Source organism: Pseudoalteromonas sp. NZS71, assembly GCF_015864715.1.
In the GTDB taxonomy this organism is placed as follows: domain Bacteria; phylum Pseudomonadota; class Gammaproteobacteria; order Enterobacterales; family Alteromonadaceae; genus Pseudoalteromonas; species Pseudoalteromonas arctica.
The window spans coordinates 1-115,343 of the sequence record NZ_JADYWS010000009.1 but is presented as its reverse complement, the minus strand read 5'-3'; the positions used below and the strand labels follow the sequence as shown (position 1 = coordinate 115,343).

The following is a 115,343-nucleotide window of genomic DNA, read 5'->3' as shown; positions in this document are numbered from 1 at the left end:
AAGACGGTGTAAAGCGAATTACATTCATGCCAGCTACAAGGTTCATTAAACCATTATTAGCACTTGCTACTAAAAAGTCGCGTGCACGTCCTTCAAATTTGTCATTTAGTACTGCGCCAATTAATAAGCCTTTACCACGTACTTCGCTAAATACGTTGTATTTTTCGTTAATTGCGTTTAATCCGTCACGGAATAATTGCTCGCGCTCTTTAACACCGTTTAGTACGTCTGGTGTATTTACTGTATCAAATGCCGCTTCGGCTACAGCACAAGCAAGTGCGTTTCCGCCATAAGTAGAACCGTGAGTACCAATTTTTAAATGCTCAGCAATTGGTGTACGAGTGATCATAGCGCCAATTGGAAAACCACCGCCTAATGCTTTTGCCGTTGTTAAAATGTCAGGAACAACACCTAAACCTTCATAAGCGTATAAATCGCCTGTGCGACCAACACCCGTTTGTACTTCATCAAAAATAAGTAACGCGTTATGTTTAGTACAAAGTTCACGTACTTTTTTAGCAAATTCATCTGTTGGTGAAATAATACCGCCTTCACCTTGTAATGGTTCCATCATAACAGCACATGTTTTATCGCTGATCAGTGCTTCAAATGCTGCTATATCGTTAAAGTCACAATGTACTATGTCAGCAGGTTTTGGACCAAAGCCGTCAGAATATGCAGCTTGCCCGCCCACAGTTACTGTAAAGAATGTGCGACCATGAAAACCTTTATTAAATGCAATAATTTGCGTTTTTTCAGCGCCATATACGTCCAGTGCATAACGACGCGCTAGCTTAAGGGCTGCTTCGTTTGCTTCTGCGCCTGAGTTTGCAAAGTAAACTTTATCAGCGAATGTTGCTTCAACCATTTTTTGAGCTAAACGAAGTGCTGGCTCATTGGTCATAACATTCGATAAATGCCAAATTTTTTCGCCTTGCTCTTTTAATGCTTTAACTAATGCAGGATGACAGTGACCCAAACAGTTAACGGCAATACCACCAGCAAAATCGATAAACTCGTTATCATTTTGATCCCAAACGCGTGAACCTTCACCACGAACTGGAATGATTGCCGATGGATTATAGTTTGGTACCATTACGTCGTTAAATAAGTCTCTTGTTACTTGCATTTTTACACCTAAATTTAATGGGCTTAGATAAAAGATTAGTTGCTAACTCAAAGAAGAATATAGCCTTTATTCTTCAGCAAACACGTTATTATTTCTTGTAGAGGTCATTATCGAAGGTTAGCTATTAAAATTGCAGTGCTATTTTGTGAAAAATGATTAAAATAAAAGACAAAATAACGAAGAAAATAACCATTATGATAACTCCACAAGATGAAAAGCTACTTTCTGTACTAAAAACAAACGCTAGAGCGAGTATTTCTGATCTTGCTCGAATGCTTGACTTATCTCGTTCAACGGTACAAAGCCGTATGCTCAAACTAGAAGAAACGGGTGTAATTAAAGGCTATAGCGTTGATTATGGAGATGACTACCTCAGTAAAATGGTATCAGCTCATGTGTCTATAAAAGTAAGACAAAAACTAACAACTAAAACAAATATTGAGCTTAAGCAAATTGATGCAATTTCGCAGCTCTATGCCATAAGTGGTGAGTTTGATTTAATTGCTGTAGTACAGGCTCAAAATTTAGAGCAGCTTAGCCATTTACTTGACGATATAGGAAATCTGGATGGAGTAGAGCGCACAACATCTTCTGTTATTTTAGAAACTAAATTTAAGCGCTAGAGTCAGTGAGTTTTTGTTTTAGTCGTTAAGTGAACACTCGGTATACTTTAGGTAAGTAATAGAAAGGCTAGGGTTTGTTGATCTTTCAAGGTTGAATTTTCAGTAGCCTGTTTAGTATTCAGGCAAGGCAGAGCCTATGCAGTGTGGTTACTCCCCATAAATGGGCGATAACGTAGCATTAATGCCAAACAGGCGCTGCTCAAAGGGTTCTTCCTAGGCGCTATTTACTCTTTGTTGCCTGCATGGATGTAGGTAAGGGGCGTGAGCAAGACGCGGAAGCTTTGCTCGGTTTTTACTTATTCTTACATGGGTGTAAGCCATTAGAACAACGCAGGAGCAGTTATTGAGCCCACTAGGTTACAAATCTCGCGCCGCGATTAAATAGCACCTAATTTGAACAAATTTTAATCCTCAAAGATCAACAGACCCTAGATATAAATGCATTAATTTAAATATTTAAGTGTACTTTTTATAAGCTAATAGCAGTAGAACATAGATTTAAATATTGAAGCCATTGATAAGATACAAAATTTTGTAAGGAGAATTTATGCTTTTTTAATATGCATGACTATACTCATTTTAATTTGTACAATATTTAGTAATGGATTATGCCTGCATATTTTTTTACCCTCTTATTGGGTTTAACTGAGCCTCTTCAGTTTGGAACAAACTTACCCACCAGTGCACCTGATAATGCAGTCAACCAAGTTGAGTGTATTTTATTTGAAATGGGAGCCCCTTTTCAGCTACAAACCTTGCCATGGTTACGTGCACGTCGAGAAGTAAAGTTAGACCGCTTAGATGGTTATTTCACAACTCATTTAATGCCTGAAATGAAGGCCTATGGGCGCATATCATCCCCCATATTTTTAGAAAGCTGGTACTGGTTTACTCATCCAGAGAGCATTAATAAACCAAAAAATAAAATGCGTTATGGTGCAGTAAGAGGGAGTTACCAGGCTAATTGGTTTAAAACTCAGAATATTATTGCTGAGGTAGAAGTAAATTCATTAGAAGAAATAGTAAATGTTATGCACCATAAGCGGATTGATAGAATTCTACTTGATTTAGACGATTTTGAATTAGCAGCCTCAAAGCTAGGCATTAATGAAGATGAGTATCAAAGAGAATTTTTTAGGTATGTACCTTTGGGATTATTTGCTTCGCATTCACTTATTAAACGCTTCCCTAAATTTATGCAGCAGTTTGATGAAAATATAAATACTTGCGCGCAGGCTCCATTTTCACTATCAAAAAGTGAAGAAAAGCAAATACTTGATAGATTGTCCAGTAGCGCTAAAATCTTACTAAACTTACCTAGTTTAGTAGAACAAGTTCAAATAAGTAATGAGTCTCCCTTAAGTGAATCTGAAATTAAAAGACTAGACCAGCTATGGATAAAAGAAAGTAAACAAGTAAAGCACCCTGATGGATTAGCTATGCTTAATTTACCGTTATCTAAAGTATTTAAAAAATGGCAATCTCAATTCAAAGGTGTTGTTACTGAGCTAATATTGACTGATAACCAAGGAAAAAACATCGCTATTAGTAAGCTAACCAGTGACTACTGGCAAGGAGATGAAAATAAGTTTATTAAAACATTTAAACAGTCAAAAGGTTTTAACTTTGATAGCGTCACATATGATGCATCAACACATCATTTTCAAGTTCAGCTAAGTTTTCCTGTTTTAGATGATAATAATAGTCATATTGGAGTGTTGATTTTAGGTGTTGATGTAGAAAAAGCACTTCATTCGTCAAACGAAAAGAGTAATTAACTCATTACCTTTTACATAAGTTAGCTAAGCTTTAATGCTTCAGCTTAGCTAACTAGATGCTATGGAAGTGTTTTTTCTGAAATAGGTTTTTTTCTTATAACTTCTTTTTTGGCTTTATCAAGCTTTATAAAATAAGCATTACCGCCTATGCCTTTAAACTCTTCATCTGTAAATACAATCGTATTGTCATCAAAAAAGGTGACAGCTTCTTTTTGAGTAACAATCCCTAAGTCTATTTTTGATACATCACCAGAGAAAAACTTATCACCTTCAAAGTTTTCAAATAACCAAAGACTTGTTGAATCAAGTAAGACTAATTTTTTACGATCGGGGCTGAGCGCCGCAGAGGTTATCCAGCATAGTTTTTCAAGCGTGGTACACGTTTTAAAAGAGTCAATTAGCTCAGCATCAAAATTTGCTGCATGATCGCCCACTTTATACACTTTAGTAATACCATCGAAAGGTTCTGTGCGGTTTTTAGTAAATAAATATAAATGACGACCTAGTGCTACAAATGCTTCTAAATCAAAATTGCGGTCATTGGGTTTTATTGGACTGCCATCCATTTCAGGGTAGGTAAACTTAATTATTTCGGCTTGGGTTGTGTTTGTTTTTATATCTATAGGGTTTTCTATTTTATAAATAGTGAGCCATCTACGATCATTTTTGTTATTACCAAAATCCCCTAAAAAAAAGTGCCCAAATTTGTTTTGGGTCATGTCTTCCCAATCAATGTTTTTAGCGTTTTCAACCAAAATTTCTTTGGCAATAGAACCATCTTTGTTAAGGCGGTAAAGCTTGGGTTCGTTGCCTCCGTCGTTAATAGCCCATAGACGTTTTTGTTTATCAAATTCAATACCTGAGATTTCTTTTAATTTAGGATCAACTGAGATTTCTTTTTTACTATAAAGGGTATAGATTGAAGTACCAACAAGTGTGGCTATTATTAAAAAGATAATGGCTATAGTTATTAAAATGCTTTTTTTCAACATGAAAATTATGATATTTCAGAGTATTAAGATGCTGTGTATTATCGCTGATGAAAGTACAGAACAAAAGAATTTTATAAATTTAGGCAATACTTTTGGACTATTTAACTTTAAATTCGATTAAATAAATAATATGTAATGTACGCTCAGTTGGTTCAAATATTGCTCTGTACTACTGAGCTTTTTAAAAAAGATTGTTTATATACTAACCGCACTTTTTAAGTGCAGAAAAAATGAATTGTTGCACTGTAATAATGCGTAAATAAAGTTTTGGTTAACTTACAACGTGTTTAATGATTTTGAATGGAATCCACATCGCCTTTCTGTTTAGTTGTATGGCCTGTGGCAAAGATTAAGTACCCTTTTTGGTTTAGTTGGAGCCTGCTATGTTGAATAAACGTTTTTTTAAAACAAAAGATGAAGCTGAAGTAACCTTTGAATTTTCTCACCCAGAGGCAGAAGAAGTTTGCTTACTAGGCGAATTTAATGATTGGCAACCTGTGCCAATGAAGCTTAATAAAAAACAAGGTGTGTTTAAATTTAAGCAACGCTTACCTATCGATCAACAATTTCACTTTCGTTATTTAATAAATGGAGACATTTGGGATAACGACCACCAAGCTGATGGTTATATTGGCAATACATTTGGCACAGAAAACAGCATAGTAAATACTCAACGCATTAATTAAGGCGATTCAATGGATGCTCTTTCGCAGTTGTTTTACCTGCATGGTATTGGCTTTGAATTCACTAAGTATACAGGTGAACAGGTGTTTTTTAGCGAAGACACGCGTAAACGTGCTTTGCAATGTTGCGGTGTTGATACAAATAACGAAGCCGAAATAACTCAACTAACTTATGATTTAGATGCATCGCTTTGGCTGGATTTAGTACCCAGTGTGAGTTTGGTTGACCAAAAAAAGTGCGCTTTAAAGCTTCGTATAGACGAACGCCAGCAATATTTAGCCGCTACCATTGATGTCCCTTCACTTGGAATGCACATAGCATTTGACAACCTTTATAACTTGGCTGTCACTGGTGAATATTACTTACACGGCGTTCGCTATATTGAGCTGGCACTACCCATAGAAACTATGCCAATTGGCTATCATGACGCTAATGTTCAAGTAGGTGAACAGCATGCAATTACGCAACTTTGGTGTGTGCCTGAGCAAGTCTATCAAGTTGAAGACACAAAGCGCACAGGGTTATCTATTCAGCTTTACACATTAAAAAATAAAGCGCATTTAGGTATTGGCGACTTTGACGATTTATTAGCGCTTACAAAATTATGCAGCTCGCAAAATATGGATTACATATTACTTAATCCACTGCATTTGTTATTCGCTGATATGCCAGAGCGTGCAAGCCCTTATAGCCCTAGTAGTCGGGCTTTATTAAACCCGCTTTATATTTCTATAGTATTAAGCGAAGACGCAATAAATAACGAAAACCTTGACGCCATTATACAGCAAGATGATGTCGCTGCACTTATTAAAAGTAATGATCAGTTTATAGATTATGAAAATGTAAGCCGTATAAAGTATACGTTATTTGAAGCGCTTTATAACCAGTTTGAATTAACGGCAAGTGATGAGCGTCGCCAAGCGTTTACTGATTTTTGTAATGCTCACTCTACTACGTTAAATACCCTCGAATCAGATAACCTAACATTTGCTTATTACCTGCAATGGCAAGCGCATATGCAACTTGCACTGTGTCAAAAAAGTTGCGCAGAGAGAGGCATGGCTATTGGCTTAATAAACGACTTAGCTGTTGGTTGTGCTGGCGATGGGGCTGAATTTAAAAACCAGCAATCGCTGTTTAGCCAAGGTGCAAGTGTAGGCGCTCCACCCGATCCATGGGCTGAAGCAGGTCAAAATTGGGGCCTCCCAGCCCTCAATCCCCAAAGCCTTAGTAATAATCACTACCAATTTTACCGCTCGCTCATTCGCGCAAACATGCAAAACGTAGGTGGGCTTCGAATTGACCACGTAATGGCTATTAGGCGCCTATGGTGGTGCTTTGAAAGCAATGGCGAACAAGACGGCTGTTATGTTTACTATCCGTTTGAGCATTTACTTGCCATTTTAAAAATTGAATCGCATATTAATCAGAGTATTGTTATTGGTGAAGATTTAGGCATCGTACCGCCAGAGGTTAGGGAAGCTTTGGCATCTAGCGGTATTTTTTCCAACAGCTTATTTTATTTTGAGAAACAACACAGTGGAGAGTTTTTATCGGTAGATGAGCTAGCAACACATTGTTTGTTAATGATAGCCAATCACGATGTTCCTCCATTTACAGGCTGGTGGCAACATGATGATTTAGATATTAAGCAACAATATAAACTTATAACTTGCAATGAATACGAGCAATTAAAGCAACAACGAATAGAAGAGCAACAAAGGTTACTACGTTTTATTAATCACCATGGCAATACAACTGAGCTTTTATTACATAGTGAAGCAGTGACTGTTTATAGCGCACTTGCATTGTGTTTAGCAGGCTCTCAATCGCGTTTATTTGCAATACAAATAGATGACTTAGATGAGCAAAAGTATCCGGTTAATATCCCCGGGACAGATAAAGAATATCCTAATTGGCGACGTGTATTAACGCATACCAGTGAAGAAATTTTTACCAAAAATGCCTCACTTTTAGCTGCTATCGATTCAATAAGGAAAGGTTAAATGAGCAGTACAACTAATGAAAATAGTTACGATGCACAAGTACACGCATTAAATACAGGGCGATTTAAAGACCCATTTAGCTTCTTAGGGGCACATAAAACGGATGCTGAGGTTGAAATTCGTTTTTATCTACCTTGTGCAATAAGCGTAAGTGTTACATTAAATAATAAAAGTATTAAGGCGAAACGCTACCAGCAAAGTGACTTATTTATAGCCAAAGTTGATGCTTTGCCCACTGCGCCATATGAATGCATTTCTCAGTATACAGATAGCAGCGTTACCTTTTATGATGAATACAGCTTTGAAAGCACACTTGATGCAGAGGCAATGTATTTATTTAACGAAGGCAGCCTTGAACATGCTTACTCGCATTTTGGTGCACATTTTAGTACTCAACAAAACGTAGACGGTGTGCGTTTTTGTGTATGGGCGCCTAATGCGGCAAGTGTCTCTATTATTGGTGAGTTTAACTTTTGGCAAGCGAATCGCCACTTTATGCGCTTTCATCCTGCAAGTGGTGTATGGGAGTTATTTGTACCAGGCCTTAAAGCTGACATGTGCTACAAATTTGCAATTACCGCGCAAAGTGGAGAGGTGCTCGAAAAAGCCGACCCCTATGCATTTAAAATGCAACAAGCACCTGGCACTGCAAGTGTACTGCAGTACAAACCAGAATCTATAAAGCTTGGCGAAAAGGCACTTCAAAACAGACAAAAGCGTAACCATATTGATGCACCAATTAGTATTTACGAAGTGCATTTAGGCTCATGGCAACGCGCTGAAAACAACCGCTATTTAAGTTACACAGAGCTTGCCGACAAACTCGTTAGCTATGCCCTTGAAATGAATTTTACCCACCTGCAACTTATGCCAATAAGTGAATACCCGTTTGATGGTTCGTGGGGGTATCAGCCTGTTGGATTATTTGCACCTACCAGCCGCTTTGGCGACTACAACAGCTTTAAATACTTTGTAGAGCAGTGTCACAAAGCTAATTTAGGTATTTTACTTGATTGGGTACCAGGGCATTTTCCAAGCGATCCGCATGGCTTACATCGATTTGATGGCACCCATTTATATGAGCATGCTGATAAACGCCAAGGGTTTCATCCTGATTGGAATACCTACATTTATAACTACGACCGTCCTGAAGTTAAAAGCTTTTTAATATCAAATGCTATGTATTGGCTACATCAATTTGGTTTAGATGGCCTGCGTGTAGATGCCGTAGCTTCTATGTTGTATTTAGATTACAGTCGAAAAGAAGGCGAGTGGGTTGCTAATTGTTACGGCGGGCGTGAAAACTTAGGTGCAATTGAGTGCCTAAAGCAAGTCAATATGCGCAGCTATAAAAACAACCCAGGCATTATGATGGTGGCTGAGGAGTCAACAGCATGGCCGGGTGTCACCCAAAGTGTTGAGCACAACGGTTTAGGCTTTGGTTATAAGTGGAATATGGGCTGGATGAACGATAGTTTGCATTACATGCAGCACGACCCTTTATATCGTCAGCATCATCATCATGAAATGACTTTTTCGATGGTATACGCGTTTAGCGAAAACTATATATTGCCATTAAGCCACGATGAGGTAGTACATGGTAAAGGATCGTTAATTGAAAAAATGCCAGGCGATGATTGGCAGAAATTTGCAAATTTACGCGCTTACTACGCATTTATGTGGGCACACCCGGGTAAAAAACTCTTATTTATGGGCGGTGAAATTGCACAGCGAAAAGAGTGGGGACACGATCATTCTATCGATTGGCATTTACTTGAGCACCAAAGCCATAATGGTATAAAGCAAACGGTAAAAACACTAAATACGGTTTATAAAAACCAACCTGCGTTGTATGAGCTAGATTCGAGCGCGGCTGGTTTTACCTGGATAGATAACAATAATAATCAGCAGAGCATTTTAAGCTTTGTTCGCTATGCTAAAAACGCAAAAAACTTTGTGGTTGTTATTGCTAATTTTACCCCCGCATCCTATGAAAACTACGTTATTGGCGTACCGAGTAAAGGGCGTTACAAGGTCATTTTAAATACAGATGATACTCAGTTTTTTGGCTCTGGCGTTGAGGTAACTAAAGATTCATCGCAGGTAGTTCAAGCAATAAACGAATCAAATCATGGTTTTAAACACAGTATTTCAATTGCCATTGGTGGCTTAACTACTATTTATTTACAAAAGGTTGATGATGAGTAACCGATTTGATGTAGCACCCGGTAATGTAGAACCACTTGGCTCTAGTGTTATTGATAATGGGGTCAACTTCGCGCTTTATGCGCCTGGGGCGAGCCAAGCTTATGTATGCCTGTTTGATAAAAGTGGCCATTCAGAAATACTAAAAATGGCGATGAACATCAACGAAGGGGGTATTTGGAGTATTCATATTTCGCCATTAAACGCCGGTGCGCTTTATGGTTTTAGAGTTGAGGGTGAATATAACCCTAAAAATGGTCAACTATTTAACGAAAATAAGCTGCTGATAGACCCATATGCAAAAGACTTGTTTGGTGAGTTTACTTGGAGTGAACGCCATTACGGGCAAATGCCCATCGGTACTAAAAGCACTGTAAATAATGCGATTGATATACCTAAATCAAAAGTAGCGGCTCCTACGTTGTACGCGCATAAAAAGCCTAACCACCGTTGGTCAAACACGGTTATTTATGAGTGTCATGTGAAAGGTACAACGTGTCGTCATCCTAAAATTCCCAAATCTCTACAAGGAAAGTTTTTAGGGTTAAGCCATCCAAGCTTTATTGAACACTTACAAAGCTTTGGTGTTACAGCCGTTGAGCTTTTGCCTGTTCATTCTTTTATTAGTGAGCAATTTTTAACAGGGAAAGGTTTGCAAAACTACTGGGGTTACAACACGCTTAACTTTTTTACGCCCCATAAAGACTATTTGGTAAACGACGATATAAACGAGTTTAAGCAAATGGTGCAAGAGCTCCATGCTGCAGACATAGAAGTCATATTAGATGTTGTTTACAACCATACAGCTGAAGCAGGGGCGGATGGCCCTATACTATCGCTTAGAGGCTTTGATAACTTAGCCTATTACCGCACAGTAGAGGGGCAGCCTGACGTATATATAAACGATACCGGCTGTGGGAATACCATAAATATTGACCACCCTAAAACACTGCAACTTGTACTTGATAGCCTTCGTTATTGGGTTGAAGTAATGGGAGTTGATGGTTTTAGGTTTGATTTAGCGACCATTTTAGGTCGCTCAAAAGCAGGCTTTAGCTCCGCACATACTTTTTTACAAGTAGTTGCCCAAGACCCTGTGCTTAACAAAGTTAAGTTAGTAAGTGAGCCTTGGGATATAGGCCCAGGTGGTTATCAGCTTGGTGCATTCCCGCCGCCATGGCGAGAATGGAACGATCAATACCGCGATGTAATTAGACGTTTTTGGCAAAGTGAAACAGGCATTATTGCAAGCGTTGCAAAACGTTTGCATGGATCGTTTGATATTTTTGAGCACAGCCAACGTGGGCCGCTCAATAGTATTAATTTCATAACGAGTCATGATGGTTTTACCCTTGCCGATTTAGTGAGTTATGAGCATAAACATAACGAAGCTAATGGCGAGCAAAATCGAGATGGGCACAGTGCAAATCACTCGTTCAACTGTGGGGTAGAAGGTTTTACCAGCGACTCTAAAATAAACGCACTGCGCTTACAGCAACAAAAGAACTTTTTACTTACTTTAATTCTCTCAAAAGGTGTTCCAATGATTGCCGCTGGCAGCGAAATGGCGCACTCGCAAGGGGGGAATAACAATGCTTATTGCCAAAATAATCGCACTAGTTGGCTTGCCTGGAAAGATTCTCAACTTAATCATTCGTTAACACGATTCATTGATGATGCATTAAAAATTAGACGTGCGCACAGTGCGTTTAAACACAGTGTATTTTTAGATGATATAGACGAGCGTTTTACCGTTAAGTGGTTTACCGAACAAGGTAAAACCATGACTGATGCTCACTGGCATGAAGATACCAGGCAGTTTTTAATGTATAGCTTACTTGATAAGCAAAACAATCATGCATTGCTGATTGTATTTAATGCCAGTAAAAAAACAGTTTTTTGCCAAATGCCGCCTTCGCCAATTAATGCGCCGTGGCAAATGATTCTATCAAGTGTACATAATGCATCTGTGAGCAGTAATGAAGATGCGATGGTTGAAATTTCAGCACAAAGTAGTTGGGTTTTTAGTGCTAATTTAGAGGATGTAAGTCATGGCTAAACAAAGTGAACAAGTGTGTGTAGTAAAGGGCTGGCAAGAAGGTCCTGTTATAGATGAAAGTACGCTTAAAGATGACTTAACACGGCATTTTTATTATACCCTAGGTCGCGATAAGGTCGGCGAATCAAGACTGTATTTATACCATGCTTTAGCGCTGACTATTCGCGACAGACTTGTTGCCCGCTGCAGAGAAACGAATCAACAAATTAAGCAAGAGAAACGCCGTAAAACGGCTTACCTTTCTCTTGAGTTTTTAATGGGACGTGCGCTGGGTAATGCAATACTAAACCTAGATTTAGACGACCAAGTTGCTGCTGCATTACAAGAATACTGCACAACACTAGAAACGCTTGAAGATGCTGAGCACGACGCAGGTTTAGGTAACGGTGGTTTAGGCCGCCTAGCTGCTTGTTTTTTAGATAGCTGTGCTAGTTTAGCGTTACCTGTCATTGGTTATGGCCTTCGTTACGAATACGGCATGTTTAACCAATCAATTAAAGATGGTAACCAAATTGAGCAACCAGATAACTGGCTGCGCGAAGGGCACCCATGGGAACTAAGCGCGCCAGAGCATGCAAAACGTGTGAAATTTGGCGGCTACGTGCAAAGTTACACGGATAAATTTGGCCGAGAGCATCGTCAATGGATGAGTTCACAAGATGTATTAGCTGTCCCTTACGATGTCCCTGTCCCAGGTTATAAAAACAATATTGTAAATACGTTACGCTTATGGAAATCAGAAGCGACAGATGAATTTAATTTGACCGAATTTAATGCAGGCAGTTACTCAGAAGCCGTCGCTCAAAAAAACCTAGCTGAACAAATTACCATGGTGCTATATCCAAACGACAGCAGCGAAAATGGTAAAGAGCTTAGATTGCGCCAACAATACTTTTTATCATCTGCGAGTATTCAAGACGTAGTTGATCAGTGGGTTTCCCAACATGGCGAGAGCTTTAGGGACTTTGCTGATTTTCATGTTTTTCAGTTAAACGATACGCACCCAAGTATTGCTGTTGCAGAGCTGATGCGTATTTTAATTGATGATTACGAACTTGATTGGAACGATGCTTGGCAAATCACTACTAAAACAATGGCCTACACAAACCATACGCTACTTCCTGAAGCGCTTGAAAAGTGGTCTGTTTCGTTGTTTTCAAAATTATTACCACGCATTTTAGAAATAGTTTACGAGATAAACGCACGCTTTTTAGCACAAGTTGCACAGCAATGGCCGGGTGATGTTAATAAACAGCGTGCATTGTCGTTGATTGAAGAGGGCGATGAGCCGCAAATTCGTATGGCTTACTTAGCCATTGTAGGTAGTTACTCTGTAAATGGCGTAGCAGCACTGCATACCGAACTGTTAAAAGCGGGTTTATTTAAAGAGTTTTACGCGCTTTGGCCAGATAAGTTTAATAACAAAACAAATGGTGTTACACCAAGACGTTGGCTTGCACATTGTAATCCCGTTTTAAGTAAATTAATCAGCGAAAAAATTGGTCATGACTGGGTTAAAAACTTTTCAACAATTAGCGATCTACGTCGTTTTTACGACGACAAAGCATTTCATGGGCAATGGCAAAATGCTAAACGCGAAAACAAACAGCGTTTAGTTGATTTAGTTAAGGCGCGCTGCGATGTTGATTTTGACGTATCGATGATGTTTGACGTACAAGTAAAACGTATTCACGAATACAAACGTCAGCTATTAAACATACTTCATGTGATTCATTTATATGACCGTATTCGTCGTGGTGATACCCAAGGGCTTGTTCCTCGCTGTGTTTTATTAGGTGGTAAAGCAGCACCGGGTTATTACATGGCTAAAAAAATTATTAAGCTTATTAATAACGTGGCAGAAGTTATAAATAAAGACCCTCAAGCTTCGCCATATTTACGCGTCGCCTTTTTACCTAATTACAACGTAACCGCTATGGAAGTTATTTGTCCTGCAACCGATTTGTCAGAGCAAGTATCTACCGCAGGCAAAGAAGCGTCGGGTACTGGCAACATGAAGTTTATGATGAATGGTGCATTGACGATAGGCACGCTGGATGGTGCAAACATTGAAATTAGAGATGCTGTCGGCGCTGATAACTTCTTTTTGTTTGGGGCACAAGCTCATCAAATTGATGATATTAAATCACGTTATGATCCAGAGCATTTAATATCGCAAAATAGCGATTTAAATAATGTAATGCAACTACTCGAAAGCGGCCATTTTAACTTGTTTGAACCATGCTTATTTGACGATATTACAAATGCAATTAAGAGCCCGCACGATCCATGGCTTGTTGCGCACGATTTTGAAAGTTATGTAGCAGCTCAAAAAGAAGTTGATAAAGCTTACGCAGATCAAACCTACTGGACACAAATGAGTATTTTAAATACGGCAGCCAGTGGCATGTTTTCAAGTGATAGAACCATAAGCCAATACAGTGAAGACATTTGGCATTTAGAACCCCTCAATATTAGTGAAACAGACTTAACGACAACTAAAAGCCATGCCACTAACAGCCTAGACTAAATGGAGAGAGTATTATGCCCAATTATGCAAATCGCTACATAAGTAGCCTAACCAGAGAAACTTACGCGTTAATACTGGCAGGCGGACGCGGTTCTCGCCTGCATGAGCTAACCGATTGGCGAGCAAAGCCAGCAGTTTACTTTGGTGGTAAACATCGAATTATCGATTTTCCACTATCAAACTGCATTAACTCGGGTGTGAGACGCGTTGGTATTGCCACACAATATAAATCGCATTCACTAATTCGTCACGTAAATCGCGCGTGGGGCCACTTTAAAAAAGAGCTGGGTGAGTCGGTTGAAATACTACCTGCATCTCAGCGCCAAGGTGATGATTGGTACTGTGGCACCGCAGATGCTGTTTTTCAAAACATAGATATTATTCGCCACGAACTGCCTAAATATGTGATGATTTTGTCTGGAGATCACGTGTACCGTATGGACTATGGTGCTTTATTGGCTGAACATGTGCAAAAGGGCGCAGATATGACAGTGTGTTGTATTGAAGTGCCCGTAGAGGAAGCCGCAGATACGTTTGGTGTAATGACCGTTGATGAAGAAAACAGAGTGTGTCGTTTTGATGAAAAACCAGCAATGCCGAGCTCTGTACCCGGCAAGCCAGGTACATGTTTAGCATCAATGGGAAACTACATTTTTAATACTGAATTTTTGTTTGAGCAACTTAAAAAAGATTCTGAGAATGAAGGTTCTGGCCGAGATTTTGGTCACGATATTATTCCAGCAATTATAGAAGAGCATAATGTATTTGCCTTCCCATTTAGAGATCCAAACCAAGAAGGGCAACCTTATTGGCGCGATGTAGGTACCCTAGATTCGTTCTGGGAGGCTAATATGGAATTGGTAATGCCTGAGCCACAACTCGATTTATATGACCCAACGTGGCCAATATGGACATATCAAGAGCAACTACCACCTGCTAAGTTTATTTTTGATGACGAAGATAGGCGCGGTATGGCCTTGGACTCAACTGTGTCGGGTGGGTGTATTATTTCGGGCTCTGCGGTTAGAAAGTCACTCTTGTTTTCTAATGTCCACGTTCGCTCATTTTGTACCATTGAGCAGTCGGTAATTTTACCCGGTGCGGTTATAAATCGAGGTTGTAAAATTAAGCGTGCGATTATAGATAGAAGCTGCGAAATACCTGCAGGTCTCGAAATCGGTTTTGACAAAAAAACAGATGAAGAAAACGGCTTTAGGGTATCTAAGAAAGGCATCGTTCTTGTTACTCGTGATATGCTCACTGAGCTTGCAAAAAAGTTAGAGCGCCAAGCGCGTGAGAATAAAAAGCTAGCGTAAAACACGTTAAATATTAAGCACGACAACAAAGCTTGCTCATTCATGAGCAAGCCCACACAGGTTTAAAGGAAGTAGTAAATTAATGCATGTATTAATGGTTGCAGCAGAAAATGACGCGTTACCAGGCGCAAAAGTAGGCGGTGTGGCAGATGTAGTACGCGATGCCCCAAGGGCGCTCGCAAAGCAAGGTATAACGGTTGACGTTGTTATTCCTGACTACGGGTTTGAGCCGCTTGAGCGTATTTATATAGGTGAAGTAACCGTTGCATTTAATGCTCAACCCCATGTATTAAAAGTTTTTAAGGTACAACAAGCCCAAAATAATGTAAGCCAAATTGTTATTAGCCACCCGCTATTTAGTGAATCAGGTAGTGTATATTGTAACGATGCACCGGGGAGGCCTTTTGCAACTGATGCGACAAAATTTGCTTTATTTAATGCAGCTGTCTGCGAAGCATTATTACAAGGTGTATTAAAGCGCCCTACAGCGCTACATTTACATGATTGGCACAGCGCCTGCGTTGCAGTTTTACTTAAGTTTGAGCCACGTTATAGCTCACTTAATACCTTACCCATTGCCTACACGGTACATAATATTGCACTGCAAGGTATAAGACCTTTTAAACACGACGACTCAAGCTTAGAGGCATGGTTTCCGTCACTTAGTTATAATGGCCAGCAACTATGCGACCCGCGTTACCCTCATTGCTTTAATCCTATGCGCAGTGCAATAAATCTTTGCGATAAAATACATGTTGTATCACCAACCTACAGCCAAGAGGTTCTTGAACCTAGTAATTACGAGCATGGTTTTTTTGGTGGCGAAGGGCTTGAGCAAGATCTGCAAAATGCAGCAAGCCAAGGTAAGCTTGTCGGTATTTTAAATGGCTGCGAATATCCAAGCAATGCACTTGAAGGAGCAACTCTCGCCGATTTTTATAGCCAAGCCGAGAACACTTTATTTACTTGGATGGCAAATAGCGAGCAGTTACAAAGCGGTTACTATATTGCCCACCAACGACTACAGCAATTTAAAGCAACGATTAATAATGGCCCATTAGTCACAAGCGTTGGCCGACTTACAGAGCAAAAAGTGTTGTTATTGTGCCAGCAGGTTAATGGAGTATTAGCTATTGATAAAGTGTGCCAAGTTATTAATGAATATAACGGCAGACTCATTGTTTTAGGTTCGGGCGACAAAGAACTCGAAAGCATATTTACCAAAGCAATGGCGCGTAATTCTAATCTTTTATTTTTGAAGGGCTATGGTCAAGGTGTTGGCGATTTAATGTATCAACTAGGTGACTTATTTTTAATGCCAAGTTCGTTTGAACCTTGTGGTATTAGCCAAATGCTAGCAATGCGTGCCGGGCAACCCTGTTTAGTTCACAGTGTTGGCGGATTAAAAGATACAGTTAAACACCACGAAAATGGTTTTAGCTTTAATGGCGACACGTTAGCAACACAAACGAGTAATTTAATTAGCTGTTTAGACGAAACTCTCTTAATTAAAAAGCAAAATCCTAAAAAGTGGCATAAAATTAAGCACAGCGCAGAGCAAATGCGTTTTTCGTGGCCACAAGTGGCAACTGATTATATAACAACCTTATACCGGTAAATCGTTGCTGTACTTTAAAGTTTAGTGACAAATGTACCTGCTTAGGGTTTAATTACTTAGTATTATATAAAAACTAAGAAGTAGGTAATGTGTCTGTATTTGTTGCAAGGCAAGCAATATTCAATCGAAGTAAAAAAGTAGTAGCCTATGAGCTACTTTTTCGTGATAGTCCAAAAAATTATTTTCCAGATATTGCAGAAGGCCAAGCAACAGCAAGGCTTATTATGGAAAATCAATTAAATTTAGGTACACGCCATATTACATCAGGCAAAAAAGCACTTATTAATATAGGACCTGAATCATTAAAACTCGATTTATGTGCTTTTTTACCATGCCAAGACGTTGTGATTGAGTTACTCGAAACCATTGAACCCACCGACGATAACTATGAACTGTGCCGAGGTTTATTTCATAGTAACTACAAACTCGCACTCGATGACTTTGTGTATAAACCACAGTGGGATCGTTTTTTAAAGCTTGTGAAGCTCATTAAATTTGATATTGCAATTACACCCCTTAGTGAAATACAACCAATAATTAAAAAGTTACAAACACATAAACAAATAAAAATACTAGCCGAAAAAATAGAAACACAAGAAGACTATAAGCTCGCCTTTGATATGGGGTTTGATTATTTTCAAGGCTATTTTTTTGCAAAACCTACCATGATCAAACAAAATGACATTGATTATAATTATGGTTTAGTCGTCGCTATTTACGCCGAAATAATGAAAAACAGTCCAGATATAAAAACTATATCTGGACTATTTGAGCTTGATGCTGCACTTGCATATAAATTGTTGCGTTTAATTAACAGTGGTGTTTTTCCTATACAAAGCCAAATATCGTCATTAAAGCAAGCGCTTGTGTATTTAGGCCATGAACGCCTTAAAAAGTTTGTAAGCCTTATTGTTACTGCTCATACAGCGGGTAAAAAACCTGCGGAGCTAATGCAAGTGTGTGTTGTACGTGCTCGTTTTTGTGAGCTTTTGGCAAAGAAGGTTAATAAAAGTCAGTCAGGCGAAGCATTTTTAACAGGGTTATTTTCACTGCTGGATGCAATCCTTGATCAACCCATGAGCTTGCTTGTTGAAAAGCTACCTTTTCCTGATGAAATAAAAACGGCATTATTAGGGGATAAAAACACACTTTATTATATTTTAAACGTTGTTAAAGCATATGAAACAGGAAGCTGGTGGGCACTTGAACAAGCTGTACTTTTGTTGAATATAGACAGTGCTATACTACCTCCACTTTACCAGCAGTCGGTCGATTGGGCTGACAGTTATAAGAACAATATTTAACGGATAATAGCTTTAATGCGCAATTATAATATGGACTTTATTCGCGGCGTTGCCGTGCTTGGCCTAGTTTACATGAATGCTTACGCCTTCGGCCTTTTTGAATACGGGTATACCTCTTTAACTAATCCTCCTGTTAGCGACTCAATTATTCACACCTTTAGCAGCTTGTTTGTAGACGGGCGTTTTAGAACACTGTTTAGTTTGCTTTTTGGTGCCGGGCTTTACATTCAGTGGCAACGTTATAAGTCTGAATTGCAGTTAAAAAGTAGGCTTTATTGGTTAATCCTCTTTGGGTTAGCACATGGTTTTTTACTTTGGGCAGGTGATATTTTATTTGTTTACGGTATATCTGGCTGGTTTGTTATTAAATATTTAGAGAGTAATAACAGCGTACTTTTAAAAAGAGGACTTGAGTTTATTTTGTTATCGGGTGTAGCTACTGTGCTTATTGTATCTAGCGTACCCGATGAAGTGATTTACCGCGATTCAGCACAGTTTATAGATTTATATAACCCACACTATATTGATTACTTTATTAGTAACCTCGCCATGAACACATTGATGCTTGTTATGGTGCCAATAATGACAATGTGGATGTGCGTGGGCCTTATGCTCATTGGCATTTATTTATATAAACAAGACGTTTTTAGTAAAGGCTTAACTACTCAGCAATTAATAGTTTGCGGTGCAATGACCCTTGTTTTTTGTGGAATCAGGCTTTATGCATCACAGCTTAATGGCAGCTTAGGATATGGGGTGCAAGAATTTGTAAATATGTTTGCGGCCCTAGGTATGGCTATGCTATATATTCATTTAATTGTTAAATTTTGCAATAACAGAGCACACGTCGGCATGCTTATTCAACAAGCAGGGCGCTTAGCATTTACTTTATATATTAGCCAAACACTCATACAACTGTTGTTATATAAAGTGCTATTTACCCACTGGGTGCTCAGTTTTGATCGTATTGACTATTGGTTAGTTGCAACGGCATTAGTTGCGCTGCAGCTCATATTTACCTTTTTATACAGCCGCTATTTTAATCAAGGTCCGCTTGAATGTGTATGGCGTAAATTAACTAAAGTAAAAATTAGTGCTTAAACGCCTATAAATAGTAAATTAGGGGCGAAAAAATAGTGTGGGTGGTTTACACTACTCGCCTTAAAAATTACTACGCTGTAAGTGCCATGACCGAATTAAAACGTTTAAATAAATTTATTAGTGAAACAGGATTTTGTTCACGCCGCGAAGCCGATAAATATATTGAGCAAGGTCGTGTCAGCGTTAATGGCTACTCACCAGAAATGGGCGTAAAAGTAGCCGCTACCGATGTTGTATTAATTGATGGTAAGCCTCTTAAAGCCACGCCGAAGCGCGTTTACATTGCCTACAATAAACCCGTTGGCATAACGTGTACTACCGAAAGTAAAATTCAAAGTAATATTATTCGCGCAGTAAATTATCCTACGCGTATATTCCCAATAGGGCGCTTAGATAGACCGTCTGAAGGGCTTATATTTTTAACTAACGAAGGCGACATCGTTAATAAAATTTTGCGTGCAGGCAATAATCACGAAAAAGAATACGTTGTTACGGTAGATAAACCGCTTAATCTTCAGTTTGTTACAAAAATGGCGAATGGTGTGCCTATTTTAGATACCGTTACTAAAGAATGTAAAGTAACGCAAAGTGGCCCCAAAGAATTTAAAATAGTACTTACTCAAGGTTTAAACCGTCAAATACGCCGCATGTGTGAATACTTAGGCTACGAAGTGGTAACCTTAAAACGTACGCGCATAATGAACGTAACACTTAAAGGTTTAAAAGTAGGACAATGGCGTCACTTGTCAGATATTGAAATGGCGCAAATAAACGATTCAATTTCTGATTCTGGTAAAACTCAAGAGCACTCGCTTGATACTAATAAGCAATCAGAAAATAATGCACCTTTAGCACCTAAAAAACGCGATTTTCAGGGCGAAAACCCACGACGCTTTAATAATGGTGATCGAAATAGTGAGCGTAGTACTGAGCGAAATACAAATCGTAACTCTGAGCGCAGCAACGCTAACACAGAGCGCAAAAATGAGCGCAGTAATACTCCTTACCAAAAGCGTTCTACAACGTATGTGGGTAAGCCAAAAAGCATTAAAGAGAACAAGTCGTCTAATGCTAAATCAGACTCAAAACCAAGCTCGGACCGTATTCTCAGTCTAAAAAAATAATGTGCAGCTAAGTGGTATTCTACTACCACTGTATTTCTTGTACTATATTACCAAGTGGGCTTTTAACGCCCACTAAGTTTACGTTGTTATTTTGCAAACCCACCAATCTACCTTTATCTAAATACCATCTAAAAGTGTGCTTTTTATAGCTTTTTAAATCCAGTACAGTCAGTTTTGCGCAACTGTATTCATAATCAGTTGGGCAAGTACCTACTTCGAGTAACTGATATTCTTGCTGCCATATATTATCGCCGTATTTATTAGCCAGTAACTTTACTGAAATACATACTGACGTCCACAACCATAAGTAAATTAAAATAGGTAAACCGATTGGTATAAATACTGAGCGGAATTTCCCGTGCTCAACAATATAATCTTTAACCGTATGTTTAAATTCAAAGTTATTATTGTATTTTTTATATAGGTGCTTAAATAAAGCAACCGATAACACGATCGTCATTATTGGAAATAACGTAAATGTTAAGGTGTTATATATACCGTTGGGGATAAAAGCGGGATCGGCTTGTTCATCCCATGCAAGTAAAACCAGCGGAGGTGCTGTTACTAAAAGTAATAAGGCGCTGTTGAATAGTTGTTTAAAGGTCACAGGGGATTCACTTATAAAATGCTGCTTGTATAAAGCCCAAATTAGCGCTTAATGTTTAGCTATTGAATGCTAAAGCCAATATAAAATAAGAGTATACCTAAATAAACTGCAATCGCCGATAACGAGTTTTTAGAACGCAAGCGCTTAACAAGGTCGCGTGTGCCATCAACCATACCGGAAATAACCAGTAGTATGCCCCCTGTAAAACGGTAGTTGTTTAAGTTCACGTTACCACTATCGTCAGTTATAAAGCGTAAATAACCAAAAAGTATAAAAAGACTGCCTGCTATTAGTACTGCAATTTTAAAGGTTTCCAATGCTTTTCCATAATATTGAGTTAGATACTAAAACGGCACTAAGTTGAGTCATGATAATTTTACTATATTTCGAATTCAAATTTTGCCTAAATCCATTAAATGGTCTCATTATGTCGCTATATTAGGCGTATATACGCTAAAGCTTGATTTATATTGTGCATTAGCAAGTACACTTAGTTATATGTTGGGTAAGCTGTTAAGATGCGCCGTCTTAATAATGTAGAAAGGTTATAGAAGTAACATGTCAAAATTTTTCTTTATGGGTAAGCCCGACATAATGGGTAAAAATAACAGTAATGGATTTGCGCCAAATCGTACCGCAAAGGTCGGCACAGAGTTACACCCGTTAACGCTAATTGTAAACTCAGCTGAACGACAATCAGAAATAGAAGCAATACTAGAAGAGCATTCGCTGTTTGCTTCAATTGAAGTTAAAGCAGACGTACCAGAAGATATTCGCGAACTAGACTTTGCGCTTAGCAAGTCAACACCACAAGTATTTGATAAAGTACCAGAGCGTAACGCACCTTGTGTATGTGGTAGTGGCAAAAAATATAAAAAGTGTTGCGGTTAGTTTCTTAACAACTAAATATGTAGCCTTTCTTTTTTCATCGGTATTAAATAAAAATGCCACTGACCTTGAGCCTGTGGCATTTTTTAATGTTAACCAATTATATGTTTAACTACTTACGTGGCTCGTAATCAATTCTAAATATAACCGTGTAAAGTACTGGCACTACAATTAGAGTCAAAATTGTAGCAAAGCCTAGACCAAACATAATCGTTACCGCCATTGACTGAAAAAACACGTCAAATAACAGCGGGATCATACCCAAAATAGTGGTTATAGCTGCCATTGCAACCGGTCGTACACGGCTCACACCAGAGTCAAACACGGCCTCATAGGGCGATTTACCTTCCCTTAATTCAAGATTTATTTGATCAACTAATACAATACCGTTTTTAATTAGCATACCGCTTAAGCTTAACAAACCAAGTAGCCCCATAAAGCTAAACGGAGCATTCATCGCTAACAAGCCGGCGCTTACACCAATAATAGCCAACGGCACAGTTGCCCAAATAACAAGTGGCTGTTTAAGTGAGTTAAAAAGTAATACCGTGACTGCAAACATCGCTAAATAACCCAGAGGTAATGAGCCAAATATTGCTTTTTGCGCCTTGCTTGATGACTCAAACTCGCCGCCCCATTCTAGTTGGTAACCACGCGGTAGTTCCATGTTCTCTATCGGACCGCGAATACGGGCAAATAGTTTTGCAGGTGTTTCATCCCCTAATACATTATTATCGGCCATTACTGTAATAGTACGTTTGCGATCGCGGCGCATTATTAGGCTGTCTTCCCACTGCACATCAAATTCGTCTACAACCTGAGTCACTGGTACAAATACACCCAATACTGGGCTGTATATTTGAAGGTCGTGTACGCTTTCTACGTTTAAGCGCTCGTTAGCGGGAGAACGGGCAATAATGGGTAGCAACTGCGTGCCATCGCGATATACGCCCACTTGTTTACCCGATAAGCTCGTTAGTAATACATTGTCTAAATCTGATTTACTAATACCTAATCGACGTGCTTTTTGCTCGTTAAATTGCGGGCGAATCATTTTGGTACGTGCGCGCCAGTCATCTCGAATATTGAATGCACCGTCGTCTTTGCCTAATATCTCTTTGGCTTTAGCGGATAACTGCCTTAATACCACGGGGTCAGGACCCGAAAAACGAGCTTCTATTTTTGCATCAGTAGAGGGGCCAATTTCCATAGGTTTAATTTTAAGCTGTGCAGAGAGTGCATAATTGTGTGAGTAATCACGCACTGTTTGCATTACAGTTGCTACGGCTTCTCTGTTGGAAACACGAATAATTAATTGCCCGTACGCTGGGTATGATTTTTCTGGCGCGTAGGTAAGCATAAAGCGCGGAGCACCTTGGCCTGTTGTACTTGTTACTTCTTCAACAAGCTGTTCTTTTAATAAAAACTGTTCAAGTTTTTTAACGCCCTCAAGGGTTGAGCGAATATCAGAACCTTGCTCTTGCCAGTAATCTACATAAAACATAGGCGTATTAGAGGCAGGAAAAAACGACTGTTTTACAGAGCCAAAACCAACAACCGCTGTACACAGTAAAACAACCATTAATATAAGCGTGGTTTTTCTAAAGTGCAGCGCTAAATCTAAAATCGCTTTGTAACCATTAAAAATAAAGCCTTTATATGGGTCTTCATCTTCTTGGCCTTCTTCGTTTTTAAATTCGTTTTCTTTAAACATTAAATTAGCAAAAAAAGGCGTTAGCGTAATTGCTGTTATCCAGCTTAATAAAAGCGAAATAAACAACACCCAAAACAAGCTACCGGCAAATTCACCACTGGCATCAGAGCTTAAACCAATTGGCGCAAAGGCAGTGACTGCAATTACTGTTGCACCTAGTAAAGGCCATTTTGTTTGCTCAACAATATTAACAGCCGCTTTGAGTTTTGTTTGGCCACGTTTAAGGTTTATAAGTATGCCTTCGGTGACGACTATTGCGTTATCAACCAGCATACCAAGCGCAATAATAAGTGCCCCAAGCGATATTCGTTGCAAGTCGATAGCAAACAACTTCATAAATATAAACGTACCCAGTACGGTAAGCAGTAAAATACCACCAATTAAAATACCGCTTTTTAAACCCATAAATAACAGCAGGACTACAATAACAATCGCAATGGCTTCAAGTAAGCTGATAATAAAACCATCAACCGACTTTTGAACCTCTTGTGGTTGGTTGTATACAGAATTTATGTGAATACCATGTGGGCGTTGATATTCAAGTGATGCTAAATGCTCGTCTATGTTTTTACCCACATCAACCACGTTAACACCCGACATAAACGACACGCCAATAAGTAAAGCTTGCTGAGAGTTATAACGAATAATGTTATTTGGTACTTCTGCATACTCTCTGTAAACCTTTGCAACATCGCCTAAATAAATAAGTTCACTTTCACCCGATTTTGAAATAAGCAACGTTTCGAGTTCTTTTACGTCTTTAAATTCACCGGTAGGGTGCAGGCGAATTGATTCATCGCCCACGCGAATTTTACCCGCGTTAGATACCGTGTTTTGCGATTGCAATAACTGGAATATATGGCTTGGCGCAATACCTAATTGAGCAAGTTTACGCGTAGAAACTTCAACCATTACTTGCGCTTGTTGTTCACCCGCTATTGTTACTTTACTTACGCCTTTAACCAATACCAGTTCACGTTTTAAAAAATCGACGTAATCTTTAAGCTCGTCATACGAATAACCATCACCGGTTACCGAATACATAACACCGTAAACGTCGGCAAAGTCGTCCAAAATAGTGCTTGGGTAAACACCACTGGGTAATGACGGAGAAAGGTCGTTAATTTTTCGACGCATTTCATCCCAAATTTGGCGAAGCTGTTCTTTACGATAAGTGCTTTTCATTTCAACAGTAATTTGTGATTTCCCGTTAGATGAAATAGACGTAACGTAATCAACATAAGGTAATTGCTGAATCGCGTTTTCAATCGGAAAAGTAACTTCTTCTTCAACTTGCTGCGGCGAAGCGCCAGGGTACATGGTTATAACCATGGCTTTTTTAAGCGTAAACTCAGGGTCTTCTAATTGCCCTAAATCAAAGTACGACACACTACCGCCAATTAATAGCAGCAGCGTAAACATCCAACTGATTACTTTTTTCTCTATGGAGAGTTGTGCAAAGCTCATAATTATAAGCCTCGCTCTTTATTCCATGCTCTTACTTTCATGCCTTCTTTTAGTGAATGCACACCGGCAGAAACCACAATTTGGCCTTCTTCAATACCGCTTAATACTTCAATACCATCGCGGTGCAACTGGCCAACCTTTACAGCTTGTTTGTGCACTTGGCTAGTTTTTGAATCAAAAAGCCATACGTAGGCGTTATCTTCAATTGATTCTTGCGGCTCAGAAAACACCGACTCGATAGGTAATATTGTATAAGCAACTTGCGAGCGTGTTACTTTACTTAAATCTATAAGCACGCTACCCGTCATACCCGCTAGTAAATTAAAGTCCTCAGGTACTGGTAGCGAAAACACAACTTTATAGGTAAGCGTTGCAGGGTCAGCTTGGGTGTCCCACTCTTTGATATCAAGTGTGTATTCTTTATCGTCAAAGCCATCAAACTTTACAGTAGGGTGGTAATCGGTGCCTTTTTTAAGGCGAGCGATTATTTTTTCAGGAACCTGAATTTCTACGTCCATTAAATCGCGTGTTTCTAAGCGTAATATATTTTGCTTTGCTTGAATATTTTCAAAGTTTTTAACAAATACTTTTGCGACCGTGCCTGAAAATGGTGCGCGTAGTTCACTGTATTCAAGGTTCGTTTGTGCAATTCTAAATGCAGATTCAGCAATTTGCATATTAGCAGTGGCTTGATCTAATTCTGATTGGCTGGTGATTTTTTTCTCAAACAATTGCTCAATACGGCCAAGTTGTGACTTTGCCAATTCAAAGCGCGCTTTACGTTCGTCAAACTGTAATTGAAAATCTTCTGGGTCCAGTTTTGCTAATAAATCACCTTTTTCAACGTGTTCACCAGCAAGAACCGGAAACTTAATAAGTTCACCGTTTACCCTAAAAGCAAGGTAAGAGCCTTGGTTTGCAACAACTTCAGCAGGAAAACTACGAATGTTAATTTGCGTATCATGACCTATGTTGAATAATTTAACAGGGCGAATAGGCTCTTCTTTAACTTGTTGTTCTGGCTCAGAACAGGCTATTAAGCTAAGTAAGGTCGTTGTTAATAAACATAGACGAAAGAGTTTCATGTCTTCTCCGTTGCAATGATGGCAAAATAATTAAGTGCAGCATACGCTGCAAACATATAAAATAAAAATCATTAAATTTTAGAAACTCAATAAGTTTTATTTATGATGTTGCAGGGCGGTATATGAAGCTGAATCAATTAATAATTTTAGATGCCATAGTGCAAAGCGCAAGCTTAAGCGGAGCAGCACTAAAGCTACATAAAACGCAGCCCGCGCTTACACTCGCCATCAAAAACTTAGAAGCCAAAATAGGATTTGAGTTACTAGACAGAAGTAAGTACCGATTACAGCTTACTGAAAAAGGGCGTGTTTTTCACCGCGAAGCGCAGCAACTACTGCATGCCAACGACGAGCTAGCACAGCTCGCTAAAGAATTGGCACTCGGTAATGAACCCCAATTTAGAGTTTGTTACGAGCAACTTTGTCATATGCAGAGTTACAACGAGATCATAAGTAATACTTTTAGGTTGTTTACCAGCACAGAGTTTAGCTTAACAAGCGGGAAGCGCTTTATTTCGTTAGAGCAAGTAAATAGTGGGCAAGCCGAATTAGGCATTGGCCCGTGGTTTGATTTATTTCATGCGACAGGCGATTTAGAAAGTGTACCCATAGGCAGGCTTGATATTGGTATTGTGAGCGCTAAAGGCGTGCTCCCTCAAAAACTCACCTATAGCGAACTGCAAACGTATCCGTGTTTAGCCATGTTTGAAAGTGACTTGAGTATCGACAGCGACAGGCTATCGTACTCAAAAGGCTCCGCCATGATGAAAATTGATGATGTATCGACCCTAAAATCGTTTTTACTCTCAGGCGCGGGTTGGGCAATGATGAGCCTAGAGCACTGCGACCCTGAAATAAAAGCAGGCTTACTTCAAGAAATACACATAACTGACCGAGAGCATAAATTTAGCGCGCAAATTAGAGCCTTTAGGCAGCATGCAATGCATCACGGCCCTGTAGCGCGTACTATTTGGGAGCAATTTAAACAATTAAGTAAGGAATATTCTAACAACAATGGATATTGATAAAGAAACACTTATTTATACTGTTATCGCAGGCATACCAGTAGGAAAAGTAGCAAGTTACGGGCAAGTTGCAGCTCTTGCTGGTTATCCGCAAAACTCACGGTTGGTCGGGCGCTTATTAAAAATGATGCCAAACGACTCAGTTATACCTTGGCACAGGGTAGTGAATGGCCAAGGTAAAATATCATTCCCTGAAGGTAGCGAAAAATACCAAGAACAACGCGAAAAGTTATTATCAGAAGGCGTACTGTTTAAAAACGACAAAGTGAATATGCGCGAGTGCAGGTGGGAGTGATGTGACTATTATTGGCAGTAAGTGCCACTTGCTGACTACGACGACTTAGCCTGTTGTTATGTGCATTTTTGCCAGTGATACTCCATTTGCTTAGCTGTTTGCTCAGCTAAATTTAATGTCGATAGTTCTGACACTAAGTGTAAACTCATATCAATTCCAGCTGATATGCCACCAGAAGTTATATATTTACCTTGAGAGACCCAACGATGATCACTCACAACATTTAATTTGGGGTAGGTAGCACTGAGATCGGCTATATCTTCCCAATGCGTTGTAACTGTTAAACCATTTAGTAAATTAGCTTCAGCTAAAATGAACGCTCCTGTACAGACAGATGCGACTCTTTTTGATGTACTAGCAACATTCGAAATCCAAGATATTACAGTAGGCTTTTTAACTTCCCCTGTATGTATACCTCCAACAACTATAAGCACATCAATATTCGGATGAGTCTCAAATGAGAAATGTCCGTGCACTGGAAAACCACCACGAGCTTGTACAACATCAGGTTTTTCAGAAACTAAAAATACATTCCAATTTTTATTGCCTAAACGATTTGCAGTGCTTAAAACTTCAAATGGTCCAGAGAAATCAAGAACTTCTGCATCATCGTATATGTATATTCCGATATTCATACTCTGTATACTCTATTACACATAACAATCTTAAAATGCGCTAATCACGAATACTTCTGCTGTTGCCCCAAAAGTGCCAGTGTAGGTCGGATAAGCGAAGCGCCATCCGACACAGTAAAATACCTTGCCAATTATTATCAACATTTTATGTTGTCGAGTGGCTGGAGAGTGCCAATAGCGGACGTTAACGCTGCCAACAACGGCAGACTTGTTGCTGTGATTTTTGTGCAATCATGGCGAAGCCATGCACAAAAAGTGCAGCGGCAAGTCTGTCCAAGGAGCGCAGCGACTAATGTTACTTGGCCTTGTTAAGGGGGATTTTTTTCAAGACTCTCATAACCCATATACAAAATCTGCTCTTCATTTCTTATAGTTTCAAAAGAACTCATATCTAATTTTTTTGTTGATGTATTTCCATACTTGTAGTCTTTGCTAAACGGAATTGGAAATAATGTTAGTTGAATTGGCTTACCCATTATTTCACTGTCTTCATTTAGCATTGGTAATACAATTTGAAACATTGTGTTAGCAAATGCTATTACAAATTGCATATACGGAACATCGTTTACAGCACCTTTTCGGCGTAATAGAAAAATAGTTACTCCACTATATGGCATAGGCCCAGGTGTAAATTGTTCAAAAACAATTAAAGGTCGGTAAGGTAGTGACTCATAAGTATGAGCTTCTAAACCAATCCATGTTATTAAATGCTTGAGGCTACTTAGATCTTGCTTAGGTGCAACTGATATAGCCATTTTTACCAAACATTTGAATACGGCTGCTGGAATATATGGCTGTCTGTGAGCAGTTATTTTTATAGATTTTTTTTCTTCGTCAATTTCATATATCGGATTTTCTTCATAGCTAGTTAATGAGATACCATACTCTTTCATTGATATTCTAGTTTTTCCATCTTTGCCGACATAAGTTGGAACACCTTTTTTCCCATGAACTTGAGCCAATGTTCTTTGCGCGCCAAGGTATTTTGCTAGATGGTCTTCTATTGTCCTGCTAAATTTCTCATTGCAAACATCGCATTCATCATATGCTACGAGAGATTTGTTGCCTGTAAACTCAGGGATTGCATGTGCAATATTTTTAAAATCGACATCAGGGGAAGACCTATCACAAAACCTGCAAACTCTGTCTTCTTTCGTACCGATATAAACCTTTCTTCCCTTAGTCAAATTTATATATGAACTGATCAGGTCGTAGTTTTTATCAAAATAGTTAGTCTGATCCATATGTATTCTCTTAACACTTTATCAGAGGACACTTTACCTATCTTAGCGTGAAAACATCCTTATTTTGTGAAATTACATTAATAGCAAATAGTGTAAGCTATTGCCAGCTATAAATATTAGGCTTACTGTAGGTTATTTAAACATGTGAAAAAAGAAAAGTTTTCTCTTATGATTACTAATCTAATTACAGCTCAGCTGAATGACTGGTTTTCGCTTTTTGCCGAAGTTCGGCTTAGTGCTATCAGTCGTAACTCGTTTCTGCCCCAAAACGAGTTAACGTAAATACTCTATAGGTCAGCTTTGAGCGAAAAGCAGACAAACAAGTTAATCATCTTAAGGACGGCAATTCCGACAAAGCAGACATACGAACGAAGAATTATATTACTGTATTTTGCTGCTAAAACCCTTCAACATAAACTTCCTCTATCCGTCGGCCACGTGCGCAGGCTGTGTAAAAACTATTTTCAGCCCATTATTTGAACAAAAATAGATGTAAATATGTGTCTTACATTAAAATCTGACCAAGTTTCATAACTAAGGAAACTTACATTTTACGTAGCATTGCGTTATTAATTGGGTTGTTGAAGTTTTTACACAACCTGAGCCAATTGCAGACGTTCGTGGTCATAGCGATTCAGGAGCAATAAGCCTAAGTTTTAGCAAATTAGGATGATGTCTCTGCAACTGATGTAAGGCACTTTTTAGTTGGTAGAGCACCTTACCGTAAGTCGTTATTGCCAACCTTTTTTCCGATATCCCAGAGCGGGTAATATAACGGCACAGCCTGACGCAAGTCCTTGCTCTGCCATAGGTGCATTGGTTTGCGAGATAAAGACCTTTCGTCATTGCCGTCCCCATTCCTTTCCACCCATTTCTACCAACCGAGACGCGGCTCGTCGAAAGGAAAAGGCGAGATCATTGGCGGCCGATAATTGTGCCAGTGACACGCCACTTCGACCCGTCGCCGACCACTCAAATTGTTCACCCTCTTTGGTGCGAATCATGGTCGTCGCAAAGGAACTCGAGTTTCCCCCCTTCTCACTGACAAACAACTCTTCATTTCCATCACTGCTTTCAACTTGCGCTTCAAACTCGACAAATAATTCATCGAGCGGAACTTTTGCCGCTAGCACCAAGCGGGTGCGAGATTCATAACACACGTCAATGAGGGTCACGAATCGTCGCGCTTCGTCGAGGTGATTGGCGTCTAATTGCGGCACCCGGTCCATGATGAGGACCTGAAATCGGTCGCAGAGGAAAATATAATCGGCCGCGCCGAGTGGTTGGTAGCATAACTCGGAAAAGTCAAACCAGGCGCACCGGTCATTCAATCGGGCGACCTGGACGGTGCGACCGAAGGGTATGTGAATGGCCTCGGCCTCAGTTCCGGATGCAGTGCCACCAAATATTTCTTCCAACTGCGCCTGCATGTTGTTGTTACTATTATTATCGCCATGAACATCCTTGTTTGACCAAAAATAGGATTGACCATCAGCTCGAGTTTCGAGTCGATAATCCTTGGTGGAACCCTCCATGGAAATAATGTCGAACGTGTGTTTTAACATGTCTATGAATGGCAAAAAAAGGGATCGGTTAATGCCTCCCTTATACAAGGCATCGGGGGAGCGATTCGAGGTGGCCACTACCACGACATTCCAATCCAATAATAATAGAAATAGTCTTTTCAAAATCATGGCATCGGCAACGTCTGTCACTTGAAATTCATCGAAACAGAGGAGTTGGGCTTCTTGTGCCAATTGTTGCGCAATGATGGGAATCGCATCACCTCTGGGGTGCTTCTGTTTGTAAACAAAGATTCGATGATGGACGTCTAGCATGAATTCATGAAAGTGGACGCGGCGTTTGGTAATCTTTGCGTGTTTGTGGCTGTCATTATTACAGCAAGAATCATCATCAGGAACAATAACCGACGCGTAAAAGAGATCCATTAGAAAGCTCTTGCCGACCCCGACCGGTCCATGAATGTACATGCCTCGCGGTGGTGGACCAAAAGTCCACAAATGGAACTTCTTTCGAAGAAAGGACTGGGCGGATGCCAGGGATCGCGCCAGCAACAGTGGACTGCTGCTTGTATAGCTGCTCTCTGTCGAATCGTCGGTGCGCACGGGTACTGGTGGGAGCGAGGCAAGAGACTCGTGCAGGGCATCGAATTTTGCCGCCAGAGCGACTTGCGCGTCATCTCGTCGCACCTCCCCCGCGTCCACCTTGAGTTCATAAGCCGCTGTCACGGGGCCTGTCGAGAAGCACGGCCGAGCGACGCGATGTTGTGCTATTTTCGTCTTCATCATCGTCTTCATCATCATCGTCTTCATCATGGAGCTGATGAGTTTATCAACATGATGGTATGGTACACTAGATTTCTGTATGGGTATCAAATGGATTTGTATTAGAGACTCAAGTTTCGGAGTTCAACTTGAAGCCCAATGCAGCATAACTAACTGAATAATATAAATAAAATTAGCCTTATTATGGTAAAATTTTTGTTATCTAGATAAAACACGAAACCACTCAAGGGCTATAAAATGAACCCAGACACAACCCCCTCTATTTTTAACGACAGATTTGCTCACACGCGCCGATATTTAAGTCGACAACCTGTTTAGTACAATGTGGTAACGCCTAGGCTTCAGAGTATAGGTAAAATAAAACGTCATTTTTCCTAAAATTAAAATACATGATGCCTCATGTTTTCCATATTGACATCTATTTTATATTCTTAAGGGAGTGAAAGTCGGCTATTTTTCGTATATTAATCAAATGTTTCCACGTAATTAAGAATTCAAGACAAGCGGCTCCTAAAGTTGTGCAAACCAGTTTTGAATATTACTTTTATTTAAACAGGCTTATCTGAGGCCAAGTTTGATTAATCGTATGATGATTCTTCGCTCAATATAGTCTGATAGTTCGAATTTTCTAGCGTCAGCTTTAGGTCGATTTAAGCCTTTTCTAGACTAGAACCTGATGTCGGCTTTTGGCACAAAGCACGCATTCGTCATAACTCATTTTTGTCCAAAAACGAGTTTAACCGACCGTCTGCTTCTCGCTCAAACCAGACCATTCTAATTGGCTTTACCTGCCTAATAAACATAATTACTAATTGAAATATAATGGCAAACACACCCTGCAATAACAAATAAGTGCCAAATTGCGTGGCTAAATTGGGTGCTTTTAGCGCTGTAAAATAATGTACCTAAACTATAAAAAATACCGCCGGCAAGTAGCCAGTAAAGTGCTTTTACATCAACACTAGAGTAGAGCGGATATACAATAGCCAGTGCAAACCAACCCATGAGTAAGTAGGTGGCGAGTGATATTTTTTTATTGCCGTTTTTTACAAATACTTTGTACGCAACGCCTGCTAGTGCCACCGCCCAAATAAATGTAAGTGTGGCCCATGACCAAGCACCAGTTAATGAGATTAATAAAAAGGGAGTGTAGGTGCCGGCAATTAATAAATATATGGCGCAGTGATCGCACTTTTTATAAAAGGCTCTTAAGCGCGGTTGAATACTGGCATGGTACAAAGTGGACGACAAAAACAGTACAAATAGACTGCTGCCATAAATTACAGTACTTACATACGCTTTAGTGCTGGTGGCTTGGCTAAATAAATCCCACATAACAAATGCGGCAAATACAATACCAAGTGCATGGCTAATTACGTTTAGTTGTTCTTCTTTTTTAGAATAGGGCGCTTCTAACGACATAACAGATCCTACCACTATTTGAATGAATTTTAGTGTACAAGTGTACGCTGAGTTTTTCAATATTATAATTTTTATATGAATACAATAATTTATTGTTTTTCATAAAGTTGAAACATCAATTTAACCAATGCGTAATTAATAAGACGTAAAAAAGTCGTAATAGTTCGTTAGATTACTGGTAATTCCTAAAAACAATTAACCGGACGAACAGTGAAAAACATGAAAAATAAATTAACGACACGGCCTTTTCTTAAACTTACTAAATTGTCTGTGGCGATGATTTGCGTTACATCAACAAATAGTTTTGCAGATCAAACCATAAATAAAGAACTTGATGAAATAGTGGTTGTTGCTCAAAAGCGTGCGCAATCAATACAAGATGTGCCCGTAACAATAAGCGCCTACGATGGCGACTTTTTAGAAAGCTTGGGTATAGGTGAACTAGACACTTTATCTGAAATAACACCAGGGCTTGTTATTCAAGAGCAAAGCCCTAACAACCCGGGCTTTGTAATTCGTGGTATTACGTCTGATAGTGGGTCGTCTCAATCATCCCCTCGTGTGTCTATTTATTATAACGGAGCAGATGTATCACGCTCTCGTGGCTCATACTTTGAGCTTTTTGATGTAGAAGGGATTGAAGTTGTTAAGGGACCACAAGCGACACTGTTTGGAACAGCAGCTTCTGTAGGTGCTATTAGTGTAGCAACACGTAAACCAGAAAAAGATTTTTCGGCTCAATTAAAAGCATCCGTTGGTAATTACTCGGCTAAAGGTGCTAGTGGCTTTGTAACGGGTGGTAATGATTTAATGCAAGGCCGTGTTGCTTTTACTTATCGTGAACGTGATGGGTTTATAAAAAATATTGCAGGAGATAGTAACTCCCAAAATCCGGTTGGGTTTAAGCAAGATGATATGCATGCTATTGAGCGTTTTTCTTATCGTCCGTCTTTACGTATTACACCAAGTGACGATGTAACGATTGACTTGGTGTATACGTATGAAAAAAATGATGACTCGGGTACATCTTTTAAAAATGGGCTTTATGCACCAACCGGTGGTGATACAAGTCCATATAGCTTTGTTGAAATGCCAGGTAGTCCGTATGCAGAGTCTGTGTTTGGAAAAAAAGACTTAGGTGTGGAGCGCACAGTTAACGATTTAAATTTGACTGTAAATTGGGATGTAAGTAACGATTTAACAATCACCTCAATTACTGCAGGGCGTAACTTTGACTCTTTAGAAGTGTTTGATGCTGATGGTACGCAGGCATGGTTTTTAGAATTTGCAGAAGCTGCTGAGGGCGATCAATTTAGCCAAGAATTACGCGCTGTTTATACGCAGAATAAGTTTACTAGTATTTTTGGTGTGAGTTACTTTGAAGAAGATGGTAGCCAGCGTATTCCATTTAGTACAGAGGAGTCTATATTCTTAAATTGCTTAGGTGTATTGGGCTCAGGTGTTCCTTGTATTAATAATGATGGTAGCGTTAATATTTTAACGCCAGCATTAACAGGTGGTGTAGTAAACGAGTTGCCATATTCACTAGAGTTTACAAACTATGGTGAAAACAAAGCGTACTCAGCGTTTGCTGATGTAACTTATGCTACTACTGAAGCATTAGAGTTAACAGCGGGACTTCGTTATATAAAAGAAGAAAAGCGCAGTGGATATAGCTCTGCTGCACCCAATAGTGTTTTAACACAAGCGCCATTGTTTACGGTTGATACAAATGGTGAAACATTTTATGGCGATGCTGATTATGATGATTGGCTGCCACGTTTTAATGCGCTTTATATAATAAACCCTACTACAAATATGTATGCGACTATTTCAAAAGGGCGTCGTTCGGAAGTACTTGAAGTAAGTTCGGCTAACAACGAACAAGGAAATGTCGAAGCTTCTATATCAGAAGTCCCTGCGGAAATTATTTGGAACTACGAAACCGGTATTAAAGGCAAAGCGCTTGACGGGCGTTTAGATTACTCTGTCGCTGTATTTTATCAAGATTATTCTAACTTTCAGGTTACGTTACAGGATGATGAAGGCGTTGCGTTTTCTGCTGATGCGGGCTCTGCCACTAATGTTGGCGCAGAGGCTGAGGTAAGGGCGTTAATTAATAATGAGTTTGAGGTTTTTGCCAATGCGGCTTACCTTGATGCTGAAATAGATGATGATAGTAATAACGGTAACCTCGCAGGCAATAAATTTAGACTACAACCAGAGTGGACGTTTAGTACGGGGCTGTTTTATTCAACAGAATTGTCGAACTCACTTAATTTAACGAGCTCTTTAATATATAGCTACCGCTCTGAAGTGTTTTTTGAGCCAGCAAATGCGCCAATATCAGGCTTAGATATTAGCCAACCAGGGCTTGGATTAGTCAGTGCGCGCTTAGGTATCGCAAATGGTGATGACTGGGCTGTTAGTGTATTTGCTAGTAACTTATTAGATAAAGAGTATTTAGTTGATGCAGGTAATACTGGAGGGGGATTTGGCAACCCAACATTTGTTGCAGGAGCACCTCGCTTTGTTGGTATTGAGTTAACTCTCGGGTTTGGTGGACAATAATACATTTAACTACTTGATATTTTAATTGAGCCACTGCAAAGTGGCTTTTTTATGTGATCACGTTAAAGTGAATTTATATTAGGTAAAAATGAAACAAGATTTAAAAGCTGCTTTACTTACCGCCATTGTTTATCCTGGAGCGGGGCATTTTTCTTTAAAAAAACACCTTATAGGCGCTATTTTTGCAGGTGTATTTTCTGTTCTTTTAATTTTAACCCTAAAAGATATATTTGCGATTGCACAGTGTACTGCAAATGAAATTGTACACGGAAAAATCCCGATGTCGGTTACGGCCATTTTAAAAGCCGCGCAACAACCTTCTGACGCCTGCGCTAAACTCGCTGAATATAAGTATATGCCTTTAATGATTATAATTTGGGTGCTGAGCATGATGGATGCATACCGTTTGGGCAGAAAAGTACTTCCCACTAAAAAATAAGCCACTTAATCAGAACTCGGTTTGGTTTGCTTATTAATTTTCTTCCCGCATATTTATCCCTGATATTTAGCTATTATTGATGGCGGTAATAATTATTATTACCGCTTTTTCCATTTTTATACATATTTTTTGTAACCGAGATTTTTGCCTGCACCATGTAAACATCGTGTAAATACCTGTATATACCCAGTAAAATCCTCAAACCTCGTTAAATCGCTCACTTGTTGATACGCAGTTAATTAAAATCCTTCTCCTTGTACCTTTTTATTCATTTAATGTTAATAAGCAAATGGTGCTTTCTGCTCGCCAAATTAACTTTGTTTAATTATTAAGTATTGGTTTGGTGTCAATTTATTACGTCAAGCAATGACGACTGATAATTTCAATTTAAGGAAATACGATGAATAACAGTTCAAACAATCACAAAAGAAAGGATTTTAAAGTGGCGAGCTTATCGTTAGCTTTATTATTAGGATGCTCAACTATGGCCAATGCCGCTGTTGAGAAGTTAACGGTGAGTGGGAATCAAATTCTTGCAGGTGGAGAAAACACAAGCTTTGCAGGACCTAGCCTATTTTGGAGTAACACGGGGTGGGGCGCTGAAAAATTTTATACAGCAGAAACAGTAGCAAAGGCAAAAACTGAATTTAATGCAACATTAATTCGTGCAGCTATTGGTCATGGTACGAGTACTGGTGGTAGTTTGAACTTTGATTGGCAGGGCAATATGAGCCGTCTTGATACTGTTGTAAACGCAGCTATTAGCGAAGAGTATGTACGTTATTATTGATTTTCATAGCCATGAAGCACATACCGATCAGGCAACTGCAGTTCGCTTTTTTGAAGAGGTAGCTACTAAATATGGGCAGTACGACAATGTTATTTATGAAATTTATAACGAGCCGTTACAAATCTCGTGGGCTAACGATATTAAGCCATACGCAGAAACAGTTATTGATAAAATTAGAGCAATCGACCCTGATAACTTAATTGTAGTTGGTACGCCTACGTGGTCGCAAGATGTTGATGTGGCATCACAAAATCCAATTGATCGCGCCAATATTGCTTATACCCTGCATTTTTATGCTGGCACGCATGGTCAATCGTATCGAAATAAAGCACAAACAGCACTCGATAACGGCATTGCACTATTTGCTACAGAGTGGGGAACAGTTAATGCTGATGGCAATGGTGGTGTTAATGCTAATGAAACTGATGCATGGATGGCATTTTTTAAAACAAACAATATTAGCCACGCTAACTGGGCTTTAAACGATAAAAACGAAGGTGCTTCGTTATTTACTCCAGGCGGTAGTTGGAATTCACTAACCGCTTCAGGCTCTAAAGTTAAAGAGATCATTCAAGGTTGGGGTGGTAGTACGGTTGCTTTAGACTCTGATGGAGATGGTATAAGTGACAGCCTTGATCAATGCGATAATACTCCCGCAGGTACAACGGTTGATAGTATTGGTTGTGAAGTAACTGACAGCGATGCCGATGGTATTAGCGATAATGTTGATCAATGCCCTAATACACCTGCAGGTGAAACTGTTAATAATATAGGTTGTGTTGTTGAAGTAGTTGAACCACAAAGCGATGCGGATAACGATGGAGTGAATGATGATATTGATCAGTGCCCAGATACACCTGCAGGTACTAGTGTTGATACAAATGGATGCAGTGTTGTAAGTTCAACAGATTGTAACGGTATTAATGCATACCCTAATTGGGTGAACAAAGATTACTCAGGTGGTCCGTTTACTCACAATAACACCGACGATAAAATGCAATATCAAGGTAATGCATACAGCGCAAATTGGTATACAAACAGCATTCCAGGAAGTGATGCTTCGTGGACGCTTCTTTATAGTTGTAATTAAGCGCGTTTAATAAAATAAACGAGAAGGTAAATAATGTGTTTACCTTCTCTTTTTATACAAAATGTTAGCCCTTATAGACACTTTGGTGTTGAGCAGCAATGTTGTAGCTTGGAGAGTCTATATTATCTATATAGCGCCAATCGGTTGTGATTTGCTCTTTAGTAATAGTCAGTAACATATATCCACGGTGTGATAAGTCACAATAATTTAAGTCGTTTATTAGCAATGAAAGTGAGTCAGCCATCTGCTTTGCTTGTGCTGTATTAAGCGCTAAATAATGCTCCATACCCGGGGATGTAACACCAGGTGTTGCAAACTCTACTCCTACGCTTTCGCCTTTTGCATTTTTTAATGTGCCATGCCACGCATTGTGCGTATCACCTGCAACCACTACTAACTTTTTATTTAATGCAGTAACGCTTTTGTATAATGCTTCGCGCTCGCTTGGGTAACCATCCCACGCATCTAAATTATAAGGCATTAAAGTATTTACGCGTGCAAGTTGCTCGGGCGTTAACGCTTTATTAGCCAGCACGGCTTTTTTAATGGCAACAAGCTCTTTTAACACATGCGGTATTTTAGTGCGATCGGATTGCGAGAATATTTCAGTAGGTAGCCACATTTTAGTCATTAATACTTGCTGGCCTAATATTTGCCACTTTGCATTTGATTTAGTTATTGCACTCGTGAGCCAGTTTAGTTGTGTGTTACCTAGTAACTGCCTTTTTGGATTATTTAAATCACTGGCAAAGCGAGCAACATCCATTTGTTTGGTCTCTAGGTTTTTATAGTCGCTGTAAGCGAGTTGTTTATCGCGTGCTATTACGCGCGTATCTAGCATATGTAAGCTTATTAAATTACCAAAATCGAAGGTGCGATATATTTGCGGGCTTTGTTCGCCCATAGGCGGTCTAATTGGCAGCCATTCGTAATAGGCTTGAATAGCTGCTGCACGGCGCTTAAAAAAGTCACCTTCATCAGGGGTATGATTTTCAGCACCACTTTTATAGGTATCGTTGGTAACTTCGTGATCATCCCATATTGCGATAAAAGGCGCTGCAGCATGAAGTGCTTGAAGGCCTTGGTCTGTTCTGTAAATAGCATAGCGCTTACGATAGTCGCTAAGGGTAATAATTTCACCGCTGTTATCGGCTGCTAATTGGCGGCCAATTTTTTCAGCATTTTCGGTAGCGTATCCGCCCATTGGGTATTCGTAAATGTAATCTCCCAAATGCAGGGCCACATCTAAATCTTTTTGCTTAGCGGCATCTGTGTAGGCATTAAAGTACCCAGCAGGGTAGTTTGAGCACGACACAACAGCCATTTTAATTTGTTCAATGTTATTTATTGGTAGTGTTTTAGCACGGCCAATAGGGCTTTGTGTTTGCAAACCTATAAAACGATAAAAGTACTCTGTGTTTGGAGTAAGTTCTTGCACATCTATTTTTATTGTAAAGTCTCTGCTTTTATCTGTTTGTTCGCGCCCGCTGCGAATAATGTTTTTAAATTGAGAGTCACTTGCCAGCTCCCAAGCAACAGTAACTTCAAAATTTGATTGAGAAGGAGTTGCACGTGTCCAAATTATTAAAGCATGACTAAGCGGGTCGCCACTCGCTACACCGTGTTTAAATTCAATAGCCGATAGAGGTTTGTTTATTAATGTTTGAGCACAACCTGTAATGGCACTCGATACTGCGACGGTAAATATGCTTGCTGCTGAGGTTTTTAAAAAATTTCGACGTGATGAAAGGGTCATACTGCACTTTTTAAATTATTTATAGTGGTGCGTATTTTAACGATTAGATATGACGTTTTTATAAACGCTAAATGTATTTAGTGTGACGGTATTAATACATTAAAACCCTTTTATTTATTAACTAAAAAGTAGTCAAAAAATTAAATTAAATGGTTAAATTAACGAGGGATGAATTTTTTAAATTAAAGTGATGCGTGTAAAGTTGTTTAATTACAACTGGTTAAGATTTGTTTTTATGTTGGCACAACCCTTGAGTATATAACTACGTCTAAACAATACACAAACAAGGAATACCATTATGAAACATTCAATTAAAATCGCTATGGCAAGTTTATTAGTATTAGGTTCTGCGCAAGTACATGCAGTAGAAGTGGACCTAGATGTAACTGATATATTAACTCAAAGTGTAGCAAGCTATGTTAAGCAAACCACAATCGAGCTTGAAAAATCACTAAAGGAAACGCTTTATTTTGATGCTAAAACTGTTTTAGAGGGTTTATTAGATGAGCCCGTTTTAACAGATAGCACAACGCTTAAAAATACTGACGCTAGCGTTAAAAACGTAAAATAAACCACTTAAAGGATTAAAACGATGAGCAGTGAACTTGGATTATTTGCATTAATGTTAGCACCCGTAGTCAGTATGATTAGCGCTTATTACTCGGTTCAAGTGTTTAAAGCTATGGGAGGTTGGTTTAATCTTTAGCCAATTATATAGCTGGTAATTAATTCGATTCATACAAAGCTGATCGACTTAGCAAAAGCGCACGTAAATAAAGGCAGAGTGTTTGAAATAAGTAGACTTTATGAAACGTGCGATTTTTCCATTACCCATTTTTATGTTACCTGAAGGTTATACGCGATTACGCATATTTGAGCCTCGCTACTTAAATATGGTTAAAACCGCATTAAAAAATAATACAGGGTTTGTGCTTTGTACGTTCGAGCATGACACGCCTTTTAATATAAGTGCGCAAGGTTGCCTTGTTGATATTATTGATTTTGACCAAGACGATAACGATGTATTATTAATTGATGTATTTGCATCGCAAAATGTGCAAATTAATGATGTTTATCAAGACGAAGACGAATTACGTCATGGCCTAGTATCGCCTTGTAATACGCCGTATTGGTACAAAAATTCTAACAACCAAATTGGTGAACATTACCTATTACACGACGCGCTTAAAAACGTGTTTCAAGGTAATCCGGAACTTAATTTGTTGTACAAGAAAACTCATTTTGACAAGCTTCCATGGATTGCAGCACGTTGGCTAGAACTCCTACCTGTTTCTATTGAGAAAAAACAGCAACTTGCATTTGAAACGAATTTTGATAACTTACTGAATTTCCTCCATACTGTGATTAATAACGAATTTGCCTAAATTTTATGATCCTAAATTAATTATTGCCCGTATTACTTAATACAAAAGCAATAACGGGATAAATTATTATGGTAAGTCAACAACAGTCACCACGTTGTGAACCTAATACAGGTAAGTACACTGCCATGCCAGAAACGCCGAGTAAAGAGCTCATGCAAGCGCTTATAGATGTTGCGCAATCACGCGATAAAAAAGCGTTTTCATATTTATTTGAATACTTTGCGCCAAAAATTAAGCGCTTTGGAATTAAGCAGTTTGGTGTTGAAGCCCAAGCCATGGAGCTTGTGCAAGAAACATTAACGTCTGTTTGGCGTAAAGCACATTTGTATCATAGTGAAAAAGGCGCTGCTACTACGTGGGTTTATACCGTTATGCGTAACGCTTCGTTCGATATGCTTCGTAAAATGAAAAGTAATAAAGAAGAAAATATAAGCGAAGATATTTGGCCGTTACTAAACGACTCACAAGATACGCATCACGAATACAGTGATCATTTAGAAGATAAGCAAATTAAGCGCTATTTAGACAAATTACCAATTGCTCAACGCGAAGTGGTAAGAGGCGTTTATTTTCAAGATATGTCGCAAGAGCAACTTGCACATCAACTTAATATTCCAGTAGGCACGGTAAAATCACGGTTACGTTTGGCCTTGCAAAAATTACGTAATGAAATGGGAGATCAGCATGATTAAACATCACCCGAGTGAAACTTTACTGACACAGTATTGCGATGCATCACTTGCTACATCATTGAGTTTAGCCGTTTCTATTCACGTAGACATGTGCCCTGTGTGCCAAGCTAAAGTAGCTAAAATTGAAGCAAGTAATGCAAACGCATTATTTAGTGAAGAGCCTGCTCAATTTGAGAAACCTCAAACTGAGAAATCTGATTTACTTGAAGAATTTGAACTAAATGTACTTGATATGATCATGTCTGATGATTCTATTGATGAAGTTTACGAAGTAGAGCCTGTCTCTATTAAAGTGAATGAGCATAACTATCAGCTTCCACGTGCTTTAACACGTATTTCTCATAGCAAATTTACACAAGTTGGTAAGCTGGCACGATCTCGCGTTTCGCTTGATGATGGTGCGCTGCGTTCTAGCTTGCTACATATTGATGCCGGTGGCGAAATTCCTGAGCATACACATACTGGATTTGAAGTTACTTTACTACTAGACGGTGAGTTTAGTGATGAAGATGGTAATTACGTACCAGGCGACTTTATTTGGCAAGATGGTAGTCATCAACACACACCTTTAACGAAAGATGGATGTTTATGCTTTACAGTTGTCAGTAGTGCGCTACATTTTAATAAGGGCTTCAGCAAGTTACTAAATCCAATAGGTAATTTGATTTACTAAGAGAATATATGCATACAGATATAATAAAAATAGGTATAAGCGCCTGCTTAGCAGGCGAAAAAGTTAGATTTGACACAGGACATAAAAAGTCAAATTTTTGTATGGACGAGCTAGGTAAACACGTTGAATACACACGGTTTTGTCCGGAAGTAGCTGTTGGTTTACCAATACCTCGTCCAACTATTCGCCAAGTTAAAGTGGGCGATACTATTAAAGTATGCCGCCCAGATGGCACCGGCGAAGTAGGCCAACAACTTACTGAATATGGTAAAAAAGTTGCAACTGAACAAGCTAAAGAATTAAGCGGATTTGTATTTTGTGCAAAAAGCCCAAGCTGCGGCATGGAGCGCATTAAAATATACAACGAAGCAGGAACAGGTAATACCTCAGAAGGCGTTGGTTTTTTTGCTGAGCAAATAATGAAGCACAACCCATTATTGCCATGTGAAGAAAACGGACGTTTAAATGACATGCATTTACGTGAAAACTTTGTAATGAGAATTTACGTATTTAAAAACTGGCAAAAATTAGCACAAGAGCCGCTTACGGTTCATAAGCTTACTCAATTTCACTCTCAGTATAAGTACTTGTTGATGGCTCATAACTATCAAGCTTATCGTGATTTGGGTAACCTGCTGGGGACTTATGTAGGTGACGATATAAATGCAGTTGCAGATGAATATATTCTAGGTTTGATGACGGGTCTTAAAAAGCCAGCTTCTCGCAGAAATAATTGCAACACGCTAATGCATTTACAAGGTTACTTTAAAACAGATTTATCGAAGGTTGAAAAACAAGAACTTCGTGATGCGATAGATGAATACCGCGAAGGTTTGGTGCCATTGTATGTACCACTTACCTTGTTAAAACATCATTTGAAGGTTCACCCAAATGAGTACCTTGAAAAACAAGTGTTTTTTAACCCTTACCCTCACGATTTAAAACTACGATTTGGTATTTGATGGATACATTATTTTGGTTTAGGCGCGATTTGCGCCTTTTTTCTAACGAAGCGTTAATTCAAGCGCTAAATAATGGCGCTAAACACGCCATTTTTTTTGTGTCTGAAAAACAGTGGCAACAGCACCAAACTGCGCCTATTCAGATTGACTTACTCAAGCGCCGAGTTACTTATCTTCAATCTCAGCTTGCTGATTACGGCATTACTTTACATGTTATTGAAGCGCCAAGCTTTTGTGATTGTACGCGTGAGCTTATTGATTTTTGTAAATCAAACGATGTAAAACACGTAATTGCTAATACAGAATATGAGCTTAATGAAGTAAACCGCGATAAAGCAATTTTGCACGAATGCGATGAGCTTTCAATTACTTTTACTTTGTACGAAGGTGATTTAATTGCACCTGTTGGAACGGTTAAAAATCAAAGTAATGAAATGTATAAAGTGTTTACTCCATTTAAGCGAGCATGGTTAAAGCAGTATCAAGATACACACTTTAGTTTGCCTCAATGGCCTTTAACTTCTGATCCAATAAAATTTGATGAAAGCGACTTACTAAAAAGTGATGGATGCTCAGATAAGTGGCCGGTTGACGACGAAACACTAGCAACCGTGGTCGATAACTTTATATGTGACAAACTTACAAGCTACGACGATCAGCGTGATATACCCAGCGTAAAAGGCACATCAGGTTTAAGCCCGTATTTAGCACTTGGTATTGTAAGCACAAAACAGCTGCTTATTAATATTCAGCAGCGTTATCCTGATATTTTAACTACGTCAAAAAGTAAAACGTTTACGTGGATTAACGAGCTTGTTTGGCGCGAATTTTACAGGCATTTGATTGCTGAATTTCCGAAGCTTTCGCGCGGTGACAACTTTAACGAAAAGTATAACGACGTAGTGTGGCGTAAAAGCGAAAATGAATTTACAGCATGGTGTGAAGGGCGAACAGGTTATCCGTTAGTGGATGCTGCAATGCTACAATTAAAGCAAACCGGTTGGATGCACAATCGTTTACGTATGGTTGTTGCGAGCTTTTTAACTAAGCATTTATTAATAGACTGGCGCGAAGGTGAGCGCTTTTTTATGCAGCACCTAATTGATGGCGATTTAGCCTCAAATAATGGTGGCTGGCAGTGGGCTGCAAGTACCGGGTGTGATGCTCAGCCTTACTTTAGAGTTTTTAACCCTATCAGACAAAGCGAGCGCTTTGATCCAACTGGCAAGTTTATCCGTAAGTATTTGCCAGAGCTTGAAAACGTGCCAGATAAACACATTCATTTTCCACACACTTATTTAGCCGCAATAGGTAAAGATAAGGAATGTTACTGGCCAGCAATAGTTGATCATAAAGCGGCACGAGAACGTGCACTTGCTGCATTTAAGGTGTGATATGGATAACCAGTTACCAGTAGATAAATTTGTTGAAATATACCAACAGCTTGATAGCACTAATCTTGATTTATTGAGTGATATTTACTGTGACGACATACAGTTTATAGACCCAATGCATGAAATTAACGGCATTGTAGAATTGCGCAGGTACTTTGCTAACTTATATAGCAATGTTAAGCATTGCCAGTTTGATATTAGTGATTCGTTTAATAGCGGAAACAATGCTTTTATTTATTGGACTATGCACTATGCACATCCAAAGCTTTCATCAGGTAAAACTATTTCGGTAGAAGGTCATAGCAAGCTTATTTTTGAAAATGGCAAAATTATCAAGCACAGAGACTACTTTAATATGGGCGAGTTGTTATACAAACACATTCCTTTACTTGGTAGCGTTATAAAGCTAATTGATAAAAGGGCAGGTTAATTATGATCACACTTATAACGGGTGCTACTTCTGGTATTGGTGAGCAGTTAGCAATTAAATATGCGCAGTTGGGAGACACTGTTATTGCTTGTGGCCGTAATAGTGAAAAGCTCGCTGAGCTTGCTAAATACGACAATATTCAAGCGTGTAAATTTGATGCAACTAATCTACAAGACATTAAAGAGTCTACTATTGGCTTTCCTCATTTTGACCGTGTTATTTTAAACGCCGGTAATTGTGAATACATAGATGACGCGCGAAATTTTGATAGTGCATTGTTTGAGCGTGTAATAAACGTAAATTTACTCTCTATGGGGTATTGCCTTGAGGCGCTACTTCCTAAAATAAATTCAGGTGGTCAGCTTGTTTTGGTCAGCTCAAGTGTTACCTACCTTGCGCTACCTCGTTCAGAAGCTTATGGTGCATCAAAAGCGGGTGTAAGTTACTTAGCAAAAAGCTTAGCTGTTGATTTAGATGATGTTGATGTGACTTTAGTTCACCCTGGCTTTGTGAAAACTCCGCTTACTAATAAAAATGATTTCCCGATGCCTATGGCTGTTACCGCTGAAAAAGCCGCAGACTATATGATTAAGGGAATACATAAGCGCCGAAAAGATGTTCACTTTCCGTACCGTTTTACACTTATATTAAAAGCATTACGTATTTTACCACTCCCAATTTGGCTTAAAATCGCAAAAGGATTAGCCCGTTGAAAAAAATAGCAATAATAGGAACTGGTGTATCTGGTTTAACATGTGGGCATTTGCTTCACAAACATTATGATGTAACCGTATTTGAAAAAAATGATTACATAGGTGGCCACACTGCAACAGTTGATGTAAATGTTGGTGGTATTAAGTACGCGATTGATACTGGTTTCATTGTATTTAATGACAGAACATACCCATACTTTGAAAAGTTACTATCGCGTATTGGTGTAAATAAACAAGAAACACAAATGAGCTTTAGTGTTCATAACGAAGCTACGGGCTTTGAATACAATGGCCATACGTTTACAAGCCTATTTGCACAGCGTCGTAATATTTTTAGACCTAAGTTTTGGCGATTATTGTACGACATTGTTAGGTTTAATAAACTGTGTAAAGCACTACATGAAAAAGATAATTACCAAGCTGATCAATCATTAGGGCAACTGCTTAGTGACAATCACTTTAATGACTTTTTTAAATACCATTATATTCTTCCTATGGGCGCGGCTATTTGGTCTACCAGTATTAAAGAAATGGAGAATGTAGGCGTTGAATTTTTTGTTAAGTTTTTCTTTAATCATGGCCTTTTAGATGTAACAAACAGACCACAGTGGTATGTGGTACCAGGTGGCTCTCGTCAGTATATTAAGCCACTGATCAGAGGCTTTGCTGATAAAATTAAACTTAATACAGATATTAAATCTGTTACGCGTCAAAATGATGAAGTAACAATAGAGTTTGCCAATGGTGAATTAAGTAAATTTGATAAAGTAATATTTGCTTGTCATTCAGATCAGGCGCTTGCACTACTTGGTGATGCGACTGAGCAAGAAAAGTCAGTATTGGGTGCAATAGCTTACACTGAGAACTCAGTTGTGCTGCACACCGATACAAACCTTTTACCTGATAGAAAAGCGGCATGGGCAAGTTGGAACTACCTACTTAATAACAACACTGATAAAGCAGCTGTTGTTACTTACCAAATGAATATTTTGCAAGGCATACAGTCGGATACACAGTTTTGTGTAACGCTTAATCACCTTGAAGGAATAAGCCAAAGTAAAATTTTGCGCGAGTTTACTTATCATCACCCTGTATTTAACCAAGAGTCAATTGCTGCTCAAAAGCTTAAACACAGTATTGATGGACAAAACAATAGTTATTTTTGTGGTGCTTATTGGTACAATGGTTTTCATGAAGATGGCGTACACAGTGGTGTAGATGTAGCCAAGCAACTTGGGGTCGAATTTGACTAGTGCAGTGTATTTAGGCGATGTAAAACATCGCCGTTTTGCTGTTAAAGAACATCGTTTTAGTTACCCTTTGTATATGATGTGGGTAGATTTAAATAATCCTCAGCAACTAAATGGTGTGCATAAACACATAGGTACGTCAGGCTTAAAAGCGTTAAAATTTAATGAAGCTGATTATCTTAAAGACCCCTCAAAGCGTGCTAAACGACCTCTTATTGAGCGTGCGCATGATCAACTTACCAATTTAGGTATTACTGAAACCTTTACTCATGTTTATATGCTTGGGCAACTTCGTTGTTTTGGGGTGTATTTTAGCCCTGTTAATTTTTACTTCTTTGGCCACAACGACACTCGTTTTAAGTACATGATTGCTGAAGTGAGTAATACACCCTGGAACGAACGTCATTATTATTTAGTCCCTTTAGAAAAAAAAGTGAACTTTAAGAAGGTTTTTTCCGTATCACCTTTTATGAATCTAGATATGAACTATCATTGGCATGTTAAACAATCGCCTGATAAAACATTGATACACATTGAAAATAAGAAAAATGAAGAGTTATTATTTGATGCAACACTTCGCTTAAAACGTAAAGAACTCACTAACGAAGAGATTAATAAGTTGTTTAAACGTTTTCCGGCCATGACATGGTCTATTTTCAAAGGTATTTATTATCAAGCATTAAAGTTGTTTATAAAGCGAGTGCCTTTTTTAGGCCACTCAGGTAAGCCATAAAGCACATAGGTAGTCAGGACAATTAATAGGTATTTTAATGGATAAAGTGTCGAGCTTAAATTGCGAACAAAGCACAAATTGGTTAACTAATATATATAAAAAATTAGTAACTAAAGCCTTTTCATCAATCGAAACAGGTCAAATAGTGCTTATCGAAGGCAACGAAAGAACTGTTTTTGGTGATACGTTTTCTGATCTAAAAACAACCGTTACAGTTAATGATAAAGCTATGTATAAAGCATTTGCATTATCTGGGAGTGTTGGCGCTGGCGAAGCGTATATTTTGGGGCACTGGTCTTGTGACAACTTAACTTCATTCATTGAGATATTTGCTATAAACGAAAAGCAACTCGATGAGTTTGAAAAAAAATTCGCATTTTTTAGTAATATCGCACACCGATTTAATCACATAAAAAACAAAAATTCAGAATCGGGATCTAAGAAAAATATTGTTGCTCATTACGACTTAGGTAATGATTTGTACGAATCATTTTTAAGTAAAGAAATGCTTTATTCAAGTGCTGTATATCCTACAAAAGAAGCCACACTTGAAGAGGCTCAGCAATACAAGCTTAAACGCATTTGTGAGCAAGTTGAGCTTCAAAAAAATGATTCAGTAATTGAAATTGGTACAGGGTGGGGGGCATTTGCTATATATGCGGCCACACATTACGATTGCCATGTAACAACAACAACCATATCTGATGAGCAACATGATTATGTAGCTAACAAGATTGTTGAACTTGGTCTTGAAAGTAAAATAACATTACTCAAGCTCGATTACAGACTACTAAAAGGTAAATACGACAAGCTTGTTTCTATTGAAATGATAGAAGCAGTGGGTCATGATTATTTGCCGAGCTTTTTCACTCAGTGTGGTGAGCTCCTAAAAGACGATGGCGCCATGCTTATACAAGCAATTACTATTGGCGATCAGCGTTATAAGCACTACTTAAAAAATTCTGACTTTATCCAACAGTATATTTTTCCGGGTGGATGTTTGCCATCGCTTAACGAAATGAGTGAGCAGATTAAAAATAATACCGATATGGTTATTCATACTGTTAATGATATTGGCGCTCACTACGCACGAACATTAGCAGATTGGCGAACTCGTTTTATAAAAAGTTGGCCTGATTTAGACCGCTCTAAATTTGATGAACGCTTTTATCGTTTATGGTTATTTTATTTTGCTTATTGCGAAGGTGCGTTTAGAGCGAGAGCAACAAGTACGGTACATTTAATGGCGCGTAAACCTCGTTTTACTAGTGATAACGATGATATTGCGCTCGGTTACTAATTTTATTTTATTTCAAGCAGTGTGGTTTTTATCATTGCTGCTTGAAGCCAATTCGCTACTTTTTAGTGGCTTGATTATTGTTTTAATGTTTTGTTTGTCAAAGCAGAAAAAACAAGACTCCTTACTACTAATTAAAGCCCTACCTTTAGCACTATTGTTAGAATTTATAGCGGTAAAGTTAGGCTTGTTAGAATTTAAAGTTTATCCCTTCCCTCTATGGCTCGTCTTTTTATGGGCTGCATTATTACTTTCTTTAAATACCTCTATGGTTTTTTTGAGCAAATTAAAGCTTTGGCAGGCCTTTTTAGTATGCATGGCTTTTGCGCCAGCAAGTTATTGGGCTGGAGCACGCTTTGAAGTAATAAATTTAGGGTTCCCTTTATGGCAATTCTGGCTCGTTTACGGCGCGCTTTGGTCTACAGTATTTACTGTTATTCTTTTTATAAACCAAAAAATCAAGTTATTCATCAATCGCTGATCGTCCACAATTTCTATTTCGTAACATTACCCATTGACTCAAAGGGAGTTTATTTTGAAATTTTTACTAAAGGCAGTTACTTTTTATTTGCTTACAACTTCAATTGTTTTAGCTAACACACAATTTAATAAAGTAGGCGAAGCACGAATGGAGTATTTATTTTGGGATGTATATGACGCCGTGCTATTTACCCCTTCAGGTAATTACAGCGCAGAAACACATCCTGTTAAGTTTAAGCTTACCTATTTACGTGACTTTGACGCTAAAGAAATAGTAAAAGCAACAAATGAGCAGTGGGAACATCTTGGAAAAACAGGGCTGGCAGATAAATACGACAGTAAATTGTTGTCTATTTGGCCTGATATAAAAAAGGGTGACTCACTAACATTAGTGACAAATGAGCAAGGTATGAGCACTTTTTATCATAATGATGAAAAAATGGGTGAAATTGATGAACCTCAATTTTCGAGTGACTTTTTAGCTATTTGGCTTGATGAAAAAACTTCTGAGCCAAAATTACGAAAGCAATTATTAGGGAATTAATATGAACATATTAAACACGTTAAAAGCAGCTGTTATGAGCCTCTCGGCTCTACTTTTAATTAGCTGTTCGGCACCAAATGTTGAACATTATAAAAATACATCGCCAAATTTCGACTTTAAAACGTTTTTTAGCGGAAATTTGAAAGCCTATGGTGTTGTACAAGACTTTAAAGGCGAATTGACCCGAAAGCTTGTCGTAGATATGAATGCGACTTGGGACGGTAACCAGGGCGTTATTGAAGAAGACTTTGTTTATGATGATGGCGAAACCCAAAAGCGAATTTGGAAAATAACGTTAAATGAAGACAATAGTTTAACGGGGTCGGCAGCTGATGTTATAGGTACAGCAAAAGGCAAAAGTGACGGCAGCGTATTTCATTGGAATTATGATGTAGAGCTTCCATACGATGGCAGTACTTTAGAAGTGAATTTTGACGATTGGATGTACCTGGTTACACAATCGCGCTTGATAAACCGCACATCTATTGTTAAGTTTGGAGTCGAGGTCGGGGAAGTGACCTTAGTTATCGAAAAAATATAGCTTATTTACCCAGTTGCTTAACTTGCGCCAAAATTGTACTCAAATTAAGTCTTTGTTAACCCAACACGCTGTATTCTACCGAGAATTATTTAAATTTTACTCATTTTTTAAGAATTTAAGCAAAAAATGCAATTTGCTGTTGCTAACTCTTTAAAAATGCATAAAGATAGGTTTTGCGAAGGCAAAATAATAACGAATAGGAATCTAACAATGAATAAAGCTCAATTAGTTGAAAAAATTGCTACTGATGCAGAAATCTCTAAAGCCGCTGCTACTCGTGCTCTTGACGCGTTTACAGGTGCTGTAACTTCTTCTTTAAAAGAAGGTGATTCAGTAGCATTAGTTGGTTTTGGTACTTTCTCAGTAAAAGAACGTGCAGCTCGCACTGGCCGTAACCCACAAACGGGTGCTGAGATCCAAATCGCAGCGGCAACTATCCCAAGCTTTAAAGCAGGTAAAGGTCTTAAAGACCAAGTAAACCCTTAATAGGTTTAACGAATTAAAATAAAAAAAGAGCTATTTAGCTCTTTTTTTTTATGTTTAATAAAGACATCAATTGATGCCTTTATATTATAAATTTATGCTTTTAAGGCTTTATCGCCTCGGCCAATGCCAACAGCACCAGAACGTACAACTTCAATAATATCGGTTTCATGGCGAAGTGTGTCTAAAAACGATTCTATTTTGTCTGTACTGCTCACTAGTTGCAGGCTATAGCTTTGTCGGCCCATATCTAAAATAACACCCTGAAACACATCAACTACGCGGGTAACCGCTGCACGAGTCGTCTCGTCTTGAGCAAATACCTTAACAAGCAATAACTCTCGCTCAATGTGACTCATTTCTGTTAAATCGATAATTTTAAGCACGTCGACTAATTTGTTAACTTGCTTTGTGATCTGCTCAACCACTCTGTCATCACCCATGGTGGTAATGGTAATACGTGATAACGACTGATCATCAGTTGTGCCCACAGTTAGGCTGTCAATGTTGTATGCACGTTGTGAAAAAAGCCCAACAATACGCGACAGTGCACCCGGTTCGTTTTCCAGTAAAATAGATAAAATACGACGCATTATGCTTTTACTCCTTTACGTAACCACATCTCATCAATGCCACCTAACTTGATTTGCATTGGGTATACATGTTCTTTCTCGTCTACAAGAATATCTAAAAAGACTAAACGATCGTTTATGCTCATAGCTTTATCGATTGCAGGTTGTAACTCATCAAGTGTGTTTACTTTAATACCCACATGCCCGTAGCTTTCAACCAACTTAACAAAATCAGGCAGCGAGTCCATGTAAGATGATGAATGACGACCGCCGTAAACCATATCTTGCCATTGGCGTACCATACCTAAAGAGCGGTTATTAAGTGATACAACTTTTACCGCTAGGTTGTACTGTAAACAGGTAGATAGTTCTTGAATATTCATTTGAATAGAGCCATCACCCGTAATACATACAGATTCTTTATCAGGAAAGGCTAATTTTACGCCCATAGCAGCAGGTAAACCAAAGCCCATAGTGCCTAGGCCACCTGAATTTATCCACTGACGAGGATGCTTAAATGGGTAATACTGCGCTGCAAACATTTGGTGCTGACCAACGTCAGAACTTACGTAAGCATCGCCATTAGTGGCTTTATAAACAGCTTCAATAACGGCTTGTGGCTTAATTTTGTCGCCATCTGTGTTGTAGCTTAAACATTTTTGTTCACGCCAGCTGATAATTTGGCGCCACCAATCTTCTTGCGCGCTGCGATCTATTTTAATTGGGCTTTTATCAATACCCGTTTGTAGTTGTTCAAGTACGGTTGCTAGACAACCTACAACTGGTATGTGTGCTTTGATTGTTTTTGAAATTGAAGTTGGATCTACATCTACATGTACAATTGTGGCATTTGGACAAAACTTTTTAACGTTATTAGTTACTCGATCATCAAAACGAGCACCAAGCGCTAAAATCACATCGGCGTTTGCCATTGCTTTGTTAGCCTCAAGCGTGCCGTGCATGCCTAGCATACCTACAAAGTTTGGATGTACACCTGATATGCCGCCAAGCCCCATTAGTGTATTGGTAATGGGTGCATTTAACGATTCAACTAGATGCGTTAATTGCTCTGACGTATTTGAAATAACAATACCACCGCCAGAATAGATAACCAGTTTTTTGGCCTCTAGAATAGTTGTTACCGCTTTACGAATTTGTTTTGAATGCCCTTTAGTATTAGGGCTGTATGTTCTTAGCTCTGTTGTTTTAGGAAATTCGTATTCAAACTTTATAGCAGGGTTAAGCATATCCTTAGGAAGCTCAACTACAACAGGTCCAGGACGACCTGTACTGGCTATGTAAAAGGCTTTAGCTAAGATTGTTGGGATTTCTTTAGCACTTCTACAGTTAAAGCTGTGTTTAACTATAGGGCGAGAACAGCCAACAATATCAGTTTCTTGGAATGCATCGTCACCAATTAAATTTGTAGGTACTTGGCCTGACAATACAACCATAGGAATTGAATCCATGTAGGCCGTTGCAATACCCGTTATACAGTTTGTAGCGCCAGGGCCTGAGGTTGCAAGTACAACACCAACGTCTCCAGTAGCACGAGCATAACCATCAGCCATATGTGTGGCAGCTTGTTCATGACGTACTAATATATGCTCAATATCATCTTGCTGAAAAAGTGCATCATATAAGTCTAAAACCGAACCACCGGGGTAGCCAAATATGTATTTTACCTTTAACTCTTTTAATGCCTGAACTACTAGTTCAGAGCCATTATATTCTTGTTTGCTCATCCTCATTCCTCTGTGCGCTTTTTTTATGCATAAAAAAACCCCCGCGTAGTGCGAGGGTTTTTAAAAAGCAGTATCACCTTTTAATACATCCCCGCTGGGCTTATAACTAAGACCAGTACGAGTACGACTAAAAGGTTAATTTGTGTGTTCATAGTTTTTACTCTACTTAGCAAAACACTGCTTTTAAATTAAAAATTCTGTATAGGTTTATTTTTAAGGGTTTTGAACCCTTATGTCAACCTTGAAAGTGGTTTTTTGCATTTTAAATTCGTTTTGTAGCTTTTTTTAATTTAAATCTTCAGAAATACTGTATTTAACTGAGTTAACTAGCAGAAATTATGCGTTTTAGGTTGTGTGTTTGATTTTAGTTATAAAAGAGTGTGACAGACCATTAACCTTTATTGCACATGTTAACTATATGTTTTTATCGCATGTTTAAATTTCTATTATTAGGTATGATTACTACATAATTATGTTTGAGGAAAAAACAGTGAAAAAAGTGACGTTAATTGCGCTTTTAACTACGCTATTAAGCCCTATGGTAGCGGCTAATAATTTAAGCCCGCATGATGTTGGTATAACTAACGAAGAACGTATTTTATATTGGCTTAAAAAAAGAGACCAAATATCCTCTAGTGAGTTAGATAGTTCATTTAAGTCATATATGAGTAACAAAGAAGTTGCCAATCACTCAATTAAAAATGGCTTTAGGCAATTTAAATCCTCCTCTACGGATTTTTCAAACACAAATAAACAACAAGCCGCTTTTTCAACGTCGCTAGTGCCTGATCAAAGCGTTAATGATGTAAAAGTGTTAGCTATCTTAATTGATTTTCCTGACCTCAAACATGACGATAATCGACTTGTAGAGCAAGACACAGACATGTTTTACGCTGATTATTCAACTGAGCACTATCAGCAAATGCTTTTTAATACTCAAGGTTATGCGGGCCCTGATGGACAAAGCTTATCAACGGCTGCAGATTATTATAAAGCAGCATCTGGTAATAGCTTAAACTTTAACGGGCAGGTATATGGCTGGGTAACCGCTGATAGCAATGCAAAAATATATGGTGAACGCCAAGGCAGTACGCGTGATAAAAATGCGCCCGCTTTAGTCAAAGAGGCTGTGGAGAAGGCGGTTGCAAAGTTTAATATTAATTTAGCTGATTATGATTTAACTGATTTAGATGATGTTGATGGCGATGGCATCCTCAACGAGCCTAATGGAATTATTGATCATGTAATGATTTTTCATTCAAGTATTGGTGAGGAGTCAGGTGGCGGTTACCTAAGCACCGACGCTATTTGGTCGCACCGCTACTATGTATTTGATGAAAATAGTGGGCCGAGCGAGATTGCAGGCAGCAGTATTAAACTCTTTGGTTACACAATTAATCCAATTGATGCTGGGATTGGCGTGGTGGTACATGAGTTTGGGCATGACTTGGGATTATTAGATGAATACGACTTACAATCTAACACGGTAGGTGAGCCTGTTGCGTCTTGGTCAGTTATGTCGACAGGAAGTTGGGCAGGTTCGCCACGAGGTTCAGAGCCTGTTATGTTTAGTCCTTATGCGCTTGAATATTTACAAAATCGATACCAGGGTAATTGGGCTAATCAGCTCACGCTTGATATGGATGAGATAGATGCTAACGCACAGCAAACATTAATTAATACTGCGAGTACTTCACAACTACAAAGCCAAATAAAAATAACACTGCCATCTCGACTCGAAAAATTTAAAACGCCAGTAGAAGGCGATTTTCAATACTATTCAAATACGGGCGACAATGTTAGTAACAGCCTAGTTAATACAGTAACGCTACCAAACACAACTGAGGCACTTACTTTAAGCTTTATTGCTTATTACAGTATTGAGCGCGACTATGATTTAGTACAGGTAAAAGTAAATGGGGAGCCTATTGCTAGTAATTATACGCAAGCAATAAACCCATACTATGGTGACATTGGTCCGTATATATCAGGTGATTCATTTTTTAATAGTGATGCTAAGCAGCCTAACGGCTATTTAACTCATAAGTTTGATTTATCAGCTTATGCTGGGCAAATGATTGATCTAAAAATTGAATACATAACAGATGCGAACACACATTATTATGGTTTTGTTGTGGATGATATGCGTATTGAGCAAAGTGATACCTTAATTTGGCAAAATAATGCACAAGATCAAATTAACACCGAGTTTAATGGCTTTGAAAAAATAGGTAGTTACACATATGCATCGCCATCACATTACTATTTACAATTGCGTTCATACACAGGTGTTGACAGTAGTTTGCAAGCAGAGCAGTACTCACCGGGATTATTATTGTGGTATAGCAATGAATCTCAAGCCGATAACAACACGACAGAGCATCCAGGTAGTGGTTTTGCATTAGTGGTAGATGCTGATCAGCGCTCGATAAATAAAGGCAGTACGCAAACTCCGGCTGCTTCAGCAATTCAAATTCGTGATGCTGCTTTTAGTTTATATCCACAGCGAGCTGGGTTAGGTGATGATGATTTATCAGCTATTACAGAGTTTACTGATAAAACCGACTATAGTTTTTCAGCGCAACAGCCATCGGGCGTTGTGCTTCCACAGGTTGGCTTTGGGTTTAATATTATAAGCCAGTCAGCTGATAGTGAAGATATAGAAGTAGAGCTTAATTACGATGTTACTAAAGGTATTAATTTTACCAAAACAGGTTTAATCGTTAATTTTAATGTAGAAGGTTTTGCACTCACGCCAGCGGATAAATTCACGTGGAATTTTGACGATGGTAGCTCAAGCACAGAGTTAACGCCTACTCATGAATACCAAGACTATGGCACCTATAGCGTTGAGTTTATGGCAAGTAATGATACTTCACAGCAAGTAGCTGTAGCTCAAGTTACATTAGCTGAGCCATTATCTGTAAATGAAATTGAATATGAAATAAACCAAGGAATATTAACAGCTCAAGCTTCGTTTACAGGTGGAGTCGCACCGTATACTTATAATTGGCAGCTAGGGGATGGAAGTACTTTAGCGACTCAATCGCTCACTTATAATTATTTATACTCTGGTGATTACCAAGTAACGCTTACAGTGACAGATAACGAAGGCACGGAGCAAACTAAAGCGGTTGATGTAACTGCAACTGTTCCGCTTAGCATAGACGCAAACGTTACAGTAAATGATTTAAGCGCTCAATTTAATGCGCAAGTAACCGGCGGCTTTAATAGTTATACTTACAGTTGGGATTTTGGTGATGGCAGTGCGGTATCAAACTTACAAAACCCAAGGCATACTTATCAAACTGACGGGGCATTTAGTGTAACGTTGAATGTTACTGACACTCAAACAAATGACACTTTTGCTAAAGAGTTATCTCTTACAGTGCAAAAGCAACAAAGTAGTTCGGGTTCAAGTGGCGGATCATTGGCAGGTTTATTAGGATTACTACTGTTAAGTTTATTTAGGTTCAATACTAACTATATAAGCAGGTTGGTATAAGCTTAATTAACAAATAAAAAAAGCCCGCTAAATTAGCGGGCTATTTAAATTAATAACAAATATTAATTATAAACGGTCAATTACTGATTGAGTGAAATCAGTTGTACCGTGGCTGCCGCCTAAATCGCGAGTTGTACGGTCGCCTGATTTAATTACATCAGCAACAGCACTACGAATACGCTCTGCTGTATCGCCCATATCTAAATGCTCAAGCATTTGGATAGACGCTAAAATTACAGATGTTGGGTTAGCTAGGTTTTTGCCAGCAATATCTGGTGCACTACCGTGTACAGCTTCAAAAATTGCAGCGTCTTCACCAATGTTAGCACCTGGAGCCATACCTAAACCGCCAACTAAACCAGCACAAAGATCAGATAAAATATCACCAAATAAGTTAGTCGTAACAATTACGTCAAACTCTTCAGGTGTCATTACCAGTTTCATACACGTTGCATCAACAATCATTTCATTTGATTCAATTTGTGGGTAACGCTCAGCTACTTCACGTGCTACTTTTAAAAACAAACCAGATGTTGATTTTAAAATGTTAGCTTTATGAACAGCAGTTACTTTTTTACGACCTTCACGTACCGCTAGCTCATATGCAAAAGTTACGATTTTTTCTGCGCCTTCACGCGTAATTATCGATTTTGCTTCTGCTTCATTACCGTCTTCACTTACTATTTGGCCTGCACCTGAGTACATACCTTGCGTATTTTCACGAATAGTAATGATATCAATATCGTCGTAACGCGCTTTAGTGCCAACAAATGATTTAACAGGGCGTACGTTAGCGTATAAACCAAATTGCTTACGAAGTGTTACGTTAATAGACGTAAAACCTTCACCTACAGGCGTTGTTAATGGGCCTTTAAGAGTGATTTTGTTTCTAGCTATTGTATCAACCGTGTCTTGTGGAAGTAACTCACCTGTTTTTTCAAGTGCAGCTAGGCCAGCATCAACAAATTCATAATCAAAGTCGCAACCTGCGGCTTTTAATATTTCAAGTGCTGAGTCGATAATGCTCGGACCGATGCCGTCGCCTTTGATCACTGTGATGGTTTGTTTGGCCATTGACTTTTCCTTTAAAGAGTTTGATTTGCACATAAATTATTACCCTGAGAGGGTAACCGCTTGTTAGATCATTTATGTGAACGTGCTTGAAAATTTAAGGGCGCATTTATATCAACTTATCACCCATTTTGCTAGTTTATACAAGAAATACTGGGTATACACCAAAGTTATAATGGGTATAAAGACGTTAAATAGGGCCCCATAAATTAAATACTATTAAATAACGCGAGAGATTCTAATTTTTGATTAAAATCAGTTGGGTTTTGCCAATTTAGTATTTTCAGTTGTTCGTTTAATGTTTGCAGTTGCCACGCTGTTAGCGCAAGTTCTGGTTTAAAAACACTCTGAGCAACAATTTTAAGTGTGATCCAGAGTTTATGAGAATCAGTTAAGTGTTTTTTAGGTGTTTGCTCTGCTTCTAAAAGTGCCGTTGTCCATGGGTTGTCACTTAATAAATGAGTAAGCTGTTGCGTTAGTTGCTCGTTATTAATTGAATCTACTCCAAAAAATGAGCAAATAGGGGCACTCAATGTTTTATTTGGTGTGTCGTCAATCAGCGTTTTACGAGAAAGCTGTGTACTGCATTGCGTTAATAAAAAATGAGCATAAGCATATAAAGGTAATGTAATGTGTTCAAACTGGTCGTGTTTATTTTTACTGACTAATAAGGCCATTATTTTCACTAAACCATTTAATCTGTTAGTAACGTAGGCTTGTAGAGGGTGTGGGGTAACATTAACTAATTGCTCAAAAACAACTCTTTGAATTATCGCGGGCGCATTATAATAACCGACCATCGATAAACTATGCTTTAAGTCTTTAGCGGCCTGATGCTCCTTATTATAAGGTTTTACTGCCTCACATAAATTAGCAACTACCTGAGGGTGAGCCGCCATTAGCTGGTTTAGCCCTTTATAGCTATATTCGTGCTGTGACTTAATATTACTTATTAGTTCAAGTAAAGACTGTGCTTTATCAACGCCAACCACACTTTTTGACTTAACATGTTCACTGTTAAACACTTTAAAGCTAATGGTTTTATCAGCGCAATGCCATTGTTTTGGGTTGTCGTTAAGCGTTGCTTTAACGCTAAACCAAGCCAATTTATTTGGATTAGCGGTACTAATTAAAATATGTTTTTGCTGCGCATCAGTCGCTAAATAAATCATGGTTTGCTCGGCATAAAAAACGCGGCTTCCCGGTAGCAGTGGCCCCAAATGAGCTATAAGTGATTTGATTAGCTGCAGTGCAAACAAATTTGGTGTGCGAATGTACAAGTCAGTAAGTGCTTTAAATAAACTCATGTGTTTATTAGCCGTATTACTAGTAATGTTCATACTAATAATATTTGCTAAAGCAATTAGTGTTATGCCCCCATCGTAAAGCATTATTTTAGGAGCACTTACCAATGCTTGTTTATATTTACTTAACTTAGCTAATAATTGCGTAACGGGTTTGGCAGAATCGCCACTGGATAACATTACTTTAGCAGCTAACTGATGACGCATTTTCCATATGTTTTTATCAGAGTCTTGAAAAGGTGTTTGCTCACAGAGCTTGTTTAATTGCGCTCCAACACATAAATGCTCAATGAGTGAAGCCGCTATGTATAGCTCGCTTAGGGCATTGTTATAGTGTTGAGATTTACAAAGTGCAGCGGTTATTACACTCTGACTAACAACTAAGTTGGTGGCATAAGAATAATTAGGATTATAAAGTGTTAAACGAGCTTGTAATGCGAATGGCTGTTCGCTATAGAGCACTCTATATTGCTCAGCTAGCTTACTTGCCATGGGGTATAAGGCTGTCCATTTTTGTTTATTGTTATAATAGCTTAAAAACAGCTGCGTATTATTAAGCAGCTGCTCTAAAGTAGTTGAAACAGCTTCATCCATTAAACCTTCACCTAGTTTTGTTCTTGATATTTATTATATGCACTAGGACCCCATAAAAATAGCTGCCCATTTTTAAATAATAACCCAGTACATTCATCCATAGTGGTTATACCGTCAGATGTTTTATGCTGTGTACGGTAAAAAACAATCTGAAATACCTGTTCACCATCTCGTTTGGCATAAGTAAGGTCGGGGCTGCCTAAATAATCAAGCACAGTATTTAGTGTTGTTGGCTGCTCAAGTGATAGTTTTTCGATATAACGTTTATTGAAAGCCTCTCGGTCTTGCCAAATCATAGCCTGAGGATCATCTTTATAAAAGGTGATCACCAACGCTGCTATCAATGCATATAGCCCTAAACCTAAGATTAAATATCGGATAAATTTTTTCAATATGGTTTACTCTAACTCCGGTAACTAATAAATAGTATACGTTTTGTAATGTTTAGAGGCTATTAACTTGCGATTAATTAAGCCTTAACTGCTTTAAACTAAAGCCTAAATTTATATCGGTGCGTAAACTAACCAAGTGCTTTGAGATTACGTACATATCCATATTAGCGGCTAACTTTGCTTTAATACTCGGGCTTAGAGACTCATCTTCGGCCGCATGCTCAATTGAATTATAGTTATTAACTATTTGCTGCGCAGACTTAGTGCCTATTCCTTTTACTCCCGGAATATCATTTGTTTTATCACCAGCCAAAGCCCAAAAATCAACGAGCTTATTTTGCTCAACACCAAAACGCTCTTTTATACTTGTCTCATCTAAATAGAGTTTTTTAAAATAATCATAAACTGTAATGTAGGGGCCTATATAGGGTAAAAAGCCTTTATCAGTAGAGACAACAGTATTAGCTATTTGATTATTTGATGCCTTAAACGCAAGCGTTGCAATAATGTCATCGGCTTCATCGTTAATAGGCTCAAATACAACAATACCGGTTTCTTCTATTGCGGTTTTAAAGTGCTCTAAGGCATCTTTTAGCACTTGAGGCATTGGGGCACGGGAGTGTTTGTAGTCTTTATAAAAATGATAACGCCAGCTTTTGTCACCATCAAATACCGCAATCGCATGGGTTGCATTACTTGTATCTAAAAGCTTTTTACACGCATGAGCTACACGTGCACAGCACGTTTGTATCATTTGCTCATCACTGTGATGTTTTTGATTAGCGTCAACGGCGTAAATGCGCCTAATTAAATTAAGCGCATCAATAAGAAGTAAATGGGGTTTCAAACTATAAAACTCATGCTTTTATTTTGTAACACGGAATGTATTTGCTGCCAGGGAGTTTCATACGGCCTTGATCAACAAATGCTTGTAATAACGTATCCATATTTTCCATAAGGGCAGGCTCGCCACTTAAAATGTATGGACCGTTTTGCTTAATGGCTTTAACGCCTTCGTCTTTTACATTTCCAGCTACAATACCTGAAAAAGCTCTGCGTAAATTAGCCGCTAATAACTGCTTTGGTTGATCAAGATGTAAATCAAGACTTGCCATATTTTCGTGTGTTGGTGCAAAAGGTTGTTGAAAATCGTTATCGATTTTTAACGTCCAGTTAAAGTAGTAGGCATCGCCTTCACTTTTACGGTAATCACGAACATTGGCCATAGCCGATCTTAGCTTTTGCCCAACTAACTCAGGATTATCAATAATAACTTCAAACTTATCTAATGCTTCTTTACCAAGCGTCATTTCAACAAATTCACACAGCTCTTTAAAGTACGCTTCACTTTCTTTAGGGCCAGTTAAAATAACAGGCAAACATTGTTTGGTGTTATCTGGATGAAGTAATATCCCTAATAAATATAGCAATTCTTCAGCAGTACCTGCGCCTCCAGGAAAAATGATAATAGCGTGAGCTGTTCTTATAAAAGCTTCAAGGCGCTTTTCAATGTCAGGTAAAATAACTAATTCGTTAACAATAGGGTTTGGTGGCTCTGCAGCAATAATGCTTGGCTCTGTTAGGCCTAAGTAACGGTTATTGGTATTGCGCTGTTTTGCATGGCCAATAGTGGCACCTTTCATTGGGCCTTTCATGGCACCAGGGCCACAACCAGTACAAATATTTAATCCACGTAAGCCCAGTTCGTAACCTACTTGTTTTGTGTATTTATATTCAACTTCGTTTATTGAGTGTCCGCCCCAGCAAACAACCATACTTGGTTCGCTATTAACACGCAAAGCACCTGCATTTCTGAGCATATCGAACACCATATGAGTAATGGCTTTTTGCTCTTTTAAATCTTTTTCGTATTTTTGACAAATAAACAAAATATCGCGAATAACAGAAAATATATGCTCGTGAATTCCGGTAATTATTTCGCCATCAACAAATGCGGTTTCGGGTGGGTTTTCAAGCTCAATTTTAATACCTCGTTCGCGGCTTACTAAACGAATATCAAAATCTTTGTATTTGTCGTATATATCGCTACTTTCGTCGGTATGGCTACCTACATTAAGCACTGCTAGTACGCAGTTTCTAAATAACTTATAACGCTCACTAGCAGAAGATTGCTCTAATAAATCAACTTCTAATTGCGACAGTAAATCTAAAACCCCAGTTGGGTTTAACTGTATTAACATAGACGTTCTCCTTACTGCTAAATCGTAAAAAACTACTTGTCATAAAATCTATAATGGCTATGACATTATTTACTGGTACAAAGTCTATCTCGTCCTGAGTTTTTGGCCTCGTAAAGAGCATCATCTGCTCTATCAAATGCCTTTAACAGAGTATCGCCTTTTTTAAACTGAGTTGCACCTACCGAGATAGTGATCTCAATTTGTTTTTCTCTAAATTTAAAAGGTATATTTTTAATTACCTTTCTTACTTTATCCAGAGGTAATGTTGCGTTTTCTAGCGATACACCTGGCATTAACAATACAAATTCTTCACCGCCGTAACGCGCTATAAAATCGGACTTTCTTACCGATTTTTGCAACGCTTTTGATATAACCTGTAAGGTAATGTCACCTGCGGTGTGGCCAAATCTATCATTGATAGATTTAAAGTGGTCAACATCAATAACCGCAAGCGTAACATCTGATGGCTGCACATTAAACAAATGCATTTCGTGATTGTAACGTTCATCAAATGCAGCTCGGTTAGGCAGTTTTGTAAGCCCATCAAGTAAACTTTTAAAGCGCTGTTCGTTTAAGCGTTTTTTATACGTTGTTAACTTATCTTCTAAAGTAACAATTCGTTTGTTTATTTCACTAAAGCTAGTGCTAAGCATTTCTCTATCTTTTCGTTCTAACTTTTCTTTTGCTAGAAAATCTTCGCTTAGTGATTTTAATTCGTTATCTACGAGTTCTTTTAAAGATGAGATTGACGTTGCTTTTTGTGTTTGTTCGTTGAGGTTTTTAATTTTTAGTTCAATGCTTTTATTCAACGAATCAAACTCAATACTCATCGATTCTGAGTGTCTACTAGTAGAGACAATAGAATTATGTAGATCTTCGAGGGTTTGATTTAATGAAACTAAAAAGCTTTGTGCAGATTTGCGCTCTTTGCTAATGTTTTTTACTACGACTTCAATTATCTTTATCGCGACATCGAGTAATGCGTCGATTGTGTCACTTTCTGTAATATTATTTTTTATACTATTAATTTGTAGTGTAGCTTCTTCTTCAAGTATAAGTTCGTTAGCTAGCTCAAGTAGTTTTTTTGCACGAGCCTGTTTTACAGGGCCCTGATTATCGGCTTGAGGGTCTTGCTTAGTTAGCAATGCTTCATGATAAAAGAGAATAAGTTGATCAAGTAGCGGAATATAACCATGGGTTGATTGAACGTTATTAATCTCTTGATCGAGTAAATTTCTCAGGGCTCTGCGAGTATCGTCTGGTAAACCTTTAGTTTTTTGTAACTGTTTACCTGCATTTTGTACACTGTTGAATAAATCACGTTGCTGAGCTTGCTGAATCGATTCTTGATTTTTAAGTAATATCAAAGTTTCACTAACAAGGGGAGAGAGGTCTTCAAAGCTCATACCTTTATTGAGTGCACTTCTAAATTTAGCAAGGCGATTATCTAACTCAATATCAAGCCCTTTACAGCTTAGCGAAAGTTTAGCTGCAAAGTCGCACAAAATATCCACTTGATGTTTGCGTGCACTCTCAATAGCCATACGAGCATCAATTGCTTGTTTGAGTTTTTTATCTGTTGGATTAGATCTTTCAGACACCTAAGCGTACCGCCATCAAATTAATTTTATTATCTTCAGTTTACAACAAATTTTTATTATGTGTAGTTATCTAGTAAAAAACTTAGAAATTTTAATAAGCTACTACGTATAAACTCGTATACGGGGCAATTTGTCGTATTTAATTCACTTTTAAATAGGGGCTTGCTAGTCTTGCAGGCAATTAAGTTTCCACTAAGAGTCTCTATGAAAAAGTTATTAGCCCTATCTATTTTAGCTGCATGTTCAGCACCTGTATTTGCCGATGTAAATTATTCTTTAGAAATCTCACAACCACAACATCATTTAGGCGATGTAAGTGTTGAGTTTCCAAAAACAGCGCAAGCACATCTTGATATAAAACTTCCTGCATGGCGAACGGGTCGCTATGAAATGCTAAACCTTGCCAATGGTGTTCGTTATTTCAAAGCTAAAGATGAAGATGGCAAAGAGTTAAAATGGGAAAAAATTGACCATAGTACATGGCGTGTTCACCTTAATGAGCCAACAGAAGTTAATGTTGACTACCAGGTGTATGCAAATGAGCTTGGTAAGCGCGCTCGCCACATTGACGACAGCCATGCATTTATAGATGCATCAGGCTTTTTTATGTTTAGTGAATCATTCCGCCAAGAGCCAGTAACCGTTAATTTAGAGGTACCTAAAAAGTGGCGCTCTGTATCGGGTATGGATAATTTAAAAGGCAAAAATTCATTTAAAGCAGCAGATTACGACGTACTTGTTGATTCACCAATCGAAACGGGTATTAACCAACTACACACATTTGAAGTAGATGGCCGTGAATACGATTTAGTTATATGGGGCGATGGTAACTACGATGTAGAGCAAGTGCTTACCGATCTTAAAAAATTAGTTGCCACTGGTAATGTAATTTGGGATGGCTATCCGTATGAACGTTATGTATTTATGGTACATGCTACGTCGGGTGCTGGTGGTGCAACAGAGCATTTAAACTCAACAATTATTCAACGTCCACGCGATAGATTTGGTAGCCGCGAAGATTACCTAGCCTTTATTAGCACCGCTGCGCATGAGTTTGTTCATACATGGAATGTTAAAGCATACCGCCCTCAAGGTTTAGTGCCGTACGATTACACTAATATGAATTACTCTAAACTGCTTTGGATTGCAGAGGGTTCAACAAGTTATTTTGAAGATCATTTAATGGTTCGCTCTGGTATTGAAACCACAGATGAATTTTTTAAAGTGATGAGTAAAACCATTAATCGTCATTTACAAACACCGGGCCGTGAAGTGCAAAGCGCAAGCGAAACAAGCTTTGATAAATGGATTAACCAAGGTGGCGATCATGCACGTAATTACAGCACTAATATTTATTCAGAAGGTTCATTACTTTCATTAGTTTTAGATATCGACTTGCTAGAAAAAAGCCAAGGTAAAATAAGCTATCGCGACGTACACAAAGCACTTTATAACAATCATAAAATGCCAGCTGGTTTTACAGATATAGATGTACTTAATATCTTAAAAGATTTAACAGGGCGTGATTACTCAAGCTGGTGGCAAGAAAATGTTGAGTCGCCTGCAAGTATTAACTTTGACGACTTACTTACTAAAGTAGGCTTGAAATTTGAACGTCCTGAAAAAGCAAAAGCCCTTGCAAGCATTGATGCTACCGCTAAAAACACAGGCGAGTTACTTACGTTAAGTTACGTTCGCCGTGGTGGCAGTGCGTGGAAAGCAGGTTTAACTACCGATGATAAAATTGTCGCTATAAACAAACATCACGTAGGTAAAGATTTAAAAACCAGCTTAGAAACGTTTAAAAAAGGCGATAAAGTAACTATTGACTATCTTCGTCGCGATGCTCTTGAAAGCTTAACATTAGTATTATCAGAAGATTTTGATAAGCCTAAAAAAGTAGTTGCTAATAAAGAGGCAACGCCTGAGCAAAAAGCACTATTCAAAGCATGGATTGGCGTGGAACATCCAAATGATGTGGCAAAAAAATAAATTCAGTTTTTATAGCGTTTAAATATAGTTAACAATTATTAAAAAGAGCTTCTGCTCTTTTTTTGTTTTGTATAATGGCGTATATAATGTACATGGAAATTTAATATTAAAATTAAATTTAATTATTATTTAGTATTTCTCTATTATTAAATAAAATTATTTATGGATATAGCCTCAAAATGAAATTAGATAACCCGACTTCAAACTTAACCCATCAATTTGTAATTAACGACTATTTGCATCAGTTATTTGATGCGGTAAATGTTATTTCTGTTCAAGGTTATGACAATGAACGTCGTGTTATTTATTGGAATGAAGGCAGTGAGCGACTTTATGGATATACCAAAGAAGAAGCCATAGGACAAAAAATAGAAGACCTTATAATTCCAGAGCCAATGTGTGAGTTAGTTATTAACGCACATAGTGATTGGGTAAAAAAAGATATAGAAATTCCAGCATCTGAAATTATCTTACAAGACAAAGATGGAAACAATGTATCGGTTTTTTCCAGCCATGTTATGTTTACAAATCAATATAATACAAAACAAATGTACTGTATTGATATTGATTTATCTGAGGTTAAAAAGGCACAAGCGGATGCGTCATTTAATGAGCATATGCTAAAAACTATTTTTGGAGCAATTCCTGACTTATTTTTCTTGATGGAAAACGATGGAACTATTATTGAGTATCATGCCAGTAATGAGACCGATCTCTATACCAAGCCAAAGCAATTTATTGGTAAAAGAATGGGTGATGTATTACCTGAGGACGTAGCCAAAAAATTTGAAACTTATATCAATCTTGTATTAGAAAAAGAGCAGATGATGAGCTTTAAATACGAGCTAGCTTTGCCCCATGGGCTCGTTTTTTTTGAAGCAAGAATAAATAAAATAACAGAACATAACCAGTTAATGGTTATTATTCGAGATATTACAGAACAGCATAAATCAGATGAAATAATTAGACATCAAGCGTATTACGATAGTCTAACTTTACTCCCAAATCGTTTTTTAGCACTTGATCGTTTGTCGCAATTACTTATTGAAGCACAAAGAAATAACGAGAAAGCGGCGGTACTGTTTTTGGATTTAGATGATTTTAAAAAAATAAATGACTCTTTAGGCCATGAAACAGGAGACAAACTTTTAATTGAATCAGCGCAAAGGCTGCAAGAGGCACTGCGAAAAGACGACACGGTAGGGCGCCTAGGTGGAGATGAGTTTATCGTATTACTACGAGGTATAACTGATCACCATGCAGCGCTAAAAATCACTGAAAAACTGGTCAATAACTTTAGAGCCCCTTTTAAGATTGAGGGTCGGGAACACATACTAACAGCGAGTATTGGTGTAGCCATATACCCAGAAAATGGTACAACCGTTGCTGATTTATTACGAAATGCTGACACTGCAATGTATCAAGCAAAATCATATGGTCGTAATACTTATTCATTTTTTACTAAAAAGATGAACGTAATTATTCAGCGCCGACTCGTAATAGAAGAGCAGATGCGTGGCGCCCTTGAGCGTAATGAATTCGAGTTATTCTACCAACCCCAATTTGACGCCAAAAATAAACACATCATTGGTGCAGAAGCGTTATTACGCTGGCATAACCCTGTGCTAGGTAATGTAACACCCGATGAGTTTATACCTATTGCCGAAAATACAGGATTAATTGTACCTATTGGTAAGTTTGTAATTAGCCAAGTATTACACTTTTTAAACACATGGCAAAGTACCTGTAAACGCCAACAAAAATACACCATGGCTGTTAACTTATCTCCTCGCCAATTTAGAGACGTAGGGTTGCTCAGTTTTATTCAAAACTCATTGAGTGAAGCAAACGTAAACCCCGAAAGTTTAGAGCTTGAAATAACTGAGGGAGTATTGATGAGTTGCCACACTAATGTTGTTGATATACTGACTGAAATTACTGCATTAGGCATTAACTTATCAATGGATGACTTTGGTACAGGTTATTCATCATTAAGTTATTTGAGAGAATACCCTTTTAATGTACTTAAAATAGATAGAAGTTTTATTGATGGTATTGTACTAAACAATGAAGATTGTAATCTCGTAAAGGCAATTATTGCTATGTCGCACAGCTTAGGACTGACAGTGGTAGCCGAAGGTGTAGAAACAAAAGAGCAGCATACTTTATTGAACGAATTGGGTTGTGATTTTATGCAAGGCTTCTATTTTAGTAAACCAATACCAGCAAAACAGTTTCTTGATTTTTCGATGAATTTTGATAAAAAGTAAGATTAAACACTCGATTGTAACAATTCATTGCACGGCTATTGACCTTATTGTCCCATCGCGAGTAACCTGTTATAGAAACAAATAAAAAGGATTCTATAATGCGTTTAAAACCTCTTGTAGCTACATTAGTAGCCACATTTTCTTTATCACTTTCAAGTAGTGCCTTAGCCGACGAAGGCATGTGGCAACCACACCAACTTCCAGAGTTAGAATCAATTTTAAAAGCCAAGGGGCTTGAAATTGATGTTGAATCTATTTCTAAATTAACCGAATTCCCAATGAATGCGGTAATTAGCCTAGGTGGTTGTACAGCATCGTTTGTATCGCCTAAAGGTTTAGTTGTGTCAAACCATCACTGTGTTTATGGCTCGGTACAATACAACTCAACGCCTGAAAACAATATCTTAGAAAATGGCTTTTTAGCTAAAAGTCCTGCTGAGGACTTACCAGCAGCGCCGGGTTCACGCGTATACGTCACAGAAACAGTTACTAATGTGACTGACAAAGTTAGTAAAGGTATTGAAGAACTAAGCGGTAAAGCACGCTACGACGCAATAGTAAAAAACGAAAAAGCGCTAGTAGCCCAGTGTGAAGCCGACGAAAGCTACCGTTGTAATGTGTATTCATTTCATGGTGGCTTAGAGTTTTACCTAATTAAGTCACTTGAAATTAAAGACGTACGTTTATCTTATGCACCGGCAATGGGCGTAGGTAAATACGGTGGCGATATAGATAACTGGATGTGGCCGCGCCACACAGGCGACTTTGGTTTTTACCGTGCTTATGTAGGCAAAGATGGAAAACCAGCTGAGTACAGCGAAGACAACGTACCTTACGTACCTGACTCTTACCTAAAAGTAAGTGCCAAAGGCGTGCAAGAAGGCGACTTTGTAATGGTTACAGGCTACCCAGGGCGTACTAACCGCTACCGTATAGCAACAGAGGTAGATAACGTATTTAACGACAGCTACCCTAAAGCACGCGTTCATAACTCAAAATACGTGTCGCTTATTGAAGAAAACTCAGAAGACGGCAGTAAAGCGCGTATTGCTTACGAAAGCACCATTGCAGGTTATAACAACTATATTAAAAACTATGGTTCGATGATCGAAAGCTTCAAAAAAGGCACTATGCTTGAGCGCAAAAAACAGTTTGAGCAAGAGTTAACACAATGGATCAATAGTGATGGTGAGCGTAAAGAGCAATACGGAAGCGTATTAGGTGAGCTATCTGAGCTAATTGCACAATCACAAGAGCACAGTGAACGCGACCGAATGTTAGGTTATGTACATCGCTCACAAATGATCAGCACAGCACGACGTTTATACCGCCTAGCTTACGAAAAACAAAAGCCAAATAGCGAACGTGAATCTGGTTATCAAGAACGTGATTTACCTCGCATTAAAGCGGGGCTTGAGCGTATGAGCCGCCGTTATGATAGCAAAGTAGATAAAGCTATTTTACTGCACTTTTTAGAGCTGTATGCAGCACTTCCAAAAGAAGAGCGTTTTAGCGAAGTTGATAACGTATTTAAAGTACAAAATGGGTTTGATAAAGCAACTCAAAGCGCGTTACTTGATAGCATGTATGAGCAGTCAAGACTCGATAATGCCACTGTTCGCAATTCATTATTTGAACAATCGTTTAGCCAGCTAAATCAAAGCCAAGACCCATTTGTGCAGTATGCTAAAGCCATATTTAAAGTAATGAAAGCACAGGAAGATAAATCAAAAGCACTTGCAGGTAAATTACAAGCAGCTCGCCCAGAGCTAATGAGCGCAATCATTGCGTTTAACAAAGCTAAAAACAAACCTGTATACGCCGATGCCAATAGCACATTACGAGTAACCTATGGCACCGTAGGTGGCTACTCACCTCAAGATGGCTTGGTAGCAACACCTTTTACCTCGCTTGAAGGGTTACTCGCTAAAAACACCGATGTTGACCCATTTAATGCACCTAAAAAGTTACAAGAGCAAATTAAAGCCAAGCTTTACGGTGATTACACGGGCGGCATGAATACAGTACCAGTAAACTTTTTATCAAATGTAGACACTACCGGTGGTAACTCAGGTTCGCCAACACTTAACGGCAAAGCAGAGCTTGTTGGTTTACTGTTTGACGGTGTTTACGAAAGTATTATTGGTGACTGGGATTACAACCCTGAGCTTAATCGCTCAATCCACGTTGATTCACGCTACATGCTGTGGGTAATGGATAAAGTAGATAATGCACAAAACTTATTAGACGAAATGACAATCGTAAAATAAGTAATTAGTGAGATAACAGAAGGGCGCTTACCGTAAAGGAAGCGCCTTTTTTATTAATCATAATGGGTTACGGTTTGTATACGTCAGTAGCATAACTTAGTTTTGCTAAGCACGCTTCTCTTCATCGCGAAGTGTTAAAACTTCGAAGCCCGTTTCTGTTACTAGAACGGTATGTTCCCACTGAGCAGAAAGTTTCTTGTCTTTTGTTACGACTGTCCATCCATCTTTTTTAGTTTTTACCTTCTTGGAACCTTGGTTGATCATAGGCTCTATAGTAAAGGTCATACCTGCTTCAAGCACTAACCCTGTATGAGGTTTACCATAATGCAAAACTTGCGGCTCTTCATGCATTTCTTTACCAATACCATGACCGCAATATTCACGTACTACACTATAACCAGAAGATTCAGCGTGCTTTTGAATAGCATAGCCAATATCACCAAGCGTTGCTTTTGGCTTTACCACCTTAATACCTTCCCACATAGCATCATAAGTCGTTTTAACCAATCGTTTGGCTTCTGAGCTTGTCGCTGCAAAAGTATACATTTTACTTGAATCACTGATATAACCATTTTTCTCTAAGGTAATATCAATATTTAAAATATCTTTGTTTTTTAATTTATAAATATTATTGGGTACACCATGGCACACTACGTCATTAACAGATGAGTTCAATGAATACCGATAGCCATATTGGCCTTTACTGGCAGGACGAGCATGTAACACATTGGTAATATAGCTTTCTACTTTAGTGTCTATATCTAACGTAGTTATGCCCTCGCAAATAAAATCATCAAGCATTTTAAATACCTGAGCTAAAAGCTTTCCTGAATCTCTCATGAGCTCAATTTCTGCATCAGTCTTTATTGTTGCTTTACTCATGCAAAAGATCCTGAATAGTAAGCTTTTCTTTTATGAGTTGTTTTTTAATTATTTCATGGTAGGTAAGTGTCGGATTTAACTCAGCAAGCATGCCTATTTTAATCCAAAACTCTGCTTGTGAATTGATAGATCTGGACATGATATTACTCGATTTTCTAATTTCTTCATGCAGCCCATCTGATATTTTCACTATTCCCATTATATATACCGTATATGATTTATTATGTATCGTATATAATGAAAACATGGATGTCAACTTGGAGGTCTTACAATCAAAAGTGTATTTCTCGGCCACTTCACAAGAAAAATGATTAATAAGTAATACTTTATGTTTGCATTGAATTATATAAGCAATCCTTTTAAACTGCATTGGGGCAGCTGATAAATTTAATGGGTTATGATATGAGATTGAATGTGACAAGAAGTGCGACTAGTATTTTATATAGCGCTATTTTGTATTTTCACTGTATTATTTTTGCACTAGGAATGGTTGAATCTACTTTTTCTGGGTATGAATTAATGAAGGTGATAAGCCCCACGACGGCAATAATTTCACTGTTAATTGCAGGCGTTTTAGCAACCATAAAAAAAGTAAGTCTATATACAAAGAAGTATTGCATCGCAATAGCTACAGTTGCTGCATTGTGTTTTCTATTTATTCAGTTTTCTTTTTTATTTCATATGCAGGTTAATTTCGATCTGGGAAGCCTTGATAACAACCCATTTACTTTATCATTGTACGCCATTTTTATGTTTACTTGTTTTTCAGCAATTACTATCAAAGCTTTTCATAAAAATATAAAAATAAATGAAATGAAAAAAATAAAATTAGTCGTATTTATAGTTGTATTAATCGGTTCAACTGTGTGGCATCAGTCATCTTTGAATCTAGTCAGAACCCAAGATGCTAATGCAAGAGAAAAAATACACTTATTAGAAACAATGATAAACCGCTCTTTGGCTTCACAGAAAAAAGCTCTAGCTAGAATAAAGACTAGAGTAGAAAAAGTTAGTTTTGAAGATTTTATGCGTCTAATTAATATAGACTCAAAAAATTACATTAGTGATTATAATATAATCAAAGGTGTTTTAGTTCTTGATAATGAATTAAATTATATTTCAGGCGATAATTTTTCTAGCAGTTTTTACTTAAATGGAATGCTAGAAAAACCTACAATAAAATTATGGCTTAAAAGAGATATAGAGGAAGTCCAATTTGCAGCTAACTCATTAACTCTAGACTCCGATATACCAATTTTAATGTTTTTAGCCCCTGTTAAACTTGCGAATCAAAGTCGTTTTTATATATTAAATTTACTAGATATGAACTTATTATTAGAGAAAAGTTATTTAAAATATCTTAGTCGGTATGATACATATTTAGAATTAACTCCAAATGTATACTTTTCAGTAGACTATAAAAATAAAACTCAGTCTGATTTAAACAAGCTAACTAGCCGTTATAACCATTTTATCACTGAAAAAATAAATGTGATGGGTTTAGTTGAACATAATGTCTATACCTTTATCAATGACTATGAAGCAATACACATTGATACCATAATTGATCAATTAATATTATGGTTTACGTTTCTATTTATATTTATTTTTGTACTGGTAGCTGATTCATCAAGAGCCTTAGAGTTTAGTACAAAGCATGATGAATTAACTGGTTTACTGAGATTGAAAGCTTTGGAAGAAGAGTTTCTGCAGCTTAGCTCGGTTAGAGGATATAGTAATTTTGCAACTGTAATAGTTAAACTAGATTTTTATGAAGAGATACATAACTCTTTAGGTTATGAAATCAGTGATAAAATTCTGAAAAAAGCTTCTGAAAGAATAAGTATAAATGTTGACAACCGAGTATTAATTTCTAAGGGAATTAACGATAGCTTTGTTTTATATTTTACAGATACTACACCAGCTATCCTTGAGCAAAAAATTGAGGCTCTAATACTCGATTTATCTAAAGCGTACTGTATAGACACATTTGACTTCAATCTTACTGCAAGTGCTGGAGTGGTATTTTATCAAACCCCCGAATTATTTAATTTTAAGCTTAACCTTCAGCAAGCAAATATAGCCCTTGAAAAATCTACAGAGCTTGGAGGGAATCAAATACACTTTTATCAACAAATAATGGATGATAAACACAGCGAAAAAATTATTATCCGAAATAATTTACACACGGCTCTAAAGAACAACGAATTAGAAGTGTTCTACCAACCTATACATAACTTGAATGGGAACCAAATTGTAGGTGTTGAAGCGCTAGTTAGGTGGTGTTGTAACGGTGAATGGATCTCTCCGGCAAAATTTATCCCTGTAGCAGAAACTACGGGTCAAATAGTTCAAGTAGGTAAACAAGTTTTAAATCAAGTCCTTCACGATATAAAAAAACATTCGCAACTGCAAAATATAACCGTAGCAGTTAATTTTTCAACCAAGCAGATTATTAAAGACAATTTTTCTATCGACTTACTCCATTTACTTACTCAAAATAACATCACATATAAAAATTTCACTGTTGAAGTCACTGAGTCCTCCTTTCAAGAAAAGACATCTATAGAGAAAACATTACTTGAATTAATTAATTCAGGTTTGAATGTTGCTATAGACGATTTTGGGACTGGTTTTTCAAGTTTGTCATATCTTGCTAATCAGCCCGCGAACATTATTAAAATTGATCGAGAGTTTACTCTTGGAGCGGATAAAGATACGAAAGAACGAAAGCTTTTAGATACCATTATCAAAGTTTGTTATGACTTAGGCAAAAAAGTGGTAGTAGAGGGGGTAGAAGATGAAAAGCTAATTACACACTTATCTAGATATAAAGGTATTAGGATTCAAGGATACTTTTTCTCAAAGCCGCTTCCTGTTGACCAACTTATTGAATATATTCGAGCCATACAATACAAATAATATTAGTAATTTATGTTGTCCTCTAAAGTTTCTAATACATATTTCGATTAAGCTTGTTTTATTTAGTGCTTAATACTAATTCATTAAATATAACCTTAAAATAACTTACTACCTAATGGAAGAACACAGCCATATAAAGTTTTTTTATATGGCTTTTCTAAAAAGTTCAAAAGAACATAATCCTTGAACTCATAGCTATTAACCGCCTTAACTTAAATCAAATCACCTTAACACCCTTAAATATATTTCATGTACATTTTATAACCAAGAAGTGCTAGGTTAGTGGTAAATTAATTGAAGGAAATAATTATGAAATTAGAGTCATTAGCACTGCACCACGGTTACGAATCTGAGCCTACGACCAAATCGGCAGCCGTGCCTATTTATCACACTTCTTCTTATACATTTGACAACACGCAGCATGGCGCTGATTTATTCGATTTAAAAGTACCTGGAAATATTTACACCCGCATAATGAACCCAACTAATGCCGTACTTGAGCAACGTATTGCTGCAATGGAAGGGGGTATTGGTGGGCTAGCTGTTGCCTCTGGGATGGCCGCTATTACGTATGCTATTCAATGCTTGTGTGAAGTAGGCACTAATATTGTAAGTACCAGCCAAGTATATGGTGGCACGTATAACTTATTTGCACATACCTTACCTAGGCAAGGTATTGAAGCGCGCATGATTAAAGCCGATGACTTTACCGCGTTCGAGAATGCAATTGACGACAACACCCGCGCTGTTTTTTGTGAATCTATTGGTAATCCTGCAGGTAATATTGTTGATATTGAACGTTTAGCACGTATTGCACATAGCAAAGGTGTGCCGCTTATTGTTGATAATACCGTGGCTACGCCGTATTTATGCCGCCCATTTGAGCTGGGCGCCGATATAGTGGTTCACTCACTTACAAAGTATATAAACGGGCACGGTACTGCTATTGGCGGCATGATTGTCGACTCAGGAAAATTTGATTGGAAAGCGAATGCCACGCGTTTTGCAATGATGAACGAGCCCGATCCGTCGTATCACAATGTGGTTTATACCGAAGCTTTTGCTGAAGCTGCATTTATTGGTCGTTGTAGAGTAGTGCCACTTAGAAATACTGGCGCAGCGCTTGCCCCTAAAAACGCATCTGACATTTTAATCGGCCTTGAAACCTTAGGCTTAAGAATGGATCGCCACTGCGAAAATGCACAGCACTTGGCTGAGTATTTAGAAAATCATCCAAAAGTGCTTTGGGTTAACTACGCAGGGCTTGAATCAAGCCCGTATAAAGAAATGAGTCAAAAAATTACCAGTGGCAAAGCATCGGGTATTTTAAGCTTTGGTATTGCTGGTGGCCTAGAAGCAGGCACTCGTTTTATTGATGCGCTAAACATGATTTTACGCTTAGTTAATATTGGCGATGCCAAGTCGCTTGCGTGTCATCCTGCGTCAACCACACACCGCCAATTAAATGATGAAGAGCTTGCTAATGCGGGCGTAAGCCGCGATTTAATTCGTTTATCGGTCGGTATTGAGAACATTGCTGACATAATTGCCGATGTAAGCCAAGCGCTCGATAAAGCATAGTTACCTCACTACCTTTCATAAAAAACTTTAAAGCATAAAAAGCGTTAGTTGAAAATAAACTATCGTTTTTTATGTTTTTCTAAAATCTATTAATAAGTATACCTCTTTATTTTATCTACCTTTTTTATAAAACCTTCCTAAGACTTTTATATTTCTACCGTTTGTTTTTTATTCACATGTCAATTTTGTATTGACACTAAGATTACTTACTACTACATTTGTAACAGTACCACTACAAGTGTAGTAATAGGAGCGACAATGAAACTTAGTGATTTTGAAATGGATATTATGCAGCTGCTCTGGCAGGAAGAGCCCTGTACCGCGAGTCAACTACATAAGGTGCTTTTAGCTGATAAGCAAAAAGATAAAAAAGTAGCCTATACAACAGTTAAGACTATTGTAGATAGGTTAGAACACAAAGGAGCGATTGAGCGTTGTGGACATGAAGGGCGAGCTATTGTTTTTAGAACAATAGTTACTCAAGACACATTATCGGAGCAAGCTATGCCTAGTTTTATGCAACGATTTTTTAAAGGTAATTCTCGTAGTTTAATTGCCCACTTTATCAAAGAAGAAAAGCTAAATGATGAAGATATAGAATATTTACAAACGCTTTTAAAAAATAAGAAGTTAGATTAAAGGAGAGGGTAATGACGGATTATTTACTAACTTGCACACTTATTAGCTTATGTATTTTGCTTACAGTAAAAGGGCTTAAAAATGCCCCAGCACGATTAAACTTTTACATTTTAATGATTGCCTTGGCATGTTGGTTTGTCCCTTGGCAATACTTATCTCAGTTATCATTTTTTGAAGGATCAGAACGTTACACATTAAATGTGGCGCAAATTGTTCCCGATATAAAAGTATTAATACCAGATACCTTACACACAACGACTCCGAACACGCTACTAAGTAAGCAGAGTATGTGGGACTTTGTTCCATCAATGAGTAATATTTTTATTATTTTGCTTGTTAGTGGTTTTGGACTGTTTTTATTACGCGTGGGCTTATATGTAAAGCTTATAAAAAATTTATACATTAACTCAAAGCCAAGTCCTGAACTTAACCACATTAACAATCAGTATCCAATTAGACTAACAACCCATACAGAACCTGCTTTTGCTACCGGGTTAATAAAGCCTGTTATTTGGTTAGAGTCGACGATGACACACCGTAAAGAATTAGATTCAGTCATTCAACACGAGGTAACTCATTTACAACAAGGTGATATTTATTGGACGTGGCTTATTTGTTTTATAGAAAGCGTTTTTTGGTGGAATCCTATTTGCTTAAAGTTAACTGGTTTAGCAAAAGAGCAACTCGAACTTAGCTGTGATGAGTTGTGTATGCAAAAGCTAAAAGGTAAATACCAATTGGATTTAGCCAGTTTATTGCTACAAGAGCAAAGTGCTAAAAGCTCGCCTAACTTTTTTACCCCCCCACTTTTGAATATTGCTCATTCTAAGAGTTTTAATATTCAGAGGATCAAAATGTTAAACAAGGAAAAAACAATGAAAAGTAAATATTTGGTTATGGTTGCGGCGGCAATGTCTTTTAGTGCTTTAGCTGCAGCGCAAATTGTAGACGGTAGTTCAGATAACAAACAGCAAAGTAATAATACGTCTCAGGCTCCTGTTAAAAGTGAAGAATATAAACAACAACTTGCACAGCTTCTAAAAAGCGCTGCTGGGGCAAAAAGTGATAACCCTGAACTGTTAAGCCAAGCTGCGCAAGGCATTCAAGATTGGCACTTGAATAGAGACAAACTTACTGGTTTTGAAGAAGCTGAAATCAAACTACAAAGCTTTAGGCTGCTAAATCACGTTTACTCTAAACTTGAGCAATATGATGACATACTGAGTGCTTACGAAAAATGGTACGAGCCGGGCAGTAACCCGCCTTACTTTTTAAAAAATTCACTAGCAACGGCCTATATACAGCTAGGGCGTTATGAGCTTGCTGTTGCAGAGCTTGAAGATTTATCAAAACAGCTTGAAGGGAAGCTACATGTTGGCTCTGCTGATAACTTAGCACTGGCATACATTTACCTTGCTGATTACGATAAAGCATTAAAAACCCTAGAGCAGGTTGATGCAAAAGACAATGTATACGGAAATATCCTTAAATATTATGTTTATGATAAACAAAATAACCGTAAAAAGATGGATGAAATTAAAAGTAAAATTCCAGAAGTATTTGCAGTTACCCCCGCGTTATTACCACAAAGCGGCGTACCTGGTTCGCAATTGTTGAGATTGCTATAAGTTTTTAATTACGATGAGGCTCGGAGTATCTGAGCCTCTGTTTAATGTTATTGGTACAAATACAGATTTATTCATTAAAATAGGTCTAGGTTATTTAAATCTCTTGGGTAATCGCTTAGTGATAACCTAAATAAAAATGGCTAAAAGTAGTGATTTTTCACAATAGTTGGTATGTTACAAGTAACATTTTATTTAATTGTGTGTGATGAAAAAAAACAAACGTTCTTCTCTTCAAGATATTGCCGATGCGGTTGGTGTAACCAAAATGACGGTGAGTCGTTATTTACGTAATCCCGAAAAAGTATCAGAGTCTACTCGCACTAAAATTAGTGCAGCTATTGATACGCTAGGTTACATTGCAAATAAAGCCCCTGATTTACTCTCTAATGCTAAAAGCTACTCTATTGGTGTACTCGTTCCATCGTTAACGAATCACGTGTTTGCTCAAGTTATAAGAGGTATTGAAGATGTAACAGGGCCTGCAGGGTATCAAACAATGTTGGCCCATTATGGTTACAACCCTGAAATTGAAGAAAAACGGGTTGAGTATTTATTGTCGTACCACGTTGATGGTTTAATTTTATCAGAAACCACACACACAGACAGAACGCTAAAAATGATTGAAATGTCAGGCGTACCTGTGATTGAAATAATGGATACTCATCACTCTCCTATGCAACAAGCGGTTGGTTTTGATAACCTTAAAGCAGCTTTTGATATGACGACAGCACTTTTAAATAAAGGCTATCGCAATATTGTTTATATTGGAGCAAGGCTCGATGTACGAACACGCCTAAAATTTCAAGGTTATTCAGATGCTATGTTAGCTAAAGGCTTTACGCCTAAAAGTGTGATGACTGATCAAGCTTCATCTTACAGTTTAGGCGCTGAACTTTTACAAAAAGCGCGTGCCGAATACCCAAATACTGACTGTTTGTTTTGTACTAATGATGATTTAGCAATTGGGGCTATTTTTGAGTGCCAGCGAAACAATATTTTAGTGCCTAGCCAAATGGGGGTTGTGGGTTTTCATGGTCATGATATTGGCCAAGCAATGGTGCCTCAATTAGCAAGTGTGATCACCCCTCGTTATCAGATAGGTAATGTTGCGGGAAGAGAATTGTTGAGCCGGATTAATTCCGATTTGGATACTAGCATGAATTATAAGCAAGTAATTGATACTGGTTATATAGTTCATCTAGGTGAGAGTGTTTAAATACTCAAATTACATGAGCTTAATTACATGATCTTAATTACCTGAGCCTAAATAACAAAAGGCTCAGGTAATTTTTATATGTGTGATGATAACTCTACATACTGTAATTTTACAAAAACAGAGAAATAATCATAGCGACAAGTGCGCCAACAGTACCAATAATGGTTTCCATAACTGTCCATGTTTTAAGAGTTTGCATTTCGCTCAAACCGAGATAGCGACTCGCTAACCAAAATCCTGAGTCGTTTACATGAGAGAGCACAATAGAGCCCCCACCAATAGCGATGGTAACAGCGGCAAGCTGCGCTCCATCAAGGCCTAAAGGCTGAAGCATTGGAATAATTAAGCCACACGCTGTAAGCATAGCTACTGTCGCAGAGCCTTGAATGACCCGCACAGCGGCTGATAATACAAAAGCGAGTATTACAATCGGTAAGCCTGAGCCAGCTAAGTAATTACCCAGTGCCGTACCTACTCCTGAATCAACTAATACTTGTTTAAATACCCCACCGGCACCAGTGACAAGAATAATAATTCCCGCAGGTTGTAAGGCACTACCACAAATTTCCATGATTCTAGCATTAGGGACACCGCGCCTTGCGCCGAGCAAATAAAATGCCATTAGGCAGGCAACTAAAATTGCAGTAAATGGATGACCTATAAAGGCTAACCAATTATATAAATCAGAGTCTTTTTCAACAAAGCGACTACCAATAGTATTTAAACTAATCATAATTAATGGTAAAGCAATCAAACCTAATGCTAATCCAAAACTAGGCGTCCCTTTACCAACTCTTTGGTTATCGTCGATTTGTTCGTGCTGTGGGAGTTCTACATGAATAGATTTAGAAATAATAGAGCCCCAAATTGGACCTCCTATAATCATTGCCGGTATGGCAGCAATAAGGCCAAATAAAATCATATAACCATAGTCAGCGCCTAATTGAGAGGCAACCAAAATCGGCCCTGGCGCAGGAATAAGAAACGCCTGACAAGACGCTATTCCAGCAAGTAGCCCAATACCAATTTTAACAACGCTGCCACCGCCTTTTCTTACCACAGCAAAAACAATACCGATTAAAAGTACAACGGCTACATCAAAAAACAGGGGGAGGGCACAAATAAAGCCCGTAAAGGTAAGCGCCCAATTAGCGTTTTTTTCTCCAAAACGGTGTAAAAGTGTGTGGGCAATACGATCCAGCGCGCCGGTTTCTTCCATTACTTTGCCAAACATGGCGCCTAAAGCGACCACCACCGCTACAAAGCCTAGCGTTCCAGCCATTCCCTTTTGAATTGTACCGGCAATTATTTCAGGGCTCATTCCTGAGAGTAATCCTGCAATCATAGAAACAAGGATTAAAGAGACGACAGCATGTAGTCGTACTTTCATTACTAAGAAAAGCAATAAAAATATGGAGCCTGCCGCTGTTAGTATTAAAGATAGATCTGACATTTTTCCCTACTTATATTCAGTGTGAATTATGATGTTTAGTGTGTGTTTAACTTCACTTTCGTATTTGTTACCGGTAACATGTTACCCGTAACTCAATATAATATATACATTGAAAATAATTAATTATTAAATTAAGGCGAGGGTAAATACATGAGTAACACAAATGTAGGTCGTGTTTATATTGTAATGGGGGTTTCAAGCACAGGAAAGTCAAGTGTGGGTGATGCATTAGCAAAGCGCATTGGCGCTAAATTTATCGACGGAGACGATTTACATCCCAAGGCTAATATATTAAAAATGTCATCTGGGCAGCCTTTAAACGATGCTGATCGTGTGCCTTGGCTAGAAAGAATACGTGATGCTGCATTTAGCATTGAAAAGAAAAATGAAATTGCGGTAATAGTCTGCTCTGCATTAAAAAAGAAATACCGAGAACAAATATGTGACGGAAATACAGGTATTACCTTTTTACATCTTTATGGTGATTTTGAACTGGTTAAAAGCCGTATGCAGGACAGAAAAGGACATTTTATGCCTGTTGATTTACTCAAAAGCCAATTTGAAGCGCTAGAAGTGCCAAAAGAAGATGAGCCCAATGTTATAAATATAGATATTAATAACTCATTCGAGCAAGTAGTCGAAAGCTGTATTAGCGCAACTAAAATGAATAGTCACAACAAGTTAAAAGTTTTTAGTTAACTGTTACTTTTAACATTTAGGGGCTTTATTTTTTATGAGTTAGCATCTGCTCGTGGTGTTTCTAAAATCGCTTTTTTTTCATCTTCAGATAATATTATCCAATCAAAAATTTCTTCGTTAGTACGCCCACAACCGGTGCAGTAACCGCTGCGCCTTTCGCATATTCCTAGGCAATCAGTTTTAAATTTAGATGGTTTTTTGTTTTGATTTAATTGGCGCATAATTATAGCCCTAACGGTGGTGCAATTTCAAAGCGAGTAGAAAACCCATTACCTTCTTGATTGGTAGAGAGTGTAATGACAGGGGTTTTAGTATTAAGTACAAATGTGCTGTAAATTGAACTTGCTGTTTCTTTTTGGCTTTCAAACCAACCTGTTGTGGTTAAGCATTGGCGTAATTGCTTAGCCAGTTTTTGATGAGACCTTACGGTTTGCGTTTGTGTATTAACAGGTGTTTGGCATTGGTAGCTTGCTTGCTCTGAATTATTTAAAGTAACCGTACAGGTTGCTCCAATAATATGAGTATTAGTACGCCATTTATTAGTAAACTGGTTATTTACTTTATCTGTTTTGATTGAATTAAAACCAGACTCATAACCATTTATTAGGTTATTTATGGTGCTGCATTCATCGAGTGTTACTGTGGTTTTTACAGACTGATTCGTTGTAGTAGTGGTTGCTGTAGTTGTAGTCTGATTAGTTTTGCTGGTACAGCCCGCTAAAATAAACGCGATAACTAAAATAAATGCGACAATAGAAGGAGTAATATAGTTTTTCATAGTTCACAGTAACCGATTAATTTAGCCACGCACTATATCACACGTGATTTACTGTAAAAATAAAAAGGCCCATAAGATATGAGCCTTTTTCAATTTGCTTTAGCAGGTGCTATTTATGGCGACCTTGCAAGCATTTAACTACATCTTCAAGGGCTAAGCCTTGGCGTTGTAGCAATACTGTAAGGTGATAAATTAAATCAGCAGACTCGTTTGTTAGCTCATCGTTATCGTGTTTCATAGCGGCAAGGGCAACTTCTACGCCTTCTTCACCTACTTTTTGACAACTACGGCTTAAGTCTTTTGCAAATAATGACGCTGTGTAGCTTTTTTCAGGGTCGTCGTTTTTACGCGCTACAATCACATCTTCTAACTGTGCTAAAAAGCTTAAACTTGGTTTTGCTTCATCACCAAAACAGCTTTGTGTGCCTAAGTGGCACGTTGGACCTTCTGGATTGGCAAGTACTAAAATTGAATCGTAGTCACAATCGGTATGCACAGATACTACGTTTAAGTAGTTTTCTGATGACTCACCTTTAGTCCATAAACGCGATTTTGAACGCGAGTAAAACGTCACTTTATTACTCTCAAGCGTAACGTTTAGTGCTTCGCTGTTCATAAAGCCTTGCATTAAAATAACACCCGAGCGGGCATCTTGAATAATAGCAGGGATCATTTCACTTTTAGCGAAATCGACTTGAGCTTGGTTTTGTTGTGTTACTTGCATAATCTTGCTGCCACTTGGTTATCTGTTAAAAATTGTTTTAGTTCGCCAATGTTAATCACATTTTTATGAAAAACGCTGGCGGCTAATGCACCATCTACTTTGCTTTGTTTAAATACATCAACAAAATCTTGCATGCTACCCGCACCGCCAGAGGCGATTAAAGGAATATCACACAGCTCGCGAATTTTACTCAGCTGCTCATTGTCGTAACCATTACGAACGCCATCTTGGTTCATACAGTTTAAAACAATTTCGCCAGCGCCTAAGTCTTGCACGCGCTGAACCCACTCTTGGGTTTTATAACGAGTACGGCTTGAGGCATTAGGATCGCCTGTAAGCTGATACACTAAGTATTCACCGGTTGTTTCATCGTAAAAGCTATCAATACCGACAACCACACACTGCTTGCCAAACTCATCGTGTAACTCTTTTATAAGCTCAGGACGGGCAATGGCTGGGCTGTTAATACTGATTTTGTCAGCGCCGCGCTCAAGCACGCGCGCTGCATCGGCTACCGATTTAATGCCACCCGCTACACAAAATGGAATATCGATATGGCGGGCAATATTTTCTACCCAATTCACATCGAGTAATCGTTTTTCAACGCTTGCACTGATCTCGTAAAATACCAGTTCGTCGGCACCGGCTTCACTGTACGCTTTAGCAAGTGTTAAAACATCGCCGACTATTTCATGGCCCTTAAATTTAACGCCTTTAACGACTTGGCCGTCTTTTACGTCTAAACAAGGAATTATGCGTTTTGATAACATGCGCTTACCTCGTTTTTAAAATTCTGGATTGTAATATGGTTATTATTACGTTTGTTATTGGTATAACTCATTAGAAGACACATAGACTGCACTTGATATGTTATATTTTTAATAAAAATGAATAGTTAATTTAATGAATGAATCTAAATGCATTACTATGCAATGAATTCTTGGCTCCACTATATAATAAAACTTGCGGTATGTTAATGGCAAAAGTTAGAACTAAAAGTGATAATTCATTCCGGAAAAACGCGCAATCTTGAAACCGTAGACTAAATTCATAAAATACTAAAAATTAGCGTGTTTCTTTAGAAAATCGATAGCAGTTTCGACCGGAATTTTTAGCCTCGTAAAGTGCTTGAAAAGTCTGTAATGTTGGCTGGAATTTTTTATAAATTGCATAGTCGCGATTTAATAATTGGCCATGACTTTTTACTAAGCATGGCCAATTTTTTTCGTTAGTATTAATTAGTTGTTTGTTCGCCTTGTTTAACGTTCATAAATATCGCGTAGAGCACGGGGATCACAATTAAAGTCAGTAGGGTGGCAAACAGTAGACCAAACACCAGTACCACTGACATCGATTGGAAAAACGCATCAAAGTATAGTGGTATTACCCCTAGTACGGTGGTGAGTGTGCCCATCATTACTGGCCTTACACGACTATTTGCCGAATCGATAATGGCCTCATAGCGTGGTTTTCCTTGGCGTATTTCCATATCCATTTGATCCACTAATACAATGGCATTTTTAATCAATAAACCAGAGAGTGATAACAAGCCTAGCAGTCCCATAAATTCTAATGGGATTTGTGTGGTTACCAGCCCAAAAACAACGCCAATTAACGCTAAGGGCACGACTAGCCAAATTATAATAGGTTGTTTTAATGCGTTAAACAGCACGATCACTATTAACACCATGGCTAAAAAACCAAGCGGAATGGTTGAGGCGAGCATTTCATTAGACTCTTTGGATTGACCATATTCGCCATCCCATTCTAGGCGGTAGCCTTGTGGTAGCTCAATGGCGTCTATTTTAGGTTTTACTCTATTAAACAACTCAGAAGCAAGCTCGCCTGGCAGCGGATCGGCCTGAGCTTTTATGGTCCATTCGCGGTCTTCGCGTTTTAATATGCCGTCGCGCCATACGGTTTTAAAGCCATTGGTGACTTGAGCAAGGGGCAGTGTTTCACCGGTTATATTGCTTTGCACTTGAATGTTACCAATATCGTTTATGTCTACGCGTTCTTTTTGTGGCGCTCTGACAATAATAGGAATGAGCTCTTCGCCTTCACGATATTGGCCAACGATTTGCCCTGAAAAGTTTTGTTGCAGTGCTTCGGCAACGGCTTTGCGCGTTACACCCGCGCGCTGTGCATTAATGGCAGAGTACTGTGGCTCAATAACACTAATGCGTTGTCGCCAGGTGTCTTTAATTGACAGCGCACCGCCATCTTCAATTAATACGGCTTTTGCTTTAGCTGCCAGCTCTCTTAGTACACTCGGATCGGGGCCTTTAAATGTGGCTTCTATTTTAGAGCCACCACCGGGGCCCATTACAAAGCGCCATACTTTGCCTTGCGCATCCACAAAGTTGTTATCGATGAAGTTTTGTACCCTAGGTAAGAGTTGATCTAGTTTTTTATAATCATCGACTTTAGCTAAAATTTGCCCGTAAGAGCTGTTGGGTGATTCGCTGCCATAAATAAGCATGTAACGTAATCCGCCGCCACCAATAAGAGTTTGTATGCCTTCAACGCCGTTTTGTTGTTTTACAAACGCTTCAAGTTTGAGCATGTCTTTTTTGGTTTTTTCAATATCGGTGCCTTGCGGTAACCAAAAATCAACCACCATTTGCGGCGTGGTAGAAGCTGGGAAAAATCCTGATTTTACAAATTGAAAACCCCACATAGACACACTAAACATGGCAACCACGACAGTAACCGTTAACCAGCGATGATGAAGCGCCGACACCACAACCGATTGATACAACGCCATAAGTTTATTAGGTTTTACTGATGCTGAGGTATCGGTATCTTGTTCTTTAAATAAGCAATAACAAAACAGGGGCGTTAGGGTAATGGCAAATAACCAGCTGTATAACAAAGAGATTAAAATAACCCAAAATAAATGACCGGTAAATTCAGCTGTATCGCCCGGTGCGAGGCCAATAGGTGCAAAGGCAACAATGCCGACTAATGTGCCGCCAAGTAGTGGCCATTTAGTTTGTTTTACAACTTCACTGGCAATGTCTAACTTTTTACGCCCTTGTTGTGTGCCTACCAAAATTCCTTCTGTCACCACAATCGCATTATCAACCATCATACCGAGGGCAATAATAAGCGCACCTAAGGAAATACGGTGCATGGGTATACCGCTAAAGTCCATGGTAGCAAGGGTCGCAAAAATAGTTAGCAGTAACACGGCACCAATAATAACCCCAGAGCGTAACCCCATAAATAGCAGCAGCGTGACCATGACAATCACCAGCGCCACTAATACATTAACCACAAAGTTATCGACAGAGTCTTGTACCACTTTTCCTTGGTGATAAAACTCATGCACGCTGATGCCAAGCGGTCTTAGGTTTTCAGTTTGCTTTACTTTGTCATCAACGCGGTCAAATACTTTTACCACATTAGCGCCTAATACACTGGCAACTCCCAGTGATATGGCAGGCTTGGAGTTGTAGCGCACTAACTTGGTTGCTGGGCTTTGAAAACCGCGGTATACATTGGCAATATCTTTTAGGTAAATGGTTTTACCTTTAGCACTGGCACTTACCAGTAGGTTTTTAATGGTATCAACGGAGTTTATTTCCCCGGTGGGATCAATAAAAATACGTTGATCGCCAATTTGGGTATTACCTGCACTCAATACGGCGTTTTGTTCATCCAAAATACCGTAAATGTTATTAATAGACACGCCTAAAGAAGCTAACTCTTCTCGGGCTATTTCTACAAATATCCCCTCTTGTTGTACGCCCGTCATGGCAACTTTTGCTACACCGTCTACTTGTAAAATGTCACTTTGTAGCGTTTTAGCATAGGCATGCAGTTCATCGGGGGAGTAACCTTCGGCAGTAATTAAATAACTCAAGCCATATACATCGCCATAATCATCAAACACTTTGGGGGTCCCTGTACCAGGAGGAAGTGTTGGGCGAGTATCGTTAATTTTGTTTCTGAGTTTAGTCCAAATAACTTGTAGCTCAGATTTGGTTGGCGAAAATTCTGATTTAATTTCTACTTTAATTTCAGATAAGCCCGTTGATGAGGTCGACGATATAGTATCGACTTCTTGTAACTCTTGAATGGCACGCTCAAGCGGCTCGGTCACTTCTTTAGCAACCTCAAGCGGGCTCGCGCCTGAATAAGAAACAAATACTTGTGCGGTGCGAATTATAAATTCGGGGTCTTCAAACCGAGCCATGTTTTTGTATGACGAAAAACCAAAGCCAAGCGTTAAAATGATGAGTATAGTGCTAATTAATTTATTATTTATTGTCCACTTTGCTAAATCCATTACTGCGCTCCTATGCTTTAGTCCAAGGACGTACTTTCATACCCTCAGTCACATAGTTTGCACCTGCACCTACAATCACATCACCTGCTTTTAACCCCGCAGTAATAATCAGTTGTTCGCCAATACCTTGTTCAATAGTGACGAGTGTTTTTGATACTTGCATTGTTTGTTGGTCAACAGTCCATACAAAATGCTGGCCGTTTTCTTCAAAAATGGCAAAGGTAGGTACCGCCAGTCGTGTAGCAGTTGAACTCGTTTGACGCTCTATTTTTAGGCTGGCATTCATGCCAGGTAATATATTAAGGTTATTGGGCACAGCAAACGAAAAGCGTACTTCATAGGTTTGACTGGCAGAATCGGCTTCTAAATTGGCACGTCTAAATGTGGCAGCAATAGGGGGAGCCGATACATCTTGTAAAATAACAGTCGCTGAATTGTTTTGTTTAGAATCAACCGTAGCCACAACTGAAGCGGGAATATTTACAACCGCTTCCATTTCACCTTTACCAAAAAGGGTAACTACATGTTGCCCAGCACTGATGTTTTCAAGCTGCTTTACCGGAACTTCTGCAACAATGGCATCATAAGGAGCAACAATAGTGCTATCCGTTAAGGCTTTTTGCGCTGAGTCATACTGTGATTCGGCTACTTCTTTTTTAGATTTTAGTTGCTCTATATCTCGCTGTGAAATAACCCCATCTTTTGCAAGCTGTAAACCACGTTGATAGTCATTGTCGGCCGTTTCAAACTGTACCTTGCTTGATTTAACTTCATTAACAAAATTACGTTGCTCCAATGCGGCTATTACGTCTCCTTTTTTTACGTTTTGCGCGGCAATAACGTTGAGCTTTTCTAGTTTACCACTGACCTGAAAGGCCAGTTTTGAGCTGTTTATTGTATCTATAGTGGCAGGGTAGGTGAGTGTTTTTGATTGAGACCCATCATCAATGGTTATTAACTTAACAGGACGAGGCTTTTTTTGTTTTTGAGTGCTGACTTCGCTATCTGAACAACCGGCTAACAAAAACAGTAGCGCAATACTAATAAAATTAAATTTAGTAAAACATCGTTTATTGATCATCTTGCTTACCTTAAATAAAAAGTGCGGTGTTAATCGTTGGCATTTTTGTGTGGTTTAAAATTATAAAATGCGTAAATGTGTTTATTTTCGAATTTACCTGTAATGCTGTTTATTAAGCTATAACTACTTACTACTTGAAAAAAGCAGTAGATAACTAGTGAGTAATAAATAATATTTTAATTTCAACAGTTTATTATTGCTGTACGGTTTTGTTTTAATTTGTGTGATTTTGTAGAACGTAATAAATCAGCACCCCAATGCTTGCTTTGTATCAACATTAGTATAATTAACAATCGGTTTTTTTAAAGCGCAGCTCATAAAGATTATATTTTTGGAATTTAAAATACTTAAAGTGGGATTTTTATTAATTGAATTGAAATATTAATTGCTTGGGGTCGGTCTTGTGAGTGTCGTGTCGGTATAACTAAATAAAAGCTATCCGATCTAAAGCATATCTCAGTAATGGTTAGCCATTAATTTAAAGACGTAATTAAAACTATGAAAAATTCCAAACATAATCATCATGAAAATAATCATACGAGGTCTAATCCTACCATGAGTAAAAAAATCACCTTAATTGCAATAATCACTTTATTTGCACTGACGATTTTATATTTTACCGGCGCTTTTAACAGCGATGCGGTTACTGCGCAGCGTTTTGTTAATTTACAACAAGGTGATCAAGCCCATGCGGGTTTTCGTCGTGCTCACGCTAAAGGTATTTGTTTAGCGGGGTCTTTTGAGTCTACCGGTGAGCTTGCTATATATTCACAAGCCAAGGTATTTGATTTAGGCGCCACTCCTTTTGTTGGCCGTTTTTCTATTGCAGGGAATAACCCAACCGCGCCTGATTTAAAAGCACCGGTGCGCAGTTTAGCGTTTTCTATAACTACCGATGATAACCAAGAATGGCGCGTGGCAATGAATACGCCTCCAGTTATGGCTGTAGCGACGCCAGATGCGTTTTTTAAACAGTTACAAGCGCTATCCCCTGATCCGGTAACCAAAAAACGCAGCCCTGAAAAAATTAAAGCCTTTTTTGCTGCGCATCCAGAAAGTGCCGCATTTAATAACTGGAAAGCCAGTTACAAACCAACCAGCAGTTTTGCCACTGAGCAATACCACAGCATTAACGCTTTTTATTTGGTTGATGAACACGGTAAAAAGCACGCCGTACGCTGGATTGCTAAACCACAATTAAATGATGAAAACATTCAACCACTTAATAATGATTCAGTCGATGCATTGCAGCTACAACTTAAAGATCAAGTAGCACAAGCCCCCGTTAAATTCGACATGCTGTTTAGCTTTGCAACCGCTGAAGATGATGAAAATAACCCAACTGTTTTATGGCCACAATCACGCAAAACAATTAACGCAGGCACATTAGTTATCTCAAGCCTTCAGGCGCAAGAAGGAGGCGTGTGTGCTGATATGAACTTTGATCCCTTGGTACTTCCTACAGGGATAGAGCCAAGCGCCGATCCTATATTACGTGCCCGTGGCGCGGCTTATGCTGAGTCATTTCGTCGTCGTGCTAAAGAAGTACTTTTAAATAATTAATAACAGGAAATATCGAATGAAAACAATTAATAAATACTCAGCGTCGAGTATGCTTATTCACTGGGCGATGGCATTAATCATACTTTCTATGTTATTTCTTGGTCTGTCGATGGTGCAAAGTTTAGCGGTTTGGCAAGTAGAGGCCATTGCGCTGCATAAGTCGTTTGGTGTTTTAGCGTTAGTGTTAGTTGCTATTAGATTAATCAATAAACTAGTCACCACCAGCCCTGCATTACCACCCAGTGTGCCTAAAGCTCAGGCATTAGCAGCGCATTTAACCCAAGTGGGTTTATATGCATCTATGATTTTAATGCCGATTTCAGGCTGGTTAATGCAAAGCGCTGATGGCCGCCATGTGAGCTTTTTTGGTTTATTTACTTTGCCTAGCCTAGTAAGTAAAGATATTGAACTATATGCTTTTTTCCGTGAAGCACATGGGTTTATTGCTTATGCATTTTTATTGTTTATTTTTATGCATGTTAGTGCCGCGCTTTACCATGGTTTAATAAAGCAAGATGGCGTATTAGGCTCTATGTTGCCGGGTAAGCATAAATAAACTGATTGTTTTATACAAAAAAGGCACAGATGCGCTCGCACCTGTGCCTTTTTTGATTTAGCTGCTTAGACCTATCTGTTTAGCTTAATTTAAGCGCCTCTTCTACGCTAAAGGCACCATCTAATAAAGATTTACCCAAAATTACGCCGCCCACACCAAGTTCGTTTAGCTTTTTAATATCATCCAACGAACTCACACCACCTGAGGCTTGTACTTTAATATCAGCGTTGTGCTTTACTAGGTCTTCGTATAGTTCAAATGAAGGGCCTGTCATGGTGCCGTCTTTACTGATGTCCGTGCATAAAAAATCAATAATGCCCAGCTCAACATAAAAATCAATAAGTTCAAATAGCCCAAACTCAGATTCATTTAACCAACCATGGGTTGCAGGCGCCCAACCGGACTCTGTTTTATTAACATCAAGGGCAATTACAAAGTGCTCAGCGCCAAACTTTTCAATCCAAGCTTTAACCTGTTCACGCTTTTCAACTGCCATAGAACCAATAACCACTTGGTTTGCACCGGCTTTTAGCCAATCGCTCACGTCTTGCTCTGAGCGAATACCGCCGCCCACTTGGTACGGTACGTTAAGTGCTTTGGTTGCAGCTTGAATATGTTTCCACTGCTTTTTACTTGGATCGCGTGCACCTTCTAAATCAACAAGGTGTAGTTTACCTGCGCCGCTGTCGGCGTATTCTTTTAAACGCGCGCCAAGTTCGAAAGGGTAAAACTGTGCTGTGTCGTATTTACCTTGGTACAAGCGCACAATTTGATTTTGTAATACGTCTAATGCTGGAATAATCACAAATAATCTCTTTTTTGTTAGTTAATGGGCAGCTTATAACTGCCAATCTAGAAAGTTTTGTAATAAACGGGTGCCTACTTTCGCGCTTCGCTCTGGGTGAAATTGCATACCGGCATAGTTATCTTTAGCGACAATGGCTGAGAAAGTTTGCCCGTATTCACTACTGACTAAAGTGGCATCGTTAACGGTGTGCGCAAAGCTGTGCACATAATAAACCTGATCGTCTTTATGTAAGCCTTTGGTTAGTGGGTGCGCTTGTTGGATAGATAAGTTATTCCACCCCATATGCGGTGACGTTAAACTACCTACATCCAGTGCTTTTACTAGGCCTGGTATTTTACCTAAGCATTGCACGTTGCCTTCTTCGGTGCTTTCGCACAGCAACTGCATCCCTAAACAAATCCCCATTAGCGGGCGTTGATACTCGTTAATAGCTTGCTGCCAACCATTATCGACTAGGCGTTTCATAGCAACCGACGCGTGACCTACACCTGGCAATATAGCGCGCTCAAAACCCGCTAATTGCTCTGGTGATGTAATTACTGTTGGCGTTTGCCCTAAGCGTTCAAACGCAAAACGTACTGAATTTATATTGGCACAACCGGTATTAATTATGGCAATCATAAACATCCCTTAGAGCTGGCTGTTTGTTGGGTCGTATCTTGTGCTACTGCCATACGAAGGGCGCGTGAAAACGCTTTAAATAAGCCTTCTACTTGGTGATGACAGTTACCGTCGCTTACCGATAAAATAAGGCTAATGGCGGCGTTATCACTTAAGCTTTTGAAAAAGTGCTCAACCATTTGTACGTCTAAATCACCGGCTTTTTCGCGGCTAAAGTTAGCGTTTAATACAAATGATGCACGACCCGATAAATCAATTTGTGCTTCAGCTTTACATTCATCCATAGGAAGAGCAAAACCATAGCGCGCAATTTGCGATTTAGTGCCAAGCGCTTGTTTAAGTGCGACACCAAGAGCAATACCAATGTCTTCAACCAGGTGGTGCTCGTCTATGTGTAAATCGCCTTTGGCTTTAATGTTTAAACCAATGTTTGCGTGCGTGCGAATTTGATCAAGCATGTGATCAAAAAAGCCAAGACCGGTGTCTATGCTGCCATTCTTAGTTTGATCTAAGTTTATTGCCACATCAATTTGGGTTTCTTTGGTATTGCGTGTAACACGACCTTCGCGGTTTGCGGTGGTCAATTTAGTTACTATGGCACTCCAATCGCCATCGTATAAAATACCTTCACAACATAGATTTTGAGCAAGACCAATATCAGTTTCACGGTCGCCAATAACAAAAGAGCGCGCTAAGTCTACTTTGCCTGAGCGCATAAGCTCGGTAAGTAAGCCTGTTTTAGGTTTACGGCAATCGCAGTTTTGCTCGTTAAAGTGAGGGCAAATTAATACTTCGTCAAAGCTAATGCCTTGGCTTTGCATTATGTCCATCATTTTGTCTTGTGCTATATCAAAATCAGCAATAGGGAAGCTATCTGTGCCCAAACCATCTTGGTTAGATACCATAACTAAACGGTAACCTGCAGCTTGTAATTGTAATAACGCAGGGATAACGCCAGGTAAAAATGCTAGCTTTTCAAGGCTATCTACCTGTTTGTCGGTAATTGGCTCTTCAATGATAGTGCCGTCGCGGTCGATAAATAAATAGGGGTTACTCATGATACTTCGTTTCCTGCTAAAGATGCTGTGGAAGCTGGCGTTTGTAAGCCATCTAACCAAATTTTTACTTGTTCAAGTTCTTGTTCACTACCAATTGAAATTCGTAGCCAGTCGTCTTCACCGTATAGCGTAAAAGCGCGCATAACCAAACCTTGCTCAAGTGCAATTTTAAAGTAGTTTTTATCGGCTAATTTTAAAGTAACAAAGTTACCTTCACCAGTGAGAATTTTTAATGCAGCAGGGGAGGCGTTTAGCCAATCCACTAATTTAGCTTTTAAGCTATTTAAAATAGTAACTTGGCGGCGCATTGATGTAATTGCATCAGGTGCAATTGCTTGCGCTGCAATACTTGCTACTACGCCCGATACCGGATACGGCGCAATGACTTTACGAATTGGCGCAAGAGTTGCTGCTTGTGCAAGGGTAAAGCCTGTTCTAAGGCCCGCTAGCGCAAAGGCTTTAGAAAGCGTACGCAATACGACTACATTACTAAACTCATTAATAAGCTTAGTCGCGCTTTGCTCTGGGCAAAACTCTATATAGGCTTCATCAACAATAACTAATGCAGAACCCGCAAGTGCTGTAGCAATCGCTTTTACTTTATCAAGTGGTGTTAGGCTGCCCGTTGGATTATTTGGGTTACAAATAAATACTAGTTTTGAGCTGCCAACAGCTGCAACTATTTCGTCAGCACTGCCACTTAATAATAATTCTTGGGTAAGCGCGTTAATACCAACGTTGTGTGTATCGGCGGTAACTTTGTACATACCGTAGGTTGGTAAAAATAGCGCAATACTATCTTTAGCTGGCTCACAGTATGTGCGCACTAAAAGCTCAATGCCTTCATCTGCGCCGCGCGTCATTAATATATTTTCGCTTTCAAGCTCTGTATAAGCGGCGTACCTGTCAATAACCAGTTGCGGTTGTGGATCGGGGTAGCGATTTAAATCCTCAATACTCAGTTCAAGATTTCTAGCATACGGGCTTTCGTTAGCATTTAGCCACGTAGTACCGGTTAGCTTTTCACTTTTTGCAGAGCTGTATGCAGCAAGGGCTGCAATATTTTTAGGTAATAAGCTAGACGCTTGTGCGCTCTCATTGCTCATTTTTAATTGCCTCTAAACGAATTGAAACCGCATTAGCGTGGGCATCAAGGCCTTCTGCATCTGCAAGTGGTAAAATAGCTTTTGAAAGCTGCGTTAAACCACTTTTAGTAATTGTTTGCACTGTGTATGTACGAAAAAAATCAAGTAAGTTTAAGCTCGAGTAAGTTGCACTATAACCATATGTTGGTAACACGTGGTTAGTACCCGATGCGTAATCGCCTGCAGATTCTGGCGTGTAGTCACCTACAAATACTGAGCCTGCGTTTTTAACTTTATCTAGGTAAGGTGTTGCGTCGCCTAGTTGTAAAATTAAGTGCTCTGGTCCGTACTGCGCAGATACATCAAATGCTTGCTCAATTGAATCAACTAAAATAAGTGAAGAATTAGCGAGCGCTTGCTCGGCTGTTTCTTTGCGGCTCAAATTAGCCAGCTGGCGTGTAAGTGCCTGCTGAGTTTGTTCTATAATACTCTCACTGTTACATAATAAAATAACTTGCGAGTCTGCGCCGTGCTCTGCTTGTGAGAGTAAATCGGCGGCTATAAATTCTGGGTTTGCGCGTTCATCTGCAATAACAAGTACTTCAGACGGACCTGCTGGCATATCAATTGCCATACCTGGAATAGTTTGCGCAACGAGCTGTTTAGCCATTGTTACAAAGCTATTACCTGGGCCAAATATTTTGTTCACTTTAGGAACCGATTCGGTGCCATAAGCCATTGCTGCAATTGCGCCTGCGCCACCACTTTCTATCAAAGTAGTAATGCCACATAACTTAGCTGCATATAAAATAGCAGGGTTAATCGCTTTATCACCTTGTACTGGTGTAGCAAGTACAACGGTTTTTGCGCCGCTTAACTGCGCTAATACACCCTGCATAATAACCGACGATGGCAGTGGAGCACTGCCACCGGGTACATAAATACCGACTGCTTCGATGGCTTGATATTTCAGTTCACATACAACGCCTGGTTGGGTCGATAATTTAATATCTTTTGGCAATTGCGCTTCGTGAAAACGTTTAACGTTTGCATAAGCAGTATCAATTGCGTATTTAAGCTCTGCACTCAGTGCTTGCTCTGATGCGTTAATTTCATCAAGCGGAACACATAAGCGAGGGTTAGATCTATTATCAAACTCTTTAGCCATGCTAAGTAAGGCTTCATCGCCTTGGTCTTTTACGTTAGCTAAAATAGTTTTGCATATAGCTTCAACCTTGGCACTAGCAGAAACTGCAGGGCGCATTAGCGCCGCTGCTTGTACTTGTGAAGATTCCTCATTCCAACGAAGCATGGCACTTACTCCATCATTTTTTCAATTGGCATAACTAAAATAGAGTTAGCGCCTAGGGCTTTTAACTGCTCCATTGTTTCCCAAAATAATGTTTCGCTGCTTACCATGTGAAGTGCTACGTATTCATCGTTACCAGCAAGGGCAAGCAGAGTAGGTTGACCAGAACCTGGTAAAATTTCACAAATTTCATCAAGTTTGTTTTTTGGTGCGTGTAGCATGATGTATTTGCTTTCTTTAGCTTGTCTAACACCACGTAGGCGCGGCATAAGCTTATTGATTAGTGCTAGTTTGTCAGCATCTTGAAGATCTTTATTTTGAATTAAACACGCGTTTGATTCTAAAATTGTTTCGCCTTGAATCAAGCCGTTAGCTTCAAGTGTTGCGCCAGTAGATACTAAATCACAAATTGCATCAGATAAACCTGCACGCGGTGCTACTTCAACAGAACCCGTAAGCATTACTGTACTTGCGTTAATGCCTTCGCGCTTTAACCACTGAGTTAAGATTTCTGGGTAGGTAGTCGCAATACGTTTGCCTTCAAACCAGCTCTTATCGCGAGCGCCAAGCTCTTGTGGCCATGCAAGTGCAAGACGACAGTAACCAAAGTCTAGTTTTGAAAGTTTGGTTACTTCACTTGGAACACCTTGTCGTTCACGTTCTGCTTGAACTTCTACAAGTACGTTTTCGCCAACTATGCCTAAGTCACATACACCGTCCATTACTAAACCCGGAATATCGTCATCGCGCACACGTAGTACGTCAATTGGCATATTAGTTGAGTGTGCAATTAAGCGTTGTTCACGAAGGTTAAGTTTAACACCTAACTGTTTAAGCAGATCTTGACAATCTTTAGATAGGCGGCCGCCTTTTTGGATGGCGATACGTAGACGATTACTGTTGTTCATTATTCATTTTCCTTTAATTTAAAAACTAAAAACCCCGAGGGGAACCTCAGGGCGAAAATGAATCAATGTTATTTGAATCGCCAGAGGTTCCTTTTAGGAATAACCTCTCAGCGAAAGACCTGACAGGTTATTCCGGTGAATGGTGGTGATGATGTACTGTTGTCAGGTTTGAGCGCATTTTTTATCCTATGTAACTGCCCGTTGATTTGTTAACGTGCAGTTGTTATCTGTTTAAATAAATTTCGCACTCATAAAAACATAAACAGCTATATTATGGCAAGTTTTTTTTAGCTTAATTAAAGCATATGTTATAACTGTCGATAATATTAAGATAATAAGCGCAATTTTCGCCAACAATTGGTTGTTTATCACTCAAACCAAGTGGTTAATGAATAAAATGAAAAAATAAGGAAGTACTTATGGATATTATGATCCCTTATTTAGGAAGAATAACTAGGCTAGAAGTTGAGTCAAAAAGTGCTTTTCATATTGCGGGTGTGCAAAGTGGGACTGCCGCTGAAAAAGTTGAACTAGAGAATAAAAAAAGGCGTGAGTTACAAAAAAAGAAACAGCTCAATGATCAAAATAGTAAAAAAAAGTCTAACGTAGATGATGACGAAAACACCCATTTAGATACATGGGCTTGATAATACCAACTTTACTAAATACATAAGCAATTAACTCAAAAAGGCCCTTGCGGGCCTTTTTACTATGTATTTTGCTTATGCCAATTAGCTTAAACTCTTAAGCAGATAGGCATTACTATTGGTTTTTGCTTTTTAATATATAAAAGCTAAATATAGCGAACACGCATACTTGAGACACAATACCTTGCCATGTTGACTTTATACCAAGCCATGCAATATCAAAGCTCATTGGTAGCGGCGCAATACCTATTATGTCGGCCTCTTGTAATGCAATAACAGCTTTGCCCATAAGCACAAACGAGAGTGCAAATAATAGGTAAGTGGTAATTGCAAAAAACTTAGCAACCGGTAATTTAATTGAGTACTTAATTAATACCCACGTAATAATAGCCAGTATTGCTACAGCTATCGCAAAACCCGAAGCAATAGATGAATATTGGGCAGGCGAGCTTTGCGTTAATAAAGACTGATAGAACAATACAGTTTCAAAGACTTCTCGGTATACGGCAATAAAAGAAAGCCCTGCTAAACCCCATAATGTACCCGACTCAAGACGCTTATCTATATTGTCTTTGATGTATTTTTGCCATTGCTGCGCACTGGTTTTACTGTGCATCCATACGCCAACATAAAGTAAAATTACAGCGGCAAACAATGCACCAGCACCTTCCATAACTTCGCGACTTGCACCACTTATTTCTATTAATGTTTGCGCCGCAGCCCACGTTAAGCCACCAGCAATAAGTGCGGTTACCCAACCAACATGTACATATTTAAGTGCGTCTTGGCGTTTAGTTTTAATAAGTACGGTCATAAGGGCAATAATAACGAGGAGTGCTTCTAGGCCTTCGCGTAGTAATATAACTAAACTCGCTGAGAGGAGTGCACCATCAGTTAGTTTGGTTTCGTTTAGCATGCTATCTGCTTTAGCGAGTTGAGCTAGCGCTGCACTTACTTTTTCGTCAACGATGGCTGCATCTTTCTCGTTTTTAAATGTTTGGCGCAGGTTCATCAGTTGTACTTCGATGTTTTTACGCAGTGTTTCGTCGTAGGCATTTAAGTTGTTTTCAACAAGTTCAAAGCCATCTAGGTAAGCGCTAATTGCTAAATCACTTGCTTGTGAGTAATTGCCTTTAGCATGCGCGGCTTGTGCCGCAAGTAACTGCGTGCGAGTAACCGTTATCGGATTCTTTTTACCGGTAAATAGTTGCTCTGGATTACCACGAAGCCATTTAACGTAATGTGCTTGTGCTTCACTTTGACCTGCCGATAATTGTGCAGGGTTTAAGTTTACAATCTGCGAAGCGGTAATGTTTTGCTCTAGGTTTTGTGGTTTTTGAACATCTTTAAATGCCAAGCTACCTACATAAAAAGCTAAAGACCAACGTTGTTGTTCATTAAATTGAGCAAAAGCAACCATTGGCGTGTCGTTAATACCGTTACTTACAGCATCAAATAAACCCATTAATGAGCGGTTAGTTGCGCGTTCTTCATCGGTAAAATTGGTAGGCTCTGGTGATAAGTTTTTTGCAAGCGGGCCGTCGCCTTGACCACTAGGGCCGTGACACATTGAACAGTTAGCAGCAAAAAGCGCTTTGGTTTGCTCAACAGGAAGTAGTGATGTAGGTAACGATAGTTGCGGCATAAAGGTAAGTAGCGACTCACGAAGCGCTGAGCTTGCTGCACGTACATCGGCAACACTCGCTTTATTGGCAATCGCTGAATGCAGGGCTTTAGCTTGTGCCTTTACTGTATCAAACTCATTTGTTTGGCTTGATAGCTGTCCAGCTTGCTCAATAATAACGTGCGAAAATTCAGTCATTTCTTGATATTCGTCAGGATCAAGTATTTCACCATTTCCAACAGCTGCCACGTAATCAACACCTACATACTCTGCAAGCTGTGCAATTTGTTTTATTTTTGTTTGCTCATTAGGCGAGGCTGAAACACTAAAGCTTGCCATGACCATTATAAAAAGCATAAAAAAACATTGAAATTGTCGTTTGCTCAGAGACACCAAATTTAAAAACATGTGAGAATTATTTATGGACATCGAAAAGCCCTGTAGAGGAAAAGTCAAAATTATAATTGTTTTCATTTGCATTTCAAGCGGATTAATTTAAACAAAGCAGATAAATAAAAAGGATAACAATTTATAGAACTTTAAAGTGTTTTTGTAACACGTGAGTAACAGTAACCAAGTGATTTTTATAATAACTTGGTTACTGAATGTGTTGCAGACAAAGCATTTATTACTTGGCTTGCTCAGCTGACTTAATGCTACTTTGAATAAGCGGCGAAATAGTTAAGCCTTGTACAATAATAGAAAATATAACCACTACGTAAGTAACAATAACGATTAGGTTATGTAGGTCTGAACCGCCTACAAAAACTTGCTCGCGTGGGATTGCTGCCGCCATTGCCAGAGCAAGGCCACCACGTAGTCCACCCCAGGTCAAAATTTTAACACTGTGTTTATCGTAAGTTCTAAAGCGTTTAAAAATTACAAATGGTGCGCCTACACTTATAAAGCGTGCTAGTAATACAACAGGTACCATTAATAAGCCTAAACCAATTTCTCCAAGCGTGATTGGCATAGTGACTATTAGCATACCTATTATTAAAAACAGTAGAGCATTTAGAAAGCTGTCGGTTGCATGCCAAAAATCTTTTACGTAGCGCGTGTCTTCGGGGCCCGTACGCTCGGTTGCTTTAGTGCGGGTAATATTACCCATCAATATGCCACTGGTTACCATGGCAAGTGCGCCAGATATTTCCCAAATATTTGCTGCAGCAAAACCTGCTGTTGGGATAGTTAAGGTAATTAATAAGCGAATATTTACATCGCGGCTATTAATAATTAAAAAGTGGCCAACTAATGCAATGACTAAACCAAACGCAATGCCCCCTATTGCATCAACAAAGAATAGCTCTGCTATGTCACCAAATTGTGCATCGGTGCCATAAAAAGCAACAGAAAATATAGTGGTAAATATAACTAAACCAATACCATCGTTAAATAGCGACTCACCTTCTACTTGAACTGAGATGCCTTCTGGCGCTCGCATTTGTTTAATAATAGCAAGTACAGCGATAGGGTCGGTTGGGCTAATAAGCGCGCCAAACAGTAAACAATAAATAAAAGGGACATCAAAACCAAAAACTGAAAATAAATAAAAACTTAAATAACCCACTATAAATGTGGAGGCAATGGTTGAAAACAATACCAGGGCAGTAATTTCCCACCGCTGCTTACGCAGGGCAAGTAGGTTTATTTCGAGCGCACCCGCATAAAGTAAAAACCCCAACATGCCTTTAAGTAGTAACTCGTTAAAGTCAATACTGGAAACTATTTGGGTCATTGCTAATGCGTTCTGATCGCCTAATAATTTTACTGCAATAATCAGTAATAAAGAAATAACCACAGAGCCGGTAGTAATGGCAATTGTAGTTTGCATTTTGAGGATGTACTGGTTTGCAAAGGCTATAAAAATTGCAATTGCAGAGAGAAAACAAATGAGGTACCAAGCATTCATTGATTAACCTTAACTATTTTTTAAACGACACACAAAAAAGAGGATTATAAACCCGCGTATGGTACTCCTGTAATATTTGAGAGTCACAGTATTTATGCCTAAATATAGCTTTTAATGAGGATTGTTTTTAGTAAGAGTTAATAAGAAATGTGGCTTTGTAAATATTGTCATTATTAAATTAAATGTACGTTATAAATACAGTGTTTGTTGTAAACTTTAGTGGTTAATCACATTATTGAAACGTGTGTTGCATCATAAAATAAAAGTCGATTTTGTAATTACTTGCCCTAAATGCTTTGCTTACGTAAAATCCCGCTATTATTTATTTTAAAGTGATTGGTATTATCAAACAGCTGTTTAGTGCAACCGGACCTTTGGCGTCATCATTAGATGGATATACGCCTCGCCAACCACAAATTGATATGGCAGTAGCTGTTGCAGATGCATTAAAAAACAGTTCGCAATTAGTTGTTGAAGCAGGCACGGGTACTGGTAAAACATTTGCATATTTAGCCCCTGCACTTAAATCAAAAGGCCGAACGATAATATCGACTGGTTCTAAAGCCTTACAAGAACAGTTATATCACCGCGATTTACCTCAATTAGTGAAAGCGCTTGGTGCTTCTAAAAAAACCGCCTTATTAAAAGGGCGTGCCAATTACTTATGTACCTACCGACTTAATCAGCATGTTGCGCATGTACCTACTGACGACTCCGACGTAATGCATCAACTAGCTATGGTGGCTAAGTTTGCCAGTGAAACGCAATCGGGCGATTTGGCCGATTGTATTGGTATAGAAGATGACGCGAAAGTACTGCCTTATGTAAATTCAACAGCCGATAATTGCTTAGGTAAAGAGTGTCCAGATTTTCAAAGCTGTTATATACGCAAAGCACGTTTAACTGCGGCCGATGCCGACGTAGTTGTGATTAACCATCATTTATTTTTTGCCGACATGGCCGTAAAAGAAAGTGGCTTTGCTGAGCTTATGCCAAAAGCTGACGCGTATATATTTGATGAAGCCCATCAGTTAAGCGAAATTGCCAGTGATTATTTTGGTGAGAGTATTAGTACTAAAAAGCTGGTGGATTTAATTAATGATTTACGTGCTATTTATAGAGCCGAAATTCCCGATATGCTGCAGCTAGGTAAAAGCTTAAATAAGCTTGAAACAAGCGTTGCTGATTTACGATTACAGTTTGGTGTTGATGGCAGTAGAGGCGATTGGCGAGAAAAGTTAAGTGATAAACAAATATGCGCGGCGCTTCACCGCGTCATTAGTGATTTAGATTTTGTTTATCAAGTACTTAAACTTTGCCTAGATAGAAGCGACAAAATTGAGCATCCATTTGAACGTGCACTTGCGTTTAAAGGGCAGTTAGAGCGGGTTTTTGATACAGCTCAAACCGGTTTTAGTTACTGGTATGAAACAACGCGCCGTTATTTAACGATTAATATAACGCCATTAAATGTATCAGCTAAATTTGCTCAAATGATGCAAGATACGGGCGCAGGCTTTGTATTTACTTCAGCAACACTTTCGGTCGACAACAAACTAGAGCACTTTAATGCAAGCCTTGGTTTAAAACCAAAGCAAAGCATGATGGTAGATAGCCCATTTGATTACCCTAATCAGGCGTTGCTGTGTTTACCGCGTTACTTACCTGAATCGCACGCTGATAATATGCCCCATGCAATTGTAAAATTAACACTTGAGCTTATAAAGTCAGCGCAAGGGCGTTGTTTTGTGTTATTTACGAGCTATCGAATGATGCACTTAGTTGCCGAAGGGCTCACCACACAAATAGACTACCCAGTTTATATGCAGGGGCAAATGTCTAAGCGTATTATTTTAGAGAAATTTACTCGCCATGGTAATGCTGTATTACTGGGCACGGCTTCATTTTGGGAAGGCGTTGATGTACGCGGCAGCACATTAAGCTGTGTTATTATAGACAAATTGCCATTTGCAGCCCCTGACGATCCATTGCTTCAAGCTAAAATGCAAGATTGCCAAATGCAGGGAAAAGACCCTTTTTCACACATACAATTACCGCAGGCTGTTATTGCGCTAAAACAAGGTGTAGGGCGTTTAATTCGAGATAGTAAAGACAAAGGCGTACTTGTAATATGCGATAATCGCTTAGTTACACGCCAATATGGCCAAGTATTTTTAAAAAGCTTACCGCCGATGCGCCGCACGCGAAGCTTAGAAGATGCCAATACATTTTTAAAACAAATTAATTAGAGTAATAAAATGATCAAAAGTAATATTCTTGCCCTTGATGCTTCAACTGAAGCACTTTCAATTGTTTTACATTTTCAGGGCCAAACATTTCATCATTTTGAAGAATGTCCGCAGCAACATAGCCAAAAAATACTTCCACTTGTGGATGAGCTATTAACTAAAGCAAACTGTAAATTAAAAGACTTAGATGTCATTGGTTTTGGGCAAGGCCCGGGCAGTTTTACTGGTGTGCGTATTAGTGTAGCAATAGCGCAAGGTTTAGCGTATTCAACTAATTTGCCACTTGTAGGTGTGTCTACTTTGGCTATTATGGCGCAACAAGCGTTTGAACAAAACGGTAGTGTGAGTGTTTATCCAAGCATAGATGCGCGTATGGGGGAGATATACTTTGCACATTACCAAGCGCAAAATAATCTAATGCTTTTAGTTAACCAAGAATGCGTTATAAAACCTGATTTACTAAACAATGATTATATAGCGACCAATGAGCCATCTGTAGCGGTAGGCACGGGCTTTAAAACCTATCCTGATGCGCTTAATGACTTTGAAAACGTGACAATTAATACTGATATTACATTGCCTGATGCGCGTTATATGTTAGCGCATGTTGAAGCCGCGTTTTTAGCGGGTGACGTTGTAAAAGCGAGTGACGCTCAACCTAAATATGTGCGCGATACGGTAACGTGGAAAAAGCTACCAGGACGTGAGTAATCATATTATTTGCAAATTGGTTGTTTTTAAATCATGATTTTATGCGATATTAAGGTTGGAGACGCGTAATGACGCTGCCTATTGGTTCAGGTTTTTTTACCGGAGATATTCCGGGTAGGGTTAGCCCTACTAAAGTTGTTACTAATAAACCACAGAGTTTATTAGACCAGCCGGCTGCTCAAAAAACGAATACCGATTATGTAAAAAGCAGTGTCGAGGGCGTCGAACTGGCTAATCAACTGTTTAAAAGCAGTGCTAAAAGCAATGAATACAGCCAAACAATTTACGACCAACCGACAGCTCAAGTAAGCAAAGCGATTTCTACTTATACTGAATTTGCAAATTTAGAACGCAGAGCCGAAGTACAAAATTTAATAGGCGTTGATATATACGCTTAAAGCTCATTCAAACGTTTAGATAAATACAGTGATAAAATTTAATAAAAAGCCCGAACATGTGTTCGGGCTTTTTGTGTTAAAAACGAGGTGAAATTATACCAATTCGCTTAATTAAGTGATCTATTTTGAGGGAAGAAAATCGTGTAGATAACAAGGCAAAAATTTCGTTATTTAGTTGTTCTATATCAGAAATTTTTAACGTAGTTAACGTCAGATTTAACCCCTCAAATTGATTAAGTATTATTGCGGATTGGTATTACTGTTCAATAAAGCCAATTAGCTTATCGGCAATATCAGTATTATTTTGTGAGCCAATAAATTGCTCACTGCCTTTGCCATAGGCAAATACTTGAACGTCTACAGCGGTGTGTCCGCCGGTTGTCCAGCCAGTAAAGCTCGCATCACTAATAATACTTTTAACAGCTAAATTAAGCGCTTTTTCGCCCATTTTTTTAGCTTGCTCAAGTTTGATTTGGTTTTCGGTTGTAAATTCAATATTTGTGTTAGCAGTCCATACTGGTTTTAAGTCTTTAGACTCCATAAGTTTGTCAGTTAACTTACTAGCAGTTGCCTTAACACCCTTAATTACGTCTGTTTCCCATTTAAATTGGCCGTGCGAACCAATAGTTAAACCGCCCGTTGAGTGATCGGCTGTGACTACAAGTATAGTGTCTTTATTTTTATCAACGTACGCTTTTGCTTTTTCGATTGATTTAGCAAAGTCGTCCATTTCAGCCATCGCACAGGCTATATCGTTAGAGTGACCACACCAATCAATTTGGCTGCCCTCAATCATCACAAAAAAGCCTTCTTCGTTCTGGTTATCTAGTAAACCAAGCGCTTTAGATGTTAACTGAGTAAGGCGAGTTGGGTTTATATCAAGTGCAAATGGCAGGCCTTTGCTTGCATACAAACCAATGGCAGGTATTTGTGTAATTTGGCCCAGATTATTAATATCGTCACCGTATTGGTAACCTGCCGCTTTAAATTCTTCAACTAAATTACGGTCATCACGAATAAAATATTTAGTACCGCCACCTAGCATTAAATCAACGGGTAATTTACCAGCAATCTTATTATCAATATAATCGTTAGCAATATCATCGTAGTTGTAACGAGATTCATTGTGAGCTGTAAAGCTAGCAGGCGTTGCATGGTTTATTTGTGACGTTACAACAAGCGCTGTTGTCATACCACGCTCTTTTGCTATTTCAAGCATAGTTTTAACTGGTTTTTTGTCTGTATCTACAGCAACTGCGCCATTATAACTTTTATGACCGCTACTAAGCGCTGTAGCACCCGCAGCACTGTCTGTTACATAAGTATGGTCATCAGGGTAGGTATGAGCCATGCCTTTTAAAATAGTGTCAAAAACCGTGCCTTCTACTTCTTTTGTTGCAGGGTCGTCTTTAAAATAGCGATAAGCCGTGGTGTAAGCCGGACCCATGCCGTCACCAATCATATAAATTACATTTTTAGGTGCTGATTTTGCGTAAGCACCAGAAGCGGTGCATAAAAGTGCCAATAAGCTGATCTGTTTTTTCATGGTTGTACCTTATGAGTGTACCTTATTTAATAGCCGCTGATATTGTATACAGATAGGATGATAAATAAATGAATATCTGAGATATTTATAATTTATACTTTGATTTTATATACATAGAATTGTAGTTAACGCTGTTAGTTCTATTTATTTAAATTATACTAGTTATAAGCTATCTATATATGGTGTTCTCACCTTTTATTTGTTTAAAAGGTACTCAAAATTAATATGTTAAAAAAACTTTGCTTATTACTCCATTTTTAAGTTATTGAAAATATTGAGTTTGGTTTTCTACTCAGTGCTATATTTGATACCAGGAAGATAATTAAATCGTGAATTTGGCACCATTTTCTAAGTTAGTGGTCTGACAACTTGTATGCTATAAATAATGATGCTCTAAATTAATAAAGGACTTACCGTGCAGCCATTTAATATTGAAACCAATAATTTAAATATTCATGGCTTAAAAGTAGGTTCAGGGAACGAAATAGTAATAGCGTTGCATGGGTGGTTAGACAACTGCCATAGCTTTATGCCAATGTTAAACAACGTTAACCCAAAACACACTTGGTACTGCATTGACTTTGTTGGGCACGGTTTATCGTCTTGGCGAAGTGATGATGCACACTATTATTTTATTGATTATATTGATGATGTGTACCAACTTATAAATGCGCTTGGTGTTAAAAAAGTACATTTAGTAGGTCATTCAATGGGGGCTATGGTTGCAGGACTTTTTGCAAGCTGCTTTAGCGATTATGTAAAGTCTGTTACCTTTATTGAGGGAATTGGTTGTGTTACAACCCCGAGTGAAGGTGTGTGTGAACAGTTAAAAAGTGCAGTACTAAATAGAGCGCGTTTAAAAAATAAAAAGTCGAGAATTTATAAGTCGAAAGAACTTATTTATGAAGCACGCGCTCAAACAACCGATTTAAATAGCGAGCTTATTACGCTATTAATGCAGCGAAATATAAAACAGGTTCTAGATGGTTTTGCGCTAACAACAGATCCAAAACTCAAAAATCACTCAGGTTTTAGGTTTAATGAGGCGCAATGTATTGGTGCAATAAAAGATTTAATTGCACCATGTCAATTAATTTTAGGTAACGAAGGTTATTCGTTTGTAAAACAAAATTTGGCAAAGTATATTAGTTATTACAATAGCTTGAAGGTCATTAATGTAGATGGTGGGCATCATTGCCACATGCAAAGCAGTGAACTATGTTTTGAGCATATTCAAGACTTTATGCTGCAAAATGGTGCATGTTAATTGTAAGTTTGTGTTAAATGTGGGATTATTCCTGCATTAGAGTATTTGCTCAATTGTTAAAGCGCCTTACTTAGATTAAGGTTAATAAAAATATAATTATAAACAGGGGCTAAGAGTGGAAAAAATCTGGCTTAAGCGCTACCCAGAGGGTATGCCTGAAACAATCGATCCTGAGCATTACAACTCGTTACTCGAAGTGTTCGAAAAAAGTTTTAGTGACTACACCGATTTACCTGCATTTACGAATATGGGTAAAACGATGTCTTACGATGAAATAGACACAGCAACAAAAAAAGTTGCTTCCTATATTCAAAATGATTTGGGTCTTAAAAAAGGCGACAAAGTTGCCGTAATGATGCCTAACTTACTACAAACACCAGTCACAATTTTAGGTGTTTTGCGTGCAGGTTGTGTGGTTGTAAATGTTAACCCACTTTACACAGTACGTGAATTAGAGCATCAGCTAAAAGACTCTGACACTACAGCTATTTTCATCCTAGCAAACTTTGCTGACACACTTGAAAAGTCACTTGCTCATACTGATGTTAAGCATATTGTGGTCACGCAAGTAGGCGATATGGTTGGCGGGCTTAAAAAGCATGTAGTTAACTTTGTTGTGAAGCACATTAAAAAAATGGTGCCAAAGTTCAACTTGCCTAACACAATTAAATTTTCAGACGTTTTAGCTGCAGATGAAGCTAAATATACGCGCCCTGAAATGAGCTTGTCTGATCTTGCATTTTTACAGTACACCGGTGGCACAACAGGTGTATCTAAAGGGGCAATGCTGAGCCATGGCAACATGGTTGGTAACCTTGAACAAGTTTCAGGTTGTTTAGACAAAGTGTTAAACCGTGGTGAAGAAGTGGTTGTGACTGCTTTACCGCTTTATCATATATTTGCCTTAACAGCTAACTGCCTAACATTTATGAAGTACGGTGGTTTAAATATATTAATTACAAACCCACGAGATATGCCTGGGTTTGTTAAAGAGCTGGGTCAGCACAATTTCACAGCTATTACCGGTGTTAATACATTATTTAATGGTTTATTAAACACACCAGGTTTTGCTGAACTTGATTTTAGTCATTTAAAAATGTCTTTAGGCGGCGGTATGGCCGTTCAACGTCCTGTTGCTGAAAAATGGCAAAAAGTGACTGGCTCAAAATTAATGGAAGGTTATGGCCTTACAGAATGTTCTCCTTTAGTTACTATTAGTCCTTTTGATTTGAAAGCATATAATGGCTCTATTGGTTTACCAGCGCCTAACACTGATATTAAATTGGTTTTAGATAACGGCGAAGAAGCCGCTAAAGGTGAACCTGGCGAGCTTTGTGTTAAAGGCCCGCAAGTCATGGTTGGTTATTACAAACGACCAGATGCAACCGCTGAATGTTTAAAAGACGGCTGGTTTGCTACAGGTGATATTGCGACTTATGATGACGAAGGTTTCTTCTTTATTGTAGATCGTAAAAAAGACATGATCATCGTATCTGGCTTTAATGTTTTCCCTAATGAGATTGAAGAAGTAGTGGCTATGCACGAAGGTGTGCTTGAAGTAGCTGCTATCGGTATTCCTCACGATGTAAGTGGTGAACAAGTTAAAGTTTTTGTTGTGAAAAAAGACCCTTCTTTAACTGAAAAAGATATAATAAGTCACTGTCGTGATAATTTAACTAATTACAAGGTCCCCAAGCTGGTAGAGTTTAGGGATGAGTTACCTAAGACTAACGTAGGTAAGATACTCCGAAGAGCCTTGAAAGATTAGCAACCTATAAAAAAGCCGACATATGTCGGCTTTTTTATTGTAGGAGATTAAGTGCAATACCAATTGATCGAAACCCAAAATCAACTGAACACTTTTGTTGAACAAATAAAAAATAAACCTATTTTAGCTATTGATACTGAGTTTATGCGTCGTCGTACTTTGTATCCAGAAGTTGCACTTATCCAAGTTTTTGATGGTGAGCATTTAGCGCTTATTGACCCATTAGCAGAACTTTCACTATTTGATTTTTGGGAAATACTTAAAGATCCTGCCGTTTTAAAAGTACTGCATTCTCCTTCAGAAGATATTGAAGTTTTTCAAAAGTACGCAGGCTTTGTCCCAGCCCCATTATTTGATACACAATTTGCGTTGCAGCTACTCGGTGAAGGTAACTGTATGGGTTTTGCTCTTATGGTAAAAGAGCTGCAAGGTATTGAAATAGATAAAAGCGAGTCACGCACTAACTGGCTACAACGCCCGTTAACTAAAAAACAATTAGACTACGCGGCTGCTGATACTTTTTACTTATTACCGTGTTTTGAGCTGATTATCGATCGCATTAATGCCGCTGGCTTCTTTGACATTGTAATAAACGAAAGTGAATTGATTGCCAACAAACGTGCATTTCAAACACCTGACGAGCTTTTATATAAAGATATTAAAAATGCATGGCAACTTAAACCGCACGAACTTGCAGTGTTAAAAGAGCTTGCTGTATGGCGAAGAAATAAAGCTATCAAGAAAAATTTGGCGCTTAATTTTGTGTTAAAAGAACATAACATGACTGAAATTGCCAAACGTGGTCCTTCAAGTTTAAATGCTCTACGTCAAATTCCAGGTGTTGAAGCTATTGAAGTTAATCGCTCTGGTGTCGATATAATAAAGTGTATTGAAGTTGCTAAAGAAGTCCCAGATGCTCAGCACCCTGATGTACTTAAGCGCTTAATTGATTTTCCTACTTATAAAAAAGTAGCAAAAGATATAAAACAAAAAATCACTAAAGTAGCTAAAGAGCACAATATACCAGAAGATGTTATGGCCTCTAAAAAGCAAGTCAATCAACTGATTAGTTGGAATTGGAAGTTAACTAATGAGCAAAAACAGAGTCATATAAAGCCTGATTTACTTAGCTCTTGGCGATATACCTACGTTAAAGACGCTTTAAAAGAATGGGATACTTAAGACTAAATATTTTCTTTAACTGTGTAATACTTATCTATAGTTTTTGTGTTACATAGTTAAAAGTTTTAGTTGCACGAAGGGGATTAAAACGTAGATATTTAGAAAGTTATTGCGAAAATAAAGAGGGCGCTTATAAAGCGCCCTTTCTTCAATTACTTCTTTTCTTCATCAGGTAGTGTAACGTTTAGCTCAAGTACGGCTAAATCGTCTTCGTTCTGATCAAACTGAACCTGAACTGCATCGGTACTTACGTTCACGTATTTACGGATCACATCTAAAATGTCTTGTTTTAATTGTGGTAAGTAATCCGGCGTTCCTCGTTGAGAACGCTCGTGCGCGACAATGATCTGCAATCGCTCTTTTGCTAGTGACGCACTGTTTTTCTTTTCTGAGCGGAAGTAGTCAAGTAAAGACACGTTAACCTCCAAAAATCCGTTTAAATAAGCCTTTTTTCTCAACGTCTAAGAAGCGAAAATCGACGGTTTCACCTAGTAAGCGGTTAATTGCATCAGAATAAGCTTGGCCTGCATCAGATTCTGTATCCAATATAACAGGTTGGCCTGAGTTTGAAGCACTTAATACCGCTTGCGATTCAGGAATAACACCTAATAGTGGGATTGACAGAATATCTTGCACATCTTCTACCGATAGCATTTCACCTTTTTCAACACGACTAGGATTATAGCGTGTTAATAGTAAGTGTTCTTTAATGTTTTCTAGGCCTTCTTCAGCACGTTTTGATTTGCTGTGTAAAATACCTAAAATACGATCTGAATCTCGAACTGACGACACTTCTGGATTTGTTGTCACGATTGCTTCGTCAGCAAAGTACATTGCCATCATAGCGCCAGCTTCGATACCTGCTGGTGAATCACACACAATGTAATCAAAGTCTTCTTTTAATTCGTTTAATACGCGTTCAACACCTTCACGAGTTAATGCGTCTTTATCACGAGTTTGTGAAGCGGGTAGTAAAAACAATTTATCTACACGTTTATCTTTAATAAGCGCTTGGTTAAGGTTTGCCTCACCATTAATTACGTTTACAAAGTCATAAACAACACGGCGTTCACAACCCATAATTAAATCTAAGTTACGTAAACCAATATCAAAGTCGATAATAACTGTTTTATAGCCTTTTAACGCTAAGCCTGTGCCAATTGCAGCACTTGATGTTGTTTTACCAACACCGCCTTTACCTGAGGTAACGACAATTACTTTTGCCATGAGATTTATCCTTTAACCAAAGCTGAAATTTCTAATGATTCGTCTTTTTGTTGTATTTGCACTGCATTTCCCCAATGTTCACCTTGTAGTGAATCACTGATCCAGTAGTTACCATCTATTGAAACCAGCTCGGCCTCAAGTTTTTGGCAAAAAATGTGTGCTTCTTTAAAACCTTTTGCGCCTGCAATAGCGCGACCGCGTAGCGTGCCATAAATATGCACATTTCCATCGGCAATAACTTCAGCACCATGACTAACCGCGCCAAGTACTATCAAATCTCTATCTTTTGCATAAACTTGTTGTCCAGAACGAACTGTACCGCTAATAATTTGCGCTGGTAAATGCACTGTTTTCTCTACAATCGACGTATTAGCCTCTTGTTTAACAGGTTCGCTCTTAACGTCTTGTGAATAATTCAAAACAGACAAGCCAGCAGCTTTAGCTTGTGTATGTTGCTCATCTGAGCCATTACATACACCAACAGCGTTAAAGCTCATACGCTCGATTAATGACTTTAAGTGTACAAAATCAAGTGAACTGTTTTTAATTTCAATTAAATTAACAACAATAGGAGCACCCTCAAAAAACTTAGGGGCCTGGGCTGTTTTTATATATAGTTGTTCTGCTAAAAGGTTTATATCAGTACTATAAAGATGCAAAACTGATAACGTAAAAAGATTCCCTTTTAACTCAAAAATTTGGTCCGACATACACGCTCAATTGAATTGTCTGATTAGAAATTAATTTTAGATAAACGTAGGCTGAATAGGGCCTTTATTGAAATTTCTAATCTAATTTTTCTAACTTATTATTACTCTCATGTTATAGTGTGCGGCATTGTTAAGCAAGAATTTATAGGGTCATAATGCTCACTGCAGTATATAAAAGTAAGAAAAAAGCGGATACGTTCTTATTTGTTGAAAAAAGAGATGATTTTGACAAAGTTCCGGAACCTTTAATGGCTATGTTTGGTCAACCTCTTTATGTGATGATCATCAACTTAGCAAAACGTGAGCATTTAGGTGGGGCAGATTTAGAGACTGTAAAAGCAGCGTTATCAAACCCTGATAAAGGCTACTACTTACAAATTCCTCCACCGGAACAAAATTTGCTAAGTCAGTTACGAAAAGAAAATGGAGTTGATAGTGATTAAAAAACTTATCGTTATATTATGTGGTGTATGTTTAAGCTCATCTGTGATGGCAAAAACACAGGCCGAATTTCAAGATTATTTAGCAAATTTAAAGCAAGAAGCCATCTCAAAAGGCTATGAAGCAAAACTTATTGATGATGCTTTTGCAACAGCAACATATAAAGAAAAAGTGGTTTCGGCTGATAAAAACCAGCCAGAAGTAAAAGAAACCCTTGAAACGTATTTACCAAAACGCGTACCACAGTGGAAAATAGACCGTGCACGCAAGCTTTATGCAGAAAACAAAGATGTACTTGAAAAAGTAGCGAAAGAGTTTGGAGTACAAGCACGCTTTATAGTGGCATTGTGGGGACTTGAAAGTAACTTTGGCGCCATTCAAGGTGGCCATAATGTTATTTCGTCACTTGTTACACTTGCTTTTGATGGACGCCGAGAAGCGCTTTATAAACGCCAACTTTGGGCTGCACTCGACATTTTAAAATCGGGCCATATCACGCTTGATAAATTTAAAGGCTCATGGGCAGGCGCAATGGGGCAAACGCAATTTATGCCAACTTCATTTAATGCTTACGCGGTTGATTACAATAATGATGGCCGTAAAGATATTTGGACCACAAAAGAAGATGCTTTTGCTTCAATTGCTAACTATTTAAAGCAAGAAGGCTGGAACGATTCGCTTACGTGGGGTCGCCAAGTACAGTTACCTGAAAACTTTGATAGTAAATACGTTTTAGTGCGTGGTACAAAAACGCGCAAGCAGTGGCTAGAATATTGGAATGATTCTGAGCGCTCATTAGCTGATTGGCAAGCACTGGGTGTTCGTAAAGCTGATGGCTCTGATTTACCTAATGTGGACGTGCGTGCTGCGCTGGTTATGCCTGATGATATAAATGGCCGTATGTACTTAGCGTACGACAACTACAAAGTATTTATGCATTGGAATCGCTCGTATTACTTTGCTACTAGCGTAGGTTACTTGTCGGATAGAATTGGTTATCCAAAAATCTAATTTTAAAATATACCTATAAATAAAGCCGCAATTGCGGCTTTATTCTTTTTTGAATATTTTATCTTTTAAGTCAATAACTTTACCAATTCCAGAACCTAGCTTCATCAGCTTATTAAGTTGCTCTGGCGTTAAACGTTGCAGCTCTGATGACCATTTAGTTACGGTTTCAAGTAGGTTGTGAATTTCACCCATTTGTTTTTGTGCATAAAGCTCATCGTCGTTACTGGCTTCGTCTAATAAGTTATCGCGTAGTAATGTTAAGGTGGGCTCAATTTCGCGCTTTTTACGTTCTTCAAATACGCGATTTGCCATATCCCAAATATCGCCAGCAGGGGCGTAGTACTCTTTTCGATCGCCAGGAATATGCTGCACTTTAATTAATTGCCACGATTGCAACTCTTTAATACCCATGCTTACATTACCGCGAGAAATACTAAGCGCATCTGCAATCTCATTGGCTGTCATTGGATTTTTAGTAATAATCAGCAAACCACACATTTGCCCAATCGTTCGATTGAATCCCCAGCGGCTGCCCATTTCACCACAATGCATTACAAAGGCAAAATTCTTTTCGGATAAACTCATAGCTTAGTAACTTTCAGTAATTTCAGAAAGTAAATGCTAGCACGCTCATTTTGGATAGCAAGTTCTTAGCCATTTTATAAATTGATTTTAACGACTAAAGTATGATTTAGATTAATATTTATACATCTATATTGGGATATGTTGTACACAACAATACGTAAATAAATCCTTTTTTTTAATTTTTTTCACATACGATGGAATGACTATGAAAGCTGCAATTAATAATGAATACAAAGGTAAATTACAAATAACAGATCTGCCAATTCCTGAGGTTGGAATAAACGACGTTTTAGTAAAAATAGCCGCTTGTGGCGTTTGCCACACCGATTTACATGCCTGTCATGGTGATTGGCCGGTAAAGCCAAAAATGCCATTAGTTCCAGGGCATGAAGGAGTTGGTGTTATTGATAAAGTTGGAAGCAACATTAAGCACTTAGAAGCTGGCGATAGAGTGGGTATTCCTTGGCTCTATAGTGCATGTGGGCACTGTGAGTTTTGCCTAGATGGCAAAGAAACACTGTGTTTATCGCAGCATAATACTGGCTATTCTATTGATGGTAGCTATGCAGAATATTGTTTGGCTCACGGTGATTACGTTGTAAAAATACCTGAGGGATTAGGCTTTTCTGAAGCTGCTCCATTATTTTGTGCAGGTGTTACAACCTATAAAGCATTGAAAGTATCCGGTGCTAAACCTGGGCAGTGGGTTGCTATTGTTGGTGTAGGCGGGCTTGGTCATTTAGCAGTACAGTACGCTAAAGCAATGGGTTTTAATGTAATAGCTGTTGATACAGGTAAAGAAAAACTCGCGCTTGCTAAAGAGCTTGGCGCAGATATAACACTCGACTTTAAAGAAGTTGTTCCTAGCGAAGCTATTTTTGAACAAGTAGGTGGCGCGCATGGCGTTGTGTGTACTGCGGTATCTAAAGCTGGGTTTGAACAAGCTTATAAGAGTGTACGCCGTGGCGGTAAATGTGTATTAGTGGGATTACCTCCAGAGGATATGCCGCTTCCTATTTTTGATACTGTGCTTAATGGCGTGTCAGTAGTGGGCTCTATTGTTGGTACACGTAAAGATTTGCAAGAATGCTTGGAATTTGCAGCGCAAGGTAAAGTAAAAGCGATTATTGAAGAAAAACGCTTAGAGGACATTAACGAAATTTTTGATGATATGCTCAAAGGTGAAATTAACGGTCGCATAGTGGTTACTATTTAATTTAGATTAAGCATTTATAAAACACAAAAAAGCACGGCTTCTAAATTAGAAAACCGTGCTTTTTAAGTATCCTAGATTCAAATTGTAAGTGCATAACTTGTTTTGGCTAGATTAAGTGGTCAGTTGCTCATAAGCTAACTGCTTTTT

The 115,343-nt window shown here is 38.5% G+C and carries 96 protein-coding genes and 1 pseudogene (1 of these 97 running past the window's edge); 55 read left to right on the top strand and 42 right to left on the bottom strand.

Annotated elements, in window-relative coordinates; genetic code table 11:
* A protein-coding gene (locus I6E85_RS08005) for an aspartate aminotransferase family protein (protein ID WP_007580760.1) crosses the window boundary here: on the bottom strand, nucleotides 1-1,129 show its 5' portion. Its footprint begins 77 nt before the window's first position; the window shows 1,129 of its 1,206 coding nt (coding positions 1-1,129); it begins with the start codon at nucleotides 1,127-1,129; its stop codon lies off the left edge, out of view.
* Between the two features lie 194 nt (nucleotides 1,130-1,323).
* On the opposite strand from I6E85_RS08005, the gene I6E85_RS08000 reads away from it, so the two are divergent.
* A complete protein-coding gene (locus I6E85_RS08000; protein WP_002958609.1) occupies nucleotides 1,324-1,752 on the top strand; it encodes an Lrp/AsnC family transcriptional regulator in 429 nt (142 codons plus the stop codon).
* A 608-nt stretch (nucleotides 1,753-2,360) separates the two neighbouring features.
* Nucleotides 2,361-3,530 carry a cache domain-containing protein gene (locus I6E85_RS07995; RefSeq protein ID WP_197236802.1) on the top strand — a complete coding sequence of 390 codons (1,170 nt, stop codon included), beginning with the start codon at nucleotides 2,361-2,363 and terminating at the stop codon, nucleotides 3,528-3,530.
* Nucleotides 3,531-3,589: 59 nt separating this feature from the next.
* Here the strand turns inward: I6E85_RS07995 and I6E85_RS07990 are convergent, their stop codons facing one another.
* Entirely contained in the window at nucleotides 3,590-4,522 is a 933-nt protein-coding gene (locus I6E85_RS07990; RefSeq protein WP_024609186.1) for a hypothetical protein, read from the bottom strand.
* A 383-nt stretch (nucleotides 4,523-4,905) separates the two neighbouring features.
* On the opposite strand from I6E85_RS07990, the gene I6E85_RS07985 reads away from it, so the two are divergent.
* The 10 genes from I6E85_RS07985 (at nucleotide 4,906) to rluF (ending at nucleotide 20,469) form a co-directional block, all read left to right on the top strand.
* Complete coding sequence (locus tag I6E85_RS07985) at nucleotides 4,906-5,208, top strand: isoamylase early set domain-containing protein (RefSeq protein ID WP_007580752.1); 303 nt, start codon at nucleotides 4,906-4,908, stop codon at nucleotides 5,206-5,208.
* A 9-nt stretch (nucleotides 5,209-5,217) separates the two neighbouring features.
* Entirely contained in the window at nucleotides 5,218-7,212 is a 1,995-nt protein-coding gene (gene malQ, locus I6E85_RS07980) for a 4-alpha-glucanotransferase (RefSeq protein WP_197236801.1), read from the top strand.
* Nucleotides 7,213-9,420 carry a 1,4-alpha-glucan branching protein GlgB gene (gene glgB / locus I6E85_RS07975; protein WP_197236800.1) on the top strand — a complete coding sequence of 736 codons (2,208 nt, stop codon included), beginning with the start codon at nucleotides 7,213-7,215 and terminating at the stop codon, nucleotides 9,418-9,420.
* On the top strand, nucleotides 9,413-11,476 hold the full coding sequence (gene glgX / locus I6E85_RS07970; RefSeq protein ID WP_197236799.1) for a glycogen debranching protein GlgX: 2,064 nt from the start codon (nucleotides 9,413-9,415) through the stop codon (nucleotides 11,474-11,476). The genes glgB and glgX overlap by 8 nt, the downstream gene beginning before the upstream one ends.
* Complete coding sequence (locus I6E85_RS07965) at nucleotides 11,469-14,006, top strand: glycogen/starch/alpha-glucan phosphorylase (RefSeq protein ID WP_197236798.1); 2,538 nt, start codon at nucleotides 11,469-11,471, stop codon at nucleotides 14,004-14,006. Before glgX ends, I6E85_RS07965 begins: the two co-directional genes overlap by 8 nt.
* Before the next feature lie 14 nt (nucleotides 14,007-14,020).
* Nucleotides 14,021-15,322, top strand: coding sequence for a glucose-1-phosphate adenylyltransferase (glgC, locus tag I6E85_RS07960; protein WP_002958601.1), 1,302 nt, complete (start codon nucleotides 14,021-14,023; stop codon nucleotides 15,320-15,322).
* An 82-nt stretch (nucleotides 15,323-15,404) separates the two neighbouring features.
* The gene (locus tag I6E85_RS07955; RefSeq protein WP_197236797.1) at nucleotides 15,405-16,940 is read left to right on the top strand and encodes a glycogen synthase; all 1,536 of its coding nucleotides are present in this window, start codon (nucleotides 15,405-15,407) and stop codon (nucleotides 16,938-16,940) included.
* 89 nt (nucleotides 16,941-17,029) lie between these two features.
* Nucleotides 17,030-18,244, top strand: a complete 1,215-nt coding sequence (locus tag I6E85_RS07950) for an EAL and HDOD domain-containing protein (RefSeq protein WP_197236796.1) — start codon at nucleotides 17,030-17,032, stop codon at nucleotides 18,242-18,244.
* Nucleotides 18,245-18,274: 30 nt separating this feature from the next.
* The gene (locus tag I6E85_RS07945) at nucleotides 18,275-19,345 is read left to right on the top strand and encodes a DUF418 domain-containing protein (RefSeq protein ID WP_197236825.1); all 1,071 of its coding nucleotides are present in this window, start codon (nucleotides 18,275-18,277) and stop codon (nucleotides 19,343-19,345) included.
* A gap of 86 nt (nucleotides 19,346-19,431) precedes the next feature.
* Complete coding sequence (rluF, locus tag I6E85_RS07940) at nucleotides 19,432-20,469, top strand: 23S rRNA pseudouridine(2604) synthase RluF (protein WP_197236824.1); 1,038 nt, start codon at nucleotides 19,432-19,434, stop codon at nucleotides 20,467-20,469.
* 22 nt (nucleotides 20,470-20,491) lie between these two features.
* Here the strand turns inward: rluF and I6E85_RS07935 are convergent, their stop codons facing one another.
* Nucleotides 20,492-21,076, bottom strand: a complete 585-nt coding sequence (locus tag I6E85_RS07935; protein WP_197236795.1) for a hypothetical protein — start codon at nucleotides 21,074-21,076, stop codon at nucleotides 20,492-20,494.
* Between the two features lie 59 nt (nucleotides 21,077-21,135).
* Nucleotides 21,136-21,393 carry a hypothetical protein gene (locus I6E85_RS07930; protein ID WP_024591778.1) on the bottom strand — a complete coding sequence of 86 codons (258 nt, stop codon included), beginning with the start codon at nucleotides 21,391-21,393 and terminating at the stop codon, nucleotides 21,136-21,138.
* Between the two features lie 241 nt (nucleotides 21,394-21,634).
* On the opposite strand from I6E85_RS07930, the gene I6E85_RS07925 reads away from it, so the two are divergent.
* Nucleotides 21,635-21,967 (top strand): PBPRA1643 family SWIM/SEC-C metal-binding motif protein, encoded by a 333-nt coding sequence (locus tag I6E85_RS07925; RefSeq protein ID WP_010552992.1) that lies wholly within the window; start codon nucleotides 21,635-21,637, stop codon nucleotides 21,965-21,967.
* Between the two features lie 109 nt (nucleotides 21,968-22,076).
* Here the strand turns inward: I6E85_RS07925 and I6E85_RS07920 are convergent, their stop codons facing one another.
* Both I6E85_RS07920 and I6E85_RS07915 read right to left on the bottom strand, forming a co-directional pair.
* Complete coding sequence (locus I6E85_RS07920) at nucleotides 22,077-25,145, bottom strand: efflux RND transporter permease subunit (RefSeq protein ID WP_197236794.1); 3,069 nt, start codon at nucleotides 25,143-25,145, stop codon at nucleotides 22,077-22,079.
* A 2-nt stretch (nucleotides 25,146-25,147) separates the two neighbouring features.
* A complete protein-coding gene (locus I6E85_RS07915; RefSeq protein WP_010552990.1) occupies nucleotides 25,148-26,230 on the bottom strand; it encodes an efflux RND transporter periplasmic adaptor subunit in 1,083 nt (360 codons plus the stop codon).
* A 122-nt stretch (nucleotides 26,231-26,352) separates the two neighbouring features.
* Here I6E85_RS07915 and I6E85_RS07910 point away from each other — a divergent pair, with 122 nt between their 5' ends.
* Nucleotides 26,353-27,255 (top strand): LysR family transcriptional regulator, encoded by a 903-nt coding sequence (locus I6E85_RS07910; protein WP_010552989.1) that lies wholly within the window; start codon nucleotides 26,353-26,355, stop codon nucleotides 27,253-27,255.
* Entirely contained in the window at nucleotides 27,245-27,550 is a 306-nt protein-coding gene (locus I6E85_RS07905; protein WP_008169677.1) for an MGMT family protein, read from the top strand. Before I6E85_RS07910 ends, I6E85_RS07905 begins: the two co-directional genes overlap by 11 nt.
* Before the next feature lie 56 nt (nucleotides 27,551-27,606).
* On the opposite strand, the gene I6E85_RS07900 is transcribed toward I6E85_RS07905, so the two are convergent.
* From I6E85_RS07900 to I6E85_RS07880, 5 genes are all read right to left on the bottom strand, one after another.
* The gene (locus I6E85_RS07900; RefSeq protein ID WP_096794574.1) at nucleotides 27,607-28,185 is read right to left on the bottom strand and encodes a DJ-1/PfpI family protein; all 579 of its coding nucleotides are present in this window, start codon (nucleotides 28,183-28,185) and stop codon (nucleotides 27,607-27,609) included.
* A 308-nt stretch (nucleotides 28,186-28,493) separates the two neighbouring features.
* Nucleotides 28,494-29,429: an HNH endonuclease gene (locus I6E85_RS07895; RefSeq protein WP_197236793.1), complete on the bottom strand. Its 936-nt coding sequence runs from the start codon at nucleotides 29,427-29,429 to the stop codon at nucleotides 28,494-28,496.
* 624 nt (nucleotides 29,430-30,053) lie between these two features.
* Nucleotides 30,054-30,275, bottom strand: a complete 222-nt coding sequence (locus I6E85_RS07890) for a transposase (RefSeq protein ID WP_160173138.1) — start codon at nucleotides 30,273-30,275, stop codon at nucleotides 30,054-30,056.
* Nucleotides 30,272-31,765, bottom strand: coding sequence for a cell division protein ZapE (zapE, locus tag I6E85_RS07885; protein ID WP_231621023.1), 1,494 nt, complete (start codon nucleotides 31,763-31,765; stop codon nucleotides 30,272-30,274). The genes I6E85_RS07890 and zapE overlap by 4 nt, the downstream gene beginning before the upstream one ends.
* Before the next feature lie 762 nt (nucleotides 31,766-32,527).
* A complete protein-coding gene (locus I6E85_RS07880; protein ID WP_024591098.1) occupies nucleotides 32,528-33,157 on the bottom strand; it encodes a hemolysin III family protein in 630 nt (209 codons plus the stop codon).
* Nucleotides 33,158-33,376: 219 nt separating this feature from the next.
* On the opposite strand from I6E85_RS07880, the gene I6E85_RS07875 reads away from it, so the two are divergent.
* The 3 genes and pseudogenes from I6E85_RS07875 (at nucleotide 33,377) to I6E85_RS21145 (ending at nucleotide 38,047) form a co-directional block, all read left to right on the top strand.
* A complete protein-coding gene (locus I6E85_RS07875; RefSeq protein WP_197236792.1) occupies nucleotides 33,377-35,728 on the top strand; it encodes a TonB-dependent receptor in 2,352 nt (783 codons plus the stop codon).
* 88 nt (nucleotides 35,729-35,816) lie between these two features.
* The gene (locus I6E85_RS07870; RefSeq protein WP_197236791.1) at nucleotides 35,817-36,167 is read left to right on the top strand and encodes a hypothetical protein; all 351 of its coding nucleotides are present in this window, start codon (nucleotides 35,817-35,819) and stop codon (nucleotides 36,165-36,167) included.
* 400 nt (nucleotides 36,168-36,567) lie between these two features.
* A pseudogene (locus I6E85_RS21145) lies at nucleotides 36,568-38,047 on the top strand (cellulase family glycosylhydrolase).
* Nucleotides 38,048-38,111: 64 nt separating this feature from the next.
* On the opposite strand, the gene I6E85_RS07860 reads toward I6E85_RS21145, so the two are convergent.
* Complete coding sequence (locus I6E85_RS07860) at nucleotides 38,112-39,803, bottom strand: alkaline phosphatase (RefSeq protein ID WP_197236790.1); 1,692 nt, start codon at nucleotides 39,801-39,803, stop codon at nucleotides 38,112-38,114.
* A 298-nt stretch (nucleotides 39,804-40,101) separates the two neighbouring features.
* Between I6E85_RS07860 and I6E85_RS07855 the strand changes: the two genes are divergently transcribed.
* The 15 genes from I6E85_RS07855 to I6E85_RS07785 all read left to right on the top strand — a co-directional run bounded on the left by I6E85_RS07855 (nucleotide 40,102) and on the right by I6E85_RS07785 (nucleotide 51,383).
* Nucleotides 40,102-40,374, top strand: a complete 273-nt coding sequence (locus I6E85_RS07855; protein WP_165740201.1) for a hypothetical protein — start codon at nucleotides 40,102-40,104, stop codon at nucleotides 40,372-40,374.
* 235 nt (nucleotides 40,375-40,609) lie between these two features.
* The gene (locus I6E85_RS07850) at nucleotides 40,610-41,188 is read left to right on the top strand and encodes an LON peptidase substrate-binding domain-containing protein (protein WP_121955582.1); all 579 of its coding nucleotides are present in this window, start codon (nucleotides 40,610-40,612) and stop codon (nucleotides 41,186-41,188) included.
* Nucleotides 41,189-41,256: 68 nt separating this feature from the next.
* Complete coding sequence (locus I6E85_RS07845) at nucleotides 41,257-41,880, top strand: sigma-70 family RNA polymerase sigma factor (RefSeq protein ID WP_010552978.1); 624 nt, start codon at nucleotides 41,257-41,259, stop codon at nucleotides 41,878-41,880.
* Nucleotides 41,873-42,553, top strand: a complete 681-nt coding sequence (locus tag I6E85_RS07840; protein WP_024591091.1) for a ChrR family anti-sigma-E factor — start codon at nucleotides 41,873-41,875, stop codon at nucleotides 42,551-42,553. Before I6E85_RS07845 ends, I6E85_RS07840 begins: the two co-directional genes overlap by 8 nt.
* Before the next feature lie 8 nt (nucleotides 42,554-42,561).
* Nucleotides 42,562-43,515 carry a DUF523 and DUF1722 domain-containing protein gene (locus I6E85_RS07835; RefSeq protein ID WP_024591090.1) on the top strand — a complete coding sequence of 318 codons (954 nt, stop codon included), beginning with the start codon at nucleotides 42,562-42,564 and terminating at the stop codon, nucleotides 43,513-43,515.
* Entirely contained in the window at nucleotides 43,515-44,909 is a 1,395-nt protein-coding gene (gene phrB / locus I6E85_RS07830) for a deoxyribodipyrimidine photo-lyase (RefSeq protein WP_024591089.1), read from the top strand. The genes I6E85_RS07835 and phrB overlap by 1 nt, the downstream gene beginning before the upstream one ends.
* Before the next feature lies 1 nt (nucleotide 44,910).
* Nucleotides 44,911-45,339: a nuclear transport factor 2 family protein gene (locus I6E85_RS07825; protein WP_024591088.1), complete on the top strand. Its 429-nt coding sequence runs from the start codon at nucleotides 44,911-44,913 to the stop codon at nucleotides 45,337-45,339.
* A 2-nt stretch (nucleotides 45,340-45,341) separates the two neighbouring features.
* Complete coding sequence (locus I6E85_RS07820; RefSeq protein ID WP_024591087.1) at nucleotides 45,342-46,052, top strand: SDR family NAD(P)-dependent oxidoreductase; 711 nt, start codon at nucleotides 45,342-45,344, stop codon at nucleotides 46,050-46,052.
* Entirely contained in the window at nucleotides 46,049-47,305 is a 1,257-nt protein-coding gene (locus tag I6E85_RS07815) for an NAD(P)/FAD-dependent oxidoreductase (RefSeq protein WP_197236789.1), read from the top strand. The genes I6E85_RS07820 and I6E85_RS07815 overlap by 4 nt, the downstream gene beginning before the upstream one ends.
* Entirely contained in the window at nucleotides 47,298-48,035 is a 738-nt protein-coding gene (locus I6E85_RS07810; RefSeq protein WP_024591085.1) for a DUF1365 domain-containing protein, read from the top strand. Before I6E85_RS07815 ends, I6E85_RS07810 begins: the two co-directional genes overlap by 8 nt.
* Nucleotides 48,036-48,072: 37 nt before the next feature.
* Complete coding sequence (locus I6E85_RS07805; protein WP_101163367.1) at nucleotides 48,073-49,335, top strand: cyclopropane-fatty-acyl-phospholipid synthase family protein; 1,263 nt, start codon at nucleotides 48,073-48,075, stop codon at nucleotides 49,333-49,335.
* Nucleotides 49,313-49,813: a DUF2878 domain-containing protein gene (locus I6E85_RS07800; RefSeq protein WP_197236788.1), complete on the top strand. Its 501-nt coding sequence runs from the start codon at nucleotides 49,313-49,315 to the stop codon at nucleotides 49,811-49,813. Before I6E85_RS07805 ends, I6E85_RS07800 begins: the two co-directional genes overlap by 23 nt.
* A gap of 54 nt (nucleotides 49,814-49,867) precedes the next feature.
* Nucleotides 49,868-50,356: a chalcone isomerase family protein gene (locus I6E85_RS07795; protein WP_024609161.1), complete on the top strand. Its 489-nt coding sequence runs from the start codon at nucleotides 49,868-49,870 to the stop codon at nucleotides 50,354-50,356.
* 1 nt (nucleotide 50,357) lies between these two features.
* Nucleotides 50,358-50,897, top strand: coding sequence for a DUF3833 domain-containing protein (locus I6E85_RS07790; protein ID WP_024609160.1), 540 nt, complete (start codon nucleotides 50,358-50,360; stop codon nucleotides 50,895-50,897).
* A 210-nt stretch (nucleotides 50,898-51,107) separates the two neighbouring features.
* Nucleotides 51,108-51,383, top strand: a complete 276-nt coding sequence (locus I6E85_RS07785) for an HU family DNA-binding protein (RefSeq protein ID WP_002962474.1) — start codon at nucleotides 51,108-51,110, stop codon at nucleotides 51,381-51,383.
* A 92-nt stretch (nucleotides 51,384-51,475) separates the two neighbouring features.
* On the opposite strand, the gene ilvN is transcribed toward I6E85_RS07785, so the two are convergent.
* Both ilvN and I6E85_RS07775 read right to left on the bottom strand, forming a co-directional pair.
* Nucleotides 51,476-51,973 carry an acetolactate synthase small subunit gene (ilvN, locus tag I6E85_RS07780; protein WP_007580691.1) on the bottom strand — a complete coding sequence of 166 codons (498 nt, stop codon included), beginning with the start codon at nucleotides 51,971-51,973 and terminating at the stop codon, nucleotides 51,476-51,478.
* Nucleotides 51,973-53,697 (bottom strand): acetolactate synthase 3 large subunit, encoded by a 1,725-nt coding sequence (locus I6E85_RS07775; RefSeq protein WP_024609159.1) that lies wholly within the window; start codon nucleotides 53,695-53,697, stop codon nucleotides 51,973-51,975. Before I6E85_RS07775 ends, ilvN begins: the two co-directional genes overlap by 1 nt.
* Nucleotides 53,698-54,187: 490 nt before the next feature.
* On the opposite strand from I6E85_RS07775, the gene I6E85_RS07770 reads away from it, so the two are divergent.
* On the top strand, nucleotides 54,188-57,202 hold the full coding sequence (locus tag I6E85_RS07770; RefSeq protein ID WP_197236787.1) for an immune inhibitor A domain-containing protein: 3,015 nt from the start codon (nucleotides 54,188-54,190) through the stop codon (nucleotides 57,200-57,202).
* A 66-nt stretch (nucleotides 57,203-57,268) separates the two neighbouring features.
* Here I6E85_RS07770 and I6E85_RS07765 read toward each other — a convergent pair whose 3' ends face one another.
* From I6E85_RS07765 to I6E85_RS07740, 6 genes are all read right to left on the bottom strand, one after another.
* A complete protein-coding gene (locus I6E85_RS07765; protein ID WP_007580684.1) occupies nucleotides 57,269-58,276 on the bottom strand; it encodes an isocitrate dehydrogenase in 1,008 nt (335 codons plus the stop codon).
* Between the two features lie 206 nt (nucleotides 58,277-58,482).
* On the bottom strand, nucleotides 58,483-60,171 hold the full coding sequence (locus tag I6E85_RS07760; protein ID WP_197236786.1) for a hypothetical protein: 1,689 nt from the start codon (nucleotides 60,169-60,171) through the stop codon (nucleotides 58,483-58,485).
* Between the two features lie 11 nt (nucleotides 60,172-60,182).
* A complete protein-coding gene (locus tag I6E85_RS07755) occupies nucleotides 60,183-60,566 on the bottom strand; it encodes a DUF3192 domain-containing protein (protein WP_024591078.1) in 384 nt (127 codons plus the stop codon).
* Between the two features lie 70 nt (nucleotides 60,567-60,636).
* Nucleotides 60,637-61,410, bottom strand: coding sequence for a flap endonuclease Xni (xni, locus tag I6E85_RS07750; RefSeq protein ID WP_024609155.1), 774 nt, complete (start codon nucleotides 61,408-61,410; stop codon nucleotides 60,637-60,639).
* A 10-nt stretch (nucleotides 61,411-61,420) separates the two neighbouring features.
* A complete protein-coding gene (gene ppnN, locus I6E85_RS07745; protein WP_007580678.1) occupies nucleotides 61,421-62,764 on the bottom strand; it encodes a nucleotide 5'-monophosphate nucleosidase PpnN in 1,344 nt (447 codons plus the stop codon).
* Nucleotides 62,765-62,829: 65 nt separating this feature from the next.
* Entirely contained in the window at nucleotides 62,830-64,365 is a 1,536-nt protein-coding gene (locus I6E85_RS07740; RefSeq protein WP_197236785.1) for a diguanylate cyclase, read from the bottom strand.
* Nucleotides 64,366-64,569: 204 nt separating this feature from the next.
* Between I6E85_RS07740 and I6E85_RS07735 the strand changes: the two genes are divergently transcribed.
* The 3 genes from I6E85_RS07735 to I6E85_RS07725 all read left to right on the top strand — a co-directional run bounded on the left by I6E85_RS07735 (nucleotide 64,570) and on the right by I6E85_RS07725 (nucleotide 70,897).
* Nucleotides 64,570-66,357, top strand: a complete 1,788-nt coding sequence (locus I6E85_RS07735) for a M61 family metallopeptidase (protein ID WP_197236784.1) — start codon at nucleotides 64,570-64,572, stop codon at nucleotides 66,355-66,357.
* A gap of 179 nt (nucleotides 66,358-66,536) precedes the next feature.
* Entirely contained in the window at nucleotides 66,537-68,627 is a 2,091-nt protein-coding gene (locus tag I6E85_RS07730) for a bifunctional diguanylate cyclase/phosphodiesterase (protein ID WP_197236783.1), read from the top strand.
* A 98-nt stretch (nucleotides 68,628-68,725) separates the two neighbouring features.
* Nucleotides 68,726-70,897 carry a S46 family peptidase gene (locus I6E85_RS07725; protein ID WP_197236782.1) on the top strand — a complete coding sequence of 724 codons (2,172 nt, stop codon included), beginning with the start codon at nucleotides 68,726-68,728 and terminating at the stop codon, nucleotides 70,895-70,897.
* 105 nt (nucleotides 70,898-71,002) lie between these two features.
* Here the strand turns inward: I6E85_RS07725 and map are convergent, their stop codons facing one another.
* Both map and I6E85_RS07715 read right to left on the bottom strand, forming a co-directional pair.
* On the bottom strand, nucleotides 71,003-71,779 hold the full coding sequence (gene map / locus I6E85_RS07720) for a type I methionyl aminopeptidase (RefSeq protein ID WP_197236781.1): 777 nt from the start codon (nucleotides 71,777-71,779) through the stop codon (nucleotides 71,003-71,005).
* Nucleotides 71,772-71,978, bottom strand: a complete 207-nt coding sequence (locus I6E85_RS07715; protein ID WP_024596935.1) for a ParD-like family protein — start codon at nucleotides 71,976-71,978, stop codon at nucleotides 71,772-71,774. The genes map and I6E85_RS07715 overlap by 8 nt, the downstream gene beginning before the upstream one ends.
* Before the next feature lie 203 nt (nucleotides 71,979-72,181).
* Here I6E85_RS07715 and I6E85_RS07710 point away from each other — a divergent pair, with 203 nt between their 5' ends.
* From I6E85_RS07710 to gntR, 5 genes are all read left to right on the top strand, one after another.
* A complete protein-coding gene (locus tag I6E85_RS07710) occupies nucleotides 72,182-74,701 on the top strand; it encodes a bifunctional diguanylate cyclase/phosphodiesterase (protein WP_231621020.1) in 2,520 nt (839 codons plus the stop codon).
* A 309-nt stretch (nucleotides 74,702-75,010) separates the two neighbouring features.
* Nucleotides 75,011-76,282 (top strand): O-acetylhomoserine aminocarboxypropyltransferase/cysteine synthase family protein, encoded by a 1,272-nt coding sequence (locus tag I6E85_RS07705; protein ID WP_197236780.1) that lies wholly within the window; start codon nucleotides 75,011-75,013, stop codon nucleotides 76,280-76,282.
* A gap of 258 nt (nucleotides 76,283-76,540) precedes the next feature.
* Nucleotides 76,541-76,921 (top strand): BlaI/MecI/CopY family transcriptional regulator, encoded by a 381-nt coding sequence (locus I6E85_RS07700; protein ID WP_002960288.1) that lies wholly within the window; start codon nucleotides 76,541-76,543, stop codon nucleotides 76,919-76,921.
* 11 nt (nucleotides 76,922-76,932) lie between these two features.
* Complete coding sequence (locus I6E85_RS07695; RefSeq protein WP_010552958.1) at nucleotides 76,933-78,549, top strand: M56 family metallopeptidase; 1,617 nt, start codon at nucleotides 76,933-76,935, stop codon at nucleotides 78,547-78,549.
* A gap of 205 nt (nucleotides 78,550-78,754) precedes the next feature.
* Entirely contained in the window at nucleotides 78,755-79,765 is a 1,011-nt protein-coding gene (gene gntR / locus I6E85_RS07690) for a gluconate operon transcriptional repressor GntR (protein ID WP_197236779.1), read from the top strand.
* A gap of 109 nt (nucleotides 79,766-79,874) precedes the next feature.
* Here gntR and gntU read toward each other — a convergent pair whose 3' ends face one another.
* Complete coding sequence (gene gntU, locus I6E85_RS07685; protein WP_197236778.1) at nucleotides 79,875-81,218, bottom strand: gluconate transporter; 1,344 nt, start codon at nucleotides 81,216-81,218, stop codon at nucleotides 79,875-79,877.
* Nucleotides 81,219-81,368: 150 nt separating this feature from the next.
* Between gntU and I6E85_RS07680 the strand changes: the two genes are divergently transcribed.
* Complete coding sequence (locus tag I6E85_RS07680) at nucleotides 81,369-81,917, top strand: gluconokinase (protein ID WP_197236777.1); 549 nt, start codon at nucleotides 81,369-81,371, stop codon at nucleotides 81,915-81,917.
* 32 nt (nucleotides 81,918-81,949) lie between these two features.
* Here the strand turns inward: I6E85_RS07680 and I6E85_RS07675 are convergent, their stop codons facing one another.
* From I6E85_RS07675 to I6E85_RS07650, 6 genes are all read right to left on the bottom strand, one after another.
* Nucleotides 81,950-82,138, bottom strand: coding sequence for a DUF1289 domain-containing protein (locus I6E85_RS07675; protein WP_002960277.1), 189 nt, complete (start codon nucleotides 82,136-82,138; stop codon nucleotides 81,950-81,952).
* Between the two features lie 2 nt (nucleotides 82,139-82,140).
* Entirely contained in the window at nucleotides 82,141-82,695 is a 555-nt protein-coding gene (locus tag I6E85_RS07670; protein WP_197236776.1) for a hypothetical protein, read from the bottom strand.
* A gap of 109 nt (nucleotides 82,696-82,804) precedes the next feature.
* Entirely contained in the window at nucleotides 82,805-83,419 is a 615-nt protein-coding gene (hisIE, locus tag I6E85_RS07665) for a bifunctional phosphoribosyl-AMP cyclohydrolase/phosphoribosyl-ATP diphosphatase HisIE (protein ID WP_007580656.1), read from the bottom strand.
* Nucleotides 83,410-84,189, bottom strand: coding sequence for an imidazole glycerol phosphate synthase subunit HisF (gene hisF, locus I6E85_RS07660; RefSeq protein WP_101162865.1), 780 nt, complete (start codon nucleotides 84,187-84,189; stop codon nucleotides 83,410-83,412). The genes hisIE and hisF overlap by 10 nt, the downstream gene beginning before the upstream one ends.
* Before the next feature lie 464 nt (nucleotides 84,190-84,653).
* Complete coding sequence (locus I6E85_RS07655) at nucleotides 84,654-87,713, bottom strand: efflux RND transporter permease subunit (protein ID WP_101162866.1); 3,060 nt, start codon at nucleotides 87,711-87,713, stop codon at nucleotides 84,654-84,656.
* A 10-nt stretch (nucleotides 87,714-87,723) separates the two neighbouring features.
* The gene (locus I6E85_RS07650; RefSeq protein ID WP_101162867.1) at nucleotides 87,724-88,794 is read right to left on the bottom strand and encodes an efflux RND transporter periplasmic adaptor subunit; all 1,071 of its coding nucleotides are present in this window, start codon (nucleotides 88,792-88,794) and stop codon (nucleotides 87,724-87,726) included.
* 555 nt (nucleotides 88,795-89,349) lie between these two features.
* On the opposite strand from I6E85_RS07650, the gene I6E85_RS07645 reads away from it, so the two are divergent.
* The gene (locus I6E85_RS07645; protein ID WP_101163485.1) at nucleotides 89,350-90,357 is read left to right on the top strand and encodes a catalase family peroxidase; all 1,008 of its coding nucleotides are present in this window, start codon (nucleotides 89,350-89,352) and stop codon (nucleotides 90,355-90,357) included.
* 16 nt (nucleotides 90,358-90,373) lie between these two features.
* A complete protein-coding gene (locus tag I6E85_RS07640; protein WP_101163486.1) occupies nucleotides 90,374-90,913 on the top strand; it encodes a cytochrome b in 540 nt (179 codons plus the stop codon).
* 79 nt (nucleotides 90,914-90,992) lie between these two features.
* Here I6E85_RS07640 and hisA read toward each other — a convergent pair whose 3' ends face one another.
* Genes hisA through hisG form a run of 6 tightly spaced genes read right to left on the bottom strand, consistent with a single transcriptional unit; the run spans nucleotide 90,993 to nucleotide 96,702 of the window.
* On the bottom strand, nucleotides 90,993-91,718 hold the full coding sequence (hisA, locus tag I6E85_RS07635; protein WP_101163487.1) for a 1-(5-phosphoribosyl)-5-[(5-phosphoribosylamino)methylideneamino]imidazole-4-carboxamide isomerase: 726 nt from the start codon (nucleotides 91,716-91,718) through the stop codon (nucleotides 90,993-90,995).
* 33 nt (nucleotides 91,719-91,751) lie between these two features.
* Nucleotides 91,752-92,342: an imidazole glycerol phosphate synthase subunit HisH gene (gene hisH, locus I6E85_RS07630; RefSeq protein WP_197236775.1), complete on the bottom strand. Its 591-nt coding sequence runs from the start codon at nucleotides 92,340-92,342 to the stop codon at nucleotides 91,752-91,754.
* Complete coding sequence (gene hisB, locus I6E85_RS07625; RefSeq protein WP_024611093.1) at nucleotides 92,339-93,400, bottom strand: bifunctional histidinol-phosphatase/imidazoleglycerol-phosphate dehydratase HisB; 1,062 nt, start codon at nucleotides 93,398-93,400, stop codon at nucleotides 92,339-92,341. The genes hisH and hisB overlap by 4 nt, the downstream gene beginning before the upstream one ends.
* Nucleotides 93,397-94,506, bottom strand: a complete 1,110-nt coding sequence (gene hisC, locus I6E85_RS07620; RefSeq protein WP_197236774.1) for a histidinol-phosphate transaminase — start codon at nucleotides 94,504-94,506, stop codon at nucleotides 93,397-93,399. Before hisC ends, hisB begins: the two co-directional genes overlap by 4 nt.
* A complete protein-coding gene (gene hisD, locus I6E85_RS07615; protein ID WP_197236773.1) occupies nucleotides 94,496-95,797 on the bottom strand; it encodes a histidinol dehydrogenase in 1,302 nt (433 codons plus the stop codon). The genes hisC and hisD overlap by 11 nt, the downstream gene beginning before the upstream one ends.
* Nucleotides 95,798-95,802: 5 nt before the next feature.
* Nucleotides 95,803-96,702, bottom strand: a complete 900-nt coding sequence (gene hisG, locus I6E85_RS07610) for an ATP phosphoribosyltransferase (protein ID WP_007580644.1) — start codon at nucleotides 96,700-96,702, stop codon at nucleotides 95,803-95,805.
* 419 nt (nucleotides 96,703-97,121) lie between these two features.
* Between hisG and I6E85_RS07605 the strand changes: the two genes are divergently transcribed.
* Complete coding sequence (locus tag I6E85_RS07605; protein WP_197236772.1) at nucleotides 97,122-97,349, top strand: hypothetical protein; 228 nt, start codon at nucleotides 97,122-97,124, stop codon at nucleotides 97,347-97,349.
* 115 nt (nucleotides 97,350-97,464) lie between these two features.
* On the opposite strand, the gene I6E85_RS07600 is transcribed toward I6E85_RS07605, so the two are convergent.
* A complete protein-coding gene (locus I6E85_RS07600) occupies nucleotides 97,465-99,318 on the bottom strand; it encodes a cytochrome c/FTR1 family iron permease (protein ID WP_197236822.1) in 1,854 nt (617 codons plus the stop codon).
* A gap of 283 nt (nucleotides 99,319-99,601) precedes the next feature.
* A complete protein-coding gene (locus I6E85_RS07595; RefSeq protein WP_007580638.1) occupies nucleotides 99,602-100,885 on the bottom strand; it encodes a sodium:proton antiporter in 1,284 nt (427 codons plus the stop codon).
* Between the two features lie 332 nt (nucleotides 100,886-101,217).
* On the opposite strand from I6E85_RS07595, the gene I6E85_RS07590 reads away from it, so the two are divergent.
* The 3 genes from I6E85_RS07590 to I6E85_RS07580 all read left to right on the top strand — a co-directional run bounded on the left by I6E85_RS07590 (nucleotide 101,218) and on the right by I6E85_RS07580 (nucleotide 104,243).
* Nucleotides 101,218-103,134, top strand: a complete 1,917-nt coding sequence (locus tag I6E85_RS07590) for an ATP-dependent DNA helicase (protein WP_101163490.1) — start codon at nucleotides 101,218-101,220, stop codon at nucleotides 103,132-103,134.
* 9 nt (nucleotides 103,135-103,143) lie between these two features.
* Entirely contained in the window at nucleotides 103,144-103,845 is a 702-nt protein-coding gene (tsaB, locus tag I6E85_RS07585) for a tRNA (adenosine(37)-N6)-threonylcarbamoyltransferase complex dimerization subunit type 1 TsaB (RefSeq protein WP_024607770.1), read from the top strand.
* 68 nt (nucleotides 103,846-103,913) lie between these two features.
* Entirely contained in the window at nucleotides 103,914-104,243 is a 330-nt protein-coding gene (locus I6E85_RS07580; protein ID WP_007580633.1) for a hypothetical protein, read from the top strand.
* Between the two features lie 256 nt (nucleotides 104,244-104,499).
* Here I6E85_RS07580 and I6E85_RS07575 read toward each other — a convergent pair whose 3' ends face one another.
* Nucleotides 104,500-105,789, bottom strand: coding sequence for an alkaline phosphatase (locus I6E85_RS07575; protein ID WP_024591059.1), 1,290 nt, complete (start codon nucleotides 105,787-105,789; stop codon nucleotides 104,500-104,502).
* Between the two features lie 415 nt (nucleotides 105,790-106,204).
* Between I6E85_RS07575 and I6E85_RS07570 the strand changes: the two genes are divergently transcribed.
* From I6E85_RS07570 to rnd, 3 genes are all read left to right on the top strand, one after another.
* Nucleotides 106,205-107,056, top strand: a complete 852-nt coding sequence (locus tag I6E85_RS07570) for an alpha/beta hydrolase (protein ID WP_024591058.1) — start codon at nucleotides 106,205-106,207, stop codon at nucleotides 107,054-107,056.
* Nucleotides 107,057-107,171: 115 nt separating this feature from the next.
* Nucleotides 107,172-108,824 (top strand): long-chain-fatty-acid--CoA ligase FadD, encoded by a 1,653-nt coding sequence (gene fadD, locus I6E85_RS07565; RefSeq protein ID WP_007580629.1) that lies wholly within the window; start codon nucleotides 107,172-107,174, stop codon nucleotides 108,822-108,824.
* A 51-nt stretch (nucleotides 108,825-108,875) separates the two neighbouring features.
* The gene (gene rnd, locus I6E85_RS07560) at nucleotides 108,876-110,006 is read left to right on the top strand and encodes a ribonuclease D (protein ID WP_024591057.1); all 1,131 of its coding nucleotides are present in this window, start codon (nucleotides 108,876-108,878) and stop codon (nucleotides 110,004-110,006) included.
* 152 nt (nucleotides 110,007-110,158) lie between these two features.
* Here rnd and minE read toward each other — a convergent pair whose 3' ends face one another.
* From minE to minC, 3 genes are read right to left on the bottom strand one after another with little or no spacing between them, the layout of a single operon-like run.
* A complete protein-coding gene (gene minE / locus I6E85_RS07555) occupies nucleotides 110,159-110,422 on the bottom strand; it encodes a cell division topological specificity factor MinE (RefSeq protein ID WP_004334706.1) in 264 nt (87 codons plus the stop codon).
* Nucleotide 110,423: 1 nt separating this feature from the next.
* Nucleotides 110,424-111,233 carry a septum site-determining protein MinD gene (minD, locus tag I6E85_RS07550; protein WP_007583272.1) on the bottom strand — a complete coding sequence of 270 codons (810 nt, stop codon included), beginning with the start codon at nucleotides 111,231-111,233 and terminating at the stop codon, nucleotides 110,424-110,426.
* A gap of 5 nt (nucleotides 111,234-111,238) precedes the next feature.
* Nucleotides 111,239-111,943, bottom strand: coding sequence for a septum site-determining protein MinC (gene minC / locus I6E85_RS07545; protein ID WP_197236771.1), 705 nt, complete (start codon nucleotides 111,941-111,943; stop codon nucleotides 111,239-111,241).
* Nucleotides 111,944-112,098: 155 nt separating this feature from the next.
* Between minC and I6E85_RS07540 the strand changes: the two genes are divergently transcribed.
* On the top strand, nucleotides 112,099-112,386 hold the full coding sequence (locus tag I6E85_RS07540) for a YcgL domain-containing protein (protein ID WP_024591056.1): 288 nt from the start codon (nucleotides 112,099-112,101) through the stop codon (nucleotides 112,384-112,386).
* Entirely contained in the window at nucleotides 112,379-113,395 is a 1,017-nt protein-coding gene (locus I6E85_RS07535) for a lytic transglycosylase domain-containing protein (protein ID WP_007583269.1), read from the top strand. The genes I6E85_RS07540 and I6E85_RS07535 overlap by 8 nt, the downstream gene beginning before the upstream one ends.
* A gap of 39 nt (nucleotides 113,396-113,434) precedes the next feature.
* Here the strand turns inward: I6E85_RS07535 and I6E85_RS07530 are convergent, their stop codons facing one another.
* Nucleotides 113,435-113,980 carry a GbsR/MarR family transcriptional regulator gene (locus tag I6E85_RS07530; RefSeq protein WP_010552940.1) on the bottom strand — a complete coding sequence of 182 codons (546 nt, stop codon included), beginning with the start codon at nucleotides 113,978-113,980 and terminating at the stop codon, nucleotides 113,435-113,437.
* A 205-nt stretch (nucleotides 113,981-114,185) separates the two neighbouring features.
* Between I6E85_RS07530 and adhP the strand changes: the two genes are divergently transcribed.
* A complete protein-coding gene (gene adhP / locus I6E85_RS07525) occupies nucleotides 114,186-115,196 on the top strand; it encodes an alcohol dehydrogenase AdhP (RefSeq protein ID WP_024591055.1) in 1,011 nt (336 codons plus the stop codon).
* Nucleotides 115,197-115,343 lie beyond the last annotated feature (147 nt).

Bases quoted from the DNA above. Each gene is read 5' to 3' on its own strand.
- I6E85_RS08000 (WP_002958609.1), top strand. From the start codon at position 1,324: ATGATAACTCCACAAGATGAAAAGCTACTTTCTGTACTAAAAACAAAC.
- I6E85_RS07995 (WP_197236802.1), top strand. From the start codon at position 2,361: ATGCCTGCATATTTTTTTACCCTCTTATTGGGTTTAACTGAGCCTCTT.
- I6E85_RS07990 (WP_024609186.1), bottom strand. From the start codon at position 4,522: ATGTTGAAAAAAAGCATTTTAATAACTATAGCCATTATCTTTTTAATA.
- I6E85_RS07985 (WP_007580752.1), top strand. From the start codon at position 4,906: ATGTTGAATAAACGTTTTTTTAAAACAAAAGATGAAGCTGAAGTAACC.
- malQ (WP_197236801.1), top strand. From the start codon at position 5,218: ATGGATGCTCTTTCGCAGTTGTTTTACCTGCATGGTATTGGCTTTGAA.
- glgB (WP_197236800.1), top strand. From the start codon at position 7,213: ATGAGCAGTACAACTAATGAAAATAGTTACGATGCACAAGTACACGCA.
- glgX (WP_197236799.1), top strand. From the start codon at position 9,413: ATGAGTAACCGATTTGATGTAGCACCCGGTAATGTAGAACCACTTGGC.
- I6E85_RS07965 (WP_197236798.1), top strand. From the start codon at position 11,469: ATGGCTAAACAAAGTGAACAAGTGTGTGTAGTAAAGGGCTGGCAAGAA.
- glgC (WP_002958601.1), top strand. From the start codon at position 14,021: ATGCCCAATTATGCAAATCGCTACATAAGTAGCCTAACCAGAGAAACT.
- I6E85_RS07955 (WP_197236797.1), top strand. From the start codon at position 15,405: ATGCATGTATTAATGGTTGCAGCAGAAAATGACGCGTTACCAGGCGCA.
- I6E85_RS07945 (WP_197236825.1), top strand. From the start codon at position 18,275: ATGGACTTTATTCGCGGCGTTGCCGTGCTTGGCCTAGTTTACATGAAT.
- rluF (WP_197236824.1), top strand. From the start codon at position 19,432: ATGACCGAATTAAAACGTTTAAATAAATTTATTAGTGAAACAGGATTT.
- I6E85_RS07925 (WP_010552992.1), top strand. From the start codon at position 21,635: ATGTCAAAATTTTTCTTTATGGGTAAGCCCGACATAATGGGTAAAAAT.
- I6E85_RS07920 (WP_197236794.1), bottom strand. From the start codon at position 25,145: ATGAGCTTTGCACAACTCTCCATAGAGAAAAAAGTAATCAGTTGGATG.
- I6E85_RS07915 (WP_010552990.1), bottom strand. From the start codon at position 26,230: ATGAAACTCTTTCGTCTATGTTTATTAACAACGACCTTACTTAGCTTA.
- I6E85_RS07910 (WP_010552989.1), top strand. From the start codon at position 26,353: ATGAAGCTGAATCAATTAATAATTTTAGATGCCATAGTGCAAAGCGCA.
- I6E85_RS07905 (WP_008169677.1), top strand. From the start codon at position 27,245: ATGGATATTGATAAAGAAACACTTATTTATACTGTTATCGCAGGCATA.
- I6E85_RS07900 (WP_096794574.1), bottom strand. From the start codon at position 28,185: ATGAATATCGGAATATACATATACGATGATGCAGAAGTTCTTGATTTC.
- I6E85_RS07895 (WP_197236793.1), bottom strand. From the start codon at position 29,429: ATGGATCAGACTAACTATTTTGATAAAAACTACGACCTGATCAGTTCA.
- I6E85_RS07890 (WP_160173138.1), bottom strand. From the start codon at position 30,275: ATGACGAAAGGTCTTTATCTCGCAAACCAATGCACCTATGGCAGAGCA.
- zapE (WP_231621023.1), bottom strand. From the start codon at position 31,765: ATGATGAAGACGATGATGATGAAGACGATGATGAAGACGAAAATAGCA.
- I6E85_RS07880 (WP_024591098.1), bottom strand. From the start codon at position 33,157: ATGTCGTTAGAAGCGCCCTATTCTAAAAAAGAAGAACAACTAAACGTA.
- I6E85_RS07875 (WP_197236792.1), top strand. From the start codon at position 33,377: ATGAAAAATAAATTAACGACACGGCCTTTTCTTAAACTTACTAAATTG.
- I6E85_RS07870 (WP_197236791.1), top strand. From the start codon at position 35,817: ATGAAACAAGATTTAAAAGCTGCTTTACTTACCGCCATTGTTTATCCT.
- I6E85_RS07860 (WP_197236790.1), bottom strand. From the start codon at position 39,803: ATGACCCTTTCATCACGTCGAAATTTTTTAAAAACCTCAGCAGCAAGC.
- I6E85_RS07855 (WP_165740201.1), top strand. From the start codon at position 40,102: ATGAAACATTCAATTAAAATCGCTATGGCAAGTTTATTAGTATTAGGT.
- I6E85_RS07850 (WP_121955582.1), top strand. From the start codon at position 40,610: ATGAAACGTGCGATTTTTCCATTACCCATTTTTATGTTACCTGAAGGT.
- I6E85_RS07845 (WP_010552978.1), top strand. From the start codon at position 41,257: ATGGTAAGTCAACAACAGTCACCACGTTGTGAACCTAATACAGGTAAG.
- I6E85_RS07840 (WP_024591091.1), top strand. From the start codon at position 41,873: ATGATTAAACATCACCCGAGTGAAACTTTACTGACACAGTATTGCGAT.
- I6E85_RS07835 (WP_024591090.1), top strand. From the start codon at position 42,562: ATGCATACAGATATAATAAAAATAGGTATAAGCGCCTGCTTAGCAGGC.
- phrB (WP_024591089.1), top strand. From the start codon at position 43,515: ATGGATACATTATTTTGGTTTAGGCGCGATTTGCGCCTTTTTTCTAAC.
- I6E85_RS07825 (WP_024591088.1), top strand. From the start codon at position 44,911: ATGGATAACCAGTTACCAGTAGATAAATTTGTTGAAATATACCAACAG.
- I6E85_RS07820 (WP_024591087.1), top strand. From the start codon at position 45,342: ATGATCACACTTATAACGGGTGCTACTTCTGGTATTGGTGAGCAGTTA.
- I6E85_RS07805 (WP_101163367.1), top strand. From the start codon at position 48,073: ATGGATAAAGTGTCGAGCTTAAATTGCGAACAAAGCACAAATTGGTTA.
- I6E85_RS07800 (WP_197236788.1), top strand. From the start codon at position 49,313: ATGATATTGCGCTCGGTTACTAATTTTATTTTATTTCAAGCAGTGTGG.
- I6E85_RS07790 (WP_024609160.1), top strand. From the start codon at position 50,358: ATGAACATATTAAACACGTTAAAAGCAGCTGTTATGAGCCTCTCGGCT.
- I6E85_RS07785 (WP_002962474.1), top strand. From the start codon at position 51,108: ATGAATAAAGCTCAATTAGTTGAAAAAATTGCTACTGATGCAGAAATC.
- ilvN (WP_007580691.1), bottom strand. From the start codon at position 51,973: ATGCGTCGTATTTTATCTATTTTACTGGAAAACGAACCGGGTGCACTG.
- I6E85_RS07775 (WP_024609159.1), bottom strand. From the start codon at position 53,697: ATGAGCAAACAAGAATATAATGGCTCTGAACTAGTAGTTCAGGCATTA.
- I6E85_RS07765 (WP_007580684.1), bottom strand. From the start codon at position 58,276: ATGGCCAAACAAACCATCACAGTGATCAAAGGCGACGGCATCGGTCCG.
- I6E85_RS07760 (WP_197236786.1), bottom strand. From the start codon at position 60,171: ATGGATGAAGCTGTTTCAACTACTTTAGAGCAGCTGCTTAATAATACG.
- ppnN (WP_007580678.1), bottom strand. From the start codon at position 62,764: ATGTTAATACAGTTAAACCCAACTGGGGTTTTAGATTTACTGTCGCAA.
- I6E85_RS07735 (WP_197236784.1), top strand. From the start codon at position 64,570: ATGAAAAAGTTATTAGCCCTATCTATTTTAGCTGCATGTTCAGCACCT.
- I6E85_RS07730 (WP_197236783.1), top strand. From the start codon at position 66,537: ATGAAATTAGATAACCCGACTTCAAACTTAACCCATCAATTTGTAATT.
- I6E85_RS07725 (WP_197236782.1), top strand. From the start codon at position 68,726: ATGCGTTTAAAACCTCTTGTAGCTACATTAGTAGCCACATTTTCTTTA.
- map (WP_197236781.1), bottom strand. From the start codon at position 71,779: ATGAGTAAAGCAACAATAAAGACTGATGCAGAAATTGAGCTCATGAGA.
- I6E85_RS07715 (WP_024596935.1), bottom strand. From the start codon at position 71,978: ATGGGAATAGTGAAAATATCAGATGGGCTGCATGAAGAAATTAGAAAA.
- I6E85_RS07710 (WP_231621020.1), top strand. From the start codon at position 72,182: ATGAGATTGAATGTGACAAGAAGTGCGACTAGTATTTTATATAGCGCT.
- I6E85_RS07705 (WP_197236780.1), top strand. From the start codon at position 75,011: ATGAAATTAGAGTCATTAGCACTGCACCACGGTTACGAATCTGAGCCT.
- I6E85_RS07700 (WP_002960288.1), top strand. From the start codon at position 76,541: ATGAAACTTAGTGATTTTGAAATGGATATTATGCAGCTGCTCTGGCAG.
- I6E85_RS07695 (WP_010552958.1), top strand. From the start codon at position 76,933: ATGACGGATTATTTACTAACTTGCACACTTATTAGCTTATGTATTTTG.
- gntR (WP_197236779.1), top strand. From the start codon at position 78,755: ATGAAAAAAAACAAACGTTCTTCTCTTCAAGATATTGCCGATGCGGTT.
- gntU (WP_197236778.1), bottom strand. From the start codon at position 81,218: ATGTCAGATCTATCTTTAATACTAACAGCGGCAGGCTCCATATTTTTA.
- I6E85_RS07680 (WP_197236777.1), top strand. From the start codon at position 81,369: ATGAGTAACACAAATGTAGGTCGTGTTTATATTGTAATGGGGGTTTCA.
- I6E85_RS07675 (WP_002960277.1), bottom strand. From the start codon at position 82,138: ATGCGCCAATTAAATCAAAACAAAAAACCATCTAAATTTAAAACTGAT.
- I6E85_RS07670 (WP_197236776.1), bottom strand. From the start codon at position 82,695: ATGAAAAACTATATTACTCCTTCTATTGTCGCATTTATTTTAGTTATC.
- hisIE (WP_007580656.1), bottom strand. From the start codon at position 83,419: ATGCAAGTAACACAACAAAACCAAGCTCAAGTCGATTTCGCTAAAAGT.
- hisF (WP_101162865.1), bottom strand. From the start codon at position 84,189: ATGTTATCAAAACGCATAATTCCTTGTTTAGACGTAAAAGACGGCCAA.
- I6E85_RS07655 (WP_101162866.1), bottom strand. From the start codon at position 87,713: ATGGATTTAGCAAAGTGGACAATAAATAATAAATTAATTAGCACTATA.
- I6E85_RS07650 (WP_101162867.1), bottom strand. From the start codon at position 88,794: ATGATCAATAAACGATGTTTTACTAAATTTAATTTTATTAGTATTGCG.
- I6E85_RS07645 (WP_101163485.1), top strand. From the start codon at position 89,350: ATGAGTAAAAAAATCACCTTAATTGCAATAATCACTTTATTTGCACTG.
- I6E85_RS07640 (WP_101163486.1), top strand. From the start codon at position 90,374: ATGAAAACAATTAATAAATACTCAGCGTCGAGTATGCTTATTCACTGG.
- hisH (WP_197236775.1), bottom strand. From the start codon at position 92,342: ATGATTGCCATAATTAATACCGGTTGTGCCAATATAAATTCAGTACGT.
- hisB (WP_024611093.1), bottom strand. From the start codon at position 93,400: ATGAGTAACCCCTATTTATTTATCGACCGCGACGGCACTATCATTGAA.
- hisC (WP_197236774.1), bottom strand. From the start codon at position 94,506: ATGAGCAATGAGAGCGCACAAGCGTCTAGCTTATTACCTAAAAATATT.
- hisD (WP_197236773.1), bottom strand. From the start codon at position 95,797: ATGCTTCGTTGGAATGAGGAATCTTCACAAGTACAAGCAGCGGCGCTA.
- hisG (WP_007580644.1), bottom strand. From the start codon at position 96,702: ATGAACAACAGTAATCGTCTACGTATCGCCATCCAAAAAGGCGGCCGC.
- I6E85_RS07605 (WP_197236772.1), top strand. From the start codon at position 97,122: ATGGATATTATGATCCCTTATTTAGGAAGAATAACTAGGCTAGAAGTT.
- I6E85_RS07600 (WP_197236822.1), bottom strand. From the start codon at position 99,318: ATGGTCATGGCAAGCTTTAGTGTTTCAGCCTCGCCTAATGAGCAAACA.
- I6E85_RS07595 (WP_007580638.1), bottom strand. From the start codon at position 100,885: ATGAATGCTTGGTACCTCATTTGTTTTCTCTCTGCAATTGCAATTTTT.
- tsaB (WP_024607770.1), top strand. From the start codon at position 103,144: ATGATCAAAAGTAATATTCTTGCCCTTGATGCTTCAACTGAAGCACTT.
- I6E85_RS07580 (WP_007580633.1), top strand. From the start codon at position 103,914: ATGACGCTGCCTATTGGTTCAGGTTTTTTTACCGGAGATATTCCGGGT.
- I6E85_RS07575 (WP_024591059.1), bottom strand. From the start codon at position 105,789: ATGAAAAAACAGATCAGCTTATTGGCACTTTTATGCACCGCTTCTGGT.
- minD (WP_007583272.1), bottom strand. From the start codon at position 111,233: ATGGCAAAAGTAATTGTCGTTACCTCAGGTAAAGGCGGTGTTGGTAAA.
- minC (WP_197236771.1), bottom strand. From the start codon at position 111,943: ATGTCGGACCAAATTTTTGAGTTAAAAGGGAATCTTTTTACGTTATCA.
- I6E85_RS07540 (WP_024591056.1), top strand. From the start codon at position 112,099: ATGCTCACTGCAGTATATAAAAGTAAGAAAAAAGCGGATACGTTCTTA.
- I6E85_RS07530 (WP_010552940.1), bottom strand. From the start codon at position 113,980: ATGAGTTTATCCGAAAAGAATTTTGCCTTTGTAATGCATTGTGGTGAA.
- adhP (WP_024591055.1), top strand. From the start codon at position 114,186: ATGAAAGCTGCAATTAATAATGAATACAAAGGTAAATTACAAATAACA.